This window comes from Actinophytocola algeriensis (assembly GCF_014203735.1).
In the GTDB taxonomy this organism is placed as follows: domain Bacteria; phylum Actinomycetota; class Actinomycetes; order Mycobacteriales; family Pseudonocardiaceae; genus Actinophytocola; species Actinophytocola algeriensis.
Genome location: NZ_JACHJQ010000002.1, coordinates 460283 through 575625, shown reverse-complemented (window position 1 = coordinate 575625; position 115343 = coordinate 460283). Strand labels below are relative to the sequence as shown.

General features: G+C 70.3%; 97 protein-coding genes (2 of these 97 running past the window's edge). 62 read left to right on the top strand and 35 right to left on the bottom strand.

Features of this window, described 5'->3' with window-relative positions; translation table 11 throughout:
• From FHR82_RS08795 to FHR82_RS08780, 4 genes are all read left to right on the top strand, one after another.
• Positions 1-400 carry the 3' portion of an ABC transporter substrate-binding protein gene (locus FHR82_RS08795; protein ID WP_184809778.1) on the top strand. It extends 842 nt beyond the left edge of the window, so 400 of the gene's 1242 nt are visible here — the last part of the coding sequence; its start codon lies off the left edge, out of view; its stop codon occupies positions 398-400.
• A 2-nt stretch (positions 401-402) separates the two neighbouring features.
• Positions 403-1275 (top strand): branched-chain amino acid ABC transporter permease, encoded by an 873-nt coding sequence (locus tag FHR82_RS08790; protein ID WP_184809777.1) that lies wholly within the window; start codon positions 403-405, stop codon positions 1273-1275.
• Positions 1272-2291 (top strand): branched-chain amino acid ABC transporter permease, encoded by a 1020-nt coding sequence (locus tag FHR82_RS08785; protein ID WP_184809776.1) that lies wholly within the window; start codon positions 1272-1274, stop codon positions 2289-2291. Before FHR82_RS08790 ends, FHR82_RS08785 begins: the two co-directional genes overlap by 4 nt.
• 245 nt (positions 2292-2536) lie before the next feature.
• On the top strand, positions 2537-2743 hold the full coding sequence (locus tag FHR82_RS08780; protein ID WP_184809775.1) for a hypothetical protein: 207 nt from the start codon (positions 2537-2539) through the stop codon (positions 2741-2743).
• Between the two features lie 283 nt (positions 2744-3026).
• Here FHR82_RS08780 and FHR82_RS08775 read toward each other — a convergent pair whose 3' ends face one another.
• From FHR82_RS08775 to FHR82_RS08755, 5 genes are all read right to left on the bottom strand, one after another.
• Positions 3027-3263 (bottom strand): hypothetical protein, encoded by a 237-nt coding sequence (locus tag FHR82_RS08775; RefSeq protein ID WP_184809774.1) that lies wholly within the window; start codon positions 3261-3263, stop codon positions 3027-3029.
• A gap of 28 nt (positions 3264-3291) precedes the next feature.
• A complete protein-coding gene (gene yjfF, locus FHR82_RS08770; protein ID WP_184809773.1) occupies positions 3292-4308 on the bottom strand; it encodes a galactofuranose ABC transporter, permease protein YjfF in 1017 nt (338 codons plus the stop codon).
• Positions 4308-5288 (bottom strand): ABC transporter permease, encoded by a 981-nt coding sequence (locus FHR82_RS08765; RefSeq protein ID WP_184809772.1) that lies wholly within the window; start codon positions 5286-5288, stop codon positions 4308-4310. The genes yjfF and FHR82_RS08765 overlap by 1 nt, the downstream gene beginning before the upstream one ends.
• Positions 5285-6790: a sugar ABC transporter ATP-binding protein gene (locus FHR82_RS08760; protein WP_221463688.1), complete on the bottom strand. Its 1506-nt coding sequence runs from the start codon at positions 6788-6790 to the stop codon at positions 5285-5287. The genes FHR82_RS08765 and FHR82_RS08760 overlap by 4 nt, the downstream gene beginning before the upstream one ends.
• Positions 6791-6926: 136 nt before the next feature.
• On the bottom strand, positions 6927-7895 hold the full coding sequence (locus FHR82_RS08755) for an ABC transporter substrate-binding protein (protein ID WP_184809770.1): 969 nt from the start codon (positions 7893-7895) through the stop codon (positions 6927-6929).
• Between the two features lie 210 nt (positions 7896-8105).
• Here FHR82_RS08755 and FHR82_RS08750 point away from each other — a divergent pair, with 210 nt between their 5' ends.
• The 20 genes from FHR82_RS08750 to FHR82_RS08655 all read left to right on the top strand — a co-directional run bounded on the left by FHR82_RS08750 (position 8106) and on the right by FHR82_RS08655 (position 34961).
• A complete protein-coding gene (locus tag FHR82_RS08750; RefSeq protein ID WP_184809769.1) occupies positions 8106-9122 on the top strand; it encodes a glycoside hydrolase family 43 protein in 1017 nt (338 codons plus the stop codon).
• A 26-nt stretch (positions 9123-9148) separates the two neighbouring features.
• On the top strand, positions 9149-11638 hold the full coding sequence (locus FHR82_RS08745; RefSeq protein ID WP_184809768.1) for an alpha-L-arabinofuranosidase family protein: 2490 nt from the start codon (positions 9149-9151) through the stop codon (positions 11636-11638).
• The gene (locus FHR82_RS08740) at positions 11638-13101 is read left to right on the top strand and encodes a family 43 glycosylhydrolase (RefSeq protein ID WP_184809767.1); all 1464 of its coding nucleotides are present in this window, start codon (positions 11638-11640) and stop codon (positions 13099-13101) included. Before FHR82_RS08745 ends, FHR82_RS08740 begins: the two co-directional genes overlap by 1 nt.
• An 86-nt stretch (positions 13102-13187) precedes the next feature.
• On the top strand, positions 13188-14174 hold the full coding sequence (locus FHR82_RS08735; protein WP_184810435.1) for a LacI family DNA-binding transcriptional regulator: 987 nt from the start codon (positions 13188-13190) through the stop codon (positions 14172-14174).
• Positions 14175-14329: 155 nt separating this feature from the next.
• Entirely contained in the window at positions 14330-15298 is a 969-nt protein-coding gene (locus FHR82_RS08730; RefSeq protein ID WP_184809766.1) for a sigma-70 family RNA polymerase sigma factor, read from the top strand.
• Positions 15291-16733: an MFS transporter gene (locus tag FHR82_RS08725; RefSeq protein ID WP_225943802.1), complete on the top strand. Its 1443-nt coding sequence runs from the start codon at positions 15291-15293 to the stop codon at positions 16731-16733. Before FHR82_RS08730 ends, FHR82_RS08725 begins: the two co-directional genes overlap by 8 nt.
• A 145-nt stretch (positions 16734-16878) precedes the next feature.
• Positions 16879-18549, top strand: a complete 1671-nt coding sequence (araB, locus tag FHR82_RS08720) for a ribulokinase (protein ID WP_184809765.1) — start codon at positions 16879-16881, stop codon at positions 18547-18549.
• Between the two features lie 73 nt (positions 18550-18622).
• Entirely contained in the window at positions 18623-19276 is a 654-nt protein-coding gene (locus tag FHR82_RS08715; RefSeq protein ID WP_184809764.1) for an L-ribulose-5-phosphate 4-epimerase, read from the top strand.
• 20 nt (positions 19277-19296) lie between these two features.
• A complete protein-coding gene (gene araA, locus FHR82_RS08710; protein WP_184809763.1) occupies positions 19297-20796 on the top strand; it encodes an L-arabinose isomerase in 1500 nt (499 codons plus the stop codon).
• 17 nt (positions 20797-20813) lie between these two features.
• On the top strand, positions 20814-21929 hold the full coding sequence (chvE, locus tag FHR82_RS08705; RefSeq protein ID WP_184809762.1) for a multiple monosaccharide ABC transporter substrate-binding protein: 1116 nt from the start codon (positions 20814-20816) through the stop codon (positions 21927-21929).
• 2 nt (positions 21930-21931) lie between these two features.
• Positions 21932-23470, top strand: a complete 1539-nt coding sequence (mmsA, locus tag FHR82_RS08700; protein ID WP_184809761.1) for a multiple monosaccharide ABC transporter ATP-binding protein — start codon at positions 21932-21934, stop codon at positions 23468-23470.
• Entirely contained in the window at positions 23467-24699 is a 1233-nt protein-coding gene (mmsB, locus tag FHR82_RS08695; protein WP_184809760.1) for a multiple monosaccharide ABC transporter permease, read from the top strand. The genes mmsA and mmsB overlap by 4 nt, the downstream gene beginning before the upstream one ends.
• A 403-nt stretch (positions 24700-25102) precedes the next feature.
• Positions 25103-26986, top strand: a complete 1884-nt coding sequence (locus FHR82_RS08690) for a cellulase family glycosylhydrolase (RefSeq protein WP_221463574.1) — start codon at positions 25103-25105, stop codon at positions 26984-26986.
• Positions 26987-27001: 15 nt separating this feature from the next.
• A complete protein-coding gene (locus FHR82_RS08685; RefSeq protein ID WP_184809759.1) occupies positions 27002-28726 on the top strand; it encodes an ABC transporter substrate-binding protein in 1725 nt (574 codons plus the stop codon).
• Positions 28727-28733: 7 nt separating this feature from the next.
• Complete coding sequence (locus FHR82_RS08680; RefSeq protein ID WP_184809758.1) at positions 28734-29726, top strand: ABC transporter permease; 993 nt, start codon at positions 28734-28736, stop codon at positions 29724-29726.
• Positions 29723-30661 carry an ABC transporter permease gene (locus tag FHR82_RS08675; RefSeq protein ID WP_184809757.1) on the top strand — a complete coding sequence of 313 codons (939 nt, stop codon included), beginning with the start codon at positions 29723-29725 and terminating at the stop codon, positions 30659-30661. The genes FHR82_RS08680 and FHR82_RS08675 overlap by 4 nt, the downstream gene beginning before the upstream one ends.
• Positions 30661-31611 carry an ABC transporter ATP-binding protein gene (locus tag FHR82_RS08670; RefSeq protein WP_184809756.1) on the top strand — a complete coding sequence of 317 codons (951 nt, stop codon included), beginning with the start codon at positions 30661-30663 and terminating at the stop codon, positions 31609-31611. The genes FHR82_RS08675 and FHR82_RS08670 overlap by 1 nt, the downstream gene beginning before the upstream one ends.
• Positions 31611-32519, top strand: coding sequence for an ATP-binding cassette domain-containing protein (locus FHR82_RS08665; RefSeq protein ID WP_184809755.1), 909 nt, complete (start codon positions 31611-31613; stop codon positions 32517-32519). The genes FHR82_RS08670 and FHR82_RS08665 overlap by 1 nt, the downstream gene beginning before the upstream one ends.
• Positions 32516-33535, top strand: coding sequence for a LacI family DNA-binding transcriptional regulator (locus FHR82_RS08660; protein WP_221463573.1), 1020 nt, complete (start codon positions 32516-32518; stop codon positions 33533-33535). The genes FHR82_RS08665 and FHR82_RS08660 overlap by 4 nt, the downstream gene beginning before the upstream one ends.
• 292 nt (positions 33536-33827) lie before the next feature.
• Entirely contained in the window at positions 33828-34961 is a 1134-nt protein-coding gene (locus tag FHR82_RS08655; RefSeq protein ID WP_221463572.1) for an HNH endonuclease signature motif containing protein, read from the top strand.
• A 21-nt stretch (positions 34962-34982) separates the two neighbouring features.
• On the opposite strand, the gene FHR82_RS08650 is transcribed toward FHR82_RS08655, so the two are convergent.
• The 3 genes from FHR82_RS08650 to FHR82_RS08640 all read right to left on the bottom strand — a co-directional run bounded on the left by FHR82_RS08650 (position 34983) and on the right by FHR82_RS08640 (position 41575).
• Entirely contained in the window at positions 34983-36311 is a 1329-nt protein-coding gene (locus FHR82_RS08650; protein ID WP_184809752.1) for a cellulase family glycosylhydrolase, read from the bottom strand.
• 234 nt (positions 36312-36545) lie between these two features.
• On the bottom strand, positions 36546-39488 hold the full coding sequence (locus tag FHR82_RS08645; RefSeq protein ID WP_311770971.1) for a glycoside hydrolase family 48 protein: 2943 nt from the start codon (positions 39486-39488) through the stop codon (positions 36546-36548).
• A gap of 131 nt (positions 39489-39619) precedes the next feature.
• Complete coding sequence (locus FHR82_RS08640) at positions 39620-41575, bottom strand: glycoside hydrolase family 9 protein (RefSeq protein WP_311770970.1); 1956 nt, start codon at positions 41573-41575, stop codon at positions 39620-39622.
• 134 nt (positions 41576-41709) lie between these two features.
• Between FHR82_RS08640 and FHR82_RS08635 the strand changes: the two genes are divergently transcribed.
• Positions 41710-42249: a hypothetical protein gene (locus FHR82_RS08635; protein ID WP_184809750.1), complete on the top strand. Its 540-nt coding sequence runs from the start codon at positions 41710-41712 to the stop codon at positions 42247-42249.
• Positions 42250-42277: 28 nt separating this feature from the next.
• Here FHR82_RS08635 and FHR82_RS08630 read toward each other — a convergent pair whose 3' ends face one another.
• On the bottom strand, positions 42278-43333 hold the full coding sequence (locus tag FHR82_RS08630; RefSeq protein ID WP_225943803.1) for a lytic polysaccharide monooxygenase auxiliary activity family 9 protein: 1056 nt from the start codon (positions 43331-43333) through the stop codon (positions 42278-42280).
• A gap of 263 nt (positions 43334-43596) precedes the next feature.
• On the opposite strand from FHR82_RS08630, the gene FHR82_RS08625 reads away from it, so the two are divergent.
• Genes FHR82_RS08625 through FHR82_RS08615 form a run of 3 tightly spaced genes read left to right on the top strand, consistent with a single transcriptional unit; the run spans position 43597 to position 48391 of the window.
• Complete coding sequence (locus tag FHR82_RS08625; RefSeq protein ID WP_311770969.1) at positions 43597-46179, top strand: glycoside hydrolase family 9 protein; 2583 nt, start codon at positions 43597-43599, stop codon at positions 46177-46179.
• Between the two features lie 13 nt (positions 46180-46192).
• A complete protein-coding gene (locus tag FHR82_RS45165; protein WP_225943804.1) occupies positions 46193-48010 on the top strand; it encodes a PQQ-dependent sugar dehydrogenase in 1818 nt (605 codons plus the stop codon).
• 51 nt (positions 48011-48061) lie between these two features.
• Positions 48062-48391, top strand: a complete 330-nt coding sequence (locus FHR82_RS08615; protein ID WP_184809749.1) for an antibiotic biosynthesis monooxygenase family protein — start codon at positions 48062-48064, stop codon at positions 48389-48391.
• Here the strand turns inward: FHR82_RS08615 and FHR82_RS08610 are convergent.
• On the bottom strand, positions 48383-49363 hold the full coding sequence (locus FHR82_RS08610) for a LacI family DNA-binding transcriptional regulator (protein ID WP_311770968.1): 981 nt from the start codon (positions 49361-49363) through the stop codon (positions 48383-48385). The two genes, FHR82_RS08615 and FHR82_RS08610, sit on opposite strands and share 9 nt — an antisense overlap.
• 202 nt (positions 49364-49565) lie before the next feature.
• Here FHR82_RS08610 and FHR82_RS08605 point away from each other — a divergent pair, with 202 nt between their 5' ends.
• The 3 genes from FHR82_RS08605 to FHR82_RS08595 all read left to right on the top strand — a co-directional run bounded on the left by FHR82_RS08605 (position 49566) and on the right by FHR82_RS08595 (position 52900).
• Positions 49566-50516 carry a glycoside hydrolase family 6 protein gene (locus FHR82_RS08605; protein ID WP_184809747.1) on the top strand — a complete coding sequence of 317 codons (951 nt, stop codon included), beginning with the start codon at positions 49566-49568 and terminating at the stop codon, positions 50514-50516.
• A gap of 332 nt (positions 50517-50848) precedes the next feature.
• Positions 50849-52222, top strand: a complete 1374-nt coding sequence (locus tag FHR82_RS08600) for a glycoside hydrolase family 6 protein (RefSeq protein WP_184809746.1) — start codon at positions 50849-50851, stop codon at positions 52220-52222.
• 30 nt (positions 52223-52252) lie between these two features.
• Positions 52253-52900 carry a lytic polysaccharide monooxygenase auxiliary activity family 9 protein gene (locus FHR82_RS08595; protein WP_184809745.1) on the top strand — a complete coding sequence of 216 codons (648 nt, stop codon included), beginning with the start codon at positions 52253-52255 and terminating at the stop codon, positions 52898-52900.
• A gap of 59 nt (positions 52901-52959) precedes the next feature.
• On the opposite strand, the gene FHR82_RS08590 is transcribed toward FHR82_RS08595, so the two are convergent.
• From FHR82_RS08590 to FHR82_RS08580, 3 genes are all read right to left on the bottom strand, one after another.
• The gene (locus tag FHR82_RS08590; RefSeq protein ID WP_184809744.1) at positions 52960-53793 is read right to left on the bottom strand and encodes an alpha/beta fold hydrolase; all 834 of its coding nucleotides are present in this window, start codon (positions 53791-53793) and stop codon (positions 52960-52962) included.
• A 156-nt stretch (positions 53794-53949) separates the two neighbouring features.
• The gene (locus tag FHR82_RS08585; protein ID WP_184809743.1) at positions 53950-55290 is read right to left on the bottom strand and encodes a glycoside hydrolase family 10 protein; all 1341 of its coding nucleotides are present in this window, start codon (positions 55288-55290) and stop codon (positions 53950-53952) included.
• Between the two features lie 223 nt (positions 55291-55513).
• On the bottom strand, positions 55514-56131 hold the full coding sequence (locus FHR82_RS08580) for a hypothetical protein (protein WP_184809742.1): 618 nt from the start codon (positions 56129-56131) through the stop codon (positions 55514-55516).
• Positions 56132-56149: 18 nt separating this feature from the next.
• Between FHR82_RS08580 and FHR82_RS08575 the strand changes: the two genes are divergently transcribed.
• The 12 genes from FHR82_RS08575 to ribA all read left to right on the top strand — a co-directional run bounded on the left by FHR82_RS08575 (position 56150) and on the right by ribA (position 71835).
• Positions 56150-56305, top strand: coding sequence for a hypothetical protein (locus tag FHR82_RS08575; protein WP_184809741.1), 156 nt, complete (start codon positions 56150-56152; stop codon positions 56303-56305).
• Between the two features lie 164 nt (positions 56306-56469).
• Positions 56470-57384, top strand: coding sequence for a serine/threonine kinase C-terminal domain-containing protein (locus FHR82_RS08570; protein WP_184809740.1), 915 nt, complete (start codon positions 56470-56472; stop codon positions 57382-57384).
• Between the two features lie 11 nt (positions 57385-57395).
• A complete protein-coding gene (locus tag FHR82_RS08565; RefSeq protein ID WP_184809739.1) occupies positions 57396-60194 on the top strand; it encodes a TIR domain-containing protein in 2799 nt (932 codons plus the stop codon).
• Between the two features lie 37 nt (positions 60195-60231).
• Positions 60232-62070 (top strand): protein kinase domain-containing protein, encoded by a 1839-nt coding sequence (locus tag FHR82_RS08560; RefSeq protein ID WP_311770967.1) that lies wholly within the window; start codon positions 60232-60234, stop codon positions 62068-62070.
• 4 nt (positions 62071-62074) lie between these two features.
• On the top strand, positions 62075-64288 hold the full coding sequence (locus FHR82_RS08555) for an FHA domain-containing protein (protein ID WP_184809737.1): 2214 nt from the start codon (positions 62075-62077) through the stop codon (positions 64286-64288).
• Positions 64289-64528: 240 nt separating this feature from the next.
• Entirely contained in the window at positions 64529-66751 is a 2223-nt protein-coding gene (locus FHR82_RS08550; protein ID WP_184809736.1) for a helix-turn-helix domain-containing protein, read from the top strand.
• A gap of 130 nt (positions 66752-66881) precedes the next feature.
• Complete coding sequence (locus tag FHR82_RS08545; RefSeq protein WP_184809735.1) at positions 66882-67874, top strand: hypothetical protein; 993 nt, start codon at positions 66882-66884, stop codon at positions 67872-67874.
• The gene (locus FHR82_RS08540; protein WP_184809734.1) at positions 67819-68784 is read left to right on the top strand and encodes a zinc-dependent alcohol dehydrogenase; all 966 of its coding nucleotides are present in this window, start codon (positions 67819-67821) and stop codon (positions 68782-68784) included. The genes FHR82_RS08545 and FHR82_RS08540 overlap by 56 nt, the downstream gene beginning before the upstream one ends.
• 21 nt (positions 68785-68805) lie before the next feature.
• Positions 68806-69204, top strand: a complete 399-nt coding sequence (locus tag FHR82_RS08535) for a 6-pyruvoyl trahydropterin synthase family protein (protein WP_184809733.1) — start codon at positions 68806-68808, stop codon at positions 69202-69204.
• Positions 69201-70229, top strand: a complete 1029-nt coding sequence (locus tag FHR82_RS08530) for a glycosyltransferase family 4 protein (RefSeq protein ID WP_311770966.1) — start codon at positions 69201-69203, stop codon at positions 70227-70229. Before FHR82_RS08535 ends, FHR82_RS08530 begins: the two co-directional genes overlap by 4 nt.
• Positions 70226-71230 (top strand): lysylphosphatidylglycerol synthase transmembrane domain-containing protein, encoded by a 1005-nt coding sequence (locus FHR82_RS08525; RefSeq protein ID WP_184809732.1) that lies wholly within the window; start codon positions 70226-70228, stop codon positions 71228-71230. The genes FHR82_RS08530 and FHR82_RS08525 overlap by 4 nt, the downstream gene beginning before the upstream one ends.
• The gene (ribA, locus tag FHR82_RS08520) at positions 71227-71835 is read left to right on the top strand and encodes a GTP cyclohydrolase II (protein ID WP_184809731.1); all 609 of its coding nucleotides are present in this window, start codon (positions 71227-71229) and stop codon (positions 71833-71835) included. Before FHR82_RS08525 ends, ribA begins: the two co-directional genes overlap by 4 nt.
• 188 nt (positions 71836-72023) lie before the next feature.
• Here the strand turns inward: ribA and FHR82_RS08515 are convergent, their stop codons facing one another.
• Both FHR82_RS08515 and FHR82_RS08510 read right to left on the bottom strand, forming a co-directional pair.
• Positions 72024-72728 carry a creatininase family protein gene (locus FHR82_RS08515; RefSeq protein ID WP_184809730.1) on the bottom strand — a complete coding sequence of 235 codons (705 nt, stop codon included), beginning with the start codon at positions 72726-72728 and terminating at the stop codon, positions 72024-72026.
• Entirely contained in the window at positions 72725-75118 is a 2394-nt protein-coding gene (locus tag FHR82_RS08510) for a CDP-alcohol phosphatidyltransferase family protein (protein ID WP_311770965.1), read from the bottom strand. Before FHR82_RS08510 ends, FHR82_RS08515 begins: the two co-directional genes overlap by 4 nt.
• Positions 75119-75225: 107 nt before the next feature.
• Here FHR82_RS08510 and FHR82_RS08505 point away from each other — a divergent pair, with 107 nt between their 5' ends.
• Positions 75226-75990: a class I SAM-dependent methyltransferase gene (locus tag FHR82_RS08505; protein ID WP_184809729.1), complete on the top strand. Its 765-nt coding sequence runs from the start codon at positions 75226-75228 to the stop codon at positions 75988-75990.
• A gap of 35 nt (positions 75991-76025) precedes the next feature.
• Positions 76026-76184 carry a hypothetical protein gene (locus FHR82_RS08500; protein WP_184809728.1) on the top strand — a complete coding sequence of 53 codons (159 nt, stop codon included), beginning with the start codon at positions 76026-76028 and terminating at the stop codon, positions 76182-76184.
• Here FHR82_RS08500 and FHR82_RS08495 read toward each other — a convergent pair.
• Positions 76181-77383: a sialidase family protein gene (locus tag FHR82_RS08495; RefSeq protein WP_184809727.1), complete on the bottom strand. Its 1203-nt coding sequence runs from the start codon at positions 77381-77383 to the stop codon at positions 76181-76183. The genes FHR82_RS08500 and FHR82_RS08495 overlap by 4 nt on opposite strands.
• Positions 77384-77463: 80 nt before the next feature.
• Between FHR82_RS08495 and FHR82_RS08490 the strand changes: the two genes are divergently transcribed.
• On the top strand, positions 77464-78252 hold the full coding sequence (locus tag FHR82_RS08490) for an endonuclease/exonuclease/phosphatase family protein (protein WP_184809726.1): 789 nt from the start codon (positions 77464-77466) through the stop codon (positions 78250-78252).
• Here FHR82_RS08490 and FHR82_RS08485 read toward each other — a convergent pair.
• The gene (locus FHR82_RS08485; protein WP_184809725.1) at positions 78249-79901 is read right to left on the bottom strand and encodes a peroxidase family protein; all 1653 of its coding nucleotides are present in this window, start codon (positions 79899-79901) and stop codon (positions 78249-78251) included. The two genes, FHR82_RS08490 and FHR82_RS08485, sit on opposite strands and share 4 nt — an antisense overlap.
• A 74-nt stretch (positions 79902-79975) precedes the next feature.
• Complete coding sequence (locus FHR82_RS08480) at positions 79976-80290, bottom strand: hypothetical protein (protein WP_184809724.1); 315 nt, start codon at positions 80288-80290, stop codon at positions 79976-79978.
• Positions 80291-80446: 156 nt separating this feature from the next.
• Between FHR82_RS08480 and FHR82_RS45805 the strand changes: the two genes are divergently transcribed.
• A complete protein-coding gene (locus FHR82_RS45805) occupies positions 80447-80713 on the top strand; it encodes an amphi-Trp domain-containing protein (protein WP_311770964.1) in 267 nt (88 codons plus the stop codon).
• Between the two features lie 3 nt (positions 80714-80716).
• Here the strand turns inward: FHR82_RS45805 and FHR82_RS08470 are convergent, their stop codons facing one another.
• Genes FHR82_RS08470 through FHR82_RS08460 form a run of 3 tightly spaced genes read right to left on the bottom strand, consistent with a single transcriptional unit; the run spans position 80717 to position 82265 of the window.
• Positions 80717-81658, bottom strand: coding sequence for an NAD(P)-dependent alcohol dehydrogenase (locus FHR82_RS08470; RefSeq protein ID WP_225943807.1), 942 nt, complete (start codon positions 81656-81658; stop codon positions 80717-80719).
• Between the two features lie 11 nt (positions 81659-81669).
• The gene (locus FHR82_RS08465; protein WP_311770963.1) at positions 81670-81954 is read right to left on the bottom strand and encodes a hypothetical protein; all 285 of its coding nucleotides are present in this window, start codon (positions 81952-81954) and stop codon (positions 81670-81672) included.
• Positions 81951-82265 carry an ArsR/SmtB family transcription factor gene (locus FHR82_RS08460; RefSeq protein WP_184809721.1) on the bottom strand — a complete coding sequence of 105 codons (315 nt, stop codon included), beginning with the start codon at positions 82263-82265 and terminating at the stop codon, positions 81951-81953. The genes FHR82_RS08465 and FHR82_RS08460 overlap by 4 nt, the downstream gene beginning before the upstream one ends.
• 246 nt (positions 82266-82511) lie before the next feature.
• On the opposite strand from FHR82_RS08460, the gene FHR82_RS45155 reads away from it, so the two are divergent.
• Complete coding sequence (locus FHR82_RS45155; protein WP_221463571.1) at positions 82512-83435, top strand: hypothetical protein; 924 nt, start codon at positions 82512-82514, stop codon at positions 83433-83435.
• 210 nt (positions 83436-83645) lie between these two features.
• Positions 83646-83894, top strand: a complete 249-nt coding sequence (locus FHR82_RS08450) for a WhiB family transcriptional regulator (protein WP_376706392.1) — start codon at positions 83646-83648, stop codon at positions 83892-83894.
• Here the strand turns inward: FHR82_RS08450 and FHR82_RS08445 are convergent, their stop codons facing one another.
• On the bottom strand, positions 83895-86954 hold the full coding sequence (locus FHR82_RS08445) for a glycosyl hydrolase 115 family protein (RefSeq protein WP_184809720.1): 3060 nt from the start codon (positions 86952-86954) through the stop codon (positions 83895-83897).
• Between the two features lie 130 nt (positions 86955-87084).
• Positions 87085-87681, bottom strand: a complete 597-nt coding sequence (locus tag FHR82_RS08440; protein WP_184809719.1) for a class I SAM-dependent methyltransferase — start codon at positions 87679-87681, stop codon at positions 87085-87087.
• 78 nt (positions 87682-87759) lie between these two features.
• Here FHR82_RS08440 and FHR82_RS08435 point away from each other — a divergent pair, with 78 nt between their 5' ends.
• From FHR82_RS08435 to FHR82_RS08425, 3 genes are read left to right on the top strand one after another with little or no spacing between them, the layout of a single operon-like run.
• Complete coding sequence (locus tag FHR82_RS08435) at positions 87760-88887, top strand: cytochrome P450 (RefSeq protein ID WP_184809718.1); 1128 nt, start codon at positions 87760-87762, stop codon at positions 88885-88887.
• Positions 88884-89549 (top strand): HAD family hydrolase, encoded by a 666-nt coding sequence (locus FHR82_RS08430; RefSeq protein WP_184809717.1) that lies wholly within the window; start codon positions 88884-88886, stop codon positions 89547-89549. Before FHR82_RS08435 ends, FHR82_RS08430 begins: the two co-directional genes overlap by 4 nt.
• Before the next feature lie 17 nt (positions 89550-89566).
• The gene (locus FHR82_RS08425; protein ID WP_184809716.1) at positions 89567-89998 is read left to right on the top strand and encodes an SRPBCC family protein; all 432 of its coding nucleotides are present in this window, start codon (positions 89567-89569) and stop codon (positions 89996-89998) included.
• Between the two features lie 8 nt (positions 89999-90006).
• On the opposite strand, the gene FHR82_RS08420 is transcribed toward FHR82_RS08425, so the two are convergent.
• The gene (locus FHR82_RS08420) at positions 90007-92820 is read right to left on the bottom strand and encodes a helix-turn-helix transcriptional regulator (protein WP_184809715.1); all 2814 of its coding nucleotides are present in this window, start codon (positions 92818-92820) and stop codon (positions 90007-90009) included.
• 286 nt (positions 92821-93106) lie between these two features.
• On the opposite strand from FHR82_RS08420, the gene FHR82_RS45800 reads away from it, so the two are divergent.
• Entirely contained in the window at positions 93107-93229 is a 123-nt protein-coding gene (locus tag FHR82_RS45800; protein WP_260418015.1) for a hypothetical protein, read from the top strand.
• 20 nt (positions 93230-93249) lie between these two features.
• Here the strand turns inward: FHR82_RS45800 and FHR82_RS08415 are convergent, their stop codons facing one another.
• Positions 93250-93549, bottom strand: coding sequence for a hypothetical protein (locus tag FHR82_RS08415; protein ID WP_184809714.1), 300 nt, complete (start codon positions 93547-93549; stop codon positions 93250-93252).
• A gap of 255 nt (positions 93550-93804) precedes the next feature.
• On the opposite strand from FHR82_RS08415, the gene FHR82_RS47275 reads away from it, so the two are divergent.
• From FHR82_RS47275 to FHR82_RS08395, 4 genes are all read left to right on the top strand, one after another.
• Positions 93805-96318 carry a LuxR C-terminal-related transcriptional regulator gene (locus FHR82_RS47275; protein ID WP_184809713.1) on the top strand — a complete coding sequence of 838 codons (2514 nt, stop codon included), beginning with the start codon at positions 93805-93807 and terminating at the stop codon, positions 96316-96318.
• Positions 96319-96327: 9 nt separating this feature from the next.
• Positions 96328-97242: a LysR family transcriptional regulator gene (locus tag FHR82_RS08405; RefSeq protein WP_184809712.1), complete on the top strand. Its 915-nt coding sequence runs from the start codon at positions 96328-96330 to the stop codon at positions 97240-97242.
• Between the two features lie 167 nt (positions 97243-97409).
• On the top strand, positions 97410-97682 hold the full coding sequence (locus tag FHR82_RS08400; protein WP_184809711.1) for a hypothetical protein: 273 nt from the start codon (positions 97410-97412) through the stop codon (positions 97680-97682).
• Positions 97679-98557: an SPFH domain-containing protein gene (locus tag FHR82_RS08395; protein WP_184809710.1), complete on the top strand. Its 879-nt coding sequence runs from the start codon at positions 97679-97681 to the stop codon at positions 98555-98557. Before FHR82_RS08400 ends, FHR82_RS08395 begins: the two co-directional genes overlap by 4 nt.
• Here FHR82_RS08395 and FHR82_RS08390 read toward each other — a convergent pair.
• From FHR82_RS08390 to FHR82_RS08370, 5 genes are all read right to left on the bottom strand, one after another.
• The gene (locus FHR82_RS08390; protein ID WP_184809709.1) at positions 98535-100076 is read right to left on the bottom strand and encodes a GTPase; all 1542 of its coding nucleotides are present in this window, start codon (positions 100074-100076) and stop codon (positions 98535-98537) included. The two genes, FHR82_RS08395 and FHR82_RS08390, sit on opposite strands and share 23 nt — an antisense overlap.
• Positions 100073-101935, bottom strand: a complete 1863-nt coding sequence (locus FHR82_RS08385) for a dynamin family protein (protein ID WP_184809708.1) — start codon at positions 101933-101935, stop codon at positions 100073-100075. Before FHR82_RS08385 ends, FHR82_RS08390 begins: the two co-directional genes overlap by 4 nt.
• A gap of 77 nt (positions 101936-102012) precedes the next feature.
• Entirely contained in the window at positions 102013-102783 is a 771-nt protein-coding gene (locus FHR82_RS08380; protein ID WP_184809707.1) for an IniB N-terminal domain-containing protein, read from the bottom strand.
• A 19-nt stretch (positions 102784-102802) separates the two neighbouring features.
• Entirely contained in the window at positions 102803-103609 is an 807-nt protein-coding gene (locus FHR82_RS08375; RefSeq protein WP_184809706.1) for a hypothetical protein, read from the bottom strand.
• Positions 103610-103786: 177 nt separating this feature from the next.
• On the bottom strand, positions 103787-104263 hold the full coding sequence (locus FHR82_RS08370; protein WP_184809705.1) for a DUF3558 family protein: 477 nt from the start codon (positions 104261-104263) through the stop codon (positions 103787-103789).
• A 134-nt stretch (positions 104264-104397) separates the two neighbouring features.
• Between FHR82_RS08370 and FHR82_RS08365 the strand changes: the two genes are divergently transcribed.
• The 5 genes from FHR82_RS08365 to FHR82_RS08345 all read left to right on the top strand — a co-directional run bounded on the left by FHR82_RS08365 (position 104398) and on the right by FHR82_RS08345 (position 109423).
• A complete protein-coding gene (locus tag FHR82_RS08365) occupies positions 104398-106152 on the top strand; it encodes an Hsp70 family protein (protein WP_184809704.1) in 1755 nt (584 codons plus the stop codon).
• Positions 106149-106649, top strand: a complete 501-nt coding sequence (locus FHR82_RS08360) for a hypothetical protein (RefSeq protein ID WP_184809703.1) — start codon at positions 106149-106151, stop codon at positions 106647-106649. Before FHR82_RS08365 ends, FHR82_RS08360 begins: the two co-directional genes overlap by 4 nt.
• Before the next feature lie 14 nt (positions 106650-106663).
• The gene (locus tag FHR82_RS08355) at positions 106664-107653 is read left to right on the top strand and encodes an aldo/keto reductase (protein WP_184809702.1); all 990 of its coding nucleotides are present in this window, start codon (positions 106664-106666) and stop codon (positions 107651-107653) included.
• A gap of 247 nt (positions 107654-107900) precedes the next feature.
• A complete protein-coding gene (locus tag FHR82_RS08350; RefSeq protein ID WP_184809701.1) occupies positions 107901-108560 on the top strand; it encodes a hypothetical protein in 660 nt (219 codons plus the stop codon).
• Positions 108557-109423 carry a hypothetical protein gene (locus FHR82_RS08345; RefSeq protein WP_184809700.1) on the top strand — a complete coding sequence of 289 codons (867 nt, stop codon included), beginning with the start codon at positions 108557-108559 and terminating at the stop codon, positions 109421-109423. Before FHR82_RS08350 ends, FHR82_RS08345 begins: the two co-directional genes overlap by 4 nt.
• A 31-nt stretch (positions 109424-109454) precedes the next feature.
• Here FHR82_RS08345 and FHR82_RS08340 read toward each other — a convergent pair whose 3' ends face one another.
• The 5 genes from FHR82_RS08340 to FHR82_RS08320 form a co-directional block, all read right to left on the bottom strand.
• A complete protein-coding gene (locus FHR82_RS08340) occupies positions 109455-109682 on the bottom strand; it encodes a hypothetical protein (RefSeq protein WP_184810508.1) in 228 nt (75 codons plus the stop codon).
• Positions 109683-109809: 127 nt separating this feature from the next.
• Positions 109810-110490: a hypothetical protein gene (locus FHR82_RS08335; RefSeq protein ID WP_184809699.1), complete on the bottom strand. Its 681-nt coding sequence runs from the start codon at positions 110488-110490 to the stop codon at positions 109810-109812.
• A gap of 98 nt (positions 110491-110588) precedes the next feature.
• Positions 110589-114200 carry a WD40 repeat domain-containing serine/threonine protein kinase gene (locus tag FHR82_RS08330; RefSeq protein WP_184809698.1) on the bottom strand — a complete coding sequence of 1204 codons (3612 nt, stop codon included), beginning with the start codon at positions 114198-114200 and terminating at the stop codon, positions 110589-110591.
• The gene (locus tag FHR82_RS08325; RefSeq protein WP_221463570.1) at positions 114193-114999 is read right to left on the bottom strand and encodes an FHA domain-containing protein; all 807 of its coding nucleotides are present in this window, start codon (positions 114997-114999) and stop codon (positions 114193-114195) included. The genes FHR82_RS08330 and FHR82_RS08325 overlap by 8 nt, the downstream gene beginning before the upstream one ends.
• A 165-nt stretch (positions 115000-115164) precedes the next feature.
• Positions 115165-115343: the end of a GAF domain-containing protein gene (locus FHR82_RS08320; protein ID WP_184809697.1), read on the bottom strand. Its footprint extends 556 nt past the window's final position; only the last 179 of its 735 coding nucleotides appear in the window; the start codon falls outside the window, past its right edge; the stop codon is at positions 115165-115167.

Sequence of the window (115343 nt, the reverse complement as noted above, 5' to 3'; positions counted from 1 at the left end):
GTCGCTGGCCGGCACGCTGTACACGACGGCCTGGTTCTGGAACATGGACGACGAGAGCCGCGAATGGGCCGACAAGTTCAAGGAGCGCACCGGCAGCAGGCCGACGTTCGACCACGCGGCCAACTACTCGGCGGCCACGCAGTACCTGGAGGCGGTGCAGCGGGCGGGTACCGACGACGCGGACGCGGTCCGCGAGGAGCTGGACGGCAACGAGTTCAGCGACTTCTTCGCCCGCAACGGCAAGATCCGCGCCGAGGACCACCGCGTCGTGCACGACTCCTACCTGGTGAAGGTGAAGGAACCGGACCAGGTCAAGGAGGACTACGACTTCACCGAGCTGGTCGAGACGATCCCGGCCGACGAGGCGTTCCGGGAGCCGACCGGCTGCGACATGGGCTGATCATGGAGCTCGTCCTGCAGCTCTTCAACGGCCTCGTCAGCGGCAGCTTCTACGCGCTGCTCGCGCTCGGGCTGTCGGTGATCTTCGGCATGCTCGGCGTGGTCAATTTCGCCCACGGCGCGTTCTACATGCTCGGCGCGGTCGGCGCGTTCGTGCTGCTGGACACCGTCGGGCTGTCGTGGTGGCTCGCGCTGGTCGTGGTGCCGGTGGTGCTCGGGCTCGTCGGCATGGTCTTCGAACGGCTGCTGGTCGCGCGCCTCGTCCGGCTCGACCCGCTGTACAACTTCCTGCTCACGTTCGGCATCGCGCTGATCCTGCAGGACGTGGTCCGGCTGCGGTACGGCGTGCAGTCGCAGCCGTACTCGCGGCCGGAGCTGCTGGACGGCCAGGTGAACCTCGGCCTGTTCGTCTACCCCAAGTACCAGGTGTTCGTGCTGGTGTTCTCGGTCGTCGTGTCGGTTCTGGTGTGGCTGGTGCTGACGAAGACCCGCGTCGGCATGATCGTGCGCGCGTCGACCGAGCGCCCGGAGTTGACGAGGGCGCTCGGCATCGACGTGCGGCGCTGGGTGACCCCGGTGTTCGGGTTCGGCATCGCGCTGGCCGGGCTCGCGGGGGTCCTCGCGGCACCGATGCGCGCGGTGAACTCCGGCATGGGTGGCGACCTGATCATCACGATCTTCGCGGTGGTGGTGATCGGCGGCCTCGGCTCGGTGTTCGGGTCGGTGGCCGCCGGGTACCTCGTCGGGATGCTGTCGGCGGTCGGGAACCTGTACGCGTCGGCGTTCTCGCAGAGCCTGGTGTTCGTGCTCATGGCGCTGGTGCTGCTGCTGCGGCCCGCGGGGCTGTTCGGTCGCGAGGAAGGCGTACGCGCATGATCATCTCCAGGCTGGTCGCAGGGCGATCCCCGGTGGTGCGCCTGGCCTTTCTCGTGGTCGGGCTGGTGCTGGCGTTCGGGCTGCCGTGGATGATCTACCCGCCGGTGGCGCTGGACATCGCGGCGTGGGCGCTGTTCGCGGTCGCACTGGACCTGCTGCTGGGCTACACGGGCCTGCTTTCGTTCGGCCACGCGGCGTTCTGGGGTTCCTCGGCCTACGCGACGGGCATTATCGCGGTGGAGACCGGCATGCCGTTCTACGTCGCGGTGCTCGGTGGTGCGGTGGTGGCGGCGCTGATCGCGGTGCCCATCGCGATGCTTTCCGTGCGGCGCACGGGGATCTACTTCGCGATGGTGACGCTGGCGTTCGCCCAGCTGATCTACTTCGTCGCGAACCAGTGGCGCTCGGTCACCGGCGGCGAGAACGGTCTGCAGGGAATCCCACGCGAGGCGTTCGGGTGGGACCTGGCGGACTCCTTCTACTTCTACTACGCCGCGCTGCCGTTGATCCTGGTCGGGTTGCTGATCGCGTGGCGGGTGGTGTACTCGCCGTTCGGCCGGGTGATGGTGGCGATCCGGGAGAACCCGGCCCGCGCCAGGGCTCTCGGCTATCCCGTGAACCGGTACAAGGTGCAGGTGTTCGTGATCTCGGCGTTCCTGGCGGGGATCGCGGGCGGCGTGTACGCGGTCGGGCACGGGTTCGCGTCGCTGCAGGAGGTGTACTGGACCACGTCGGGCAAGGTCGTGGTGATGAACATCCTCGGCGGCATGGGCACCTTGTGGGGGCCCGTGCTCGGGGCGGGGATCATCGTGGTGCTGGAGGACTACCTGGCCACCGCGGGCATCGACGCGATCGGCGTGGTCACGGGCGCGATCTTCGTGGTCACCGTGCTGGTGTTCCGGCGCGGCATCTGGGGCACGGCGAAGCACCTGCTCCGCTCCCGGCGCCCGTCGGTACCGGAAGCCGACCCGCAAGCGGAGAAACCCAAGTCGGCGGCCGAACCCCAACCACATTGACCGTGCGACTGTCCTGAGATGTCGGGGACGGTGGTGGGGCGCACCGTGACGCCCCACCACCAGGTGCCACCCCAGGTTTGCTGGCTCAGATCCAGCCTGATTCGGGGAGGTTGTGAGTGTTGTTGACGCTTCCCTTTGACATCCTCCACCCGGAGCCGGAGTCAGAAATGGGAAGGGTGACGCCGAAACAAACCGACCACGAGTTCGCCGCGACCCCTGACGATGGGCAACGCCAAACACCCAGGATGTCACCGGGGGACCTGAGGTCTGTTGCCGCCGACACGATGTACGTGCTGGACCGGTTGTTGCGCACGATCACCGCCGCCTGCGCGGAGCGTCCGTTCGCCGACTTGATCGCGCACGTCTGGGCGACCACGTTGGTCTCGAACGTCGAGCTGCGGCCGCACTCCCACGTGCTGGGGCTGGAGGTGATCGGGTTCGTGTTGCCGTAGGGCCGCCAATAGCCCGGGTCCGCGGTTGCGGTGCCGGCGGTTGCCAGGCTCAGCCCGAGCAACGCAGCGATGACGGCCAGGCTCGCGACGACTCTTCGGGTGAACCCTCGCCTCTCGCCGACCATCGCTCTGGCCGTCCTGCTCGTGCGGAGTCCCTTCATCTGCGTCCCTTCCCGTGGATGGAGTGTGGTCTGGCGACCACCACCTCCAACGGTGCGGGCGTTGCTTTCGTACCGCTTTCACAGCGGCGAAAGTCCGTGGGACCGTCGGCGAGGGCAGCACCCTACGAGGAGTCTCCTCGACGTCGGGCAGCGAGGGCGCGTTCCAGCATCAACCCGCTGATGACCAGCATGGGCACCGTCGCGCCGAGGCAGAACGTCATGTCCAGCCCGATCATCGACCGCAGGTTCTGCGGCATCGTCGCCGCCAGTAGGTACAGGACCGCCAGCCAGAACACAGGCAACACGGCCAGCGTGGTGTAGACACGGGACTCGGCCGTTGACTCCGGCTCTTCGTGCATGGGAACCCCCCGGTTCTCCGCCTCCACTCTACTTCACCGGCTGGCGCCTGACGATCAGCCGCTGCAGGGCGATGAAGGCCAGCAGCAAGACGCCGATCACGATCTTGGTCCACCACGACGACAGGGTGCCCTCGAACGAGATCAGTGTCTGCACCGTCCCGAGCACGAGTACGCCGACCACCGAGCCCACGACATAGCCGACGCCGCCCGCGAGCAACGTGCCGCCCACGACGACCGCCGCGATCGCGTCCAGTTCCAGGCCCACCGCGTGCAGGCTGTAGCCGGACAGCATGTAGAAGCTGAACAGCAGACCGCCGAGTGCGGAGCAGAAGCCGCTGATCACGTACACGCCCACCTTGACCCGGCCGGTCCGCAGGCCCATCAGCGTGGCCGACGACTCGCTGCCGCCCACCGCGTACACCGTCCTGCCGAACCTCGTCAGGTGCAGCACGTACGCGGCCACCGCCACCACGATCAGCGCGATCACGACGCCGTAGGTGATGGCGACCTCGCCCGGCAGCTCGATGGACGCCAGGGCGATGTCGCGGAACGTGCCGTCCTTGATGGACACCGACTCGACGCTGATCACGAAGCACAGGCCGCGTGCCAGGAACATGCCCGCGAGCGTCGCGATGAACGGTTGTACGCCGAAGCGGTGAACCATCACGCCCATGCCCAGTCCGAGCAGGGCTCCCGTGGCCAGCACCGCGAGGATCACCAGCCACGCGGGCCAGCCCGCGCGCAGTGTCGCCGCGGCGATCATCGTCGACAGGGCTACCACCGAGCCCACCGACAGATCGATGCCACCGGTCAGGATCACGAAGGTCATGCCCACCGCGACGACGATCAGGAACGCGTTGTCGATGAACAGGTTCGCGACGACCTGGCCGGTGGCGAAGCCCTCGTACCGGATGGACCCCGCCCCGAAGGTCAGTACGAACACCACGAACGTGGCGATCACCGGCAGGAAGCGGGACGGCACCCGCGACGTGAGAGGCACCCGGGTCTTCTCCCTCGGCGGCGCCACCAGTGGGGGAGCGGTCATCAGGCACCTGCCTTCTGCGGAACGGGCACGCGGAACGTGCGGGTGAGCCGCGGCGCCTGCAGCAGGCACACCACGATGACCACGGCCGCCTTGAACACGAGCGTCGTCTCCGGGGGTACGCCGATCGTGTACACCGTCGTGGTCAGTGTCTGGATCACCAGCGCGCCGATGAGCGTGCCCGTGAGCGAGTACCGGCCACCGGCGAGGGAGGTGCCGCCGATGACCACCGCCAGGATCGCGTCCATCTCGATCCACAGCCCGGCGTTGTTGGCGTCGGCCGCGTTCACGTTCGACGCGATCATCAGGCCTGCCACGCCCGCGCACAGCGCGGAGAACACGTAGACGGTCCAGATGATCGTGCGGGACCGCACCCCGGCGAGCCTGCTGGCCTCCGGGTTCACCCCGACCGCCTCGATCAGCATGCCCAGCGCGGTGCGCCTGGTCAGCAGCGCCACCCCGGCGAGCACCGCGAGGCTGATGAGGATCGCGATCGGCAGCACCAGGAACCCGGCGCCGACCTTCGCGAACACGTCGTTGTTGACCGTGACGATCTGGCCCTCGGTCACGAGCATCGCCATGCCACGCCCGGCGGTCATCAGGACCAGGGTCGCGATGATGGGCTGGATGCCGATGACGGAGACGAGGAAACCGTTCCACAGCCCCAGCACCGCGCACAGCCCGAGCGCGAGCGCCATGCCGCCGATCGCGTCGCCCGTGGTCGCGATGTGGGTGCAGGTCACCGCGCCCGCGATGGCCGCGACCGCGCCCACGGACAGGTCGATGCCGCGCGTCGCGATCACGAGCGTCATGCCCAGCGCGATCAGCAGCGTCGGCGCGCCGTTGCGGAGGATGTCGACGAGGCTGCCGAACAGGTGCCCGTCCTGGATCCGCAACGCGAAGAACGACGGCGTGAACACCAGGTTCAGCAACAGGAGCGCCACCAGCGCCAGCAGTGGCCACAAGAGACGGCTGCGTGTCATGACGGCACCTTCTCGGCCTCACCGGCGATGAGCGCGACCACGTCGTCCACGGTGACCTCGGTGCCGGACACCTCCGCGATCTTGCGCCGGTCCCGCAGCACGACCACCCGGTCGGACACGCGGACCACCTCCTCCAGTTCCGCGGAGATGAACACCACCGCCATGCCCTCGGCAGCGAGGTCGGCGACCACCTTCTGGATCTGCGCCTTCGCGCCGACGTCGATGCCGCGGGTCGGCTCGTCGAGGATCAGCAGCTTCGGCCGCGTCACCAGCCACCGCGCCAGCAGCACCTTCTGCTGGTTGCCACCGGACAGCGTGCCGACCACCGCGTCCGCGTCGGCGGGCCGGATGTCCAGCGCTTCGACGTACTTCGCGACCAGCTCGTCCGCGGTCCGGCGCGGCACCTGCCGCGCCCACCCTCTGGCCGCCTGCATGGCGAGGATCAGGTTGTCCCGCACGGTCAGGTCCGCGACCAGGCCCTCGGCCTTGCGGTCCTCGGACGTGAACGCGATGCCGTGCGCGATCGCCGACCGGGGTCCGCGCAGTTTCAGGATCTTGCCGTCGAAGTACACGTGACCCGAGTCCGCCCGGTCGGCGCCGAACAGCAGCCGTGCCAGCTCGGTGCGGCCCGAACCCAGGAGCCCGGCCACCCCGACCACCTCGCCGGGGTGCAGCTCCAGGTCGAACGGTGCGATCGAGCCCGCACGGCCCAGGTTCTCGGCCCGCAGCAACGGTTCCTCCGACGGGACGCGGCGCTCGCTGCGCCGCTCCACCTCGTCGAGCACCGTCAGATCGCGGCCGATCATGGCGCGCACCAGCTCGAGCCTGCCGACCTTCGCCGTCGCGTACTCGCCGACGACCTTCCCGTTGCGCAGCACGGTGAGCCGGTCCGCGATCTCGTAGACCTGGTCGAGGAAGTGCGACACGAACAGGATCGCGACACCCTCGTCCCGCAGCACCCGCACGATCCGGAACAGCTCCGCGACCTCGCCGGCGTCCAGGCTGGACGTCGGCTCGTCGAGGATCAGTACCCGCGCGTCCACGGCGACCGCGCGGGCGATCGCCACGAGCTGCTGCACCGCGATCGGGTGCGACCCGAGCGCGGAGCCCGGGTCGATGTGCAAACCGATGCGGGACAACAGCTCCGCCGCCCGCGCGCGCATGGCACGCCCGTCGATCGCACCGAACCTGCGCGGCTCCCGGCCGAGCAGGATGTTCTCCGCGACCGAGAGGTTCGTGCACAGGTTCACCTCCTGGTACACGGTGCTGATCCCGGCGTCCTGCGCCTGCGCGGGCCCGTGGAAGGACACCGGGACGCCGGCGAGACGGATCTCGCCGGCGTCGGTGGCGTGCACCCCCGTGAGCGCCTTGATGAGGGTCGACTTCCCGGCCCCGTTCTCGCCGAGGAGCGCGTGCACCTCGCCGGGCAGGAGCCGGAAGTCGACCTCGTCGAGGGCCTTCACCCCGGGGAAGGTGACGGTGATGCCCTGTAGTTCAACCAGTGGAGCTGTGTCCGATGGTGCGCTCCGCTCATCCGCTAGCACGCCGTCTTCCCTCCTCCGTGCTCGGCGCTGGCGCGCCTGCGCGCGAGCGTCAGTCCAGACGGCGTCCGCTCCTTCGCTCCAGCCCACATAACGGTCAGTACTTGCGGTCCGGAAGCGCGGCCTTGGCCTGCTCCTGCGTGAACGTGGTCTCCTCGGTGACGACCCGCTCCGGCACCTCCTCGCCAGCGACGACCTTCTTCGCGAGGTCCATCAGCTGCGGTCCGAGCAGCGGGTTGCACTCGACGATGAAGTTGATCTCGCCGTTCGCGAGTGCGGTCATGCCGTCCTTCACCGCGTCCACCGTGATGATCTTGATGTCGGTGCCGGGCTTCTTGCCGGCCGCCTTGATCGCCTCGATGGCGCCGAGCCCCATGTCGTCGTTGTGGGCGTAGACGACGTCGATGTCCGGCTGGGACTTCAGGAACGCCTCCATGACCTGCTTGCCGCCGGACCGTGTGAAGTCACCGGTCTGCGAGGCCACGATCTTGATGTCCGGGTTGGACTTGGTCTCCGCCTCGAAGCCCTCCTTGCGGTCGATCGCGGGGGCCGCGCCGGTCGTGCCCTGCAGCTCGACGACGTTCACCGGCCCGTCGCTGTTCTCCACCAGCCACTTGCCGGCCTTCTTGCCCTCGTCGATGAAGTCCGAGCCCAGGAAGGTCTTGTAGAGCGACGTGTCGTCCGAGTCGATGGCGCGGTCGGTCAGGATCACCGGGATCTTGGCGCGCTGCGCCTCGAGCAGCACCGTGTCCCAGCCGGTCTCCACCACCGGGCTGAACGCGATCACGTCCACCTTCTGCTGGATGTAGGACCGGATCGCCTTGAGCTGGTTCTCCTGCTTCTGCTGTGCGTCGGAGAACTTCAACTCGATCCCGGCCGACTTCGCCGACTCCTGGATCGACTTCGTGTTCGCCGTCCGCCAGCCGCTCTCCGCGCCGACCTGGGCGAAACCCATGGTGATCGTGTCATCGGAACTGTTGCCCGCACTGCCGCCGCTGCCGCCGCCACATGCGGTCACCGCCGCCAGCAGGACCGCGGCGAGGGCGGTCGTGATCGTCTTGCGCACTGCACTTCCTCCGTTGGACCGTGCGTGACCGGTGTCACTGGGCCACTAGAGTGAACGCTCACAGTGCGGACGTCAAGAAGCTGACACCAAGAAGTTGTTTTTGTTGACGTCCTGCCTGAACGCGTTCTATGTTAGCGCTCACTTCGGGGAGCTTGCGACCCGAAGAGGCAACACTCTTTGACGCGTCAACGCCGACCTCGAAGGACTCCCATGCGGGCTCTCCTCGTACTCGCCGTCCTCGCCGCGAACCTCTTCGCACCGACCCAGGCAGCGGCCGCGCCGCACTACGCCGGGTACGTGTTCTTCTACTTCACGGGGGAGGGCACCTCGGCGGGCGAGCAGGTGTACCTCGCCGCCAGCCGCGGCAACGACCCGCTGCACTGGGACGAGCTGAACGGCGGCCGTCCCGTGCTCACCTCGGCCCTGGGTGACAAGGGCGTGCGGGACCCGTTCGTCATCCGTTCGCCGAAGGGCGACCGGTTCTACCTGCTCGCCACCGACCTGCGGATCCACGGCAACGGCGACTGGGATGCCGCGCAACGCTTCGGCAGCAAGCACATCGAGGTCTGGGAGTCGACCGACCTCGTGCACTGGTCCGCCCAGCGGCACGTGCGGGTCTCGCCGGACACCGCGGGCAACACCTGGGCGCCCGAGGCCTACTGGGACCGGACCATCAACGCCTACGTCGTGTTCTGGGCGTCCAAGCTGTACGCCGAGGACGACCCCGGCCACACCGGGAACACCCACAACCGGATGCTGTACGCGACCACCAGGGACTTCCGCACGTTCTCCGCGCCCAAGGTGTGGGTCGACCCCGGGCACTCGGTGATCGACTCGACGGTCATCGAGGACCGTGGCCGCTACTACCGCTTCACCAAGGACGAGCGCAGCGCGAGCCCGGACGCGCCGTGCGGCAAGTTCATCGTCGCCGAGCGCGCGAAGAAGCTCCGCGACACGAGCTACGACTTCGTGGCCGACTGCATCGGCGCGGGTGACATCAGCCGCGGCGAAGGCCCGACGGTCTTCAAGTCCAACACCGAGAACCGCTGGTACCTGTTCATCGACGAGTTCGGCGGCCGCGGCTACGTGCCGTTCACCGCCACCGACCTCGCCGCGGGCGACTGGCAGCTCGCCACCGGCTACGAGCTGCCGGCGCGGCCCCGGCACGGCACCGTCCTGCCCGTGACCCAGTCCGAACTGGACGGTGTGCGCGCCGCACATCCCTGATCCCCACCTGCGAGGGAGCAACCGTCATGCGCAGAACCCGGCCGCTCCTGGCGGCCGTACTCGCCACGTCCATGCTCGTCGCCCTGCCCGGGTCGGGCCAGGCGGCCGACACCGACTACCGCGTCACCGTCGACACCGCCGCGACGGGTCCCGCGATCTCCGACGACATGTACGGCGTGTTCTTCGAGGACATCAACCGAGCCGCCGACGGCGGGCTGTACGCCGAGCTGGTGCAGAACCGGTCGTTCGAGTACGACCGCGCCGACAACGCGTCCTACACGCCGCTCACCGGGTGGGCGCCGCGGAGCGGTGACCCGCAGGTCGTCGACGACGCGGGCCGCCTCAACGAACGGAACCGCAGGTACCTGAAGCTGCCGCTGCCCGGTGGGCTCATCAACGCGGGCTACAACTCCGGCATCCACGTGGAGAAGGGGAAGCGGTACGACTTCTCCGTCTGGGCCCGCACCGACCAGGCGACCACACCGCTGACCGTGTCGGTCACCGACCCCGCCGGTGCCGCGCTGGCCGACCCGTTGCGGCTCACCGTCCGCGGCGCGACCTGGACCAGGTACACCGGCACGGTCACCGCGAAGACCACGAGCATCACCGGCAGGCTGCTGGTCGCGGGCGGGGGAGCGGGCACCCTCGCACTCGACATGGTGTCGCTCTTCCCGCGCGACACCTACAAGAACCGCCCCAACGGCATGCGCCGCGACCTCGCCGAGAAGATCGCCGCGCTGAACCCCGGCTTCGTGCGGTTCCCCGGCGGCTGCATCGTCAACACCGGCAGCCACTACGGCTACGACGCGCCGAACTACGAGCGTCGCCGCTCCTACCAGTGGAAGGACACGATCGGGCCGGTCGAGACCCGCGCGACGAACGCGAACTTCTGGGGCTACAACCAGTCCTACGGCATCGGCTACTACGAGTACTTCCAGTTCGCCGAGGACATCGGCGCCATGGCGCTGCCGGTCGTGCCCGCGCTCGTCACCGGCTGTGGCCAGAACCAGGCGACCGACGACCCCGCGTTGCTGGCACGGCACATCCAGGACACGCTCGACCTGATCGAGTTCGCCAACGGCCCCGCCGACTCCACGTGGGGCACGGTGCGGGCGCGGATGGGGCACCCGGCACCGTTCGGGCTCACCCACCTCGCGGTCGGCAACGAGGAGAACCTGCCCGACCAGTTCTTCGCGCGCTTCACGCAGTTCCGGGACGCGATCGAGGCGAAGTACCCGGACATCACCGTGATCAGCAACTCCGGTCCGGACGATACGGGCGCCACGTTCGACCGCCTGTGGCAGCTCAACGAGGACGCGGGCGTCGCGATGGTCGACGAGCACTACTACAACAGCCCGACCTGGTTCCTGCAGAACAACGAACGCTACGACAGCTACGACCGGCAGGGCCCGAAGGTGTTCCTCGGCGAGTACGCCTCGCAGGACAACCGCTTCTACAACGCCTTGTCCGAGGCGGCCTACATGACCGGACTGGAGCGCAACGCCGACGTCGTGCGGCTCGCGTCGTACGCGCCACTGCTCTCCAACGAGGACTACGTGCAGTGGCGGCCGGACATGATCTGGTTCAACAACCGCGCGTCCTGGGGCTCGGCGAGCTACGAGACGCAGCGGCTGTTCATGAACAACGTCGGCGACCACGTCGTGCCCAGCACCGCGACCGGCACCCCGTCGCAGGAGGACCTGCCCATCACCGGCGCGGTCGGACTGTCCACGTGGGGCACCGCGGCGTCCTACGACGACGTCCGCGTGACCTCGGCCGACGGCACGCAGCTGTTCGCCGACGACTTCTCCGCGGGCGACGCGAACTGGACCAACATCGCCGGGCGCGGCACGTGGGCGGTGACCGGCGGCGCGTACACGCAGTCCGACACCGCGGCCGAGAACACGATGGTCATGGCGGGTGACCCGGCGTGGCAGAACTACGACCTGAACGTCAAGGCCACCAAGCAGTCCGGCCGCGAGGGCTTCCTGGTCGGGTTCGGCGTCAAGGACTCGAACGACTTCTACTGGTGGAACCTCGGCGGGTGGAACAACACCCAGTCCGCGGTCGAGAAGGCCGAGGGCGGCGGCAAGTCCACGCTGATCAGCGACGGCACGACGGTCCAGGCCGGGCGCGAGTACGACCTGCGCGTCTCGGTCCGCGGCCGGACCGTGTCGCTGTTCCTGGACGGCGAGAAGTGGGGCGAGTTCACCGACAGCCAGAAGGTCGAGCCGTTCCGGCAGGTCGTCACCCGCGACACCCGCACCGGTGAGCTGATCGTCAAGGTCGTCAACGCGCAGGCGAACGCGGCCCGCACGACCGTCGACCTGAAGGGCGCGAACGTCGAGCGCAGCGCCAGGATGACCACGTTGCGGGGCGACCCCGACGACGTGAACACCCAGTACACGACCCCGATCGCACCGCGAGAGTCGCGGCTGGACGTGGCGAGCACGTTCACCCACACGTTCCCGCCGTACTCGGTGACGTTCCTCCGCATCAAGGTCAGGAGCAGCTGATGGGCATCGACCGGAGAACCCTGTTCAAGGCCGGTGGTGTGGTGGCGGCGGTGAGCGCGCTGCCCGCCGCGGCGCCCGGTGCCGTGGCCGCCGCCCCCGGTGGGTCGCCGGGCCCGCTGACCACCCGCAACCCGCTCGTCGAACAGCGAGCCGACCCGTTCATCACCCGACCCGCCGACGACACCGACGGCATGTACTACCTGACCGGGTCGGTGCCGGAGTACGACCGCGTGGTCGTGCGCGGCGCGTCGACGATCGACGGGCTCGCGACCGCCCGCGAGCGCACCATCTGGCGGCGGCCCGCGTCCGGCCCGATGGCCGGGTACATCTGGGCGCCGGAGCTGCACCGCATCGGCGACCGCTGGTACGTCTACTTCGCCGCGGGCGACGGCGACGACCCGTTCCGCATCCGGACCTACGTGCTCGAGTCGCCGAACGCCGACCCGCGCGCGTCTGGCTGGCTGCCGCCGAAGCGGATGGTGACCGGCTGGGAGTCGTTCACGCTCGACGCCACCACCTTCTCCCACCGCGGCAAGCGGTACTTCCTGTGGGCGCAGAGCGAACCGGGCATCGCGACCAACAGCAACCTGTACATCGCGGAGATGGCGTCGCCGACGTCGCTCGCGACGGCACCGGTGCGGATCGCGGTGCCCACGCTGAGCTGGGAGATCCAGGGCTTCCGGGTGAACGAGGGACCGGCCGTGCTGATCCGCAACGGGCGCGTGTTCGTCACGTTCTCGGCCTCGGCGACCGACGCCCGGTACTGCATGGGGCTGCTGACCGCCGACGAGAACGCGAACCTGCTCGACGCGCGGTCGTGGACCAAGTCGCCGAACCCGGTCTTCGTGACGAACGCGGAAACCAGCCAGTTCGGGCCCGGCCACAACTCGTTCACCCGCCACGGCGACGACGACGTGCTCGTCTTCCACGCCCGCGACTACCGCGACATCACCGGCGACCCGCTGTTCGACCCGAACCGGCACACGCGTGTGCAGAAGCTGTACTGGAACGAGGACGGCACACCGTCGTTCGGAGTCCCGGTCGGGAAGGGCGGGACGGTGGTGCGGCTGTCGCCGTACGACGCGCGGCACCTGGTGGTGCGGCACGCCGAGTTCCGGCTGCGGGTCGAGGGCAACGTGCGCGAGGTCGCCGACTCGTGGTTCCGGTTCACCCCCGGCCACCTCGGCGCGGGCACGGTGTCGGTGCGGTCGGTCAACTTCCCGGACCGGCACGTGACCGCGGGTGACGGCGTGCTGCGGGTCGAGCCGTACGCCGACACGGATGAGTACGGTCGCGCGACGAGCTTCGTGAAGGTGCCCGGTCTGGCCGACCGGTCGGGGGTGTCGCTGCGGCTGCTCGACGACCCGGCCGAGTACGTATCGCACGACAACGGGCGGCTCGTGGTGGCCCGGCCGGGAGGGGGACGCGCCGAACGTGCGTGTGCGACGTTCCTCATCCGGTGACGGTGGGACACTGTGACCAGGACAGGAACGACTTCGAGGTGAGGTAGCGAGTGGACAACCCGGCGAAGGTCTCGCGCGACCCCGCGATGACGGACGTGGCCCGCCTCGCCGGGGTGTCGCACCAGACCGTGTCCCGGGTGCTGAACGGGCACCCGAACGTCCGGGAGCAGACCCGGCTGCGCGTGCGGGCCGCGATCGCGCAGCTGGGGTACCGGCCCAACAAGGCGGCACGGGCGCTGGTCACGGGCCGGTCGCAGCTCATCGGCGTGATCGCGCAGAACTCGTCGCTGTACGGCCCCGCGTCGCTGCTGGCCGCCTTCGAGCTGGCGGCCGCTGAAGCGGGGTTCTCGGTGAGTCTGCGGCGCGTCAAGGTGCTCGACCGGGAGTCGATCGCGTCGGCCGTCGAGCACCACCGCGATTCACGGGTGGCGGGCATCGTGGCCATCGCGCCCACCGCCTCGGCGAACGAGGCACTTGCCGACGTCCCGGCGGGCGTGCCGCTGGTGACCATCGACGGTGATCCCGCCCGTTCCGCACCGCTGGTCACCGTGGACCAGACGGCCGGCGCCTTCCTCGCCACCCGACATCTGCTGGACGCCGGTCACTCGACGGTCTGGCACGTGTCCGGGCCGCCGGACTGGTTCGACAGTGCCGGGCGGGTGCGGGGGTGGACGCAGGCGTTGGAGGCCGCCGGGGTGGAGGTGCCGCCGCTGGTGGCCGCCGACTGGAGCGCCGCGTCGGGGTACCGGGCGGGTCAGATGCTGGCGCGGATGCCCGAGGTGACGGCCGTGTTCGCCGCCAACGACCACCTGGCTCTGGGGTTGTTGCGGGCGATGCACGAGCGTGGGCGCCGGGTGCCGCACGACGTGAGCGTGGTGGGTTTCGACGACGTGCCCGAGGCGGCGTACTTCATTCCGCCGTTGACGACCGTGCGTCCCGACTTCGACGCGGTGGCCCGGGAGACGTTGAGCCTGTTGCTGGCGCAGGTGAGTGAGGGGGAGGTCGGGGCCTCTCAGCGCACGATCGTGCCGGCGCTGGTGTCCCGGGACAGCGTGGGCCCGCCACCCGCCTGAGATCGTCTCGCCGGACGGGGCCTCCCCGACGGGGCTGTCCTGCCGGACGGGCCTCCTCGCCGTGTCCCGAATGCGTTTCGGGACAGTGACCGACGCTTTTCGGCGCGGGTGGTGTCCATATCTCCGAGAAGGCACCAACGGAGAAAGGAGCCGCCATGCGAGCGAGTCCGCCCGCCAGGGAGTTGCCGGCGCAGGTGCGCAACGGGGACGGGGAGACGTTCCGCAGGCTGGTCGAACCGTACCGGCGTGAGCTGCAGGTGCACTGTTACCGCATGCTCGGCTCGGTGCAGGACGCCGAGGACCTGCTGCAGGAGACGTTGCTCGCCGCGTGGCGCGGGATCGACGGCTACGAGGAGCGCGCGTCCGTGCGCACCTGGCTGTACCGGATCGCGACGAACCGCTGCCTGAACGCGTTGCGGGCGAGCGGCCGCCGGCCACAGGCGGCGGAGCCGAGCTGGCTGGAGCCCTACCCGGACGTGCTGCTCGCCGGGATCGTCGACCAGCGGCCGGGGCCGGAGGCGCGGTACGAGGTCAGCGAGTCGGTGTCGCTGGCGTTCCTGACCGCGCTGCAGCAGTTGCCGCCGCGGCAGCGTGCGGTGCTCGTGCTGCGGGACGTGCTGGGGTTCCGGACCGCGGAGGTCGCGAACATCCTCGGCACCACCGGGAACGCGGTGACCAGCGCGCTGACGCGGGCGCGAGGTGCGCTCCAGTCCGCCGACCGCACTCGCGTGCCGCTGCCGGACTCCCCGCAGGAGCGCCGGGTCGTGGCCGACTTCGTCCGTGCGTTCGAGGCCGCGGACGTCGACGCGGTGGTGGCCATGCTGACCGACGACGCGTGGCTGACCATGCCGCCGATGCCGCTCGCGTACCAGGGGCCCGCCGCGGTCGGGGACTTCCTCGTCACCGTCGCGTGGCGCGACGGCCACAGGCACGTGCTGGTACCGACCAGGGCGAACGGCCAGCCCGCCTTCGGCTGCTACCTGCGGGACCCGAGGACGCCGATCCTGCACGCGCACGGGGTGCTCGTGCTGGGCCTGACCGGTGACCGGATCGACGCGATCACCCGGTTCCACGACAACGCGCCGCTCGCGGCGTTCGGGCTGCCGAGGTCACTCCATGTCTGAGCACGGCACGGCCGGGACGGCTGACCGCCGCATGAGCGCGGGGCAGGCGTGGGTGCTGGGCCTCGCGTCGCTGGCCTCGTTCATGATGGCCCTGGACAGCCTGGTCGTGACGACCACGCTGAGCACGATCCGGCACGACCTGGCCGCGTCGCTCGAAGCACTCGAGTGGACGGTCAACGCGTACAACCTGACGTTCGCGGTGCTGCTGCTGACGGGCGCGGCACTGGGTGACCGGTTCGGGCGGCGCCGGGTGTTCGTCGCCGGGCTGGCGGTGTTCACCGTCGCGTCGGTGGCGTGTGCGCTGGCCCCCGACATCGGCACCCTGATCACGGCACGAGCGGTGCAGGGGGCGGGCGCCGCGATGGTGCTGCCGCTGTCGCTCACCCTGATCAGCGCCGCGTTCCCGCCCGCGCAACGCGGCCGGGCGATGGGCCTGTACCTCGGCATCACCGGCCTCGCGACGTTCAGCGGCCCGTTCGTCGGCGGTGTCATCGCCGAGGGGCTGGCCTGGCAGTGGATCTTCTGGCTGAACCTGCCGATCGGGGTGCTCGCGATCGCGTTCACCACGCGGCGCGTCGGCGAGAGCACCGGTCCCGACAACCGGTTCGACCTCGGCGGGGTCGTGCTCGTGACCCTGGGTGCCTTTGGCATCGTGTGGGGGCTCGTCCGCGGGAACACGGCGGGCTGGGGCAGTGCGGAGGTGCTGGCCGCGCTGGTGCTGGGCGTCGCGTTCGTGGTCGTGTTCGTGGTCTGGGAGATCCGCGCCGCGGCGCCGATGCTGCCGATGCGGTTCTTCCGGCTGACGGCGTTCGCCGCGGCCAACCCGGCGAACTTCTGCGTGTTCGCCTCGCTCTACGGCACGCTGTTCTTCCTGGCGCAGTACTTCCAGACCGTGCAGGGGGAGGGGCCGCTCGGCGCGGGTCTGCGGCTGATGCCGTGGACCGCGACGCTCATGGTGTGCGCGCCGATCGCGGGCGCGCTGGCCGACCGGTTCGGCGAACGGAACTTCGTGGTCGGCGGGCTGTTGCTGCAGACCGCCGGCATGGGCTGGATCGCGTTCGTCGCCGGCACCGGCACGGGTTACCTCGAACTGCTGCCCGCGCTCGTCGTGGGTGGTGTCGGGCTGACCATGGCCATGCCCGCGGCGCAGAAGGCGGTCGTCGCGTCGGTGCGGCCCCAGGAGATCGGTCAGGCGTCCGGCGCGTTCATGATGCTGCGCATCCTCGGCGGGGTGTTCGGCGTCGCGGTGTCCGTCGCCGTCTTCGCCGGTGCCGGGGGCTACGGGTCGCCCGAGGAGTTCAGTTCGGGCTTCACCGCGGCGATGGTCGCGGTGGCGGCGCTCGCGTTCGCGGGCATGCTGGTCGCGCTCCGCATGCCGCGCAGACGGCAGCAAGCCGCGGCCCCCGCACTGGAGCGGTCGAGCGCCGTCCGCTGAGGCCGGGGTGCCCCGACCGCGGTGGTCAGGGCACCCCAAACCTGTCCACAGTCGGCGCACCGTGAGGTGTGCACGCTCACCAAGTCACTGCTGAATCCTGCTGAGTTCTCTTGACGGCAGGAATGTTAGCGATAACAATCCTCGCATGGCTGGCGATCGCGATGACGCGCTTGTGGTGGGGGTCGACTTCGGCACGTTGTCCGGGCGGGCGGTCGTTGTGCGGGTCCGGGACGGGGCCGAGCTGGGGACCGCTGTGCACGAGTTCCGCCACGGGGTGCTCGACCGGGCCATGCCGGACGGGGCGCCGCTTCCGCCCGACTGGGCGCTCCAGGTGCCGCGCGACTACGTCGACGTTCTCCGCACCGCCGTGCCCGGCGCGATCCAGGACGCGGGTGTCGACCCCGCGAACGTGATCGGGATCGGGACCGACTTCACCGCCTGCACGATGATCCCGGCGACCTCGGACGGGACGCCGTTGTGCGAGCTGCCCGAGTTCGCGAACAACCCGCACGCCTACGTGAAACTGTGGAAGCACCACGCCGCGCAGCCGCAGGCCGACCGGATCAACCAGGTCGCCGCCGCGCGCGGGGAGAAGTGGCTCCCCCGGTACGGCGGGCTCATCTCGTCGGAGTGGGAGTTCGCCAAAGGGCTGCAGCTGCTCGAAGAGGCGCCCGACGTGTACGCCGCCATGGACCACTGGGTCGAGGCCGCCGACTGGATCGTCTGGCAGCTCACCGGGAACTACGTCCGCAACGCCTGCACCGCGGGTTACAAGGGCATCCACCAGGACGGCGCCTACCCGTCGCAGGACTACCTGCGCGAGCTGAACCCCGGCTTCGCGGGCTTCGTGCGCGACAAGCTCGACCACCCCATCGGCAACCTCGGCGACCGCGCCGGGAACCTCACCAAGCTCGCCGCCTACTGGACCGGGCTGCCCGAGGGCATCGCGGTCGCGGTGGGGAACGTCGACGCGCACGTCACGGCGCCCGCCGCGCAGGCCGTCGAGCCTGGGCGGCTCGTCGCGATCATGGGGACCTCGACGTGCCACGTCATGAACGGTGCCGAACTCCGTGAGGTGCCGGGGATGTGCGGCGTGGTCGACGGCGGCATCGTCCCCGGCCTGTGGGGGTACGAGGCCGGGCAGAGCGGCGTCGGCGATATCTTCGGGTGGTTCGTCGACAACCAGGTGCCGCCCGCCTACCACGAAGCCGCCGCCGCGCGCGGGATCTCGCTGCACGACCACCTGACCGAGTTGGCTGCCAGGCAGAAACCGGGGGAGCACGGGCTGCTCGCGCTCGACTGGCACAGCGGCAACCGGTCGGTGCTCGTCGACCACGAGCTGTCCGGGGTGGTCCTCGGGCAGACCCTCGCCACCCGGCCGGAGGACATCTACCGCGCGCTCATGGAGGCCACCGCGTTCGGCACCCGGGTGATCGTCGAGTCGTTCGCGGAGTCGGGGGTGCCGGTCACCGAGCTGGTCGTCGCGGGCGGGCTCGTGCGGAACGCGCTGCTCATGCAGATCTACGCCGACGTCACCGGACTGCCGCTGTCGACCATCCGCTCCGCGCAGGGGCCCGCGCTCGGTTCGGCCATGCACGCCGCCGTCGCCGCCGAGGCCTACGCCGACATCCGCGCGGCCGCCGTCGCGATGGGGTCGGTGAACAGCGGGGTGTACCGGCCGATCCCGGAGCACACCGCGGTCTACGAGAAGCTGTTCATGGAGTACGCCGACCTGCACGACCACTTCGGCCGCGGCGGCAACGACGTCATGCACCGGCTGCGGGCACTGCGCCGGGAGGCGGTGGCCGGCCGATGAGCGGAGCTTGCGGAACGAATCATCAAGGCTGGGCGACGTGCGAGCAGACGCTCGGAGCCTGCGAGGAGCGGTCGTGAGCACCGTCGACGAGCTGCGGTGCGAGGTCGCCGACCTGCACCGCGAGCTGACCCGCTACTCCCTGGTCATCTGGACCGCGGGCAACGTGTCCGCGCGCGTCCCCGGCGAGGACCTGATGGTGATCAAGCCGTCGGGTGTCTCCTACGACGACCTCGGCCCGGACACCATGGTCCTCACCGACCTGCACGGGAACCTCGTCGAGGGCGAACTCGCGCCATCGTCGGACACCGCCGCGCACGCCTACGTGTACCGGAACATGCCCGAGGTCGGGGGAGTGGTCCACACGCATTCGCCCTACGCCACCGCGTGGGCCGCGCGCGGCGAGCCGATCCCGTGCGTGCTCACGATGATCGCCGATGAGTTCGGCGGCGACATCCCGGTCGGGCCGTTCGCGCTGATCGGCGACGACTCGATCGGGCGGGGCATCGTGGAGACGTTGCGGGACAGCAGATCCCCGGCGGTGCTCATGCGCAGCCACGGCCCGTTCACCATCGGGGCCGACGCCCGCGCCGCGGTGAAGGCCGCGGTGATGCTCGAGGACGTCGCCCGCACCGTCCACTTCGCACACCAGCTCGGCAGGCCGGACGCGATCGACCAGCAGCACGTGGACCGGCTCTACGCCCGGTACCAGGACGTCTACGGGCAATAACCCGGGCAAGGAGTCACCACATGTCGTCTGCCGCCAAACCGCAGGTCTGGTTCCTCACGGGAAGCCAGCACCTCTACGGCGCGGAGACCCTCGACCAGGTCGCGGGCCAGTCGCAGCAGATCCAGCGCATGCTCACCGACTCGGGCGCCATCAGCGCCGAGATCGTGTGGCGGCCCGTGCTCACCGACTCGGCCGCGATCCGGGACGTGCTGCTGGCCGCCGACACCGACCCGGCGTGCGTCGGCGTGATCGCGTGGATGCACACGTTCTCGCCGGCCAAGATGTGGATCACCGGGCTGGACGTGCTGCGGAAACCGTTGCTGCACCTGCACACCCAGCTCAACGAGGCGCTGCCGTGGGCGTCCATCGACATGGACTTCATGAACCTCAACCAGGCCGCGCACGGCGACCGCGAGTTCGGCTACATCCAGACCCGCATCGGGGTGCCGCGCAAGACCGTCGCCGGGCACGCGAGCGATCCGGTGCTGGCGCACCGGATCGACGACTGGGCCCGCGCCGCCACCGGCCTCGCGCACCTCAGATCGCTGCGGCTGGCGAGGTTCGGCGACAACATGCGCGACGTCGCCGTGACCGAGGGCGACAAGGTGGAGGCCGAGCTGCGGTTCGGCGTGTCGGTCAACACCTACGGCGTCAACGACCTCGTGGCGGTCGTCGACGAGGTCGCCGACGACGAGATCGACCTGCTCGTCGCCGACTACGCCGACGCCTACCGCCTCGCGCCCGCACTGGCGCGCGGCGGAGAGCGGCACGAGTCACTGCGGTACGCGGCCCGCATCGAGGCCGGGCTGCGCCGGTTCCTCACCGACGGCGGGTTCGGCGCGTTCACCACGAACTTCCAGGACCTCGGCGGACTACGGCAGCTGCCGGGCCTCGCCGTGCAGCGGCTGATGGCCGACGGCTACGGGTTCGGCGGCGAGGGTGACTGGAAGACCTCCACGCTGCTCGCCGCGGTGAAGGCCATGGGTGCGGGCGGGACCTCGTTCATGGAGGACTACACGTACCACTTCGGCCCCGGCACGCCGAAGATCCTCGGCGCGCACATGCTCGAGGTGTGCCCGTCGATCGCCGCCGACACCCCGTCGTGCGAGATCCACCCGCTCGGCATCGGCGACCGGGAGGACCCGGTGCGGCTGGTGTTCGACGCCGCGCCCGGCCCGGCCGTCGTCGTCGGGCTCGCGGACATCGGCGACCGGTTCCGCCTGGTGGCCAACGAGATCGACGTCGTGCCGCCGGACGAGCCGCTGCCGAACCTGCCCGTCGCGCGGGCCGTGTGGCAGCCGACGCCGTCACTGCAGACCTCCGCCGAGTGCTGGCTCACCGCGGGCGGCCCGCACCACACCGTGCTCACCAGCGCGGTCGGTTCGGCCGTGCTGCGCGACTTCGCCCGGATGGCCGAGACCGAGCTCGTGCTCATCGACAACGACACGACGACCGACGCGTTCGCCGACCGGCTGCGCTGGAACCAGGCCTACCACCGCCTCGCGCACGGCCTGCGTTAGAGAGATTGGGAGAAACAATGAGGTTTCCACGGCTCGTGGCAGGCCTGACCCTGGCGTCCGCCCTGGTCCTGTCCGCGTGCGGCTCGTCGGAGAAGACCGTCGACCAGCAGCCGACGTCGACGGAAGGCGCGCTGATCGGCGTCACCATGCCGACCCGGGCGTCCGAACGCTGGATCCGTGACGGCGACAACGTCAAGAAGGCACTGGAGGATAAGGGGTACAAGGTCGACCTGCAGTACGCGGAGAACGACATCCCCACCCAGGCCAACCAGATCGAGAACCAGATCACCAAGGGCGCGCGGGCACTGATCGTCGCGTCCATCGACGCCAAGTCGCTGTCCTCGCAACTGCAGGCGGCCGCCGACGCGAAGATCCCGGTGATCTCCTACGACCGGCTGCTCCTCGACAGCCCCAACGTCGACTACTACGCCTCGTTCGACAACTTCAAGGTCGGCGTCCAGCAGGCCACCTCGCTGCTCACCGGGTTGAAGGTGCTGAACCCCGACGGCAGCCCCGGCACCGCGAAGGGACCGCTCAACGTCGAGTTGTTCGCCGGTTCACCCGACGACAACAACTCGTCGTACTTCTACGACGGCGCGATGTCGGTGCTCGAGAAGTACATCGGCGACGGCACGCTGGTCGTGAAGAGCGGGCAGAAGGACTTCAAGACGATGGCGATCCTGCGGTGGGACCCCGCGACCGCGCAGCGGCGCATGGAGGACCTGCTGACCTCGACGTACGGCAGCGCCCGGGTCGACGGCGTGCTCTCGCCCTACGACGGCATCTCCATCGGCATCCTCTCCGCGCTCAAGAGCGGCGGCTACGGCACCGCGGGCCAGCCTTACCCGATCGTGACCGGACAGGACGCGGAGGTCGCCTCGGTGAAGTCGATCGTCGCCGACGAGCAGTACTCGACCATCTTCAAGGACATCCGCGAGCTGGCGAAGGCGGCCGCGGACATGGCGGACGCCGTAGTCCAGGGCAAGGATCCCAAGGTGAACAACACCGAGGACTACGACAACGGCGAGAAGGTCGTGCCCGCGATCCTGCTGCAGCCGGTGATCGTCGAGAAGTCGAACTACGTCAAGGAACTCGTCGACACCGGGTACTACACCGCCGACCAGCTGAAGTGACCATGGCCGACGCCACCGACGCGGACATCCTGCTGATGAGCGGGATCACCAAGTCGTTCCCGGGTGTCACGGCGTTGCGGGACGTGACGTTCGCGGTGCGGCGCGGGGAGATCCACGCGATCTGCGGCGAGAACGGGGCGGGCAAGTCGACGTTGATGAAGATCCTCTCCGGGGTGCACCCGCACGGGTCGTACTCCGGGGAGGTGGTCTTCGAGGGCGAGGAGTGCCGGTTCGCGGGTATCCGGGACAGCGAGGCCCGCGGTGTCGTGATCATTCACCAGGAGCTGGCGCTGGTCGGCCAGCTGTCGATCGCGGAGAACCTCTTCCTCGGCAACGAGATGGCGCACCGCGGGTTGATCGACTGGAACCGGACGAACCACGAGGCGGAGAAGCACCTGCGCCGCGTCGGCCTGCGCGAGAACCCGACGGTCGCCGCCGGTGAGCTGGGTGTGGGCAAGCAGCAGCTCGTCGAGATCGCGAAGGCGCTGTCCAAAGAGGTCAAGCTGCTGATCCTGGACGAGCCGACGGCGGCGCTGAACGACGACGACTCCGCGCACCTGCTCGACCTGCTGCGCGGTCTGCGTGACGACGGCATCACGTGCGTGGTGATCTCCCACAAGCTGGGCGAGGTCACCGCGATCGCCGACACGATCACGATCCTGCGCGACGGCCAGTCCATCGAGACGCTGGACGCGTCCGACGTCACGGAGGAGCGGATCATCGCGGGCATGGTCGGCCGCGACCTGGAACACCGGTTCCCGCCGAGGACGCCACACGTCGGCGAGGAGGCGCTGCGGATCGAGGACTGGACCGTCCACAGCCCCACCAACCCGGGCCGCGTGGTGGTCGACCACGCCACCCTGTCGTTGCGGCGCGGCGAGGTCGTCGGGCTGGCCGGGCTGATGGGCGCGGGCCGCACCGAGCTGGCGATGTCGGTGTTCGGCCGGTCCTACGGCGTGGACATCTCGGGGCGGGTCTACAAGGACGGGCGCGAGATCGACGTGCGGACCGTGCGGTCGGCGATCCGCAACGGCATCGCGTACGTGAGCGAGGACCGCAAGCGGTACGGGCTGAACCTGGTGGCGGACGTGAAGCAGAACGTGTCCGCGGCCGGGCTCGGGCTGCTGTCGCGGCGCAACTGGGTCAACGAGCACGAGGAGTTCCGGGTCGCCGAACGGTTCCGGGACGCGCTGCGGATCAAGACGCCGTCCGTCGCCGCGGGGGCGCGGACGCTGTCCGGCGGCAACCAGCAGAAGGTCGTGCTCGCGAAGTGGATGTTCACCGAGCCGGACGTCCTGATCCTCGACGAGCCGACCCGCGGTGTCGACGTCGGCGCCAAGTACGAGATCTACACGATCGTGAACTCGCTGGCGGAGCAGGGGAAGGCGGTGCTGGTGATCTCGTCGGAGCTGCCGGAGCTGCTCGGGCTGTGCGACCGGATCTACACGCTGTCGGCGGGCCGGATCACCGGTGAGGTGCCGCGCGAGGAAGCCACACAGGAGCGGTTGATGGAGTACATGACGCAGGAGGTGCGGCGGTGAGTGCTGACGTCTCGACGCCGCCGGTGACCCAGCCGGTGGCTCCGGGGCCACCGCGGCGGTTCCGGCTGAACCTGCGGCAGAGCGGCATCTACGTCGCGTTCGCGTTGATCGTGGTGCTGTTCACCGTGCTCACCGACGGGGCGCTGCTGCAGCCGGGGAACATCTCGAACATCGTCGTGCAGAACTCGTACGTGCTCATCCTCGCCATCGGCATGATCCTCGTGATCATCAGCGGGCACATCGACCTGTCGGTGGGCTCGGTCGTCGCGGTGACCGGCGCGATCTGCGCGGTGCTGACCGTCCAATGGGGACTTCCGTGGTGGCTGGCCGTGCTCGCCACACTCGGTGCAGGCGCGCTGATCGGCGCGGCGCAGGGGTACTGGATCGCGTACTTCGGCATCCCGGCGTTCATCGTGACCCTCGGCGGGATGCTCGTGTTCCGCGCGCTCACCCTGACGGTGCTGGGGAACCAGGGCATCGGCCCGTTCCCGGACGAGATCCGCACGCTGGCCAACGGCTTCACCGGCGGGTACCTGGGCAACGTGGGGCTCGGGCCGCTGGGTGGCGCGGACCTCCTGTCGCTGCTGATGGGGATCCTGGTCGTGGCAGGTTTCGCGTTCGTGCAGTGGCGGACGAGGCGCGCCCGGCTCGGGTACGGACAGACCGTGGACCCGTTCCCGCTGTTCGCGGTCAAGATCCTCGTGGCCGCGGCGGTCGTGCTGTTCGTGGTGGTCCAGCTCGCACGGTTCCGGAACCTGCCGTGGGTGCTGGTGCTGCTCGCGGTGCTGGTGCTGGCGTACTCGTTGATGGCGAGCCGCTCGGTCTTCGGCAGGCACATCTACGCGGTGGGCGGCAACCTGCAGGCCGCGACGCTGTCCGGCGTGCGGGTGAAGCCGGTGACGTTCTGGGTGTTCGTGAACATGGGAGTGCTGGCCGCGCTCGCGGGCGTGATCTTCGCGGGCCGTCTCAACCAGGCGGGCCCGACCGCGGGCAACGCGTTCGAACTGGACGCGATCGCGGCGGCGTTCATCGGTGGCGCCGCAGTCCAGGGTGGCGTCGGCAAGGTCATCGGCGCCATCACCGGCGGCCTGATCATGGGTGTGATCAACAACGGCATGTCGCTGATCGGTGCGCCCTCGGAACGCGTGATGCTGGTGAAGGGCCTGGTCCTGCTGGCGGCGGTCGCGTACGACGTGTGGACCAAACGGCGCGCGGGAGCCGCCCGGTAGAGCAGGCGGCGCGGGTGCTCGTCGGGTGCGCCCGCGCCGCCATCCGGGGTGGGCGGTGGTGGCTCCGCCCACCCGCGGCGAGGTGGTGACTCGTCCGGTCCCTGGCGTGTCGCCACCTCGCCGGTCTTCCTCGGCGCGGCCGTTCTCGCGCTGCTCTACGTCGCTTCCCGGGGGGGGGGGCGTCGTCCTCGCCGGACGGGCCTCGCCGGAGCGGCAGGTCGCTGGGCAGGCAGGTAGGCGGTGGGTTGTGTCGGCGTGCGCCGCGTGAGGTTTTGGGAGCGCGCGCTGAACCGGTTCACTTTGGGGCTAGCGGTTCGTTCGGAACCTGCCGTACTCTTCGGGCTCGTACCCGACTGGACGCTATTTTCGATACTTACGCGGTTCAGTAGGCGAGGAGGCGACGATGCTTCTGTTCGACGGACGGCCGTGGCTGGGGGCCAACTTCTGGTCGCGGTCCGGTGGGCCGCTGATGTGGCGGAACTACGACCGGGACCTGGTCACCCAGGAACTGCGGGTCCTGCGCGAACACGGCATGAACGTCACCCGCTCGTTCTTCTACTGGCCCGACTTCCACCCCGAGCCCGGCCGGGTCGACGACGAGATGGTCGCGCGGTACGCCGACTTCCTCGACCGGCACACAGAGCAGGGCATGGCCACGATTCCCACGTTCATCATCGGGCACATGTCCGGGGAGAACTGGGACCCGGCCTGGCGGCAGGGGCGCGACCTGTACTCGGACGTGTGGATGGTCGGGCGGCAGGCGTGGTTCGTCGAGCGGCTGACCGCCCGGTTCCACTCGCACCCGGCCGTCGCGGGCTGGCTGATCTCCAACGAGATGCCCATCTACGGGGAGCCCGCCACCAGGGAAGCGGTCACGGCATGGGCCCAGCTCATGGTCCAGGCCGTGCGCGCGGGTGGCGGGACACAGCCCGTCTCGATCGGTGACGGGGCGTGGGGGATCGAGGTCACCGGGCGGGACAACGGGTTCTCCGTCCGCGACCTGGCCGCACTGACCGACTTCGTCGGGCCACACGTGTACCGCATGGAGAACGACGTCGTCCGGCAGCACCTCACGGCCGCGTTCATCTGCCAGCTGGCCGACCTGAACGGCAAACCCGTGGTGCTGGAGGAGTTCGGCGTCACCGACAGCTTCGTCTCCGCCGAGCACGGCGCGCAGTACTACCGCCAGATCCTCCACAACACCCTCCTCGCGGGGGCGACCGGCTGGATCGCCTGGAACAACACCGACTTCGACGACCTGTTCACCCAGGACCCCTACCGGCACCACCCGTTCGAGCTGCGGTTCGGGCTCACCGACGTGACCGGTGCCCCCAAGCCGCAACTGCGGGAGGTACGGGACTTCGCCGACGTCCTCGACAAGATCGACTTCCCGAACTGCGTGCGACCCGAGCCCGAGGTCGCGCTCGTCGTGCCCTCCTACCTCGAGCACCGGTACCCGTTCACGGAAGAAGACGACAGCAGCCACCTGTTCGACGTGCTCCGGCAGTCCTACGTGGCCGCACGCGCGGCCGACCTGTCCGTGACGGCGGCCAGGGAGCTGGACGGGCTGCCGGCAGCGAAGCTGTACCTCGTCCCGTCCGCCAAGCAGCTCACCGCGCCGACCTGGCGGTACCTCGCGGACCGCGCCGAGGGTGGCGCGACCGTCTTCGTGTCCTACAGCGCGGGCAACCACAGTACCCAGCGCGGTATGTGGCACGGCGACCTCGACGGCATGTTCGGGGTCGCGCACCAGCTCCGGTACGGCATGGTCGACCCGGTCACCGACGACGAGGTCGCCGTGACGTTCACCGCCGACCTCGGGCCGATCGGCGCGGGCACCACGCTCACCTTCCGCGCCGGTGGCAACGAGCACGAGCGGGTGTTCCTGCCGGTGCGCGCCACCGACGGTGAGGTCGTCGCCGTCGACCAGCACGGGAACCCGGTCCTGGTGAGAAAAGGGCAGCTCGTGCTGTGCACCTACCCGCTCGAGGCCATGGCCGCGGCGCTGCCGCGCGTCAACCCCGAGCCCACACAACGGATCTACGACGCGCTGGCGGCCATCGCCGGCGTGTCGCGTGCGGTGACCGTCGCCGACCCGCTCGTCCACGTCGGCGAGATGGCGCACCGGGACGGTCGCCGGTTCGTCTGGCTGATCAGCCAGGCGGAGGAGGAGCTGGAGGTCAAGCCTGCCGGGGGCACGCTGGCCGACCTCACGTCGGGGGAGCCCGTCAACGAGGTGACGTTGCGCCCGTACGGCGTGCGGGTGCTGGTACTCGAGGATTCCTGAACGAGGAGATGCGCCATGCGAAACCGGTTGAGGTTGCTGGCCATGTTAGCCGCGGCGGGATTGTTCGCCGCCGCGTGCACGGGTGTGGACGGCGGTGACTCGGGCGACGCGCCCGGCTCGTATCCGCGCAACCAGACCCTGTTCACCAGCGGCACGCAGTGGGGCCCGCCCGCGAACTGGAACCCCGTCATGAACTGGGCGTACGCCACCGGCACCGTCGGCTACGTCTACGAGACCCTGTTCCTCTACGACCCGCTCACCGACGAGTTCGAGCCGTGGCTCGCCGAGCAGGGCGACTGGACCAGCGACACCACCTACGAGGTGACGCTCCGGGACGGTCTCACGTGGACGGACGGCAAGCCCATCACGTCCGACGACGTGGTGTTCACGATCGAGCTCGGCAAGATGGAGACGGTGCCGTACCACTCGATGTACGAGTTCATCTCCTCCGTCGAGGCCGTGGACAAGCGGACCACCAGGATCACGTTCTCCGAGCCCCGCTACCAGCAGTGGGCGAACTGGGTGTACTTCAACCCGATCGTGCCGAAACACCTGTGGAGCAACAAGTCCGAGGAGGACGTCACCTCCGGCGCGAACGAGCAGCCGGTCGGCTCCGGCCCGTACCTCTACGAGACGCACGACCAGGACCGCATGGTCTGGAAGAAGAACGACAAGTGGTGGGGCCGCGACAAGCTGGACCTCGACGTCAAGCCCACCTACGTCGTCGACATCGTCAACACCAGCAACGAGGCCGCGCTCGGCCAGCTGCTGCAGGGCGACATCGACCTGTCCAACAACTTCCTGCCCGGCATCGCGTCGCTGGTCAAGGGCGGCTACCAGCTGCAGACCTACTACCAGGACGCGCCGTACATGCTGCCTGCCAACACGACGTGGATGGTGCCCAACAGCACGAAGGCGCCGCTGAACGACGCCGCGTTCCGCCGTGCGCTCGCGAACGCCGTCGACACCGACAAGATCGTGAACTCGGTGTACGGGCAGATCGTGGAGAAGGCCAGCCCGACCGGGCTGCTGCCGATCTGGGACAAGTACATCGACAAGGCGGTCGTGGCGGAGGTCGGCCCGGCCTTCGACACCTCGGGTGCCGCGGAAATCCTCAGTCAGGCCGGGTACCGCGACACCAACGGTGACGGCCTGGTCGAGAACAAGGACGGCTCGCCGATCGACCTGAAGCTCGCCACCCCATCCGGTTGGACCGACTGGAACGAGGCGGCCAGGGTGATCGTCGACAGCGCCAAGGCCGCGGGCATCAAGATCACCTCGGAGACGCCGGCGGACACCGTCGTGCAGGACATGCGCGAGTCCGGCGAGTTCGACCTCATCCTCGACAACCAGCGGCAGATGGACAACACGCCGTTCCGGTACTACGAGTACGTCTTCGGGCTGCCGATCCTCGAGTCGCAGACCACGGTCAACTACGGCCGGTACGAGAACCAGCAGGCGTGGGACCTCACGCAGCAGCTCGACAAGACCAAGGTCGACGACCTGGCCGGGATGCAGTCGGTCGCGTCGCAGCTGCAGCGGATCCAGCTGACCGAGATGCCGATGATCCCGTTGTGGTACAACGGCCTCTGGTCGCAGTACAGCAACTCGGTGTGGACCAACTGGCCCTCGGCCGAGGGTGACGGGCCCAGGTACCTGCCCACCACCTGGCGCGGGTACATGCAGCGCGGCGCGATCAAGATGCTGGCGGAGCTGAAGCCCGCACCGCAGGACAAGTAGCGTCGCGATGGGACGGTACTTCGGGAGGAAGCTCGCGATCTACGCCCTGACCTTCGTGGTCGCGGTGACGATCAACTGGCTCATCCCGCGCTTCATGCCGGGCGACCCGGTGCGCGCCATGGTGGCGCGCGCCGGGTTGCAGGACCCCGCCGGGGTCGCGGCGATGCGCGAGTACTACACGAGCCTGTTCGGCTTCGACCTGCCATGGTGGCAGCAGTACCTCAACTTCTGGGGTGAGCTGCTGCGCGGCAACTTCGGCGTGAGCCTGTGGGCCTACCCGAAGTCCGTGGGGTCGATCATCCTCGCGGCCGTGCCGTACACGCTCGGCCTGCTGCTGCCCGCCATCCTGCTGAGCTGGTGGGCCGGCAACAAGTTCGGCGCGTACGCGGCGCGGAAGAAGGTGCTCGACAACGCGGTCCTGCCCATCTGGTACGTGCTGACCGCGACGCCGTACATGTGGCTCGCGATCCTGCTCGCGTGGGCGTTCGGGAAGGTGGCCGGCCTCTTCCCGGTCGGCCGCAGCTTCAGCGCGTCACTGGAGCCGTCCTTCTCGTGGCTGTTCATCTCCGACCTGATCAGCCACTGGTTCCTGCCCTTCCTGTCCCTGTTCCTGGTGGCGTTCGGCGGCTGGGCCATCGGCATGCGCAACCTGATCATCTACGAGCTGGAGGCGGACTACGCGCACTACCTCGGCGCGCTCGGCGCACCACAACGGCTGGTGCGCCGGTACGCGTTCCGCAACGCGGTGCTGCCCCAGGTCACCGGCCTCGCGCTGCAGCTCGGGGTGATCATCGGCGGCGCCGTCGTCACCGAGATCGTCTTCGACTACCGCGGTCTCGGCTACCTGGTGCTGGAGGCGATCAAGACGAGCGACCTGTTCCTGTTGCAGGGCATCTTCCTGTTCATCGTGATCGGGGTCCTGGTGGCGAACTTCATCATCGACGTCGTCTACGTGCTCGTGGACCCGCGCACGCGGGTCGGCATGGGGAGCGGCTCATGACGCAACCGAAACCGGAACCGGACGTGCCGGTGGCGGCCGGGGCCGCGGAGGTCGCCACGGTGCCCGGGGTGGCGGTCGTGCACGGCGGGGGTGTGCGGCGCGAGGCGCTGCACTTCGCCGTGCGCAACCGCAAGCTCGTCGGCGGGTTCGTCGTCGTGCTCGTGTTCCTGCTCGCCGCGCTAGTCGGGCCGCTGTTCGCGAGCGGCGACCCGAACGCGTACGTCGGACCGGCGGCCGCGGCGCCGTCCGGCGAGTACTGGTTCGGCACCACGACCTTCGGGCAGGACGTGTTCGCGCAGTTCCTCCACGGGCTGCGGGCGTCGTTCTTCGTCGGCGTGGTCGCGGCGCTCATCGCGGGCGTGCTCGGCATGGTCATCGGGTTCACGTCCGGCTACCGGGGCGGGCTCGTCGACGAGGTCCTCAACATGATCACCAACATCGTGCTGGTGCTGCCGGTGCTCGCGGTGCTGATGATCATCGCGGCGTACCTGGAGGTCCGGGACGTCCAGGTCCAGGCGGTCATCATCGGGCTGTTCTCGTGGCCCTGGGTGGCGCGGGCGGTGCGGTCGCAGACGCTGACGCTGCGGGCGCGGGAGTTCGTCGACCTGGCGAAGCTGTCGGGCATGCCCGTGCGGCGGATCATCTTCCGCGAGATCGCGCCGAACATGGCGTCCTACCTGTTCATGGTGTTCATCCTGCTGTTCGGCGGCTCGGTGCTGTTCGCCGCGACGCTGGACTTCATCGGCCTCGGGCCGACCGAGGGGACCTCGCTCGGCCTGATGCTCAACCAGGCCAAGCAGTGGAGCGCGATGAACCTCGGCCTGTGGTGGTGGTTCATCCCGCCCGGCCTCGGCATCACCACGATCGTCGGTGCGCTGTACCTCATGAACGTGGGCCTCGACGAGGTCTTCAACCCGAAGCTCCGGGAGACGTGATGGCGCTCCGGGTGCAGGACCTCAAGGTGCACTACCGCACGCTGCGCGGCGACGTGCACGCGCTCGACGGCGTCACGTTCTCGGTGGCCGACGGCGAGATCATGGGCCTGGTCGGCGAGTCCGGGTCCGGCAAGACCACGCTGGGCAAGAGCCTCATCCGGATGGACAGCCGGATGAGGCACGTCGGCGGCACCGTCACCCTCGACGGCACCGAGCTGCCGATCGGCGACACCGAGGCGATGAACGCGTTCCGGTTCTCGGACGTGTCGATCGTGCCGCAGTACGCGATGAGCGCGATGAACCCGACGCGCAGGATCGGGAAGATGGTCCGCGAGCTGGTCGAGTCGCGAAAGATCAGGTTCTCCTCGGTGCGGGACGAGCTGAACCGGCGCCTCGACCTCGTCGGGCTCGATCGCGGAGTGCTCGACCGGTATCCGCTCGAGCTGTCCGGCGGCATGAAGCAGCGCATGGTCATGGTGATCTCCACGCTGCTGAACCCGTCACTGCTGATCGCCGACGAGGTGACCTCGGCACTCGACGTGTCCACGCAGCGGGCGGTGGCGCTCGCGCTGGCCGGGTTCCGCGACCACGACCTGGTGCGCAGCATGATCGTGATCACCCACGACGTGTCGCTGGTCTACCAGATCGCCGACACGATAACGGTCATGTACGCGGGCAGGCTGGCCGAGTCCGCGCCGACGGACACGTTGGTGAGCACACCGCGGCACCCGTACACGCAGCTGCTGATCTCGGCGTTGCCGGAGGTCGGGGTGCGGTACGGCGGCAAGCGGCTGACGGGCATCGCGGGCAGCCCGCCCACCCTGCTCGACCCGCCCTCGGGCTGCCGGTTCCGGGCCCGCTGCCCGCTCGCGTTCGACCGGTGCGCCGAGCAGCCGCCCTTCGTCGAGATCGCGGACAACCACCGGGTTGCCTGCTGGAAGGCGGTCTGATGCTGCGGTTGACGGGTGTCTCCAAGACCTACCGGACCGGCGCGTTCGGCCGCGGCACGACGGACGCGGTCCGGGACGTGAGCTTCGAGGTGCGGCCGGGCGAGGTGACGTCGCTGATCGGGGAGAGCGGCAGCGGCAAGTCGACGATCGGGCGGATGGTCCTGCGGCTCACGCGGCCGACCTCGGGCACGGTCACCTTCGAGGGCACCGACGTCGCGCGGCTGTCCGGCGCAGGGCTCAAGGAGTACTACCGGCACGTGCAGGGCGTGTTCCAGGACCCGTTCAGCACCTACAACCCGATCTTCCGCGCCGACCGCGTGTTCGCGATGATCCGCCAGTCGTACTTCCCGCGCGTGCGGGACGACGAGTGGCGCGAGCGGGTCGCGGAGGCGGTCGCGTCGGTCAACCTCAACCCGGACCTGGTGCTCGGCAAGTACCCGCACCAGCTCTCGGGTGGCCAGCTGCAGCGGCTGCTGGTGGCACGCGCGCTGCTGCTGGACCTGCGGCTGCTGGTGGCCGACGAGATCATCAGCATGCTGGACGCGTCGACGCGGATCGACGTGCTCAACCTGCTGGCCGACCTCAAGGAACGCGGGCTGGCCGTGCTGTTCGTGACCCACGACCTGTCGCTCGGCAACTACCTGTCCGACCAGACGGTGATCCTGCGCCACGGCGCGGTCGTCGAACGCGGCGCCACGGAGAAGGTGTTCGGCGATCCGCGGCACCCGTACACGCGGACGCTGCTGGCGTCCGTGCCCCGGCTCGGGACGCGGTGGGAGGATCTGCCGGTGCCGTCGTCCGGTATCCACGAGTGCGCCACGCCGCTCGATGAGGTCGAGGAGGGGCACTTCGTGGCATGCTTCGACACGGACGGTGTCCATCATGGACGGAAGAGCGAATCAGTGTGACTAGACGAGTGACGATCGCCGACGTCGCCAAGAAGGCGGGACTGTCGAAGGGCGCGGTGTCGTACGCCCTGAACGGCCAGCCGGGCGTGTCGGAGTCGACGAGGCAGCGGGTGCTGCGGCTCGCGCTGGAGATGGGCTGGCACCCGAACAGCGCGGCCAAGGCGTTGTCCGGGGCCCGGGCCGGCGCGTTCGGGCTGGTGCTGGCGCGGCCGGCGAGCACGCTCGGGATCGAGCCGTTCTTCATGAAGCTGATCTCCGGCATGGAGTCGGCCATGGCCTCGTCCCAGACCGCGCTGTTGTTGCAGGTCGTCCCCGACCACGCCGCCGAGATCGCGGTGTACCGGCGGTGGTGGGCCGAGCGGCGGGTCGACGGCGTGTTCCTGATCGACCTGTGCAAGGACGACCCGAGGGTGCCGGTGCTGGAGGAGCTGCGGCTGCCCGCGATGGTGGTCGGCGGGCCGGGACACCACGGGGCGTTGCCGGGGGTGTGGATCGACGACGCCAGTGCCATGGTGATGGTGATGGAGTACCTGGCGGCGCTGCGTCATCGGCGGATCGCCCGGGTCGGTGGTGTGCCGGGGATGCTGCACACGGAGCTGCGCACGGAGGCCTTCGATTCGGTGGCCGACCGCCTGGGCCTCGAGTGGTCGACGACCATCTCGACGGACTACAGCCCGGAGCAGGGCGCACAGGTGACCCGTCGGCTGCTGTCTTCCGGCTCCCCACCCACCGCCATCGTCTACGACAACGACGTGATGGCGGTGGCGGGCGTTTCGGTGGCCCACGAGATGGGCGTGCGGGTGCCGTCGGACGTGTCGATCATGGCGTGGGACGACTCGGTGCTGTGCGAGATCACGCATCCGCCGTTGACCGCTGTCAGCCGGGACATCAGCGCTTATGGCGTGCAGGTGGCGGCTCGGTTGCTGGCCCTGCTCAACGGGGAGGTCGTGACCGAGGTGGAGGAGACCCCGCCTCGGTTGGTGGTTCGGGGAAGCACGGCCCGGCCTGTGGATTGAACTGCCGGTTTTGTCGGTGGTGCGCGTTACGCTGGATTCGGGGGCCGGAGGCCGGCGGTTGATCATGCCTGTGGACGGTTGTCCGGGATTGTCGGTGGTCGCCGGTAGGCTGGAATTCGGGGTGCCGAGTCGCTCGCGTCGGCACGGTGTGGTTTGTCCCGCCGGACGGTCCTCCTGCCGGATGGGCCTCGCCGCTCAGCTCCCCACTCGATAGGGTGATTCGTTGCTGCGGAAGGGAAACTGGGAGCCTAGGGGGCGTAGTATCGAATGTATGAGCGAAACTGTTGGAGCGATGTTGCTCTACGAGTTGCGGGCGATCGCGGTGGAGCGGGCTCGGTTGGATGCGCGTGAAGTCCGTGTTCTGGCCCGGCTCTCTGAGCTGCGTAACGATCCGGGCACCAGCACGAACTACGCCTCCGATGAGGTTGCCGCCGAGCTCACGCTGACACCGCTCGCGGCCGCGCGGCGTGTGGGTGTCGCGGTGGAGATGGCCGAACGGCTGCCCGACACCGTTCGTGCGCTGGAGCGTGGTGATCTGGATCTGCAGAAGGCCTCCGCGATCGTCAACCGCCTGCGGGTGCTCGACGACGACAAAGCCGCGCTGGCGGAAGCCGCTGTGCTGGCTTTCGCGCCCGGACGCACCGTCCGGCAGATTCGGGACAAGCTCAGCCGTGAGATCCTCAAGGTCGACCCCGACGGTGCCGAAGAGCGGCGGCTACGCGCTGCCGAGCACACGTGTGTGCGGTTCGAGCCCTGCCCCGACGGGATGGCAGAACTCACCGTCCATGACCGTGCCGAGAACCTCCGGCCCATCTACGACCTGCTCACCACTACCGCTCGCAGGGCCAAAGCAGCCGGAAACCCTGCCGGCACGGGGGAGTTGCGCGCCCAGGCCTTGCGTGACCTGGTCCTGGGGGCGGGGCGGGAGCGGCTGGTGACCGAGTTGCGCGTGACCATCCCGGCCAGTGCGCTCGCCGGAGCGTCCCGGCAGCCGGGGGAGATCCACGGCTACGGGCCCGTCACCATCCAGACCCTCCACGAGCTGGCTGCCGGTGGGAACGTGTTCTGGCGGCGGATCGTCACCGACCCGATCACCGGCACCGTGCTCGACGTCGGACGGCGACGGCGGCACACCCGCCCGCTTGGTGAGCACGTTCGCACCCGCGACCGGCACTGTGTGTTCCCGGGCTGTTCGCGACCGGCTGAGGACTGCCAGCTCGATCACACCACCAGTCACGCGCGCGGCGGTCCTACCGCCGTGCGGAACCTGGGTGTGCTGTGCCAGCGGCACAACCTGATGAAGGAGAACACCGAGTGGCGCCTTGAGCAGCCGGAACCGGGACGGTTCGTCTGGACCTCGCCGACCGGTGTCAGCTACCACGTGGGCCAGGAAGACCCCGTGCTGACCACGTCCGCGGCGGCCTGACGCCGCGAACGTGGTCAGATATCAGGCGGCTGTGCAGGTGGCCGTGTTCAGGGCGAACGTGGTCGGGTTTGTGTTGCTGCCTGACCATGAGGCCGTGAACCCGATCGTCACCGACCCGCCGGCCGCGATTCTCGCGTTGTACGATGCGTTCGCTGCCGTCACCTCGGCGCCTGACTGCGTGGGAACCGCGTGCCACATGTTCGTGACCCGCTGACCGGACGGGAACGCCCAGCGGACCTGCCAGCCGTCGATCGCGGTGGTCTGGCGGTTGGTCACCGTGACCTCGGCCTGGAAGCCGTCCTGCCACTGGCCTGTGACCCGGTACGCCGCCGCGCACGCGCCGGGTTCCGGATCGGGGTCCGGGTCCGGGTCGCCGCCGCCATAGACGGTGGCTTCGCGGGAGGTGGCGCGGATTCCGTTGGTGCCGTTGAAGATTCGCTGGCCCCATGAGGTGAGCTGCGCCGGGTCGAAGTTCGTCACCATGTCCAGGTACTCGACGCCGCCGCCGTTGCCGCTCCAGCTCCAGCCCAGGTAGCCGATGCCCTGGGACCGCGTCGTCGCGAGGATGGTGTCCTCGTCCGGGTTGCCGTCCGAGTGGTTGTGGCCGAACTCGCCGACCACGATGGGCAGTCCCGCTGTGCGGAAGCGGCCCAGGTAGTCGTTGATCTCGGCCGCCGTGTCGAAGACGCCGTACATGTGGATCGAGAACACCGTGTTGCGGTCAGGATCAGCGGCGAACACCGACGACGCGTTGTCGCGCATCGTGAAGGTCCAGTCCTGGCCCCAGTTCGGGGCGTCGACCATGATCGTGTGGGTGAAGCCGCCCGCGCGCAGGCGTTGGATCGCCGTGGACGTGTCCGACGCCCACGTCTGGTAGCCCTGGTTGCCGTACGGCTCGTTGCCGATGTTGACGATGACGTACTTCTCCTGGCCCACCAGGGCCGACTTCACCGACAACCAGTAGTCCACCGCCTGCGCCAGAGTCGCCGCGCCGGACTGTTCGCCGTAGCCCGTCGTGTCGTGGACCTCCAGGACGCAGATCAGCTTGTTCTGCTTGCACAGTGCGACCACGTTGGCGACGTCCGCGGTCTCGTTCTTCGTCCACCGCTGGCCAGACGCCAGCACCACGCGGACCGTGTTCGCGCCCAGCGCCTTGATGTTCGCGAAGGAACTCGTCTGCTGCTGGTACCACGTGTGCGCGTGGTTGACGCCGCGCATCACGAACTCGCTGCCGTTCGACTCGTAGAGCTTGCCACCGGACACATAGAAGCCCGCAGGTGCCGCGGATGCGGTCACCGGCAGGCACAAGGCGGCTATCAACACCGCCACCAATCCCAGTGCTTTTCTCATCTCCATCCTCCCGCTTTTCCAACATGGACAGCCCGGCCCCGCCAGCGGCGGCTGGCGGGACCGGGCCTGCGGTGCGCTCACGTCGGTGTGCGCGCACCGCATGTCCTGGGCTCAGCTGCGATGTTCGCTGCGCAAGCTCCGTCAGCGTTGATGTTCGCTTCGCAAGCTCCGCTCAGCGTTGATGTTCGCTGCGCAAGCTCCGCTCAGCGTTGATGTTCGCTGCGCAAGCTCCGCTCAGCCGAACAGCTGCACGTGCAGCGAGAACGCGGTCGCGATCTCCGCCTGCGCCCAGAACCGGTGGTAGGTGAACGTCGGTGCGGCCCCACCGTTGAGGTAGGTCTCGACCTTCTGCCAGTCCGGGTCGTCCTCGTAGAACGACCGGATCGACAGGAAGTCCGAGCCGGCGCCGATGGGGTCACCGTTGGGCATTTCGCCGGTCCAGCCCTGCGGCACGTACACGCCCTCACCGGTCGACGAGTTGTACTCGTCGTCGAACCGGTTGTAGTCCAGGCGCGTCTCCGGGGTCGCGATACCGATCGCGTCGGTGTGCTCGAGCATCGCGTCGAGGAGGCCCTCGCCGACCGTCCGTGCCTGTGCGTTCCCGGACCTCGCCGCGTAGTTCAGCAGGATCTTCGCGTACGAGGCCGCGACACCGACGTCCTGGCTGTGGTTCAGCACGCGAACCCGGAGGTTCGCGTTGCTGCCCGGCGACGACGCGTTCCACGTGTCGGGCTGGCCGGTCCACTCCATGTCGGACGGGATCTGGAAGTTGCCACCCGTGCCGACCGTCGTGTTCGCGATGGCCCACGGCACCCACTTGTCGAGGATCTTCTTCGCACGCGCGTCCCCGGTCAGCTGGTACAGCGCCGCGACCCGCTCCAGGCCCCAGGCCTGGAAACCGAACCAGCGGTTCGACGGCGGGTCGTGCCACACCGGCTGCCAGTCGTAGTACATGCCGTAGAACGTCGACGAACCCGACGGCGGAGTGCCGTACTGGCCGTCCCAGCTGTTCGTGGCACCGCCGGCGATACCGCCGTCGGCGGACTGCAGCCACTGCAGGAACTCCATCTGCCGGGTCAGGCTCTGCGACCAGTCCTGCGCACCGGTCGCCGACAGCGGCCGCATCGCCGGGTCGTTCGCGAGCGCGTACGCGGCGAGCGGGTTCTGGTAGCCCTGGTGCACGGCACCGTCACCGATCCGCCACGCCCAGCCGGCGGACGTGTCCGTCGCGCCACCCCACGCGTAGTACCACGACATGAGGTAGTGCGCGCTGTTCTTGCCGGAACCCGCGGGGCACGTCGACGGACCGACACAGTTGCCGACCCGCTTGAAGTACTTGTCGAACATGGCGTACCGCAGGTAGTCGCCCATCTTCGACGCCTTCTTCACGACGTCCGCGACCTGCGCGCCCTTGCCCTGCGCGGTGGCCCACTGGTTGGCGAGGTACGCCACCTGGACCGCACGGGCGTCGGCGTCGGGCGCGTTCGTGTACTTCCACTGCTTGGCGTAGCTCGCGTCCTTGGTGAACAGGTCGAGGTACCCGTTCGGACCGCCGTGCGCGAACGTGTCGCACGAGGGCTGCGGGATGGTCTCCCACACCGACTCGCTCGACCCGCGCTGGTAGGTGTTCATGTACACCGGCGCGGTGGAGGCGCCGTCACCGCAGTGGCCGAAGCCGTACGTGTTGTCCACGTCCAGCATCCAGTGCATGCCGTAGATGTCCGGCGTGCCGTAGGCGCTGCGCAGCTCGCCCGCGATCGGGTCGGCCCCGACCGGGACGTTGCCGTCCAGCACCGCGGGGTACTGGTCCATCCTCGGGTGCTCCGGCGCGTACGTCGCGGGGTCGGACGCGTTGTACTTGTCGTTGGTCGGCTGGTCCGCGTGGGACGGGATGATGAACTTCTCCATCGACGCCCACGCCTGGTTGAACGGCGTCCAGTCACCCTCGAGCTGCCCGTACGCGGCCTCCAGCCACAGGTAGTAGCTGAACGCCTCGGACGTGGTCTGGTGACCGTGGTCCGGTGCCTCCACCAGCAGCGTCTCCACCGAGTGGTACGGCACCAGCAGCCCGCTGAAGTCGCGGAAGTAGCCGCTCGCCGGGTCCTTGATCTTGTTGTACTGCTCCAGGAACGCCGCCCGGTAGTCCGAGGCGGCCGCGTCGATCTCCGCCACGTCGAGCTCGGCCGAGGTGAGCCCGGAACCGGTGATCGAGAACGTGGCGGAGGCGAGCGCGCCGCCGTTCGCCGCGGACGCGATCGTCACGTCCTTCACCGTGTTCCAGCTGCTCTGGTCGAACGTCAGCGTCGCAGGCGTGGCGGTCAGGTCGGTGCTGCCCGCCGTGCGCGCCACGCTGAGCGTGACCGAACCCGTCGGCTGGGTCGCGAGCTTCACGCCCACGGTCGCCGAGTCACCCTGCCGGACGCGGACCGTCGACGGCGTCGCGACCACGGCGGGCGCCGACAGCACCCGCACCGCGATCGGGGACGACACCGTTGCCGCGCCGAGGTTGTCGACCGCCCGCGCGGTCACCGAGTACTCGCCCGTGGTCGCGCCGGTCCAGGAGAACTGGTAGGGCGAGGTGGTGTCCGCGCCGAGCCGGGTCGTGCCCGCGTAGAACTCGACCGACGCCACGGAGCCGTCGGCGTCGGCCGCGGTCGCCGCGAGCGGGATCGCCGTGCCGACCGTGTACGCCGTGTTGTTGGCCGGGCTGGTGACCGCCACGGTCGGCGCCCGGTTCGGGCCGACGCACGAGACACCGTTGACCGTGAAGTCGGTCGGCGCCCGGTTCGCGCTGCCCGGCTTGCTGCCGTTGAAACCGAACGAGACGGACCCGCCGGGGTTGATGTTGCGCTGCCACTCCGCGCCCCGCACGCTCACCGCGCCACCGGACTGCGTGTGGGTGCCGTTCCACAGCTGCGTGATCTGCTGCCCGTCCGCGAACGACCAGGTCAGGTTCCAGTCGGGGATGGCGTCGGCGCCCTCGTTGCGAATCGATACAGACGCGCCGAAGCCGGAGTTCCAGTCGCTCGTGACCGAGTAGGCCACGGTGCAGGACACGTCGGCGACAGCGGCCACCGGTTCGACACCGCTGCTGACCGCGGCCGTGAGTGCCACGGCAGCGGCCAGCGCCGTGACAGGGCGCGCCCTCGACGGGCGCACCGATAGTCGGGATCTCACAGGGTCCTCCTCGAGCGGTTGTACGGCGAACAGGTGGAACCGGCTCGGGATCGCGCGGGCACACATCGACCCCGAGCCGGGCAAGAGGGGCGGGTCGCCGGTTGCCACATACCGGCGACCCGCCAGGCCGGTCAGCGCCAGGAGGGACCACCGGGCGCCGACTCACGGAGAGCGCCGTCTGGGGCCCTGCCCCACACGACGGCGCCGGCCGCGCTGGTGAGCACGATCCGGTCGGTGGTCGTCGGCTGGGCGCCACCGGACGGCAGGCCCGAGTAGGACCAGTCATTGGTGGGATCCCAGGTGCCGCTGCTCGTCACGCGCACCTGGATCTCCTTGCGGTGCTGGCTCTGTCCGGCCGGTGCGATCGGGTCCGGGCACTCGACCTCGACGTAGTAGACGTTCCCGGTGTGCTGTCGCGGGGCGGACGCCGCGCCGCACTGGTTGTAGTTCGTGGTGACGGTCAGCTGCGCGGGGGTGGTGGCGCCGTCGAGGGTGAAGTAGTAGCGGACCTTTCCTCCGGTGAGAGCCCGGGCGGGCCACGCGGACGTGTTCACCACGTACAGCTTCACCTCGGTGAACGTCGAGCTCTGTTGCGTGGCGGCGCCCTGGACGTAGATCTCCGGGCCGTCCGGGGTCTCCGATGGCGGGAAGTTCGCCAGCGGTGTGCCGCCGTACTCGTCGTACAGCTTCGCGAGCGCTCCGGTGTAGGCGGCGTTGTAGTCGAGCGCGACCTCGTTGGCCACGTAGTCCTGCCGGTTGTCCACATAGGAGTCGTTCGGCTGACCGGGACCGCCGACGAGCGCGCCGTACAGCACGTGCCTGCTCTGCGCCGGCTGCTGGATGTTGTCCGTCCAGCTGCCGTACGCGGTGCGGTGGTGCGGGTTGCGCGGCGGGTTCTGCCCGAAACCGACCAGGTAGCTGGCGTTCCTCGGGTTCTGCCCGAGCGTGTAGTTGATCTGGCGGACGCCGAAGTCGTGGTAGCGGGCCCTGCGCTCGGCGTCGGTGACGTTCTCGCTGTGCACCAGGGCGGCGAAGGCGGTGTTGGCCGCGTACCGCAGGGAGCCCCACGTGTCGAGGTGCGCCTGGCCGCCGGGGGAGTAGCGGACGCGCTGGCCGTTCCAGCCGGTGGTCCAGTAGTCGAGCCAGCGGTTGGCGTCGGTGAAGTACTTGTCCTTGCCGGTCAGCTCGGCGAGCAGCACGTAGGTGCCGTAGGACTTGTCGTCCCAGGCGATCGTCCACCGGTAGGACTTGGTGCTGGTCTGCTGCTCGTTGGCGAGGTTGTCGTACTCCGCCTCGGCCTTCGCGAGGTAGGCCGGGTCGCCGGTCGCGCGGTAGAGCCAGATCGCGCCCCACACGAGCTCGTCGACGTACCCGCTCCACGAGCGGTAGAAGTTCGCCGCGTCGGTGATGCAGTCGCTGTACTTGCCGCGCCGCTGGTCGGCGAACGTGTAGAGCTGCTTGGCGTGGGTCAGCAGGGTGCTCGCGTACGCCGGGTCGTCGGCGAACACGAGTGACGAGGCGGCCATCGCGGCGGCCGACTCACCGGCGAGGTCCGAACCGGGGCAGTTCGCGTCGATCTTGTAGGACGGGCGGGCCATCGGCATCACCTCGGCCGGGCCCCACCACTGGTGGTCCGCGTTGCCGTTGCCCACCTGCCCGTACAGGACCTGCGGCTGCGGGTGCGCCTTGATGAGCCAGTCCATGCCCCAGCGCAGGTTCGCCTTCAGCGGCGTGAGCTGCCCGGACCGCCGGTAGGCGGCGGGTTCCTCCAGTGCACCCCACGCGAGCATGGTCATGCTGGCGCTGAACGGGAGGCCGAACTTCACGTGGTCACCGGCGTCGTAGAAGCCGCCGGACAGGTCAAGGCCCACGTCCCGGCCGTCGGTGACCGCGGAGTCGCCACGCCAGCTCACGCGGTTTTCCGCGCCGAGGTCACCGGAGCGCTGCGCGTCGTAGAACCAGACCGACTTCTGCAGCGCCTCGCCGTAGTTGAACGCGGGCGCGGCCATGGCGGACGCCGTCGTGGGCGCCGTGACCAGACCGGCCACCACGGCCAGTGCCGTGAGCAGGGAAGCAGGGGTGCGCACTGAGTTGCCTCCTCGTTGAGGGCTGGGAGCGCTCCCAGAAGAGTAACGCCGGATCGTCGTATTTGGAAGGGTTGATTCCGCCAACTGCGGGAAAGTGTTGTGACTCGGGCGATTTCGGAGTAGAGCAGAAAGGCATGAGGCGTCTCGCGACCGCATTGTTGATCTCCACGGGCCTGCTCGCCGCTTGTGCCGCACCCGCGCCGACACCCAGTCGCGGCGCCGGTTCACTCGGCGCGCGCATGACCACAATGGACGAGCTGGTCGAGTGGATCGACGACACCGCAGGGGAATGTGCCGAGGTCAAGGCACGCGGGATCGACGAGCTGCGCGGGTTCGTCGGACCCGACATCGCCGCGCGCTTCGAGCCGTACGTCGCCGAATGGGCCACCTGCCGGGTATCGCCGGAATTCCCGGTGGTCGGACTTATCTTGTTCAGTGGCGATGAGCAGCGAAAATTGCAGGAATCGTGGCACGCCGCGATGGCCGAAGGCGAGATCGCCGACGGCCCGACCTTCGCGTTCGGCAACGGGTTCGCGGTCTCCCAGGGATTTCTCGGTACCAGCAAGCTGGGCCTGTTCTACTTCCGCTGCGACTACCTCGACCCGAAGGTGCACCAGGTCCCCTCCGACGTCGAGGGGTGCGTGTTCGCGAACCCGGAGCACGGGCACCACTGAGACCGCCGTGTCAGTGGTGCCGGTGTGCTTACGGGCTCGTGCAGGTGAGGTCCATCGGATGCGCCGGGCTCGTCCCCGGCGAGTTGGCGGACAACCCGAACGAGCGTTCGCCGTTCGCGGGTACCTGCGCGTTCCAGTCCACGCTCCGCACGGACACCGCCGACCCGCTCTGGGTGAGCGTGCCGTTCCAGACGCTGTTGAGCGTCTGCCCGGACGGGAGCGTCCACTTGACGGTCCAGCCGGACAGCGGCGTCGAGCCGTGGTTCATCACGACCACGTCGGCCTGGTAGCCACCGTTCCACGTGCTCGTGACGTTGTAGTGCGCCATGCAGTTGCCCGCCGGCGGGTCGCCCGGGTCGGGATCCGGGTCGTCGACCTCACCGACCCCGGTGACCTCACCGTTGCCGCCGTCGAACACGACGTCCGAGCAACCGTAGAAGGTCTCCGTGCTGTCGGACCGCTTCCACACCGAGTAGATGACGTGCTTGCCCGACTTCCCGGTCGGGAAGTTGCCCGTCCACTTGTACTGGCCCTCGATGCTGCCGACGCCTCCGGTCACCTGCGGATGGTCGACCGTGAGGAAGGGCTGGTCCTCGAGGTCGTCCCAGCGCAGCGCCCGGCTCGGGTCGTACCCGTCCTTGGTCACGTACAGGTAGAACCAGCCAGGGTGGGCGGCCCACGCGTTGTAGGAGAAGTTGAACGACGCACCCGCCGTCAGGTGGGTCTCCGGCCAGTTCCCCACGCGGTCGTACCCGGAGAAGCTCGGGTTGCCGCCCGAGCACAGCTGCCCGTCCGGGATGAACCCCTCGGTGCGGCCAGCGCCGTCCGAGCGGAGCACGGAGAACCAGTTGTACAGCGAGTTGTCCCCGCTCTGGGCGACAGCTCCCTTGCATGCCGAGTTCTTCGGCACGATGTTGCCCTGCGGCGACAGCCCGTCCTGCCAGCACAGGAACGTCCTGCTGCCCGGTTTCATCATCGCGCCGTGTGCCGAAGCCGGTTGTGCGTTCAGTGTCGCGGTCACGAGGCCTGCCACCATCATGGTGACGACGGCCAGGACCGCGGTCATTGCCTTTCTGCGTCTCATGGTGCCTTCTTTCTGACAGCACTGGGAGCGCTCCCAGTCCCGGCACCATAGCGCGGGTCCGACACCCGGCGAACGAGGCCAAACGAGTGAGAAAGTTCCGGGACCACGTCATTCTCTGTGACGGTCTGAGCAGAGCTTGCAGCGCTGTGGGCGGAACTTGCGGCGCGATCCGTCGAACAGAGCAGCAAACTCTTCCCAGTCGCGAGGTGTGGGGTTAGATTGTGGGAGCGCTCCCAAGAATCGGACTCCGAAAGGATCACGACGTGGTGATCAAGAACTGGCGGCGTGCACTGCTGCCTGCCGCCGTACTCGCGCTCGTCGCGGCCGCTCCGGGAGCACCTGCGGCGGCCTCCGCACCCGCCGCCGAGTACGAGCGGATCGTGAACGGCGACTTCTCGGCGGGCAGCGATCCGTGGTGGACCGGCGCGAACACGAGTGGCTCGGTGACCGGCGGGGAGTACTGCGTCGCCGTCACCGGCGGCACCGCCAACGGGTACGACGCGCTCTCCGGTCAGAACGGCGTGCCCTACGAGGCCGGCCAGTCGTACACGCTGAGCTTCGACGCACGCGCCACCGTCGAGCAGCCGATCTCCGCGGTGGCGGGCGAGGCCGTCGCACCGTACCGGCAGATCGCGCGCACCGACGTGACCGTCACGCCCGTGAAGCAGACCTTCACGTTCACCTTCGAGTCCACATTGGACTTCCCAACGGCCGGCAACGGCCAGTTCGCGTTCTGGTTCGGTGGCCAGTCGTTCGACAACACCGTGTGCGTGGACAACGTGTCGGTGGTCGGCGGTGTGCTGCCGCCGCCGGGACTGGAACCGGCCCCGCCGCTGCGGGTGAACCAGGTCGGCTACGTGCCGGGGGTGCCCAAGCAGGCGAGCTTCGCGACCGACTCGACCACCCCGCTGCCGTGGACCCTGCGCGACAGCGCGGGCACGTCCGTCGCCACCGGCCAGACCGTTCCGAAGGGACACGACGCGGCGTCGGACGAGAACGTCCACACCATCGACTTCTCGTCCTACGACCGGGAGGGCAGCGGCTACACGCTGACCGTCGGCGACGTGGTGAGCCACCCGTTCGACATCTCCGCGACCGCCATGTCGGATCTCCGGTACGACTCGCTCGCGTTCTTCTACCACCAGCGCAGCGGCACGCCGATCGAGGCGCAGTACGTGGGGGAGGAGTACGCGCGGCCCGCCGGGCACGTGAACGTGGCGCCGAACCGCGGTGACGACGACGTGCCGTGCCGGGCGGACCTGAACTGCGGGTACACGCTCGACGTGCGCGGCGGCTGGTACGACGCGGGCGACCACGGCAAGTACGTCGTGAACGGCGGTATCTCCGCGTGGCAGCTGCAGAACAGCTATGAACGCGCCGCGCTGATCGGTGACGAGGCGGCCATGGGTGACGGCACGCTCGCCATCCCCGAGCAGTCCAACGGTGTGCCGGACGTGCTGGACGAGGCTCGGTGGGAGGTCGAGTTCCTGCTGAGCATGCAGGTCCCCGACGGGCAGCCGCTCGCGGGCATGGCGCACCACAAGATCCACGACGAGCAGTGGACCGGTCTGCCGACGCTGCCGCACGAGGACGCACAGCCGCGTCGCCTGTCGGCACCGAGCACGGCGGCGACGCTGAACCTCGCGGCCGTCGCCGCGCAGGCGTCGCGGTTGTGGGCGCCCTACGACGCCGAGTTCTCCGCGCGCACCCTCGCCGTGGCGAAGAAGGCGTACGCGGCGGCGAAGGCCAACCCGAGCCGGCTCGCCGACCCGAACGACGGCACCGGTGGTGGCGCGTACAGCGACTCGACGGTGACCGACGAGTTCTACTGGGCCGCCGCCGAGCTGTTCGCGACCACGGGTGAGTACCGCGCGGACGTGACCGGATCTGCGCTGTACGGCGGGAAGAGCTTCAACGTGCACGGGTTCGACTGGGCCGCGACCGGTGCGCTCGGGGACGTGACGTTGCTGCTCGTGCCGCGTGACCTGCCGGCCGACGCGGTCCGTGCTGCGCTGTTGTCGACGGCGGACGCGCACCTCGCGAACATGGCGGGCATGGGGCATCCGGCGCCGTACCGGACCGCGGACGGCGGGTACGAGTGGGGTTCGAACGGGCTCGTCGCCAACAACGGTGTGGTGCTGGGCCTCGCGCACGACCTGACCGGTGCCGCGAAGTACCGGGACGGCGCCTTCGCCGCGATGGACTACCTGCTCGGGCGGAACCCGGTGGACCACTCGTACGTGGCGGGCTGGGGTGACCAGCCGGTGCGGAACGTGCACCACCGGCACTGGGCCAACCAGCTCGACCCGTCACTGCCGACCGCCCCGGCCGGTGCGTTGTCCGGGGGGCCGAACAGTGCGCTGCAGGACCCGATCGCGGCGCGGTTGCTGCCGGGCTGTGCTCCGCAGCGGTGCTGGGTCGATCACATCGAGGCGTACTCGTTGAACGAGGTCACGGTCAACTGGAACTCGGCGTTGGCGTGGCTGTCGAACTGGGTGGCCGAGCACTCGGTGCCGTCCGCGGTTCCTTCCGGGTGCAAGGTCGCGTACACGGCGTCGACGTGGCAGACCGGCATGACCGCCCAGCTGACGATGACGAACACGGGCACCTCGGCGTGGGACGCGTGGCGGCTGGAGTTCGCGTTCTCCGGCGGGGAACGGATCCAGCACGGGTGGAGCGCCACGTGGACCCAGACGGACCGGGCCGTGCGCGCCGAGAACGTCGCGTGGAACACGCGGGTCGCGCCGGGTGCCTCGGTGACGCTCGGCTTCAACGCGAGCAAGACCGGTACACACACGCCCCCGGCCGCGTTCAAGGTCAACGGACAGGTTTGCACGAATGCGTGAGAGGAGCCCGGCGATGCCTCGGCTGCTTGGCGCCGCGCTCGTCACCGTGCTCGGTCTGTCCACGTTGACGACGTCGTCCACAGCGGCCGCGGCACTGGCGGCGGCACCGGCGGCGGCACCGGCGGCGGTGCCGTTCGAGGACGTCACCGTCGCCACGACCCAGGTCGCGTCCGGGCTGAAGCGGCCGACCACCGTCACCGGCGTGCCGGATGGCCGGTTGCTGATCACCGAGAAGGAAGGCACGGTTCGCGAGTACCACCCGTCCACCGGTCTCGCGCCCGACCCGGTGCTGGACCTGCGTTCCCGGGTGGACGTGTCCGGGAACGAGCGTGGGCTGCTCGGGCTCGCCCCCGCACCGGACTTCGCGCAGACGTCGGTGGTCTACGTCGCTTACACGGCACTGCCTTCCGGCACGCTCACGCTGTCCCGCGTGCCGCTCGGCGACCCGGCGCGTGAGCAGGTGGTGCTGACGCAGTCGCACGCGGAGTACAGCAACCACAACGGTGGGCACGTCGCGTTCGGACCGGACGGGTACCTGTACTGGGTGCTCGGGGACGGCGGTGGCGCCGGTGATCCCTTCGCCTCGGGGCAGAGTTTGTCCACGCTGCTCGGCAAGGTGGTGCGGCTGGACGTCAGCCGGTCGTGCGAAGGGCGGTCGTACTGCGTGCCGCCCGACAACCCGTACGTCGGGGTGCCTGGCGCGCGGCCGGAGATCTGGGTGACCGGCGTGCGCAACGCGTGGCGGTTCTCGTTCGACCGGGCTGACGGTTCACTGTGGCTCGGTGACGTCGGCCAGGGCACCCGCGAGGAGATCGACCACCTCGGGCGGGACGACGGCGGCGCGAACCTCGGCTGGTCCTGTCGCGAGGGCACCTCGGTGTTTCTCCAGGAACGCTGCGTGGCGGGCACCGAGTACACCGACCCCGTGTTCGAGTACCAGTCGTCGGTGGCGGGCTGTGCGGTGATCGGCGGACACGTGTATCGCGGGTCGGAGTACGCCTCGCTCATGGACGGCACGTACGTCGCCACCGACTACTGTTCCAACACCGCGTGGGCGATCCGCCCCAACGCCGACGGCACCTACTCCACCGGCACGATCGGGGAGTTCCCGATCCAGGTCACGTCGTTCGGTGCTGACGCGCGTGGTGAGCTGTACGTGGTGAACGACCTGCCCGGGCGGTTGTTCACGGTGTCGTTCGAGCGGGTGGCGGCTGCCGGGCCGGCGCGGATCATGGCGCTGGGTGACTCGATCACCAGCTCGCCGGGGTGCTGGCGGGCGTTGCTGGGGAACCGGTTGCGCGACAACGGGTACACCGACATCGACTTCGTCGGTACGCAGTCGCCGCAGGGGTGCGGGTTCGACTACGACGGTGAGCACGAGGGTCATCCGGGTGTGCTGGTGACCGATGTCGCGGCGCGGAACCAGTTGCCCGCCTGGCTCGCGGCCTCGGACCCGGACGTGGTGGTGATGCACTTCGGGACCAATGACGTGTGGAGCAACCGGCCGACGTCGTCGATCCTCGCGGCGTACACCACGCTGGTCGGGCAGATGCGGGCGCAGAACCCCGAGGTGTCGGTGCTGGTGGCGCAGATCCTGCCGATGAACCCGGCCGGGTGCGCGGAGTGCGGTGCCCGGGTCTCCGACCTCAACGCCGCGATCCCGGCGTGGGCCGCTTCGGTGAGCACGGCGCGGTCGCCGGTGGTCGTCGTGGATCAGTGGACCGGGTTCTCCACGGCGAGCGACACCTACGACGGCGTGCACCCGAACGCGTCGGGCGACCAGAAGATCTCGTCGGCGTGGTATCCGGCGCTGACCGCGGCTCTCGGCTGACCATCGGCCGGTTCAGCAGTTGTTCTTGGGCTTGTGGTGCTGGAATGGGTTGTGAGCATCTTCGTGCGTGGGCGGTTCTCCGCCATCGAGGGTAGGCAGGCCGAGTTCGAGGAGGTCGCTCTGGCGCTTGCCGCTCGTGCGGTCGGTGAGCCTGGCACCCTCACCTATCGGTGGTTCTCCGCGGGTGAGGGTGCCTACATCGTGATCGAGGAGTACGTCGACGAGGCTGCTGCCGTAGCGCACAACGATGGGGTGGCCGATCTGCTCGCCCGTGTGCCCGACTGTGCCGAGCTGGTGTTCGCCGAGGTGTACGGGGTCGGGTCTCTCGCCTGGGCGGAGGGCAAACCGCAGGTCACCCTCTACCCCGACCTCTCAGGCTGACTCCCGGCAGACCAGTTCGGTCGGCAGGATCACCGGGCTCAGCTTCGCCTCCGGGTCCCTCAACTGGGTGATCAGCAGCTTCGCCAGCTCCCTGCCCATCTGCTGGATCGGCTGGCTCACGCTGGTCAGCATGGGGTCGGTGTTGCGGGCCAGGTCGGAGTCGTCGAAGCCGATCACCGCCACGTCGTCCGGGACTCGGCGGCCTGCTGCTCGTAGTGCCTTCATGGCGCCCGCGGCCATCAGGTCGCTCGCCGCGAACACCGCGTCCAGCTCCGGGTCCTTCGCCAGTAGCTCCCTGGTCGCCGCCTCGCCGCTGGCCTGGCCGAAGTCGCCCGCCGCGACCAGGCGGGTCACCCCGCGTTTGCCGCGTAGTGCGGCTCGGTAGCCCGCGAGGCGGTCGATGCCCGCCGCCATGTCCTGGGGCCCGGTGATCGTCGCTATCCTGCGGCGGCCCTGCCGGTACAGGTACTCCACCGCCGTCCTCGCGCCCGACTCGTTGTCCGCGTCCACGTACGGCACGGCCCCGATGTCGGACATCGGCCTGCCGTTCAGCGCCACCGGGGCGCCCGCGGCCACGATGTTCGTCGGCAAGGGGTCGTCGCCGTGCAGCGAAATCAGGATCACGCCGTCCACGTGGCCGTTGCGGACCTGCTGCTCGACCTTGCCGTGCTGGCGTGCCGTGTTGGCCATCATGAGGTTGAGCTGCAGGGGCGTGCTCGACAGCTCCTGGCTCAGGCCGCGCACGAGGTTCACGAAGAACGGCTCGCCGAACACGCGGTCCTCCGACTCGGACACGACCAGGAGCACCGTGTCGGACCGGCGTGTCACCAGGCTGCGTGCCGCCTGGTTGGGGACGTACCCGAGCTTGCGGATCGCGTCCTGTACCGCCTTGAGCGCCCACGGGCTCACCTCGAGTGAGCCGTTCACCACGCGCGACGCCGTCCCGCGTGACACGTTCGCCTCTATCGCCACCTGTTCGAGGGTTGGGCGCCCGCTCGCCCGTGACCTTCTGACTTCACTCACCCCGCACACTCCCGCATTCCGACATGATACTGGGAGCCTTCCCATGCGGTGGCGACTTGACGGGCCGTGGCGGACCAAGCACACTGAGGAAGCGGTTTTATTTGGGAACGCTCCCATCCTGATCTGCTCGGATTTCTCTCCGGAGGTATGGATGGTGCTCAGGCAGTACTCACTCAAAACGTGGGTGGTGGCGATCGCCGCACTCGCCGTGGTCCCCGCGAGCCCCGGGCCGGCGCAGGCCGCGCCGTCGGGGTTCTACACCGACCCGCAGACGAACGCGGCGCGCTGGGTCGCCGCCAACCCCAACGACAGCAGGACCGCGGTCATCCGCGACCGGATCGCCGCCGTGCCGGCCGCGCGGTGGTTCACCACGACCAACACCAGCACCGTGCGCGGGCAGGTCGACGCGTACGTCGGCGCCGCGGCGGCCGAGGGCAAGATCCCGATCATGGTCGTCTACAACGTCCCCAACCGGGACTGCGGTGGCGCCAGCTCCGGCGGTGCGCCGTCGCACTCCGCCTACCGGGCGTGGGTCGACGAGGTGGCCGCCGGGCTCGCAGGCCGCCCGGCGTACATCGTGCTGGAACCCGACGTCCTGCCGCTCATGACCAACTGCCAGAACGCGAGCCAGCAGGCCGAGACCAGCGCGTCGATGGCGTACGCCGGGAAGCGGCTCAAGTCGGGATCTTCGCAGGCCAAGGTGTACTTCGACATCGGACACTCGGCGTGGCTCGCCCCGGGTGAGGCCGCCGCGCGCCTGCGGGCCGCGGACATCTCGGCCAGCGCCGACGGCATCTCGACGAACGTGTCGAACTACCGCACCACGGCCAGCGAGGTCACCTTCGCCAAGTCGGTCCTCTCGAACCTGGGCGACGGGCGGCTGCGCGCGGTCGTGGACACCAGCCGCAACGGCAACGGGCCGGCGGGCAGCGAGTGGTGCGACCCGCCGGGCAGGCGCATCGGGACGCCGAGCACCACCAGCAGCGGTGACGGGCAGATCGACGCGTTCCTGTGGGTGAAGCTGCCCGGCGAGGCCGACGGCTGCATCGCGGGAGCGGGCCAGTTCGTGCCGCAGCGCGCGTACGAACTCGCCACTTCCTGAAAAACGGTCACGGAAATATCGGCGGACGCCACCGGGTGTCCGCCGATATTTTCATTCGGCAACAAATTCACGAAGTTCGCACAATCGGCCCAATCCGGCCGGGCGAACGGCCGCAACGGCGCGCGATCCGGTCGTACCGTACGCGTTGCGCACTGAACGGCTCCTGAACGGAGCAGTGACCGAAGGTCTTACCAGCCAGGAAAATCACCGTCCGTCGCGACGGGGCGCCACGGACGGTCCAACGGCCTTCACGGTCGCGGAAAGCCTCGTTACAGTCCCATGCTGGGAGCGTTCCCAAATTCTCCCCGAAATCACATGACAAAGGAGTCATCATGCGTTCTGCCTCTGTGCGAGGCACTCCTCGAAAAGGGCTGATGGGCGGTGTTGCCGCCGCTGTGGCGCTCGCGTCGGTGTCGTTGTTCACCGGTGCGCCCGCCTCGTCCGCCGCGCCCGCTCCTCGGGTCGACAACCCCTACTCCGGTGCCCGGGTGTACGTGAACCCCGAGTGGTCCGCGAAGGCCGCCGCCGAGCCGGGCGGCGACCGGATCGCGAACCAGCCGACCGGGGTGTGGCTCGACCGCATCGCGGCCATCGAGGGCGTGAACGGCGGCATGGGCCTGCGCGACCACCTCGACGAGGCCGTGTCCCAGTCCGGTGGCCAGCCGCTCGTGATCCAGCTCGTCGTCTACGACCTGCCCGGCCGCGACTGCGCCGCGCTGGCCTCCAACGGTGAGCTGGGCCCAGACGAACTGCCGAGGTACAAGTCGGAGTTCATCGACCCGATCGCGGCGATCCTCGCCGACCCGGCGTACGCGGACCTGCGGATCCTCACGGTCGTCGAGATCGACTCGCTGCCGAACCTGGTCACCAACACCAGCGGCAGGCCGACCGCCGTGCCCGCGTGCGACGTGATGAAGCAGAACGGCAACTACGTCAAGGGCATCGGATACGCGCTGTCCAAGTTCGGCGCCATCGAGAACGTCTACAACTACCTCGACTCCGCTCACCACGGCTGGATCGGGTGGGACGACAACTTCGGCGCGTCGGCAGAGCTGTTCGCCGAGGCGGCCAGGGCCGAGGGCAGCACTCCGGCCAACGTGCACGGGTTCATCACCAACACGGCGAACTACTCGCCGACCCGCGAGCCGCACTTCACCATCGACGACTCGGTGAACGGCACGTCCGTGCGCCAGTCGAAGTGGGTCGACTGGAACCGCTACGTCGACGAGCTGACCTTCGCGCAGGCGTTCCGGCAGCGGCTCGTGCAGGCCGGGTTCGACTCGGGCGTCGGCATGCTCATCGACACCTCGCGCAACGGCTGGGGCGGCAGTGCCCGCCCGACCGGTCCCGGTCCGCGGACGAACGTGGACGAGTACGTGAACGGCGGCCGGATCGACCGGCGCATCCACCCGGGGAACTGGTGCAACCAGTCCGGTGCCGGACTGGGTGAGCGGCCGGCGGCGGCACCCGCGTCGGGCATCGACGCGTACGTGTGGATGAAGCCGCCCGGCGAGTCCGACGGTGCCAGCGAGGAGATCCCGAACGAGGAGGGCAAGGGCTTCGACCGGATGTGCGACCCCACCTACGAGGGCAATCCCCTCAACGGCAACAACCCGCCCGGTTCGCTGCCGGACGCCCCGCTGTCCGGGCACTGGTTCTCCGCCCAGTTCCAGGAGCTGATGGCCAACGCGTACCCGCCGCTGTGACGCGCACGCCCTGAGTGAGAAGGAGAAGACATGCCGAAACGACTCCGGGCCGCGGCAGTGCTGGCGGCCGCCGCCGTGATGATGGTCGGCGGAGCTGTGCCGTCCGCGACCGCCCACGGCAACGCGACCGACCCACCGTCGCGCAACTACGGTTGCTGGGACCGCTGGGGCGCCGACTTCCAGAACCCGGCCATGGCGACCGAGGACCCGATGTGCTGGCAGGCCTGGCAGGCCGACACGAACGCCATGTGGAACTGGAACGGCCTGTACCGCGAGAACGTCGCGGGCAACCACCAGGCCGCCATCCCCGACGGCCAGCTGTGTTCCGCGGGCCGCACCCAGAACGGCAGATACGCCGCGATGGACGCCGTCGGCGACTGGAAGGCGGTGAACAAACCGAGGAACTTCACGGTCAACGTGTACGACCAGGCCTTGCACGGCGGTGACTACTACCGGGTTTACATCACGAAACAGGGATTCAACCCGATAACCCAGTCGCTGAAGTGGTCGGACCTGGAACTGGTGGCGTCGGTCGGGAGGACGCCACCTCAGAACAACACGGTGATCCCGGTGAACGCGGGCAGCCGCACCGGCCGTCACATCGTGTACACCATCTGGCAGGCAAGCCACTTGGACCAGTCGTACTACTTCTGCAGTGACGTCAACTTCACCAGCTGAGCACGACAGGACGCCCGTCCGGCCGTGACAAGGCCGGACGGGCGTCACTTTCAGGAACCTCAGCCCTTCAGGAAGGACAGCAGAGCCGCGTTCACCTCGTCGGCGTGCGTCCACAGCAGACCGTGCGGAGCGCCCTCGACCTCGACGTAGGTCGCGTTCGGGAGCAGCTTGCGGAACTCGCGGGCCGTCGAGTCGATCGGCAGGATGTTGTCCGCCGTTCCGTGCAGGATCAGCGTCGGCACGTCGACCTTGGGGATGTCGGCGCGGAAGTCGGTGATCCACGTGGGCACGGCGGCCGACGAGGCGAACCAGGAAGCGCCTGCGGCGACGTTCCAGCTGTTGCGCAGCGCCTCTTCGGACAGCCGCGTCCCCAGGTTCTCGTCGGTGTTGTAGAACGCCTTGTAGAACTCGGTGAAGTACGCGTACCGGTCCGCCTTCACCGCGGCGAGGATGCCGTCGAAGACCTCCTGCGGCACACCGGCCGGGTTGTCGTCGGTCTTGAGCAGGAACGGCTCCAGCGAGGCGAGGAACGCGGCCTTCGCGACGCGGGCCGAGCCGTGGGTGCCGAGGTAGCGGCCGACCTCGCCGGTGCCCATCGAGAAGCCGACCAGGACCACGTCGTTCAGGTCCAGCGTGTCGAGGACGACCTTGAGGTCCTGCGCGAACGTGTCGTAGTCGTAGCCGGTGGTGGGCTGGCTGGACTGGCCGAAGCCGCGGCGGTCGTAGGTGACGACGCGGTACCCGGCGTCGAGCAGCGCGGCGCTCTGCTTCTCCCACGAGTGGCCGTCGAGGGGATAGCCGTGGATCAGGACGACGGGCTGCCCGCTGCCGTGGTCCTCGTAGTAGAGGTCGATGTTCGTGTCGTTCTCGGTCCCGACGGTGATGTACGGCATGACGCGCTCCTTGCCAGACCTCGGAGAACCGGCGTTCTCCTTTGGTTCGCACAACCGCGTCGTGACGGGTGGCATTCCGGGGTCGGGCCGTGACACGGGGCACGCCGCGGCGCGCGGGTGGCGGCAGGTCCACCCACGCGCCGCGGTCGCCCCCGGTCAGGACGCCGTACAGGTCGGCGTCACTCCGGTACCGGTGCCGGTGCCCTGGTAGCCGAACTCGGCGTACTGGCCAGGGGCGATGCTGCCGTTGTGGGCGGCGTTGGCGAACTGGATCGCGCCCGAGTTCGCGCTGCGGTTCGCATTCCAGGAGTTCACGACGACCGCGCCGGAGGGCAGCGTGATCGCGACCGTCCACCGGCTGACGGCCGTGGCGCCCGCGGTGACCCGCACGGTGCCGACGAAGCCGCCCTGCCACTGGTTGGTCGAGACGGTCGCGGTGCAGCCGTCGCCGGTCGGTGGCGGGTCGTCCGGCGGCGTGGTCCCGCCGTTGAGCGCGGTCAGCACCGCGGTGTACGCGGGCTTCTTGTCGTAGTTGCCGTCGAACAGCAACGGGGTGCCGTTCGGCCGCCACGAGTACTTGTCGGTGACGCCCCAGACGGTGATGCCGGTGCAGCGGGAGATGGCGAGGCAGGTCTCGGTGACCGTGCGGTAGTTGTTCGCCTGGGCGGTGCCGGAGCCCTCGATGTCCAGCTCGGTGATCTGCACGTCGACGCCGAGGTTCGCGAAGCGCTGCAGGTTCGCCCGGTAGTCGGACGGCACCGGGGACTGTGCGTTGAAGTGCGACTGGAAGCCGACGCAGTCGATCGGCACGCCGCGGGACTTGAAGTCCTGCACCATCGCGAAGACCGCGTTGCTCTTCGCGTTCTGGCCGTCGGTGTTGTAGTCGTTGTAGCAGAGCTTCGCGTTCGCGTCGGCGGCGCGGGCGGCGCGGAAGGCCTCCTCGATGTAGCCGTTGCCGAGCCGCTGCTGGAACGCCGACTGGCGGCGGGTGCCGTTCTCCTCGAAGGCCTCGTTCACCACGTCCCAGGAGTGGATCTGGCCGCGCCAGTGCCCCATGACCTGGTTGATGTGGTTGGTCATCGCCGAGCGGAGGTTGGTCGTGTCGAGGCCGCCGACCCAGCCGGGCAACTGCTGGTGCCACACCAGCGTGTGCCCGCGCACGCTCACGCCGCGGCCGCGGGCCTGGGTGACGATGCGGTCCGCGTTGGCGAAGGTGAACGAACCGCGGCTCGGCTCGAGCGCGTCCCACTTCATCTCGTTCTCCGGCGTGACGGAGTTGAACTCGGCGTTGAGCACGCCGACGTAGTCCGTCTCACTCAGCCGGTTCGCGGCGACGGCCGTACCGAAGTACCGGCCGGACTCGGCGGCCGAGGCCCCGAGCGTGGTCGCGGCGACGGCCGTCCCGGACAGGACGACCACGCCGGCCAGGCCGGTGGCGCCCGCGGCAGCGAGCACCAAGGCCTTTCTTGCGGTGGAACGCAGGGATTTCCTGATCATGACTGCTCGTTTCCTGGAGGTGAGACCACAGGTTTTCGCGCAACACTGAGCGACGAGTCGATCGCGATCGGCGACAGCTTCAACGATTGTGCGTGCGCCGGGGAAGTCATGTCAATGCCGGATTTCCGGAACATTATCGGAAAGTTCCGGTGACCGTGAAAAGGAAAGTTGGGCCGCTCGAGGCTTTGTAGTCCGAGCGGTGCATTCCGAAATTTTCGTGAAACTACCGGACGGCGATCTCGGTGCCGAGGCGGGCACCCTGCTCGAGTTCGAGGTCGTCGCCGCTCCAGAAGCGGCCCGGGTCGTACCAGTTGGCGCGGCGCTTCGCCGGGAGCAGGCCCATCTCCTGGTAGGTGAGTGCCACGACCTCCGCGCAGTACGCGGTCTCGAGCGTCGCGTCGGAGGCCGGGGTGCGCGGGATCGGTGCGCGGCCGACCAGCCACCGGGACAACAGGCGCGCGGTCGACGGGAACGGTGTGCCGTCGAGCCGGGCGACGGCACGCAGCGCCGCGTCCTCCATGGTCCGGTCCGCCGGCGGCTCGAGCTGCCGCAGCCACGCCTGCTGCCGGTACCGGGTGGTCCACTGGACGACGGCCTCGCGCAGGTCGTGCAGCTGCACGCCGCGGTGGTGGGCACCGGTCCACATGTCGCGCAGGGAGCGGCCCAGCTCGGCGTGCCACATCAGCGGCGGCAGGTCCTCGATCACGACGGCCATGCCGACGTGGTTGACCGGGCTGTTGGTGGTCAGCCGGATGGTGCGGTCGGCCGCCGTGCTGCCGCGGAACAGCCACACGTCCCCGGTGCGGGTGAGTTCGACTGCCTCGTCAAGTGATACGGCCACGGGAGGTAGCCTAGGCCCGTGCGCTGGTGGAAGATCGTCGGTTTGGCCGGACTCGCCGGGGTCGCCGCGACCGGAGTCGCGGTCGCGCGCGCGGAGCGCAAGCGTCGCGCCTACACACCGGAGGAGATCCGCACCCGCCTCCACGCTCGCGTCGCCGAGTCCGGGAAGGACTGACCGGCGCACTCGCCGATTTCCGCCGGGCATTGTTTCCCGGTATTTCCCCGGCCGGGAAACTTGCCAGATCGTGGACAAACGCGCCGTCCGCCGGAATTTCCCGTATCAGCCCTGCCGCGCCGTGCGACCTTGCTGCAAACGGTGTCGAGCAGGGGAGTCCCGACATGGTGCGCAGGTTTGCCGTCGCGGCGTGCACGGTGGCGATCGGGGTGCTCGCCCCGGGCTGCTCGTTGTTCGGGCCCACCACGAAGAACGAGGTGTGCGCGGAGTTCGACGAGCTGGGTGAGCGATATCTCGCGGCCGACGGATTCATCGACAACCTCCTTTTCATCCAGGCCGGCGCGCTCGCGGACGTCGCGGACCGCTACGACGGGACGCCCAGCCTCGGGCCGGACGCCGAGGCGCTCGAGGCGATCTCGGACTCGGACTCGACCGACGGCCTCGAACTCATGGCCGCCACCGCGGCGATCGCCGAGCTGTGCGGGCACGTGCTCGGCCGGCAGGCGCTGATCCCTGGCGGCAGCGGCTTCGGCTGGGGCGACGGCTCGGCGGACCAGCCCGACGCGGACCCGCCGGCCACCGGCACCCCGGACCGGACGCCGCCGACAACTGGCGACCCGCCCGCCACCGCGGACGAACCGGGACACGACCTGTACACGGTGTCCGGTCCCGGCGGGCTGGCCCTGTCGATCCCGGCGGGCTGGGTGGTTGGCGGCTCGCCATCGGCCGCCAACCAGCAGGCCGCCGCCCCGGGCGACGACCGGACGTTCGTGCGGTTCGGGGCGAGCACACCGCCGTCCGTGCCGCTGCTGACCGAGATCCAGAACGGGGAGAGCGGCAACCCGAACGTGCGGAACGGGTACCAGCGCATCCGGCTCGCGGAGACGTACTTCCTCGGCCAGGCCGCGGTCGACTGGGAGTTCACGTTCGTCAAGGACGGCGTCACGCGGCACGCGTTCGGGCGGTACTGGCGGCAGAATGGGCTGGGTTACGTCATCTACCTGTCGGCGCCCGACACGGAGTGGTCGTCCGCCCGCTGGGTGTTCGACGCCATGGCCACCACGGCGACCGTCTACTGAGGACAGGGCACGTGACGACACCGGACGAGGAACTCCACGCGGCGCCGACCGAGACCTACGACGTCTTCCTGAGCTTCACCCGCACGTCGCCCGGCGCGGAGCGGCAGTGCGCACGGCTCCAGCGCGCACTGGCGCGGCGCGGCCTGCGGGTGTTCCGCGACGTGCGGATCGACGACTTCCGTGGCATCACCAAGGAACTCGTCGCCGCGCTCGCCGGGTCGAAGGTGCTGCTCGCGTACTACACGAAGGAGTACCCGCGGCGGTACGCGTGCCAGTGGGAGCTGACGGCCGCGTTCGTCGCCGCCCAGCGCGAAGGCGACCCCCGGCGCCGGGTCCTCGTGGTCAACCCGGAGCCGGGGGAGCCCGGCCACGTGCGACCCGTCGAGCTGGCGGACGCCAGGTACGCCGCCGTGCCGCGCGACGACGACGCCGTGGACCGGATCGCGGCGCGGGTCGCGGAACAGGTCGCGGCCGTGCGCGGCCCGTTCGGCGCGCCGCCGCACCCGGTCGACCTTGCGCGGCTGCCGGAACAGGCGCTGTCGCAGCGGACCGTGGCCGGGCGGTACCCGCAGATGTGGGAGATCCACTCCGCGCTCCACGCGACGGACCACCCCGGTGTGCACGAGCCGTCACCGGCGCGGACGGTCGTGGTCACGAGCCTGCCCGGTGGCGGCAAGACCTCCGTCGCCGCCCGCTACGCCTACCTGTACCGCGACGCCTACCCCGGCGGTGTCTTCTGGATCGCGCTGGCGCCTGGCGAACCGGCAGACGTCGTCGGGCAGTTCACCGACCAGCTGCGGACCATCGCCAGGGACACGCTGCTGCTGCCGACCGACGGGGTCGAGCCGGACCGGTTGCGCGCGATGGTCGCCGCCGAGCTGGCCGGGCGGCGGGTGCTGTGGATCGTCGACGACGTGCCTGCCGCCTTGCCGGAGGACGTACTGGGACAGCTGGTGATCCCCGCGCGTGACGTGCGTGCGATCCTCACCGGCCGCGCGGTGAGCCCGCACGGCGACCTCACCGAGGTCGCCCTCCCGGGGCTCGACGCGGACGAGGCGGCGGGGCTCTTCGGGGCGACGGGCGAGGAGGAGCGGGCCGCGGTCGCCGGTTTCGTGGCGCGCTGCGGCGGTCACCCGCTGACGGTCCGGATGGCCGCCAACGCCGTGCGGTTCCGCGCGGGTCCGCTCACCTCGGACCTCCTCGACGCCGTGCCCGCCGAGGCGGACGACGCGGTCCGCCGCGAGCTCGCGTCCCTGGTACCCGGCGCGCGGAACGTGCTGCGGGCCGCCGCGGTGCTGGCGCCGCTGCCATTTCCTCCCGCGGTCGCCTCGGCCGCTCCCCACGACGTCGCCCAGCTCGTGGAGCGGGGCCTGCTGCACGTGGTCGGCACGTCGTGGTCGGTGCACGCGCTCGTCAGCAGTGGCGTGCTCCCCGTCGACGACACGGTGCCCGCCGAGGTCGCCGCGGCGCTCGTGCCGCGGCTGTCCGGCGTGGACCCGCACCTTGGCGCGCACGCGCGGAAGCTCGGGGAGAACCCGGCCGTGCCGACCGGTGCCCGGCAACGCCTGCTGCGGCACGTCGTCGCGGTCGCCGAGGCGAACGGCGACCCCGTCGCGGCGCTCCCGGTCCTGTCCGCGCTCCTCGCCGTGTCCGGCGGTGCCTCCGTGACGGACCTCGTGACCGCGGCCAGGATCGAGCTGGCGTGCGGTCGCCCCGAGGATGCCGAACGGCACGCGCGGCAGGCGTTGGCCCGCGCCGAGACGACCGGCGACGAGCGCGCCCGCCACCGCGCCAGGCTCCTCCTCGCACAGGCACTCGACCAGAGCGGTGAACACGTCGCGGCCGACGCCGCCTACTGGACGGACCTGATCGCGAAGCCGCCCGCCTGGCTCGGCACCGAAACCGGGGCGGAGGACCGGGTGCGCACGCAGCTGGCGCTCGCGTCGGCGATCGCACTGCGTGGCGGGATCAAGGACGCGCTCGCGATCGTCGCACCGGCCGTCACGGAGTTGCGCGCCGCGCCACCCGGCCCCATGCGGGACGAGCTGGCACCCTCGGCGACGCTCGAACTGGCCCGGCTGCGGCAGCTGACCGGGGACGCACGCGGCGCGAGACAGCTCGCTGACGAAGTCAGGCAGCGCTTCCGGGACGAGGGCAGACACGCGCACGCCACGTGCCTGGAGGCGGAAAGCGTGTGGGCGGAGGCGTTCCTCACGCTCGACCTGACCGAACTGGACGGGAGACCCGCCGACTGGCAGCGGTCCGAGGAGGCGCTGCGGGACCTCGCGGCCGAGTACCGCGGCCGGTGGGGACCGGACAGCGTGATCGCGCTCGCCGCCCGCGTGCGTGCCGACCGGGCACTGATCGCGCTGGGCAAACCGCACGAGGCGCTGCGCGCCCTCGCGGAGACCGAGGCGCTCGTCCGCGACCGGCTCGGCGCGCACCGCCTGCTCTTCCGGCTCCGCTTCGGGATCGCGCAGGCACACGGGCAGCTGAAGGAGTTCACGCGCCAGCGGGACGTGCTGGCCGCACTGCTGCCGGAACAGGCGGTGGCGCTCGGCCGGTTCCACCCCGAGACGCTGGAGACGCAGCTGGACCTCGGCATCGCGTACGCGATGACCGGTGACGGCAGGCGAGCCACCACGCTCGTCAACGAGGCGGCGCGGGCCCTGCGCAGCGGGCTCGGCCTGAACGTCGACCTGTCCGTCAAGGCAACCACGGCACAGGGAATCGTGCGCCTCCCGTACCCGGTGCTGCAGGTGATGTCTGTTGTGGACCAGTTCTTCGGCGGCCGGAAGAAGACAGAATAAGGACAACTTCCCGGCTATTCCCGTCGGCTTGGAAACAATGCCGGGCCGTTTGCTGACGGTAAGCGCGACAGACAGCTTCGAGCCACGAAGAGGGAAACACATGGAACGCGCGCTCGGAAGTCGTTACAGGCTGGGGGAATCGCTGGGCAGCGGGGCGATGGGGCAGGTGTACGCCGGTGCCGACCCGGAGGGGCAGGAGTTCGCGTTCAAGGTGCTGCGCAGCGACCTGACGGGAAATCCGGACGTCGTCGCCCGGTTTTTGCAGGAAAGGTCGATCCTCGTCGGATTGCGGCACCCGAACCTGGTCGGCGTGCACGATCTCGTCGTCGAGGGCGAGACCGTCGCGATCGTGATGGACCTCGTCCGCGGCGGCGACCTCCGGGGTCACCTCACCCGGTCCGGGCCGCTGCTGCCGTCCGAGGTCGCGCGGATCGGCGCGAGCGTCGCGTCCGCGCTCGCGGCCGTGCACGCCGCCGGAGTCGTGCACCGGGACGTCAAGCCGGAGAACATCCTGATGGCCGGGACGACGCCGCGGCTCACCGACTTCGGGATCTCGCGGCTGGTCAGCGGGTCCGACATCGGGCGCAGCTCGCTGCTCGCGGGCACCCCGCAGTACGTGGCGCCCGAACTGGCCGAGGGGCTCGAAGCGACCCCGGCCGCCGACCTGTACTCGCTCGGCATCGTCCTGTACGAGCTGTGCTGTGGTGTCACCCCGTTCGCGGGCGGCTCGATGCTCGCCGTGATCCGCCAGCACGCCGAGCAGGAACCGGGCAGGCCGCAGGGCATCCCGGACGACCTGTGGGACGTGATCAGCTGGCTGCTCAGGAAGAGCCCGCGCGGCAGGCCGCAGTCCGCCCAGCAGGTGGCGACGCTGCTCGACGCGCTCGCGCCGCAGCTGCTCGACCACCCCGTCGCGCAACGGCTGACCTCGCCGCCCGCGCCGGCACCGGCGCAGGGACAGCTGTCCACCCAGATGGGCATCGTCCCGGCGCGACCGCCAGGTCGGCCGCTGGGTCCGGTGGCGGCGCCACCCGCGAAACGCAAGCGCGGCAAGGTGTGGGCACTCGTCGCGGTGCTGGTGCTCGCGCTGGTCGGTGGTGGCGTGGCCTACGCCGCGCTGCGGCCCGTGGGCGAGGTGGGTGCGGACCGGGGTGGACAGCAGGGCACGGCGGAGCCCGTGGCCGATGACGCCGAGGGGACGGTGGCGCCGACCACGGCCACCACGGAGGCGGCGCTGACCACCGCGCCGGACCTGGTCGGCATGACCATCGCCGAGGCGCAGGACCAGCTTCCGTCCACTGTGGACGTCGAGATCGTGGACTCCATCCAGCAGGGCGCCGAAGCGGGCACGGTGGTGGAGCAGGTACCCGCGGCCGGGGAGGACCTGGACGGGCGGATCACGCTGACGGTCGCCCGCGACGCCATGCAGGTGTACCTGGACGAACTCCTGCCGGTCAGCGGGAACTGGTACGGCGACGGCACCGGCGCGTCGTCCTTGGCGGGCAAGACCTACCTGCACAGCCTCAACGCCGAGGTTGACGGCTGCGGCAGCTCCGGTGAGGTCGAGTACAACCTCGCGAAGGGGTTCCGGCAGCTCACCGCGACCACGGCGCTCGACGACACCTCCGAGCACGCGGAGGCCGCGGTCCAGCTGGAGATCTTCGCGGACAACCGGCCCGTGTTCAGCGAAACCGTCGTCCTGGGCACGCCGATCCCGATCGATCTCGACCTCAGCGGCGTGCTCCGGCTGAAGATCCAGTGGAGCACCGTGCAGGACGTCGGGTGCTGGGACACCGGGATCATCGTGCTCGGTGAGCCGACCCTGTTCGGGCTTCCCGGGGAGATGCCCACCGAGACCACCACCCCGACGGGCTGACCCGATGCGGGACAGGGCACCGGAACTGGTGGTGCGGCTGGGGGCGCGCTCGTGGCGGTTCGGTCCGGACTCGACAGTCCTCATCGGACGCGACGACGAGTGCGACGTCCAGCTCGACGACCCGAGGGTGTCGCGCAGGCACCTGCGGATCGGGTACCACGACGGGTGGATCGTGCGCGACACCGGCAGCGCGCACGGTTCGTGGATCGACCGCGAGCGGCTGCACCGCAGCCCGGTGCACGACCGGCTGACGATCCGGCTGGCCGACGCCGCCGACGGGCAGACCGTCGAACTGGCACTGGATCCACCGCCTGCCCGGCACGTCGGCAGGCCGGACGTGCTGACCGTGGGCCGGGCCGCGGACAACGACGTCGTCGTCAACGACGTCCGCGTCTCCCGGCACCACGCCCGGCTCGACCGGCGCGCGGACGGGTGGCTGCTCCGCGACCTCGGCAGCCGCAACGGGGTGGTCGTCAACGGGGTGCTCGTGGCGGGCGAGGCCGTGGTGACCGACGGCGACCGCCTCACCTTCGGCGGCACCGACCTCGTCGTCGCGGGCGACGGGCTCATGCCTGCCGGCACGTCGGACGCCACCCTGGTCGCCGACGACGTCCGGTACACGCTGCCGAACGGCCGTGTGCTGCTCGCGGGCGTCGACCTGACGGTGCGGCCGAGTGAGCTGGTCGCGATCGTCGGCCCGTCCGGCGCGGGCAAGTCGACCCTGTTGAAGGTGCTGACCGGCGCGCTGCGGCCCGACACGGGCGCCGTGCACTACGACGGATACGACCTGCACGACGAGTACGCGGCCGTGCGCGGGCGGATCGGCCTGGTGCCGCAGGACGACCTCGTGCACCGGCTGCTCACCGCGCGGCAGGCGCTGCGCTACTCGGCCATGCTGCGGCTGCCGGGTGACACGGGGCCCGCGGCGCGCCGCGACATCGTCGACGCGACGCTTGCCGAGCTCGGGCTGACCGAGCACGCCGGCACCCGGGTCGCGCGGTTGTCCGGCGGCCAGCGGAAACGGGTGTCGGTGGCGCTCGAGCTCCTGACCTCGCCGTCGTTGCTGATGCTCGACGAACCGACGTCGGGACTGGACCCGGCGCTGGACCGGCAGCTGATGACGACCCTGCGGAACATCGCGGACGCGGGCCGGGCCGTCGTGGTGGTGACGCACAACGTCGCGAGCCTCGACCAGTGCGACACCGTCGTCGTGCTCGCACCGGGCGGCATCCCGGTCTACCACGGCCCGCCTGGCAGGCTGACCGACCGCTTCGGCACGAACGACTGGGCCGACGTGTTCGCGATGGTCGCGTCGGGGGTCACCGCCGGCCCGGACCCGATCCGCCCGGAGAGCGCGGCCACGCCGCGTCCCACCCGGCGTGCGATGCCCGCGCCACCCGGTGGTCATGCGGTGGCGCGGCAGACCGGGGTGCTGTGCGGGCGCCACGCCAGGCTCATCGTCGCCGATCGCGGGTACGCGGCGTTCCTCACCGCGCTCCCGGTGCTGCTCGGGTTGCTCGCACTGGCCGTGCCCGGCACCGCGGGACTGCGCAACGCGAACGCCTTCGAAGCGGTGGAGGCGGGGCAGATCCTCGTGCTGGTGTTCGTCGGCGCGGCGTTCATGGGCGGTGCGGCGGGTGCGCGTGAGGTGATCGGCGAGCGCGACATCCTCCTGCGGGAACGGGCAGCCGGGGTGCTGCCCGCTGCCTACGCCTGCGCGAAGGTGCTGGTGTTCGCGGTGGTCTGCGCCGTGCAGGCGGCGTTGCTGGTGGCCGTGCTGGTGGCGGTCAAACCCGGGCCGTCCGACGGTGTCCTGCTGCCGGGTCCGACGGCCGAGCTGCTGGTGGCGGTGTGGGCGACCGCGCTCGCGTCGTGCCTGCTTGGGCTGCTCGGGTCGGCGCTGGTCCGGTCGGCGGAGCAGGCCATGCCGGTGCTCGTGGTGACCGTGATGGCCCAGCTGGTGCTGTGCGGCGGCATGGTCCCGGTCACCGGGCGGGTGGTGCTGGCGGAGCTGTCGTGGCTGTTCCCCGCCCGCTGGGGGTACGCGGCCGGGGCGGGCACGGTCGACCTGACGGGCACCGGCGGCGGCCTGCCGGACGACTGGCTGTGGTCCCACGGCCTGGGGCCGTGGGCGCTGGCGATCGGTGTGCTGACCGCGACGACGGCCGTCCTCGGGGTGCTCCTCGGCGTCCGGATCCGGCGGACTCGTGCCGGGTAGTTTCCCCGTGCCGACGGCGAAGGTGGAAACGGGCAACGCGTTGTATCACCGTCCCCTCGGCCGCACTCTTCTGGTGTGACACAGGAGAACGGAGTTGCGGATGACTGTCTTCATCTCGTTGCGGACATTGCTCAGGGTGGCGTTCTGGCTCGCGGTGGTCGGGGTGGTCCTCGGGGTCGCACTCGCCGGTTGAACATGGGGTTCGCCGTCATAATCGTGGCGACGCGCGGGAGGTTCGGCATGGCTGGGAGTGCCACGTTCGGGGGTGAGCTCCGCAGGCTGCGGCAGGATGCCGGGATCTCGCTGGGGGCGCTCGCGGAGCGCGTGCACTACTCGAAGGGCTATCTCAGCAAGGTCGAGAACGGCACCTCGCTGCCGAACCCGTCGCTCGCCGCGCTGTGCGACGAGGTGCTGCGGACCGGCGGTGCGCTGACCGCGCTGCTGTCCGACGCGGGCGGCCGCAGGCGCGCCACCCGGTCGGACGGCAGCACCAGGACCTCCTTCGGGCTGCCGGCGGTGACCTCGCACTTCACCGGGCGGGCCGAGGAGGTGGCGACCGTGCTCGCGGCACTGCGTGGCGACGCGGGCACCTGTGTGGTCACCGGCATGGCGGGCGTGGGGAAGACCGCGCTCGCCGTGTGGTGCGGCAGGCGGGTCGAGGCCGCGTACCCCGACGGCGTCCTGTTCATGGACCTGCACGGGCACACCCCCGACGTGCCGCCGGTGCCGCCCGAAGCGGCACTCGACCGGCTGCTGCGGCTGCTCGGCGTGCCGGGCGAGGCCGTGCCGCCGGACGTCGACGACCGGGCGGGCATGTACCGGGACCGGCTGCGGGGGCGCGCGGTGCTGGTGGTCCTCGACAACGCCGAGAGCGCTCGCCAGGTGCTGCCGCTGCTGCCCGCGGAGGAGAAGTGCCGGGTGCTCGTCACCAGCAGGCACCGCCTCGCCGCGCTCGACGACGCGCACCACGTGCCCCTCGGGCTGCTGGCCGCCGAGGACGGTGCGGAACTGCTGCGCTCCCTGCTGCGGGAACGCGCCGACGACGAGGACGCGCTCGCGGACGTGGTCGACCTGTGCGGCCGCCTGCCGCTGGCGATCCGGGTCGCGGCGGCGCGGCTGCTCGCCAACCCGTCGTGGCGGCTCGCCGATCTCGGTGCGCGCCTCGGTGCCGAGGCGGATCGGCTGCAGGAGCTGGACGACGGCGAACGCAGCGTCGCCGCCGCGTTCCGCGTGTCCTCCTCGACCATGCCGGCCGACCAGCGGACGCTCCTCGGGCTGCTCACCGCCCACCCCGGCGCCGACCTCGACCTGCCCGCGGCCGCCGTGCTCGCCGGCCTGCCGGTCCTCGCGGCCGAGCGGCTGCTGGCGAAGCTGCGGGACGGGCACCTGATCTTCCAGTCCGCGTCCGGGCGCTACCACTGGCACGACCTGCTGCGCAGCTTCGCCGCCACCGAGGTCGCCGCCGAGATCGACCCCGACGTGCGGACCGCGGCCGTCACGCGGCTCGTCGAGGCGGAACTGCGTGCCGCGGACGCGGCGGACCGGCTGCTCGCGCCCACGCGGTACCGCAGGGACGTGACGTTCACCGGCCAGCAGGGGCCGGTGCGGACGCATCCGGACACCGACGCCGCCATCGCCTGGTTCCGCGCGGAGTGGCGCAACCTCGTCGCGTTGTGCCGGGTCGCGTTCGAGCTGGGGTCGCACGTGTACTGCTGGCAGCTGGCGTTCTCGCTGCGCAGCTTCTTCTTCCTGGCCAAGCTGTGGGACCCGTGGATCGACAGCCAGCGGATCGCGCTCGCCGCCGCCGACGCGTCGGGGGACGTGTGGGCGCAGGCGGTCACGCTGAACAACCTCGGGGTGGCGACCATCGACCGCGGTGACCTCGCGGGTGCCGAGGAGTACTACCAGCAGGCGCTCGCCCGGTTCCGGGAGCTGGCAGACCGGCACGGCGTCAACACGACGCTGGCGAACTACGCGTGGGTCGAGCACTACCGCGGCGACCACCGGTCGGCCCTGGCGAACCTCGCCACCGCGCTCGACTTCTACCGGGCCGAGGGGGCGGAGCGGAACGCGGCGATCACGCTGCGCGGCATGGCACTCGTCGAGACCGCCATGGGCGAGCAGGACACCGCGGTCACCCGCGCGGGGGAGGCGCTCACCACGTTCGTCGCCATGGGCCTGGACCTCGACATCACCATGACCCACAACTGCCTCGGGTGGGCCCATTTCTGCGCGGGCAGGCTCGCGGCGGCGCACGCGTCCTATCTGGCCGCGCTGGAGAGCTGCGAGCGCAGCGGGAGCACGTTCGAGGCGGTGCGGGCCGGGACCGGCCTCGGCAACGTGGCGTTCGTCGCAGGCCGCCCGGCGGACGCGCAGGCCAGATGGGCGCAGGCGGCGGAACAGGGCATCGTGCTCGACCCGGTGATGGTCGCCGAGGAACGGGCCCGGCGGGAAATCACCTGAATTCCCCGAGTTCGTGACAATCCGACGGTCCGTCGTCTGCAGGTTCTATGCAGTTCTCATCCATGTCTCGCGGGAAACATTGTGCCGTCGCGGTGCGACTGGCGAGGTGAGGTGTGGGAGGAGAGGTCGAATGACAGCCGTCCTGACGGACCTGATCAGCGATCTGAAGGTGTTGCGCAAAGGCCGCGGCCTGTTCGTCAGCCGCATCGACGAGAGAGTCGGCACCACGTTGCGGACGGTGTGCGAGGTGACCGATTCGGACGGCCCGGCCGAGATTCGGCACAAGGTGGGGGAGCGACTGGGGAACTGGGCGAAGAAGCTGCCGCCGGATCTCCGCGTCGCCGTGATGGCGGCGTTCGCGATCGCCCCGGACGCACGGCTCCCGCTTTACCAAGATCGCGTCAACCTGGCCGCGGAGAAGCTCAACCGCGACCCGCGCACGGCCCGCAGAAGAATCGACGACGGAATTCAGCACCTCGCGCAGCTGGCGGCCGCGTTCGCGCCGAACCAGAATTCCCGCTCGCACGGCGCCACCCGGTGGCACACCGCCGAACTGCGCACGACCCTCGCCCTCGACCGCGAGCGCCCTGAGGTCCTTGAACAACGCCGCATCGTCGCCGACGTCGACGATCTGTCCGAAGTGGACATCATGGTCACCGCGGCGGCGGCCCTCGGTGTCGACATGTTCCACGGCGGCACCCTCACCCCCAGGGGCGGCCGCCGCGGCGCGTACTCCCTGCGGTTGCCGGACCCGTTGCAGCTCGGCCAGTCCCACGACGTGGCGCTGCGCGCCCGCCTCGGCCGCGAACAACACGCCCGGCCGTGGTTCGCGGTCGTGCTCGAGCACCCGTGCGCCACCCTCGACCTCCGTGTCCGCTTCGACCGCCGCCGCGTGCCGGGGCGGATCACCGCGTTCGAACACGTCCACCCCCGCGACTTCGCGTCCGCCACCGACGGGGTCCCCGTCCACGCCGACGCGGCTGGCGAGGTCCAGGCGTCGTTCACCGATCTCACGCCGGGGATGGCCTACGGTGTCCGCTGGGACACGAGGACCGGGAGGGCCGAGGATGGAACGGGCGTTCTGGCTGCGCGAACCCGGACACGGGGAGATCAGGACGGTTGAGCTGCCCGCGCCCGGCGACGGCGACGTCCTCGTGCGCACCGTCTACTCCGCGGTCAGCCGCGGCACCGAGTCGCTCGTCTTCCGCGGCGGGGTGCCCGCGAGCCAGCACGACATCATGCGCGCGCCGTTCCAGGAGGGCGAGTTCCCCGCGCCGGTGAAGTACGGCTACCTCAACGTCGGCGAGGTCGAGCAGGGGCCTGGTGAACTGCTGGGGCGCACCGTCTTCTGCCTCTATCCACACCAGACCCGGTACGTCGTGCCCGCCACCGCCGTCACCGTCGTGCCCGACCGGGTGCCCGCCGCGCGGGCGGTGCTCGCCGGGACGGTGGAGACGGCGCTGAACGCCGTCTGGGACGCCGCGCCCCAGGTCGGGGACCGGCTGGCCGTCGTCGGCGCCGGGATGGTGGGGGCGTCGGTCGCGGCGATACTGGGGCGGTTGCCCGCGGTGCGGGTGCAGCTCGTGGACATCGACCCAGCGCGGGCGAAGATCGCCGAGGCCATCGGGGTGGACTTCGCGGTGCCAGGGGACGCGCTCGGCGACTGCGATCTCGTCGTGCACGCCAGTGCCTCGGCGGCCGGGCTCGGCCGGGCGCTCGAACTGCTGCGGCCGGAAGGGGTGTGCGTCGAGCTCAGCTGGTACGGGGACCGTCCGGTGGCCGTGCCGCTGGGGGAGTGGTTCCACTCGCGGCGCCTGACGATCCGCGGCAGCCAGGTCGGGACGATCTCGCCCAACCGGCCGCGTTCGTACGGCGAGCGGCTGGCCGTGGCGCTCGAGCTGCTGGCCGATCCCGGCTTCGACGCGCTGGTGACCGCCGAGTGCCGGTTCGATGAACTACCTGCGGCGTTGCCCGCGATGATCAGTGATGAACCGTCCGCCCTCTGCCTGCGTGTTACCTACGACAGCGACTGAGTCGAGCGTAGGAGGCGCAGGTTGTTCAGCCTCACCGTCCGTGACCACATCATGGTGGCGCACAGCTTCACCGGGGAGGTGTTCGGGCCTGCCCAGAAACTGCACGGCGCGACCTTCGTGGTGGACGCCACCTTCTCCCGCGCCGAGCTGGACGCGGACAACATCGTGGTCGACATCGGACTCGCCACCGCGGAACTGGGCGCGGTGCTGGGAGATCTGAACTACCGCAACCTCGACGAGGTCGAGGAGTTCGCCGGGACCAACACCTCGACCGAGTTCCTCGCGAAGGTGATCGCGGATCGGCTCGCCGACCGCGTCCAGAAGGGATCGCTCGGCGATGGCGCACGCGGGCTGGCCGAGATCTCGGTGACGCTGCGCGAGTCCCATGTGGCCTGGGCGAGCTACCGGCGGGCGTTGTGACGCCCTTCGTGGTGCCCGCCGACATCGACGACGTGACGGTCGCGAGTGGTGGCAACACCTACGACCGGCGCATGTGCGACCTCCTCGGCCTCGACAAGGTGCCGGTGGCAGGCCGCTGGCCCACCCCGTCCACGAAGGCGCGGGTCGCGCTCGCGGACACGCTCGCCGAGATCCCCGACGGGTCCGTTGCTCTGATAGACGGACTGGTCGCGTGCGGGGTGCCGGAGGTCGTGGTGCCGCACACCCGCAGGCTGAAGCTCGTCGTGCTCCTCCACCTGCAGCTCGCCGACGAGACCGGGGTGCAGCCGGAACGGGCCGCTGGCCTCGACCGGCGCGAGCGCGAGGTGCTGCGGGCCGCGAGCGCGGTCGTCGCCACCAGCGAGTGGGCGGCCCGCCGCGCCATCGCGCACCACGGCCTGGACCCGAAGCGGGTGCGCACGGCGCCGCCCGGCACCGACCCCGCGCCGAGGGCGGCGGGCACCGACGCGGGCGACCAGCTGCTGTGCCTCGCCTCGGTCACCCAGCGCAAGGGCCACGACGTGCTCGCGCAGGCGCTCGCGAACCTCGCGGACCTGCCGTGGACGTGTGTCTGCGTCGGCTCGGTGCGCCGCGACCCCGGCCACGCCCGGCGCGTGCAGGGGCTCGTCGACAAGCTCGGGATCAGCAACAAGATGATCATCGCGGGTCCGCTGCCGGACGCGGACCTCGACGCCACGTTCGCCAAGACCGATCTGCTCGTCCTGCCGTCGCGGCGGGAGACGTTCGGCATGGTGATCACCGAGGCGCTCGTGCGCGGCATCCCCGTGCTCACGACGAACGTCGACGCGCTGCCGCACACGCTCGGCCCCGGCACGTCGTCGGGCGGCATGCTCGTCCCGGCCGACGACGTGCCCGCGCTGACCGCGGCGCTGCGCCGCTGGCTCACCGACGCGGAACTGCGCGAGCGGCTGCGCGAGGCGGCCCGTGCCCGCGTGGTCGAGGACTGGCCCACCGCGGCGAAGCGGCTCGCGGGGGTGCTGCGATGACCGCGGTGCTGGGGGAGCGCGAGACCGCTCCGGAAGCCTGGGCGGAGCCCGGCGCCGACGTGTCGCCGGTGCACCCCGTGGCCCCGGCCGTCGAACGGGTGGCGCCACGCAGGCGCTCCGGGAAACTGTGGGCCTGGCTCAAGCTCGGCATCGGCGTCGCGATCGTCGTCGCCCTGATGTGGAAGCTCGGCACCGGCGGTTTCGTCGCCGGGCTGAAGGTCATCGACGCGGCGGACCTCCTCGCCGCGCTCGGCATCGGGCTCGCGACGACGGTCCTGTGCGCGTGGCGGTGGTGCCTGGTCGCACGCAGGCTCGGGCTGCGGCTGCCGCTCGGCAGGGCGGTCGCGGACTACTACCGCGCGCTGTTCCTGAACGCGGTGCTGCCCGCCGGGGTGCTGGGTGACGTCCAGCGCGCGGTCGAGCACGGCAAGCAGGAAGGCGACGTCGGCGCGGGTGTCCGTGCCGTCGTCCTGGAGCGGATGGCCGGGCAGGTCGTGGTGGTCGTGGCGGGGGTCGTCGTGCTCATGGCGGGGCCCGCACGCGACATCGGCATGGTGCTCGGTGCCGGGCTGGCGGTGCTCGTGGTCGCCTACCTGGCCGCGCGGCGGTGGATCGGTACCGGGTCGCGGTGGCGGCGCACGATCGACGACGTCCGCAACGGTCTGCTGGCGCGGAACGCGTGGCCGGGGGTCGCGCTGCTGTCCTCGGCGGCACTGGCCGGGCACATCACGTTGTTCCTGATCGCCATGAAGGCGGCGGGGGCGACGCAGTCGGCCGAACAGCTGCTGCCGATCGTGGTGGTGGCACTGCTGGCGATGGGACTGCCGGTGAACGTCGGCGGGTGGGGCCCGAGGGAGGGCGTGACGGCGCTGATGTTCGCCGCCGCCGGGCTCGGGGCCGCGCAGGGACTGACGGCGGCGGTGGCATACGGATTGCTGGGGCTCGTTGCGAGCCTGCCGGGCGCGCTGATGCTCGTCCGCAGACGTGAGAGGGTGGCATGACGAACCTGGCCAGCATGGTGGAACGGGTCACGGAGACCCGGCTGCCGACCGCGTACGGTCCGTTCCGCGCGGTCGGGTACCTGGACGCGCACGGCCACGAGCAGGTGGCGCTGGTGTACGGCGAGGTGGCGGGCACCACGGCGCTGACCCGACTGCACTCGGAGTGCCTGACGGGCGACGTGTTCGCGTCGACCCGCTGCGACTGCGGCGACCAGTTCGCCGCCGCGATGCGCGCGGTGGTCGCCGAGGGCGCGGGGGTCGTCCTGTACCTGCGCGGGCACGAGGGCCGGGGCATCGGCCTGCTCGCCAAGCTCGAGGCGATGCGGTTGCAGGAGGGTGGTCTCGACACCGTCGAGGCCAACCTCGCGCTCGGGCTTCCGGTCGACGCTCGGGACTATGACGTCGCCGCTGAGATCCTGCGTGATCTCGGGGTGGCCGAGGTGCGACTGCTGTCGAACAACCCGGAGAAGCTGGACTCGTTGCGCCGCAACGGGATTGTGGTCAAGGAACGGGTTCCGATCCTGATCGCCCCCAACGACGACAACCTGCCTTACCTGCGGACCAAGCGGGAACGTCTCGACCACCTGCTGCCGCACCTGGCGTAGGGGGCATCCGCCACATTGACTTTGTCCTCGCCGGACGGGCTTCTTGCCCTCCGGAGGCCTCGCCGGACGCGCAGGTCTCTGGGATGGGCAGGGAGCCCCTTGTGGGCGGCTTTCGCCGTGGGCTGTTGGGTCCGCGCTCAATGCCCTGAACGACACATTCAGGGCATCCGCCGCTCGCTCGCAGTAGTTCAGTGGTTGAGTGCTGCCAGTACGTCCGCGAACACCGCTGTCAGGTGGGCCAGGGCGCCTTTGCCCTTCCCGGCCGTTGCCAGTGATGGGTGGCCGACCACGCCGGACTCCGTGTACGGGCCCAGTCCGAAGGTGAGCATGCGGTTGCGGTCGTCGGCGCGTTCGTCGTGTGTCGCGTAGTCGGGCGGGACCAGTGACGGGTGTGCGTGCAGCAGCAGGGAAGTCTCCAGCTCGCCGGCGTGCATGTCCGTGTCCGGGCCGGTTTCGACGCCACCCGCGGCGCGGGCCGCGAGCCAGTCGACCTCCGTCGGGTACAGGGCCATGCGTTCGCCGCGGGCGGTGGCTTCCTGGACCACGTTGCCCAGCACGTAGTTGCCGCCGTGGCCGTTGATGAGCACGAGTTTGCGGATTCCGCTGTGCCGCAACGACTCCGCGACGTCCCGGACGATCGCGTACAGCGTCGGTGCCGAGATGCTCACCGTGCCCGGCCAGGCCGCGTGTTCGTGCGAACAGGAGATGGTGACCGGGGGGAGCAGCAGCACGGGGTACGCGTCGGCGACCGACCGGGCGATCGTCATCGCGATCACCGTGTCGGTCGCCAGTGGCAGGAACGCGCCGTGCTGCTCGAAGCTGCCCACCGGGAGGACGGCGACCGTGTGGCCCCGTGCGTCGGCCGAGGTGTGCAGGGGGAGCAGGTGGGTCATGGGCGGGATCCGAACGTCGTCAGGAAGCGGTCGCGGAACTGGTCCATCCGCCACAGCGGGGCGTCGGGGGTCGGGTTGAGGCCCGGCTCCCAGCCCCAGCCTGCCACGGCGTCGAGCACCTCCGGATCCTTCGCGACGATCGTGATCGGTACGTCGTGCGACGCGTTGTCGCCCGAGACCACCGGGCTCGGTTGGTGGTCGCCCAGGAAGACCATGACCGTGTTGTCGGTGCCGTAGGTGGTGAGGAAGCCGATCAGCGTGTTCAGCGAGTACTGGATGGACTGGCCGAACGCCTCGCGCACCTTCCCCGTGTCCGACCACACCTCGGCCTGCGACTTGCCCTGCGCGGGCATCGGCTTGTACACCGAGCCGTCGCCGATGTCGTTCCAGTCGATCATGCGTGGCAGGTGCGTCCACGGGATGTGGCTCGACACCAGGTCGATCTCCGCCATCACCGGGGCGCGGTCGGCCGGGGCGAGCTCGGTGCGCTGCAGTGCGGCCATCGAGTACTGGTCGGGCACCTTCGCGTAGGAGAAGTTCGGTCCCTTGTAGCCGACGTTGTCCTTCACGTACGCCTTGTCGTAGCCGAAGAACTTCGCCTCCGGCCAGTCCTGCGTGATCGACGGGGAGACGCCGACGGTCCGCCAGCCGCCCCGCTTGAACGCGCCGGTCAGCGTGAGCCGGTCGCCGGAGGTGAGGGTGTCGTACCGCGGCTGGCTGTCCACCCACAGCCCGGCCTGCAGGCTCGCGTGCGCGAGCCAGCTGCCGCCGCCGAACGTCGATGAGGTCATGAACGCGCTCCGCGCCTCGAAGCCGGCCGCGCGCAGCTGGTCGGTGCCGCGGTCGAGCACCGCGTCGACGCCGGGCGCGACCGCCGGGTCCTCCACCGCGACCCGTCCGTAGCTCTCGACGAACGTGACCAGCACGTCCTTGCCGCGCAGCTCCGGCAGCAGGTTCGCGCCCGCCGTGTACCGGAACGGGTCGTTGGCCACCTGCTGCTCGAACACGCCGGGGTCGAGCAGGTCGGCCCGCACCTGGCGCAGGTCGTCGAACACCTCGTTGGCCGCCGAGTTCGCCGCGACCGGCTGCCCCAGCACCGCGAGGCTCACCCAGACCACGCCGAGCACGGCCACCCCGCGCGTCGCCGTCGAACGCCTGCCGACCGCGAGCCGGGTCAGGCGCAGCGCCGCCAGCGTCATGCCCACGATCAGCCCAGCTGCCAGCAACGCGGCGACGATGACCGCCCCGACCGCGCCGAACCAGCCGACGGAGTCGTTCAGGAAGTCGACGGCCGGGCCGAGGAACGTCCAGTCGTACACCGGGTGGAACGGGCGGGCGAGCGTCTCGTGGAAGCCCATGTCGAACAGCTTCAGGATCGTGAGCACGCCGAGCCCGACCCCCGTCAGCGCCGCGGCGACCCAGCGGGACCGGGGCGGCAGCACCAGGACGAGCGCGGCGACCGCCAGGCCCTCGACGGGGATGCGGGCGAACGTGGCGGGGGTGAGCGCGCTCAGCTCGTTCGGCGCCAGCAGCGCGAACAGGACGAGCAGGGAGCCGAGGGTGGTCAGCACCCGCCTGCGCCGCGGTGACTCGTCGCCGGCCTCGGTCTTCTTCACGGCCGGCGCGGTGTCCCGGTGCCGGTGCAGCCAGCGGATGTCGTGGGCGAACGACCAGGTCAGCGCGGCCAGCGCGACCGCGGTGAGCACGACGGCGACGGTGTGGGGGAGCACCAGGGCGACCGTCAGCACGATGCCCTGCGCCGCCGCGACCGCCTTGCTGCTCATCCGCACCGGCAGCGGCGCCCGCAGCCACGGCCACAGCCGGGCCGCCGCGACGAACAGGTACCGCATGGCGCCGATCGCGAGCACCCACCAGCCCAGCTGGGTCGCGGCGAACGCGCTCAGCACCAGGATGAGGAACGCGTCGACCTCCATGTCGAACCGAGCGCCGAACTCCGACGCGGTCCCCGTGCGCCGCGCGACCTTGCCGTCGACCGCGTCCATGGCGAGCGCGACCGAGGCGATGACGACCAGCGGCCACACCGACCCACGCGGGTGGCTGGTGTCGGCGATCAACGCGACCACGCCCCCGACCAGGACGGACCGGGTCAGCGTCACGATGTCGGCCGGCCCGAACCGGCGCACCCCGAACCGCGGCAGCGCCTCGGCGAGCACCGCCCACCCGGCCACCGCGAACGCGACCGCCGCGAGCCAGCCCGGCGGTTTCAGCCCGGCGACCCAGGTCAGCGCCGCGAGCAGTGCCACCAGGGCGACCATCGCGATCGTCAGCGGCACGAAAGGAGGCAGCGGCCGCCGTGAGGACCGCGGCGCGGGCCCGGGTGCGACGGGCGTGCGCGGGCTCTCGAGCGTCGGTGCGGTCGGTGCTGCCACTGGTTCCTCCCAAGATCTGGTCGTACCTGAATACGCATGCCACCGCAGGACGGTTCTGAACCGGAACTTTCTGAACCGCCGGGCCCGTCACCGCGTGTAAAAGGGCGATGAGTGACTTCTCCCGCGAGTGGCTGGCGCTGCGTGAGCCCGCCGACGCCGACGCCCGTGCCGACGACCTGCTGATCCCGCTCCGCGCCCACCTCGGTGCCCGTGACCTGGTCATCCGTGACCTGGGCAGCGGCACCGGGTCGATGGCGCGGTGGCTGTCCCCACGGCTGCTCACCCCGCACCGCTGGGTGCTGACCGACCGCGACCCCGACCTGCTCGCCCACGCCGCCGTGCCCGGCGCGGTGACCGAGCTGCGCGACCTGACGTCGCTGACGCCGGAGGACCTCGCGGGCACCTCCCTGGTGACCGGGTCGGCGCTGCTGGACCTGCTCACCGAGGTGGAGGTCACGCGCCTCGCGGAGATCTGCGTGAAGGCGCGCTGTCCCGTGCTGTTCGTGTTGTCGGTGTCCGGGAAGGTGGACCTGGACCCGCCCGACCCGCTGGACGAGCGAGTGACCAGCGCGTTCAACGCCCACCAGCGCCGCACGGTGGCGGGCCGCGCCCTGCTGGGCCCGGACGCGGTGACCGTGATGGCACGGGTGTTCGAGGACCTGGGCGCCACGGTGCACCGCTGCTCCAGCCCGTGGCACCTGGGCCCGAACCGCCCCGAGCTGACCACGGCCTGGCTGCAGGGGTGGCTGGGCGCGGCGTGCGAGCAGGACGAGGGGCTGGTCGAGGTGGCGGGTGCCTACCTGCGGCGCAGACTGGCCCGGCCCCTGCACGCGACCGTCCACCACGAGGACCTGCTCGCGATCCCCGGCTGACACCCGCGCGCCATCTCGCCCGGCTACAGCGGTCGATGTCGGCGTGGGAGCGGCACGAAGTCCGGCACCCGGACGGGCGACGACTGACCGCCGACCTGCGAGTGGTCGACACGCTCAGCCGCCGCGACGCGGCCGAGTCCACGTTGGCGAGGTTCGTGGTGGAGGACGGCCGCCCTGGCGTGCGGGTGATCTAACCCGTGCAGTTGGTGTCGTCCACTCCTGCCTGGATCCACGGCAGGTTGACCTTGCGGAAGGCGATCGAGCGGTTCGACGTCGAGTTGCTGCCCGTGTTCTCGTTCACCTCGACCAGCGCGCCGACGTGGTAGTCCGCCGTCTTCGCGATGCTCGAGTAGCCACCCTCCTTGTACGTCCCGCTCTCACCCGGCAGCGGCGCGTCCGAGAACGGGCGGCTGTACGACCACGTGCGGCCCTCGTCCTCGCTCATGCGGATGCGCATCTTCGTGCGGGTCTCCGTCGACGCGGAGTTCACGAACGCCAGGCGCGCCGGGGCGTCGGCGTTGTACCGCATCACCGATGCCTCGTTCTTCGGGTCCAGCAGGCAGCTCGCCGCCCGGAAGGCCGCGAAGCCCGACTCGATCGAGCCGCGGGCGACCTGGCGGCGCTTCGCCGCCTCCCACACCGGGGTCGTGGCGCGGTCGTTGCGGTACAGCGACCCGTCCGCCAGCTCAAGGACCGTCGCCTCGCCCGTCTGCTCCATGGCCGCGCCGGCGGTGGTCCGCAGGACCCGCACCTGCCACGTCGCGCCGTGGTCGTCGCTGTAGATGTTGCGGTGCTGTGCCGGGATCACCAGGCGGCCCGGATGCCGGTACGTCGTCTGGATGCCCACACCCGGGCCCACCGCGTCCCAGTTCCAGCTCCCACCACCGGCCAGCGTCCTCGGCTTCAGCGCGGCGGACATGTTCACCGGGGCGGCCCAGGACAGCCCGTCGTCCGTGCTGGACGACAGCCACACCTGGCGGTCGTCCCACGAGTTGACCGTGCCGCTCGTCGGTGGCTGGTGGTTCATGAACAGCCAGATCTTGTTGTTGGACCGGTCGACCACGGCCGTCGGGTTGCCCCACACGCCCTGGCCGGACCCGATGACCTCGCGCAGCGACGACCACGTCGCGCCGTTGTCGGTCGACCGCTTGTAGACGAGGTTGATGTTGCCGAAGTCGCCGTTGCCCGCGGCCCGGCCCTCGGCGAACGCGATCAACGTGTCCTTGTTCGTCCTGATCAGGGACGGGATGCGGAACGAGTGGTAGGTGATGCCGTTCAGCGACTCGTTGCCGCCGTTGAACAGGATCCGCTCCGAGTGCGACTCGGCGGCGGCGGAAGCGGGTGTCGCGGGCAGAAGCAGGGCCAGGGGCAGCAGCAGGGCGAGGAGCTTCACTAGAGAATCATTACCGCACATCACCCAACTTCTGGTGATTTGTTACCCAAAATGTCATCTCGGTGCGGTTCGCTACCGGCATGCGCCGACTGCTCATCCTGCTGGCCGTACTCGCCAGCGCCACGTTCGCCATCGCCACCCCGGCGGCCGCCACCCCGGCCCGCACCCTGACCGTCCTGTCGTTCAACATCCACCACGCGGCGGGCGAGGACGGTGTGTTCGACCTCGACCGCCTCGCAGCCGAGATCCGCCGCACCCACGCGGACGTGATCGGCATGCAGGAGGTCGACCGCCACTACGGCGAGCGCAGCGGGTGGACCGACGAGCCCGAGGAACTGGCGGCACGCCTCGGCATGCACGTGGTCTACGGCGCGAACCTCGACCTCGAGCCGCCATCGGCCGGGCAGCCGCGCCGCCAGTACGGCACCGCGATCCTGTCCCGCTACCCGATCCTGGAGTGGCGGAACACGTTGCTGCCCAAGGGAAAGCCGGCCGAGGAGCAGCGCGGGCTGCTCGAAGCCGTCGTCAACGTGCGTGGTGTGCACGTCCGCGTGCTGAACACGCACCTGCAGCACGACAGCGCCGACTCCCGCCTGCTGCAGGCGAAGGTCGTGGCCGACGCGGTGGTCGCCTCCGACGAGCCGGTCGTGCTCACCGGTGACCTGAACGCGATCCCGACCGCCCCCGAGATCACCACGCTCACCGCGCACCTGCGGGACGGTGGGAACGCCTTCACCTACCCGGCTCCGGTACCCACCGCCCGCATCGACTACGTGCTCACGAACGGTCTTCCGCTGTACTCGAAGGTCCTCCCGACCGAGGCATCGGACCACCGCCCCGTGCTCACCGCCCTGGCGGTCTGGCGTTAGTCACCCAGCGGGTTCAGCAGGTCCGCCTTGCCCTCGAAGGCGAACAGCAGCAGGTCGGTCATCCGGAACGTCCGGTTGTCGGGGCCGAGCGTCGGCCGCCACGACGGGTCGCGGACGATCGACGTGCGGCTGCCCTCCATGGCGCGGTGGAACACCTCGGCGGTGATCCGGCCGCCGACCGCGCCGAGGACGCCGTCGTTGAACTCCGCCTCCCGCAGCACGTAGAACCACAGCGGCGTGTTCGCGGCGACCGCCTGCCGCTGGTCGGCGGACAGGCCGGTGAGCGCCGCGCCGGTGTTGCCGTCGATGATCTCCTTGGCGGTCAGCGGTCGCACGCCGAGCAGCTTCGCCATCTGCTGACCGGTGGCGAGCCGCACCATGCCCGCCCGCGTCAGGTTGCGGAACGCGAGGTTGCGCTGGACGGGCGGGATCTGCGTGCCGCGGCCACCGAAGGTGCCGGCGGGCAGTTGCGCGAGCGGGTCGACGAGCAGCGTGTCGATCCGCTTCGTGACGTTGCCGCCGCCATCGGGTGCCGCGAGGTCCGGGCGACCGGCCTCGGTGAAGTCGTACAGGCGGCGGAAGTCCGCGATCCAGTTGGTGGGCAACGTGTCCACGGTGCCGGAGTTCGGGTCGTCCAGCTCCGGCAGGCCGGCACCCGGCTCGAAGTTGCCCGCGACACCGGTGAACGTGAACAGCTGCAGCAGCGTCGACAGCCCGCCCGGCCCGGCCGAGTTGAACACCCGGTTCCACTGGTAGCCGCCGCGGACCATGCTGTGGCCCAGGCGGTACGTGGCGACCGCGAACTCGAGCGGCATGGTCGGCGGCTGCCCGAACCGGCCCTTGCCGCGGGCAGGGGCCTCGAAGAACCGGCGCCCGGACGTGAACACGTCCCGCACGATCTCCGGGTCGATGACGCGGGGCAGGAAGTCGGTGCGCAGCAGCCACTGGTAGTGCCGGACGACCTCGTTGCGCGCGGCGGTGAACAACCGCTGCCCGGTCAGCCCCTTGAGCGCCAGCTCCTCGACCACGCGGTTGTGGAAGCGGATGAACGCGAGGTGGGTCTGCGCCACCGCGAGGTTCTCGTCGTTGCGCAGGTCCGGGATCAGCGGCTTGCGGCGGTCCGCGCGGGTGCCCGCGGTGCCACCGGCACGCGGCAGGTCGAAGCCCTCCAGCTCCACGTTCACCCGGTCGTCGGGGAACGTGGTCGCCGACGTCGTCCCGACTTTCAGCGACACCCCGTCGGCCGCGTAGTACACGCGGTCGTCGCGGTCCTGCGGGCCGCGCCCGTACAGGGAGTCGAGGTCCAGCGCGGGGGAGCGGCCCTGCAGCAGCTCGTCGAGCGTGACCTCCTCGCCGAGCCGTGCCTCCGTGCGGTCCATCGTCAGGTCGTGGTCCACGAACTGGCCGAGGTAGGTGAACCCGGCGGGCACCGCCGCGTCCGGCTGGTCGCCCGCCGCGGTGATGGCCTCGGCCAGTGCTGTTCTGGTCTCCTCGTCGAGTCCCTCGCCTTGGGGACCGAGCCGCGAGAACCGGAACCGGCGGAGCTCCTCGCCGGTCAGTGGCTCTCGCGTACCCGGTCTGCCGGCGGCGTCGAACTCGAGCACTCCTTCGCCGACGACGAAGAAACTGTCACGCGCGTGCTTTCTCATGTATCCCCCAGTGGTGACCGATCGATCACACCAAGGGAGTTACCGGCGACGCGCGAGATACATCGGGTGTTGGTTTATTGCTGCCCGCGGGGGTCGATGTAGTCGCCGACCGGTGTGTCCGCCACGGTGCCGTACGCCGTGTCGGCGGCGGTGTCCGTGACGTTCTGGACCGAGTCGGCGGCGGTGCCGGCGAGGTCCTGGCCGGCACCGCTCGCCGTGTCGGCGTAGCCCTGTGCGGTGTCCCCCAGGTTCTGCGCGGACTCAGAGGCAGCGTCGGTGGCGTTCTGCTGGGCGTCGGCGATGTCCGTCCCGGTCAGCTCGCTCACCTTGTCTGTCGCCCCGGACAGCAACTCGGCGGCCTTCTCCCGGACGGCGTCGAACAAGCCCATGATGAGCCCTCTCTATCGCAGAATGTGATGATTCGGACACTACCGGCAAATGGTGTTGCGTGCCACCCGGTCTCCTGTCCACGGCGTCCTGAACGGGTGGTTGAATGCGCGCATCCGCGCCCGCTTTCCGAAGGGCGCCAACACAACGGAGGTCACGTGGCCGAGCAGGGGAATCGGACGAGGGATGTCGAACGCATCTACTCGACGCCCGACGTGGTGGCGAAGCTGCGCCGCCTCGCGGACGCACTGGAGACCGGGACCTCGTTCCGCATCCAGATCGCCGGGGAGCGGTTCCGGGTTCCGGCGCGCGCCGAGTTCTCCATCGAGCACGAGCGGGGGGACGGCGAGGAGGAGGTCGAGTTCCAGCTGAAGTGGAAGCTCGACACCGAGGACGACGACGAGGACGAGGAGACGGTCGTCTGAGTCCTAGGGGACCACGACGATCTTGCCGCGCACCCGGCGGTCCCGCAGGTCCGTGATGGCGGCGGGGAGGTCGCCGAGCGCGTACGTCCGGTCGACGGCCGGCGTGATCTTGCCGTCCGCCAGCAGTGCGGACAGTTCCGCGAGATCCGCCGGCCGCACGATCGAGATCGGCGCCCGCAGCTTCTGGCGGGTGAACGGATTGCGGACCTGCATGGCGAGGTTCCGCTCCAGGCCCGCGAGCCAGCGGCCGCCGCTCTCGCCGCCGACGGCCACGAGCGTGCCGTGCGGGGTGACCAGTGCGCGCAGCACCGAGATCGGCCGGTTGCCCGCGATGTCGAGCAGCATGTTGTACTGGCCGGTCAGCGGCTCCTTCGTGTAGTCGATCGCCGCCACGGCACCCAGCGACCGCACGAAGTCCACTTTGGACGTACTGCACACGCCGGTCACGTCCGCCCCGGACGCCGTCGCGAGCTGCACCGCGTACGACCCGACGCCACCACCCGCGCCGATCACCAGCACCCGCTGCCCCGCGACGACACCCCGCAGGGCGGTGAGCGCCGTGCACGCCGACACGGGGACGGCCGCCGCCTGCTCGAACGTCAGGTTCTCCGGCTTCGCCAGGAGCGTCTTCGCCTTCCCGCACGCGTACTCGGCGAACGCGCCCCGGCAGATCCCGAACACCTCGTCACCCGGCCGGAGCGCGGTCACGCCCGCGCCGACCGCCTCGACGACGCCCGCGACGTCCATGCCGACCACCTTCGCCCTCGGCCTGCGCAGCCCGAACGCGAGGCGGCCGGCGTAGGGGAGACCGGTCAGCACGTGCCACGCGCCCTGGTCCACCCCGGCGGCACGCACCCGGACGAGCACCTCGCCCTGACGTGGGGCCGGGGTGTCCATGTCGCGTAACTCGAGTCCCTCCGGGCCGCTGTAGTCGTCCCGTGCCATCGCTTTCATCGTCATTCCACCGTTCTGAGGATCTGTTCGATCGCGTTCGTGCGCGACCGGAGTTCCGCGAGGTCCGCGGCGGCGCGCTGCTGCGCGTCGAGGGTGCTCTCGGCGAGCTGTTCGTAGCGGCGCACGAGCTGGCGCAGGCTGTCCTCCTGCTCGGCGACGAGCTTCGCCTTGCGCAGGTCCAGGAACGTCGAGAAGGCGCCGCCGATGAGGATGATCACGACGACCATGACGCCGAGAAGGATGGCCGCCTGCGGCCAGCTGGTGTCGTCCGCGGCCAGGAAAGTCACGTCTGCTCCTTGCGTGCCGGTGAGAGGGTCGCGGTCGCGGCGGCGAGTGTCGCCGCGGTGAGTCGCACGTCGAATCCGGTGACCTCGAAGTACTTCATCGCCTTGCCGTCGCCGGACAGCTCGAGGGTCCCGGTGACGACCCCGGCGGCCTCGAGCTTCTGCAGGTGCATGTGGAGGAGGGGACGGCTGATGCCGATCTCGCGGGCCAGCTGGCTCACGTACTGGCGCCCGTCGGCGAGCCGCGCGACGATCCGCAGCCTGATCGGGTTGGCCAGCGCGGCCAACAGCTCGACCAGCTCGTCGCCCGTCATGACTCTCCTACACCTGTCAGAAATTGCTTACAGGTGAAAGGTTGGGCATTCACCCGAACCCTGTCAAGTACGTTGACGGTCCGTGGTCGGCCGCGTACCCAGAGGTCACGGTCGCCCGCGATCGGCACGCGGCCGTGGTCGCCGAGCGGCACCAGTGAAACCCGCCCGTCCGCGTGCCGGTAGTTCTGGCGGAAGTCTTTTCCGGTATCCGGTAACAGCTCCGGTCGGGCGGCCGAATGACTCGGCATGGTCGATAACCCGACGCCGGGTCTTTCGATGGTGCCGGGCGACGTGCCGGTCACCGTCACTCGTGAAGAACACCACCAGGACGCGCTGTCGCGGTACTCCGTCGTCCCCGGCAGGGAACGGCGCATCGCCGCCGAGCTGGCGTGGTGTGTGATCAAATCCGGTAAGTACAAAGGGGAACGCGGCATCGAGATCCGCGTCGACGGGTACCGCGTCGGTGAGCTGACGCGCATGATGTCGCAGCGGTACGCGCCGCTCCTGGCCGCGGGCGACCGCGTCGGCTGCGAGGCGACCGTGACCCGTGACGAACGAGGTCTTCAGGTCACGCTTCTCCTGCCCCGCAACGCGGACACGGCTTTCCTGCCACCCCACGAACCCCCGACGGAACGCTTCGCCCCGGTCCGGCGGACACCCGCCACGGCCGCGACCACCGCGGCGGCGGCCGCGCGGAAGCCGACCGGTTTCGGCTGGCGGAAGCCGGTGGGCATCGGCGCCGTCGTGGTCGCCTTCCTCTTCCTCCTCGGCGCGATCTTCGGTGGTGGCGACGACGATGACGCGTCGAACCTCGCGGCCGACGAGACCACCACCACGACCACGAGCTTCGAGCCGCCGCCGACCACGACGACGACCACCACCACTACGACCACCACGACGGCCCCGCCACCGCCGCCGCCGCCGACCACCGAGGTCGTCGTGCCACCGGTCGAGGAACCGGTCGTCGTGGAACCGCCGCCCCCGCCGCCGGCACCCGAGCCGCGGCCCACCTGCGATCCGAACTACTCGGGTTGCGTGCCGATCGCGAGCGATGTCGACTGCGAGGGCGGCAGCGGCAACGGCCCCGCCTACGCCTCCGGGCCGATCCGCGTGATCGGGAGCGACATCTACGACCTCGACAGCGACAGCGACGGCACCGCCTGCGAGTAATACAAACCACAGTCCCACCCCCGCGCGCCGCTCCAGAATAGAGCGGCGTGCGGGGGTGTTTGGGCGTACGCTGTTATGTGGAAGCCGCGAGAAATCGCGGCCACAGGGGACTGGCTCGGTGCCGGACCGGCACAAACACCACGAACACATCAGTTCACAGGCGCGCTCGCGCGCGTGCGGACGGAGTTGCCGTGATTGGAGGCGGCTGACATGAAGATGATCGACGACTGGCGGGACCGCGCCGCCTGCCGCGACGCGGATCCCGAACTGTTCTTCCCGATTTCCGACCTGGGCCCCGGTGCCCGGCAGATCGCCGAGGCCAAGGCCGTGTGCGGGCGGTGTCCCGTGCGGACCCAATGCCTCGACTACGCCATCGACGTCGGCCTCGACCACGGCGTGTTCGGCGGCACCACCGAGCGGGAGCGCCGGTCGCTCGTCCGCCGCGAGCGGGTGGCCTGACTACCGGCCGACCCGCGTGCTGGGCGGCGGCCCGAGATAGCTCGGTGCCAGCCCGCCCGTGTCGATGACCACCTTCTGCACCACCACGGTCGGGTCGACCGCCCACACCTTCAACACGTGCTCTCCCGGGCGGTCGACCACGTGAGTGGTGGCCGTCCGGTTCACGTTGTCGGACGTGTTGCGTTCCCACTGCTTGTTCATGGCGGTGTCGTCGGCGCCGGTCGCCGTCGTGACGTTCACCCGTTGCGGCGGCGCACCGTCCAGTGACACCGCGTAGGTGAGCCCGTCCGTGTAGTGCACGTTGTTGCGCGGCGACAGGTACACCCACACGGTGACCGGCCCGGTCGTGGTCAGGTTCACCGTGTACTCCAGCCGCGCACCCCTCGGTTCGCTGCGTGGCGCGGTCACCGGCGTGGGCTGCAGGCCGTCGCCGTCCCGGCCGATGTCGGGGATCCGCAGCCAGTCGCCGACCACCCGGCTGGTGCCGTCCGCGGGTACCGACACGTACCCGTTCGCCTCGACCCAGCCCTTCGCCGGCCGCGCGGACGAGTTGTCCACCACGGCCTCGACCACCACGCTGCGTCCGGCGCCCGTCACCGTCAGCGGCACCCGCGTGGTGCCCTTCGGTGCCCGCTTCCAGTCCACAGTGACCTCGAGCCGCACCTGTTTGTCCACAGTGCCCCGAGGCCGCGACACCGACACCCACGGCTTGGCCGACGTGACGCGGTAGCCGAACGCCGTCGCACCCCGGTTGAACACCTCCAGGTACTGCCCTGGCTGGCTCTGGTAGCGGCTGAACGTCGGCAGTACCGCGGGGGTCGCCGCCGACGGCCACCACTGGTCGGAGCCGTCGATCGCGACACCCAGGTCCGCGGCCTCCGGCACCGAGATCCGTCGCACGGCCGGGAAGATTTCGTCCGGCAGCGCCTCGTTGTTCAGCTCCGGCTGCTGCCACGGCGCGTTCGGCCCGTACCGCGCGATGTCGCCGTAGCCGATCTTCGGCTGGGTCTGGAAGTTCTTCCACTTCCCGCCGGCCAGCCCGGTGTTGTAGTAGTCCGACATGGACTGGTCCACCTCGAACAGCCTGTCGGTCTCGTCGGCGAGGTCGTTGGTCGCCGCGCGACCCTGCGCGGCGTACCGGATGTTGGTGAACTCCGCGCGCCGCAACGCGTACAGGTTCGCCGTCGCCTTCGTCGCGTAGCCGACGAGCTGGTAGTAGGCGTCCTGGTGGGACGACGGCAGCTTCCGCCCGATCCGGTCGACCTCGCGGGCGAGCCGTTGCCAGTCGGCGGTCACGCGGTCCATCTCGCGGTAGTTCTCCAGGAAGTACGGGTTCTCCTCGTCGTCGTAGGTGACGGTCGTGCCCGGCCCGCTGGTGATCCGCCGGTTCAGCAGCTCCGGCTTGCGACGCGCCTGCAGCACGCCGTACGTGTGCAGGACCTCGGCGATCTCCTCGGCGTGCCGGGACCCGAAGTTCTCCGCCGCGTACCGCTCGTACCACTTCGGCACGTCCTTGAGCGGGATGGGTTTCCACGCGTAGTCCAGGAAGAACTGCAGCGGCAGCTCCTCGTTCTTCAGGTCACCGACGTTGACCACCCACAGCTTGTCCACGCCGTACCGGTACGTCGTGTTGAGCTGCTCCCACGTGTTCGCGATGTTGATCGTGTCGACCCACTTGTAGTTGCGGCCGCCACCCACGTAGTCGAAGTGGTAGTACATGCCGTAGCCGCCGGCACGCGCCGGGAGAGTCGGGTCCGGCAGCTTGCGCATGTTGCCCCAGTTGTCGTCGGTGAACACCACCGTCACGTCGTCCGGCGCGCGCAGCCCCTTGTCCCAGTACCGCTGGACCTCCTTGTACAGCGTCCACACCTGCGGCACGTCGGACATGCCGTGGTCGGCGAGGATCCGCCGCTCGGTCGCGAGGATCTCCTGCATCAGCTCGATGCCGTCGCCGTCGGGCAGGCCCACGTCCCCGTTGCCGCGCATGCCGAGCGTCACGACGCCCTCGAAACCCTGCTCCTTCATGCGCTCGACGCCGTCGTTCCAGTACGCCTCGATCGCGGCGCGGTTGCGGCGGAAGCTCCACTCACCGGTGCCGCCGTACGGGTCGTGGCCCGGGGTCACGATGTTGCCCTCCGGGTCGCGCACCGCCGGCACGGCGTGCCGGTTCCACTCCTCGATGCCCCGCATCATCGGGGCCTCGTGCGAGGTCCCCATGACCACGCCGTACGCGGTCGCCGTGGCGTGGTTGGCGGGGTCGTCCTCCGCGAACGCGCGGCCCCACACCGCGGGCCACAGGTAGTTCGCCTTGAGCCGCAACATGGTCTCGAAGACCCGCGAGAAGAACCTGCTGTTGAACCCGCCGGGATGTCCCGGTGCGAGACCCGCGCCGAACTGCGTGGGCGCCCACCTGCCGAGCGCGGGGTTCTCGTCGTTGATGAAGAACCCGCGGTACTTCACCGCGGGTGTGCCCTGGGTGTGCCTGCCGGGCAGCACGTACAGCGCGTCCGACTGCCGCGCGGGCACGTCGTCCCACCAGTACCACGGGGAGACACCGATCTCGCGGGACACGTCGTAGGCGCCGTAGATCGTGCCGCGCTGGTCGCTGCCCGCGATCACCAGCGCGCGGCGCACCCCCGGCAGCGGGTGCTCGACCACCTGCTGCAGCGACGTCTCCCACTTGCCCGCGATCCCGCGCACGTCGAGCTTGCCGCGCGCGACGAGGTCGTCGATGAGCGGGCTCTCGCCGATCGTGCCGACCAGCACGGGCGCGGTGTTCCTCGGCACCTGGTCGAGCGACACCGCGGGCCGTGCCCCGGTCACCCGTTCCACGTCGTCCCGCAGGTCACCGACCACCCGCACCACCCCCGGCCGGTCCGCGCCGCTCACCACGATCGGCGCGGCGACCCCGCCCGCCACGAGCGGGAACGCCCCCGGCCGGGGTGTGGTGACCACATAGGACTCCTCGGCCGCGGGGGGCGGCGTGGCCAGCGCGGGGACCGGCGACACGGCAGCCGCCGCGAGGAGGGGAATGGTGAGCAGGGCTGCGGACCGTCGCATGTCGATCTCCGTACTGGCGCAGGGCGGAGCCGAAAGTTTCGGAACACTTCCGTAACCTGAACACACTAACCACAGAAGTGTCGGAAACGCCAGAGTCCTTGCATGCCAAGGAGAATCGAAAGTTTCGGAACTAGTGGCGCCTCGCCTTCAGCACGATGTCGTTCACGTGCATCGCCTCCGGGGGCATGTTCACTCTCGCTCTCGTCTCGTGCGTGACGATCGTCCAGTCGTCGTCGAGCATCGCCGCGATGTCGCCGGGGGAGTAGTAGTCGGCGGGGTCGAAGTCGGGGTCGGGGTTGTGCTTGTGTTCGTGGCCGGTCATGTCGTGGTGGGCGAAGAGCAGCGTGCCGCCCGGCGCGACCGCCGCGAGCATGTTGCGCACCGCGCGGTGCTCCGGCTCGCGCTTCACCGAGAAGTACAGCGCGGCCACGAGGTCGAACGCGCGTGCGGGCAGCGCGGAGGTGGACAGGTCGGCGTGCGTCCAGCTCACCTTCGCGTCACCCGCCGCGGCCTTCGCCCGCGCCAGCGCGACGGGGGAGATGTCGACGGCGGTCACGAGCCAGCCGCGGGCGGCGAGCCACAGCGCGTCCGCGCCCTCGCCGCAGCCCAGGTCGAGCGCCTGCCCGGGCGGCAGGCCCTCGACCTCGGTGACCAGCGCGCCGTTCGGTGCTCCGCTCCACACCTGGTCCTTCTCGCGGTACATGTCGTCCCAGAACTGTTGCTCCATGCCGACACGATCACCCCGGCGGCGCCGCGGTGCCAACTTTCGTTGCCATAACCGCAAAACGCACGCCAGGATGGACGGGTGGCCACTACGCGCAAGATCGACCGCGCCGCGAAGGAAACCGTCTGCCCCGCCTTCCGCGACGCCGAGGGGGTGTGGCACGTCCGCGACCTCGCGGGCGGCCGGGCGCTGCTGCGCGACACCGAGACCGTGCAGGCCGGGCTGGGCGTGGAGACGGTCGAGAAACTGCCGTCGGGCTTTCGCCGCCCGGTCCTGTACTGGGACGGGCCGGAGCACCGCGAGTACCGCAGGCAGACCGCCCGGTTCTTCACCCCGCGCCGCGTGGACGAGGAGTACCGCGACCTCATGCACCGCGTCGCGGACCGGGAGATCGGCGTGCTGCGCGCCGCCGGTCGCGCGGACCTGTCGGAGCTGAGCTTCCGGCTCGCGGTCGACGTGGCGAAGGCGGTGGTCGGCCTGACCGAGAGCAGACCGGGCACGGCGCGGCGGCTGGCCAGGTTCTTCCCGGAGGAGCTCGGCACGCCGGGGTTCACCAGCCCGCGCGGCGTGTACTGGGCGGCGCGGATCCTGTACCTGTGGCTCGCGATCTATGTGAGCGACGTGCGGCCGGCCGTGCGGGTGCGGCGGCGGCAGCGGGAGGACGACCTCATCTCGCACCTCCTCGACGAGGGGGCCGGTGCGGGCGAGATCCTCAGCGAGTGCATCACGGTCGCCGCGGCGGGCATGGTCACGACCAGGGAGTTCATCTGCGCGGCGGCGTGGCACCTGTTCACCGACGACGCGCTGCTGACCGCGTACCGGGCCGGTGACGAGCAGGCCAGGTTCGCGGTCCTGCACGAGGTGGCCCGGCTCGAACCGCCGCTCGCCGAGATCAAACGGCGGACCACCGCACCCGTCACGCTGCCCGACGGCACGGTCATCGCCGAGGACGAACGGGTGGACGTGTCGATCGCGGCGGCCAACCTGGACCAGGCCGTGGCACCGGGCCTGACGTTCGGTGACGGACCGCACAGGTGCCCCGGCCAGTACCTAGCGATCCAGGAGGCGGACATCTTCCTGACCAAGCTGTTCGCGCAGGACGGGGTGCGGCTGACCGCGCCGCCGAGGGTGGCGTTCAACGACGCTTTCGGCAGCTACTCCCTGCACGACATGGTCGTGTCGGTCGGCGACCGTACTGTGGAGACATGATCCACGGCGTCCTGTTCGACTTCTCCGGCACCCTGTTCCGCTTCGAGCCCGGCCCCGGCTGGCCGGCCACCACGTTCGACGAGGCCATGCGCGAGCGGCTCACGCACGTGCTGACCTCGCCCACCCTGTCGGCCGACCACCTGCCGCCCGACCTGGCCGACGCGTGGTCCCGCCGCGACCTCGACCCGGACGTGCACCGGACCGTGTACCTGGCGTCGCTCGCGTCGTCGGGGTTCGCGCTCACGCCGGCGCAGACCGAGGTCGTGTACCGGAGCCTGTCCGCACCGGAGGCGTGGCACCCGTACCCGGACACGTCGGAGGTGCTGCACAGCCTCTCGGCGGCCGGGGTCCCGGTGGCGGTGGTCAGCAACATCGCGTGGGACATCCGGCCCATGTTCCGGAAGCTGGGCGTCGAGGACCTCGTCACCGAGTTCGTGCTGTCCTATGAGGAGGGTGTGGTCAAGCCCGACCCGAAGATCTTCACCCTGGCCTGCCAGCGCATCGGCGTGGCACCGGAGAACGCGGTCATGGTGGGTGACAGCGCAGAAGCCGACGGCGGCGCGTCGGCCATCGGCTGCCGCACCGTGATCGTCGACCCGGCGCCGACGACCGCTCGCCCGTCCGCGCTGCTCGACGCTGTGGCCGGCGTAGGGGCGCCCTAGCCGGGTACCCGCCGGGCATGACGACGTACACGCACACAGCAGAGGCCGACATAGCGGCGGATGTCCTGTTCTCGTACCTGGCGGACCCCACGAACCTGCCCAGGTACTTCCCGGAGATGACCGAGGCGGAGCCGGAGGGCGGCGAGAAGGTCCACGTGGAGGCCGAGGTCCACGGCGACCGCGTCTCCGGCGAGGCGTGGATACGCCCGAACGAGTCCGAGCGCAAGCTCGAGTGGGGTGCCGAGGGCCCGGACGACTACCACGGCGAACTGCAGGTCGAGGAGGTCGCCCCGGGCCGCAGCCGCATCACGGTGAGCCTGCACAGCGTCCGCGCGGCCGAGGGCTCGGAGGTCCAGGACGGGCTGGAACACACGGTGGCGGCCCTGACCCAGGCGGTGGCGGCCGACGACCAGGCCGACACGCGCCGTCGGCAAGGTGAACAACCCTGAGTTGTACGTCACCCGGCCTTGACGTGCTCAGCGGCCTCCCGGGCGATGTCGATCCGCGACCGCACACCGAGCTTCGCGAGGATGTGCGAGACATGCGTGCCCACGGTCCGCGGCGACAGCACCAACTGCTCGGCGATCTGCCGGTTGGACATCCCCTCGGCCACCATCGCGGCGATCTTCGTCTCGGTGGGCGTGAGGCTGTTCCAGCCGACCTGGGCCTGCCGGTGCTTCACCCTCGGCCCCCGCCGGATCCCGAATCGCCGCAGGTGAGCACGCAGGTGGGCGAGGTCCCAGTTGGCCCCGAGCCGGTCGTACAACTCGTCCGCCCGCGTGAACGCCGCCCGGGCCGCGTCCTTCTCGTCCCGCCCGGCAAACCCGATCGCGGCGGCCTCGAGGGCCTTCGCCCGCAGCAGCGGCCGCCCGGCATCCCGGTACCGGTCGGCCGCGTGCTGCAGGAGGAACGGATCGCGGTCGAGCAGCCCCCGGCAGTAGGCGGCGGTCCCGAGCCGGTGCGGCACCGACGATCTCCGCGCGAGGGTGGCGGCCTGGGCGGCCACATCGGCGGCGGCGTCGGCGGCCCCGGTGTAGGCGGCAAGCCGGGCCGCCTCGGGGAGAAGGTCCTCGACCTCGTCAAGCTCCTCTGCATCACCCCCGACCCGCGCCGTGAGGACGGCGAGCGCCTCCTCAGGCTGGTCGTCGACCTCCCGGTCAAGACTGTGGGCGAGCGTGAGCGAGGAAACCACCCGGTTCCCGATCTGCTCGGCGCTGGGCGCGGCAAGGGCGAGGTGCTGCCGAGCCGTCACCGCGTCCCCTCGATGAAACGCGATCATGGCAGCGATGCCCCGGTCACAGCATGTCGCGCCGGGATCCTTGAAGTCGTCGGGCAGGGTCTCGATCTCCGCCTGTGCGTCGTCCCACCTGCCGACCTCGAACAGCAGCTCGCCGAGCGCGGTCTGCGCCTGCGCGAGGCGAACGAGGCTGCCGGTGTGATCAGCGAGTTGCCGCACCCGCGTCGCGGCGCCCAAGGCCTCGTCGTAGCGGTCGAGATCGCCCAGCGCGACAGCCTTGTTGATCTGCAGGAGCAACCGGAGGTCGTTCAGGTCGGTATCATCACCGACCACCGAGAGGGCACGGTCGAACAACGGCAGTGCCTCGGCGACTTCGCCTCGCATCATCGACACCACTATAAGAACGTGTAGTGACCACCCCAGGGACCAGTTGTCGCCGGCCTCCTCCGCAGTGGCCAGAGCCTTCGTGGCCACGTTGCCCGCCACCGTGACCTCACCGAGGTCGCGGTGTGCCCGCGCGGTGAGAACCAGGAGACGGGCGCGCTGCTGCGCGGAGATCTCAGCCAGGCTGTGTGCTTGTTCCAGCGCCTCGAGCGACTCGTCGGAGCGACCGAGCATCGCCCGGCACTGCGAGACCGTCCAATGTAGATCCACGAGTAGCTCGGGGTCCGTGACCACTCGCATGGCCCGGGTCGCGACCTCCACGGCTTCGTCGCATTCGCCCTCGCGGTACAGGGCATCCGCGAGGCGGCTGGCGAGCACCGCACCCCGTGTGGTGTCCGGTGATGTTCGGCTCGCCGCCTGCCGGAGGAGTTCGATCGCGGTCTTGGGCGCCTGCGCCACGAGTGTCGGTGCGGCGTCGACCACCCAGTTCAGCAACGACTCGTCGAGTGGGTCAGGGCTTGGCACACTGATCGCCTGGAGGAGTTGCCGGGCGACGCGTGGTATCGGTACCCCCGCCTTCGCCAGTGCCCGTGCCGCGTCGCGGTGCCAGGCGGGGCGCAGTGGAGCGGCTATGTCGTCGTAGAGGGCCTGTCGGATCAGGGGGTGCCGAAACGACAACTTGTCGGCGAGGTCCTTGAGCACACCTGCCGTGCGTGCCTCGTCGATCGCGGGGACCAGCTCGGCGACCCGGCGGTCGAGCACGATCGCCAGGTCCCCGACCAGGAACTCGACCCCGAGCAGGGCCGCGGCCTGCAGGGTCTTCCTCGTGCCCTGCGGAAGGAAGTCGAGCCGGTCGGTGATTGCCGCGACGAGCGAGCCGGGTACGGGGCCGTCGGTCACTTCGACGTCACCGGACGAGGAGACAGTCAGCCGGTCGGCGCGCACGAGGGCATCCATCAACTCGGTCAGGTACAACGGGTTGCCGGATGCCTCGTCCGCGAGCTGGAGCAGGTTCTCTCCGGGTGTGCCCGCCGAGATCGTGGCGACGAGGGCGGTCACCGCGGCCTCGGGCAACCCCTCGAGACGAAGCGTGTTCTCCTGGCCGACCACGCGCCGGACAGCCATCAGCTCGTCGCGCTGGGGGACTGGCCGGACGATGCCGATGAGTACCAGTGCCGTGCGGTCGACGGCGCGCGCGAGCCACTCCCACACGCCAATGGTCGATCGATCCGCCCACTGCAGGTCGTCGACGACCAGCACCGTCGGTGACGCACTGCAGAGCTCGTTCATGAGAGCCAGCATCTGTTCGGCGGCGGCCATCGCCGGATCCGCCGCGCCGGTGAGCTCGCCGCGCAGCAAGCGCTGGATGGTGTCGAGCCGGGGCTCGACGGAGTCCTTGGCCAGCAACGCTCCCACCAGCGGCTGGAGCGGCAGTGCCTGGCCGAGCTCGTCGCACTCGGCCCAGTAGGTGGAGAACCCACGTTGTTCGGCCGCCGAGGTGGCCGCCCGCGCGAGCGAAGACTTGCCGATACCGGGCTCGCCCTCGATGAGCACCGCGTGGCCGCTTCCTGTTGCGAGATCGTCGATCCACCCAATGAGGCGAGTCAGTTCGGTCTCGCGACCGACGAGTGCGTGGGCGTCACTCGGCATGCCTCGACAGTATTGGTTGTCGAGGCGGGGGACAACGGTCGGCGTGCATGTTAGGCCAACCGAGGCTGTGTTCTTCTCGTGTCTCGTTTGTGACCCTCGGTTATTGGGCTGATTATGGATTCTCCAGCAATGCTATGCCACCATTAAATCGTTCGTATAGTTTCGGCCCGAACCCTACTCCCATCACCGTGATAGAGCACGGTCGGTTTCACGCCTGTCCGCGCGATCCCACCCTGCTCATTTTGCCAATGTTCGGATCAGAAAATCGGAGGGCATCATGAGAATCGTGCGGATCGTCGTGGCCGCGGCAGCGGCCTTGCTGATGTTGGTCGCGGTGGGCGGCACCGCGGCCGGTGATCCTCCAGATATGACCCACAACTCCATCGTGCTGGAGATGACCCACAATTGACAAGCCCTGCAGGGCAATTGTCAGCACTTCTTCGCACTCTGAGCCGATGTGAGCCCCCTCTCGCAGGGCGCCACCGCGATGCTTCCACCATCGCGGTGGCGCCCTGCCGCTCTGTGTACGGCACGGTCCTGCAATGCGTAGCCCAGATTGACGAGACGGCCGCCGAGGCGGCATTCGTCGGCTACGGCTATCTGTTCTCTTCGGTGGGCGTCGGTGTCCAGCATGCGTAGTACGAACCTCGCGATCTGGTTGTTTACACTGGACAATTCTGCGACCAGCACCAGTTCGTCGTGCCATTCGTCCGCGGCCACCGTGTTCACCCCATCGAATTTGCCACCTGGTTTTCCGTATATTGACAGTCTGCTGCCCGGCAGTGACGGAGACATCGGTCAAGTGACGGATGTCCGAAGGGCAGTTGCCGGGGTCGCGCTTCGGCCGAACGGGTGACAAACCGTGCAGCGGCAACCGGATCTGGTCACTGCTCGTGCATTTGCAACCTCGGGCACTCTGTAATGCTCTACGCTCCGTGACCGACGTATGGGCGTGGCTTACCGAATGGCGCAGAGGCCGGTGCCGTGAGCCAGTCACCGGCCGGCGCAGAAGAGGTCTTTCCCACCGCGGCCTGGATCTTCCGGCAGATCGCGGCGTCCCCGGGCGGCCCGATGACCGCCGCGGTCGTCGGGCCGGGCGGCACCGGCAAGTCCGTACTGCTCAAGGCAGTCGCCGCCGCGTACGAAAAGGCTGGTGCGGGCGTCACGCGCGTGGCCGGGGACGCCGCGCTGCCCGACGACACCGTGCTGCTCGTCGACGACGCCCACCGGTTGGGTGCCGCGACCCTCGAGGCGCTGCGGAAGCGGGCGAAGGAAGACAGCGCACGCATGTTGGTCACTTACCGTCCGTGGCCGCGGCCCGACGGGCTCTCGGCATTGGGGGCACAGCTCTCCCGCCACCACTCGCCCGTCGTGCTCGGACACCTTGACAAGGAGGAGGTGGCAACTCTCGTGGCGCGGCGTGGCAATTGCCAAGCGCCGGACACGCTTGTCGCGCTCGTGCTCGAACAGTCGGGTGGATCACCGATGTTTGCCGGTCTGGTGACACAGGGACTGCTCGACACCGGCCGTTTCGACCCCCGCTACCCCGACCGGTTCCGCCGCCCCAACCGCGTCTCCGTGTCACCCGGCCTCGCCGAACGCCTCCGCTACCTCCTCGAGGCACTCGACCCGCCCATCCACGACCTCCTGGAGGCACTTGCCCTCGGGGCGCCACTTGACGCCGACGTCCTCGGCGCGCTCCTCGGGACGGACCCCGCCGGTCTGACCGACACCGTCGAGGCCGCCCGCGCCACCGGCCTGCTCACCGAGACCGGCGACCTCATCGTGTTCGTCCGCAACCTCGTCCTGCGCGCGATGCCCGTGCTGCGTGCCCGGCACATGCAACGGCGCCTCGCCGAGATCCAGCTCGGCAACGGCGGGCCGGTGCTGGCCGCGGGCCGCAGGCTCGCCGACGCCCACGCCACCGGCGCCCGCGCGTCCGAGGTCCTCGCCGCGGCCGCCGACGAGGCCATGCGCACCTCCCCGCTCCTGGCGACCGAACTCTTCGACGCCGCCGTCCGCGCAGGTGGCACCGCCAGGACCGTCACGGCCCGCCGCGCGCAGGCCGCCGCACTCGCCGGCGACCCCGCACAGGCGCTGCGCTTCGCCGACGAGACCCTGACCGCCGAGAACCCGACGCCGGAGGACCGCAGGCGCGCGGTCTCGGTCACCGCAGCCGTGCTCGCCCACCGCGGCTTCGCCGAACGCACCGCCGAGCTGTACCAGGGACTTGGCGATACAGATGTACTGCACGCCGTCCCCGCGCTGCTCGCCACCGGCGAGGTGGACCGGGCCCGCGCCGTGGTCGCCGCCGCCCCACCCAGCGAGGACGACGCGCCCACCCTCACCGCGCCGGCCGTCCGCCTTCTCGCCACCGGTCTCCTCGCCACCGTCGACGGCGACGTGCCGACGGCGCTGTCCTGCCTCACCCGCGCGGCCGGGCTCCTCGAACCCGCGGGCGAGTCAGTACTACTGCCGTACAGCCCAGCGGAGTTGCTGGCGCTCGTCGCCGCCCAGTGCGGGGAGGTCGCGCTCGCCGACGCCACCCTCGGCCAGGCCGTCGCCGCCAAGGTCGGCGGCGGCCTCGCCCACGCCGGGCTCCTGTTGCTGCACGGCTGGATCGCCATGACCCGAGGCACCTTCGACACCGCCCGCGAGGTCCTCGACCGGGTCCGCGAACCACTCGAACCCGCTGACGAGGTCCTCGCCGCCGCGCTCACCGCCGCCGTGGCCCGCCGCACCGACGACGCCACCACGCTCGCCGCCGCGTTCACCCGAGGCCGCACCGCCCTGATCCGCCACCCCGTACACCTGTATTTGTTGCGTCCCCTGGGAGAACTGACCATCGCGGCCGCCGTGCTCGGCGAACCCGACGCGCTCGCACCGCACCTGGCGCGGGCACACGACATCCTCACGCGCCTCGGCGACCCGCCCCTGTGGTCGGCGCCCCTGCACTGGAGCGAGCTGCACGCGGCACTCGCGGCGGGCGACGACGCAAGAGCGGACGAGCACGCGACAGTACTGAAGGCGCTCGCCGAACGCGTCCCGCACGTCCGCTCCCTCGCCGGTGCCGCCGACTGCCTGCGCACCGGCGAGACCGACCCGGCCGTCATCCGCGCCGCGGCAACGGGGCTGCGGTTCGCGGGCCTGGACTGGGACGGCTCCCGGCTGGCCGCCGAAGCCGCCGCCCGCACCGACGACCGCAAGGCCGCCGGTGATCTCATGGCGCTCGCCCGCACCCTGAGCGGCACCGCGGAACCGTCGCCGGTCACCGACACCACGCAGGACGAGCCGGTGGTGCCCATGCTCAGCGAGCGGGAGCTGGAGGTCGGCAGGCTCATCCTCGCGGGCCTCACCCACAAGCAGATCGGCGCCCGCCTGTTCATCTCCGCGAAGACCGTCGAGCACCACGTGGCCCGCATGAAGACCCGGCTGGGCGCGGACGGCAGGAACGAACTGTTCGGCCGTCTGCGCAGGTTGCTGGAGCCACAACTGTAGGTTGTACCCGTGGACCTCGACGCGCTTCGGACGGTGATCGCCGTCGCGGACAGTGGGCAGTTCCAGGAGGCGGCCGTCGAGCTGGACGTGACGCAGCAGGCCGTGTCCAAGCGGATCGCCGCACTGGAGACCGAACTCGGCGTGCGGTTGTTCACCCGCACCGCCCGCGGCGCGGTGCTCACGATCGACGGGCAGGCGTTCCTGCCGCACGCGCGGGGGGTGCTGGCCGCGGCCGAGCGGGCCGCCGAGTCGGTGCGGCCGGGGCGGCGGGCATTGCGTGTGGACGTGGTCGGCCGCCGCGTCGCGCCAGGTGAACTGTTGCACGGCTTCCACCGCGCCCACCCGGATCTGGAGCTGGACGTCCTGGCGCTGCCCGCTGAGCCGCCCGCCGTCGACGCGGTCCGGAACGGGGTCATCGATGCCACGTTCCGGGCGCCGAGGTCCCGCCTGCCTGCCGGGCTCGCGAGCACGCGGGTGCTGAACGACCCGCTCGACCTGCTGACCGGTCCGGCGCACGACCTCGCCGCCGCGAAGGCGGTGCGCCTGGGAGACCTCGCGGGACAGCGGATCTGGCTGCCCGGCATGGACGACGGCACGGAGTGGGTGGCCTACTACGCCGAGCTGGCCGAGGAGTTCGGGCTGCACATCGACAGGACCGGCCCGAACTTCGGGTTCGAGCACATCCTCGACATGGTCGCCGAGTCGGCCACGCTGTGCACGTTCGTCGGGCACCGCACGCGGGTCGCGTGGACGATGAGGCAGGACCTGCGCCGCGTGCCGGTCACGGATCCGACCCCCGTCTACCCGCATGCGCTCGTGTGGCGCGCGGACAACCCGCACCCCGCGCTCGCCACGCTGCGCGCCCACCTCGGCGAGGCACCGGCCGCAGGCCCGGACGTGTGGTTGCCGACCTGGGCACGTTAGTGCTGTGTCTGCCTGCGTTGGCCGGGCCGGACGGGCCTCCTCGCCGGACGGGCAGGTCTCCGATGGCTACCCGGCTTGGCATCGTCGTGTCCTGAAGGACCTGGCAAACGTTGGTGGACGGCGCCAGCCGGGAACCCTCCCGGGCACCCGCCCTTAGCGTGACTGCCATGAACCCGAAGGCACTCGCGCTGATCCTCGTCGTGGTGGTCGTCGTGGTCGGGATCGTCGTCTGGGTGGTCGTGTGGTGGCTGGGGCGTCAGGCCGGGATCCGGCGCGCCGACTTCGACCGGCTCCGCACCGAGCGGAACCTGCTCGCGCGCGCGGTCGCCGAGATCGAGGAGAAGACCGACACCTACCGGGACATCGACTCCGTGCTCGCCACCGACATCCGCACGACCATCCGGAACCTCAACGCCGACCGATTGGACCTGAACCGATGAGGACGAGATCCGTACCCCTGCTCGCCGCGGCACTGGTCCTCACCGGGTGCTCGATCGCCAACCCCACGTCCAGTGAGGTGTCGCTGCAGTACGGCGCCGGCATGTTCGACTCGCGCAAGTTCGTGGAGTGCGAGACCGAACGCGATGTCAGCGACGTCAACGACGACCACTACTACTACCCGAGCGGGCAGCGGGACTTCACGTTCGGCGACGGCGACGGCATCGACTCCGCGCCGCTCACGTCGACCACGCAGGACTCGCAGGAGATCAAGGTGACGGGCACGGTGAAGTTCACCCTGAACACCGACTGCGCGCCCTTCACCGACCCGACCGGCAAGGAGTGGCCGGGCGGCAAGCTGCAGATGTTCCACGAGCTGATCGCCTACAAGTACGACGCGGCACCCACCGACGGCGGTGAGCAGATGAACGCGGGCTGGACGGCGTTGCTGCGCAACTACGTCGGCGCGGCGCTCGACCGGGCCACCGACAACGAGGCGCTGAAGTACCCGTGGCAGAAGCTCTACACCGACGCGCCGGCGAAGGCGCAGTGGGAACGCGACGTCCTGGCCCAGCTGCCGAGGGTGCTCAACACGCTCACCCAGGGCGTCGACCTGATCACCATCAACTCGGTGCTGCTGCAGAAGCCCGGCATCCAGCCACAACTGGTGCAGGGTCTCACCGACAAACAGGCGGCCGAGCTGCGCAGCCAGGCCGCGGAGGTCGACAAGCAGGCGGCGGCGAACTTCCCCGGCGGCATCCCCGGTTACCAGGCCTACCAACAGCAGCAGGCGGTGAACGAGGCCATCAAGTCCGGCAAGGTCCAGGTGCTGCCGGTGCCGCAGGGCTCACCGGTCATCGTGTCGCCGACGAAGTAGCGTCCAGCGCGGCCACCACGCCCTCGCAGGTCCTGGCGACCGCCCGGTACACGCGTACCTGTCCTCGTCCGGCGAACGGGTCCTCCGCGCGCCTGCGCCAGCGGACCAGCTGCGTCAGCGCCTCGGCCCGCACCGCATCGGCCGGTGCGTCCGAGGGCAGCGCCAGCCGCTGCACGGCGGTGACCCCGTCACCGCCCAGCAACCGTCGCGCCGGCGCGGCATCCGCCTCGGGCAGCTCGACCTCGCCGCACCGCAGCTGGGACACCAGCCGCAGCTCGACGAACTCGTGCGCGCCCGAGGCGATCCGCTCGACCTCGGCGGCCAGCGCGGCCACCGCGTCCGGGTCGGTGCCGCGGACGCGGGTGTGCAGTGCCCGTTCCACCGCGAGGAGCCCGGTCCGCGCCTTCAGCAGGTCGCGCCGCTGCGTGAACTGCGCCCGCAGCACGTCGCGCAGCTCGTTCAGACCGCTGCTCCGCACCAGCTCCGCCGCCAGCGCGGTCGAGTCGGTGCAGCCCTGGCGGATGTGCATCATCGCCAGGCGCAGCCCGTACAGGCCGAACCGGTCGAGCAGCGCGTGCCGGAGGTCGGTGGGCACCTCGCTCAGCGCGGCCACCCGTTCCGACCGCAGGAACCGGTGGGTGGACAGCAGCACACCGTCCATGTCGGACCGCGGGGCGGACGCCAGCGCGGCGAGTGTGTCGAACTCGCGTTGCCGAAGCGTCCGCCCGGTGGCCGCCAGCAACCCCGCGACCGGTAGCACCGTCTGGCACAACCCGCGCAACGCGGGGGAGGAGCGGTAGCGGCGGGCGATCCGCCGCGCGGACAGCATCGCGTCGATCCGGCCGCCGCCGACCTCGTCGGCACGCGAGAGCACCGCGATCGTGTTGACCGCACTGGCCTTCGCGACGCCCTGGTCGCGGAAGGACTCGAGGAACTCCGCGTCGGCCACGTGCAGGTGGCGCATCAGGTAGACGACCGCGTCCGCCTCGGCGGGCGTGTCCTCGTCCGGGGTCAGCAGGTTCACCGTGCGGCGCGACGCCCCTTCCGAGGCCGACGCGATGCCCGGGGTGTCGATCAGCGTCACGTGCCGCAGGTACTGCGACGGCCAGTCCACGACCAGCTTCCGCAGCCGCTCGGCAGGCACGTCCCGCAGCCGCACGATGAGCCCGCCTGCGTCGCGGTGGACGGGCAGCGGCTCCGGCGGCCCACTGTCCGGATAGGACACCACGCCGGGTGTGGCGGCGTCGCGGTACCAGGTCACCACCTTCGTGCACTCGCCGGCGTCGGTGGGGGCGACCAGCTCGCCGACGAGCCCGTTGAGGAGGGTCGACTTGCCCGCCTTCACCTTGCCCGCGATCGCGACGCGCAGCGGCTCGTCGAGCCGGTCCAGCTGGTCGCGCAACGCTTCGGCGACCTCGGGTACCGCCGCGTACACGTCGACGGCACGCCGCAGCACGAGACGCACGGACTCGGTGAGGGCGTCCTGCGCTGAATGGTTCGCTCCGCCAGCTCCGCTCACGATGCCGCCTCCAGCTGCCGGTGCCCGCCACCGGCCGGTGCGAGCGACAGCGCCCGGTCCCGCAGGTCCGCCAGCCGTTTCAGCTCCGCCGGGATCTCCGCCAGCCTGCGGTCCTGCTCCTCCTTGGACGCCCGCACCGACCGCTCCGCCGACGCGAGCGACTCCTTCAGCGACCGGTTCGTCTCCTCGGCTCGGTCGGTGTAGTAGTCGCGCAGGTCGCGCTGCACGCGGCGCAGCAGCTCGCGGGACTCCTTGCCCGCCTGGAAGATCACGTCGTCCGCGTAGCGGCGGATCGCGGCCTTCCCGTCGTTCTGCCGCTTCGCGAAGATGCGGCGCCGGTCGTCGGCGAGACCCTTGCCGCCGAGCAACAGCCCCGCTCCCACGGAGAACGGGTTGATCAGCGGCATCCCGATGATCGTGCCGAGCATGCCGAACATCAGCACCCCGACGTAACCGCCGCGCAGCCCGGACAGCGCCTTCTGCCCGACGCCGAACGGCTCGCCGAGCCGCAGCTCCATGCCCGCGACGCGCGAGAGGGGGTCCTCGGCCTCGGTGCGGATCCTCGGCAGCAGTTCCTGGTCGCCGGAGAAGTGCTCGGCCACCTGCCCGGCGAGCCAGCGTGCGCGCTGCGTGGTCCACAGGAAGTTCGCGGCCACCGCGGCGCTCACCTCCTGCTCGATCCACCCGGCGAGCTGGTCCCACGTCTTCTTCGGGTCACCGCCCTTCGCGATCTCCTCCTCGGCCTCGCGGACGATGTCGCGCATCCGGTCCCGCAGGTCGTAGTCGATGTCGGCGTTCAGGTCGGCGATGCCGTCGCTCAGGGTGTGCTGCCAGCGCGCCGACCGCTCCTTGAGCGCGACCGCCTGCTTCTTGGCCTCGGTGAGCTCACGGATGACTTCCGCGGCGTGGGCGGGGTCGGTGTAGCCGGCCTGTTCGGCGAGCAGCGTGGTGGCCAGCTGCTCGGTCACGGCCGCGAGGTCGTGGGCGGTCGACCGGCGGGCCAGCACCTCCGCCTGCCCGGCGACCTGGTCGAGGAGGTAGTCGGTCAGCTCGGGGAACCCGGACTCGTGGTCGGCCTCGTCGTCGTTCTCGCGGATCGCGTGCACGCGCAGCGCGGAGGACACGGTGAGCAGGTCGGCGTCGATCCCGCACCGCTCGAGGTGCGCGCGGTCCAGGTCCGCGATCCGCGGCCACTCGGGGTAGAGGTCCGTCTTGGACAGTACACACAGGACGTTCGGGCAGAGCGCGGTCGCCTGCTTCAAGAACTCCAGCTCTGGTGCCGTGTACTCCTGCGAGGCGTCGGACACGAACAGCACGGCGTCGGCCGACGGCAGCTCGGCCATCGTCGCGGCGCCGTGCACCGAGTTCAGCCCGCCGACCCCGGGGGTGTCGACGATCTCGAGGCCCCTCGCCAGCAGCGCGCGGGGGATGCCGATGTCGGCGTTGCGCCACCGCTCCTTGTTCTCGGCGTTGCCGGTCTCGGCGATGTGCGCGCCCAGCTCCTCGATCGGCAGCTCGACGCGTTCGAGCTTCGCACCTGCCGGGTCGCCGGCTCCGTTGCCGTGGCCCGCCTGCTCCACCACGCGCACGAGCGCCGCGGTCGGTTCCGCCGCGTACCGGACCACCGTGGGCACCGACGTCGCGATGTCGTCGAACACCGGGCACACCGGTGCGCGGACGAGCCCGTTGACGAGCAGGCTCTTGCCCTGCTTGAACTCGCCGACCACCAGCACGCGGGTGCGGTCGGTCCGCAGCCGGTTCGCCGACGCGCGCAGCCGGGCCTCCAGGTCCGGTCTGCGGTAGGGCGCGATCACCCGCAGCGCGGCCTCCAGCGCCTCGACGGACTCCGCTCCACGCATCGCTTCTCCTTCGTGACACACGAATCCATCGCCCGCCCGGGGTGTGTGCGGTGTGGCACCCCGGGCGGGCGACGGTCTCACCCTGACACCGATGCGTCCGCGTCCAGGCCTGCCGCGTCGGTGTCCTCTGTCGGCCACAGGTCGTCGGACTCGTGCACCGCCGTCGGCGCCTCGGACGCGGGGTCCGGGCCGGCCACACCGACATCGGCGTCGATGTAGTCGTTGTCCGAGGCATTGCCGTTGAACGAGCCGTCGACCGCCGTGTCCGAGGACTGGTCGGTCTGCGTGACCGTGGTGTTGTGCGACCCGGTCAGGGTGCCGTCGTCGTCGGAGTTCACGGACTCCGCCATGTCGTCGCCCGTGACGACGCTGTCGTCGATCGAGCCACCCTTGTTGTCCACCCCGTCGTTGTCCTGGTTGAACGAGTCCTGGATCACGGTGATGTCGTTGTCCTCGTTGAAGGAGTCCGTGATCGTCAGATCGCCCTCGGAGTGGATGGTGATCGTGTCGCGGTCGTCGACCGTGATGACGATGTCCTGGTCGTCGACGTAGTAGTAGTTGTACTCGTTGGTGACGGGGCCGGTGGTCACGTCGTAGTGCCTGGTGATCACCGAGATCTCCGTCACCGGGTCGTCGCCGCCCGCGAAGTGCGGGCGCCCGCCGACGGCGTGCACACCGACCTGGTCGGCGACCATCGGCTGGGCGTCCCGGATGTCCTCGCCGCACGTGCTGTCCAGGCCGTACCGCTCGAGCACGCCGTCCGGGTCGGCGCGGAACTCGTCCGCCAGCTCCTCGTCGCCCAGCAGGGCCATGAGGAACTCGATGAGCGAGGAGATCGTCGTCGTCATGTGACTCGGCCGGTCCGCGTCAGTCGATCTCGACCTCGACGTCCTCGATGTCGAGGTCGAGGTCCAGGTCGAAGCCGTCGTTGTCGAACACGTTGCCGTTGAACGAGTCCGTGACCGTCGAGGTCGACGAGCTGTCGGTCTGCGTCAGCGTGTCGTTGTAGGAGTCGCTGATCGACACGTCGTCGTCGGAGTTCAGCGAGTCCTTGATGTCGTCGCCCGCGACCACGCTGTCGTCGATGTGGCCGTGGCTGTTGTCGACGCCGTCGTTGTCCTGGTTGAACGAGTTCTTGAACACGGTGACGTCGTTGTCCTCGTTGCCCACGTTGGAGAACGAGTTCGACACGCTGATGTTCTGGGTCGCCGACACGGCCGCGTCGCCGCCCGCGCCACCGTCGCCGCCGCTCGTGTCGGCGTCGCCGGAGCCGGTGCTGTTGGAGGCGTTCGAGTTGCCGCTCGCGTCCGCCGCGCCACCCGCGGCGGCGCCACCCGCCGCGCCCGCGCCGGAGCCGGAGCCCGCGCCGCCGTCGCCACCGTCGTCGGACTCGGCGCCGTCGCCGCCACCGCCGAAGAACCAGCCGAGGCCGTCGCCGCCGTCACCGGTGGCCGACGTGTCGCCGCCCGCGCCGCCGGTCCCGGTGCCCGAGCCGCTGCCGCCCGCGCCGCCGGCCGCCGCCCCGCCGGTCGCGGTGCCGCCGTCGGCGTCGGAGTCGGCGTAACCGAAGGCGAGGCTGCGCCCGTCGCCGCCGTCACCACCCGCGCCGCCCGCCGTGCTGGTGTCGACGTCCTGCACCGGTGCGACGTACTGCTGGAAGTTGAAGTCAGCCATTTTCTGTCCTGTCCCTCGATCCGTTTTCCGACGTGAGTCCGTCGTGTTGCGGAGAAACTATGGGGTCCGGGTGTGTGCGGTAATCGGGGTTTGTCCCGCTGTCGCGGCAGGGGCGCCGGCCGGGGTGCCGGGGTTCGTTAGGGGATTCACCCCCAAATCGCCCGGGTGGTGAAACGCCTAATCCGTCGCGGGAAGTCGCGTTATCACGACAGTCAGTAGTTCCTGCAAAGCAGTGCACGAGTCGGGCCGGCCCGACCGCATGGTCGCCACGATCGCCTGGTCCTGCGCGACGCCGACGTCGTAGCGGCAGAACTCGCCGCGCGCCGTGAACGTCTCGAGCGCCGGGTAGCCGAGCAGTCGCACCCTGCTCGTCGTCGAGTCGCGGTCCTCCGCCAGCTCCTGCAGTCCGTCGCCGCTGGTGAACGCCGTGAGCTGGGCGGACTCCGCGTGCACCCCGGTCCACCTGCAGTTCGCGCCGAACTCGTCGGTGCCCGGCACGCCGGAGTCGAAGCCGAGGCCGGTGCGCGCGGTCTCGTCGAGCAGCGTGCACGGGTCGATGCCCACGAGCCCCCTGGGGGACTCGACACGCGGCACCGTCGGTGCGGGCGGCGGCGGCTCGCCGGCGCAACCCACCGTCACCAACAATGTCGCCACCGTCGCCACCGTCCCCATGAGGCGAATAATCACGGGATTTCCTTCCGCTGTGTCATTTCTCGTCCGAACACGTTTTGTGTAACGTTCCCGGGTCGCAACGCGTCTTCCTTAGCAGCATTCGCTTGGAGGCGAGGATGAGTTACCGGGTCGGAATCGATTTCGGCACCACCTTCACCGCGACAGCGGTTCATCGCGACGGTGAGCAGGCGGCCGAGGTCGTTCCGTTGGGGGACGGCAGACCGGCGGTGCCGTCGGTGGTCTTCGTGGCCGAGGACGGGTCGTTCGTGATGGGGGACGCCGCCGTGCGACGCGCGGTGACCGATCCGGACCGGGTGGTGCGCGAGGTCAAACGCCGCATCGGTGACCGCACGCCGGTGCTCGTCGCAGGCGAGCCGATCGAGGCGCACGTCATCGCGGCGTGCTTCGTCCGGTGGGTGGTGGACCGGGTGACCGAGCGCGAGGGCGGACCACCCGCCACGGTCGTACTGAGCCACCCGGCGTCGTGGGGCAGGCACAAGTGCGAGCTGATGATCGAAGCCCTTGCCGGACAAGGCGTGTCGCCGGTCCGGCTGGTGACCGAGCCGGCGGCCGCCGCGGTCGCGTACACGGCGTCCAGGCACGTCGCGCCCGGCACCGCGATCGGCGTCTACGACCTGGGCGGCGGCACCTTCGACGCGACGGTCGTCCGCCAGCTGGACGAGGGCGGCTTCGAGCTGACCGGCACGCCCCAGGGCATCGAGTCGCTGGGCGGCGTCGACTTCGACGAGGCCGTGTTCGAGCAGGTCAAGGCCATCGTCGGGACACAGTGGACCGATCTCGACTTCACCGACCCCCTCGTGCGGACCGCCGCGGCCACGCTGCGCCGCGAGTGCACGGAGGCGAAGGAGGCCCTGTCCTCGGACACCGAGGTGACCATCCCCGTGATGCTGCCGGGGGTGAGCACCCGGGTACGGATGGTGCGCACGGAGTTCGAGCAGCTGGTGGCACCCGCGATCGCGGCCACGGTGGCCGCGTTGCGGACGGCGTGCGAGTCGGCCGGGTCGCCCGATCTGTCCGCGGTGCTGCTGGTGGGTGGCTCCTCGCGGATTCCGCTGGTGTCCCAGCTGGTCTCGGCCGCGTTCGACCGTCCGGTCACTGTGGACTCGGATCCCAAGGCGGTGGTGGCGTGCGGGGCGGCGTTGTCGGTGCGGCCCGCGTCGCCCTCGGCACGGACCGAGGTGCTGGCCCCGGTGGTGGCGGTGCCCGCGTTCCGCTCCCGGCGAGCGGTGACGCTCGGCGTGGGCATCGCGATGTGCCTCGGCGCACTGGTGGTGACCGCGGGGACGGTCGGCACCGACCTGCTGCCCGGCGGCCCGTCCCCGGTCGGTGTGGCGGACCCGATCCCCACGGACGGTCCCCGGGACGTCGTCGACAGGAGCCCGGTGGGCACACCACAGGAGGGCGAAGAGGACCCGTGGACGGGCGAACCGTACCGCGAGACCACCCCACCGGGCCCGAAACGCCCCGGCGCCCAACCCACCAAGGCCAGCCCCGCCACACTGACCCCAACCCCCACGACGGGCGGCGACCGCGACGCGGAGATCAACGGCGCACCGCCGACGGGGCAGCCGGTGAACCCCGGTTCGTCGGTGCCGCCGACCGGCCCGGGTTCTTCGGTGCCCGATCCCGGTCCGGTGAGCAGCGACCCGCCATCCCAGGACTCCTCGTCGGCGGTACCCGAACCCGAGCCTGAGCCGTCGAGCAGCCAGCCGGACCCAGAACCCGACCCGGACCCCGACCCGCCGTCGAGTGAACCGCCTCCGGAGCCGTCGTCGGATCCGCCACCCGCGGACCCCGCGACGCCGACGGACTCGACGGATCCGTCTACCGGTACGACGGAGACGACATGACCTCCGGGCCTCCGCCGCCTCGGCCGAGCACGGCACGGATCTCCGCACCACCGGTCTCCGCCATGCGGAGTCTGCCCCGGCCCAAGCAGGTCACCGTCGCGTTCTGGTTGTGGCAGCTCGCCGCTGCCCTGGCGATCGCCGCCGCCGTCGTCGCGGTCGGACGGCTCGACGCGTTGCGGGCGGGGTTCCACCGGGAGGCGCGGGAGAACGACGCCACCGCGAGCGCCGGCACGCTCGACCGCGTCGCCGACCTCTCCGTCCTGGTCGTCGTCGGGGGAGGCCTCCTCGTCGGGGTGCTGGCCGTGCTGTTCGCGGCCGCCATGCGGGTCGGCAAGGGCTGGGCTCGCCCGGCGCTCGTCCTCGTGGTGCTGCTGGCCGTCGCCTACGCCGGGCTGGTCGTGGCGCCGATGGGGTGGGTCGTGCTCGCGGCCGCCGGGGTCGCGCTCGTCGCGGGGGTGTGCATGTACCTGCCGGGGAGCAGGGTCTGGTTCCGGTGACTACTGTGGCGCTCGTGGAAGACCGAGTGCTCGGCCGCACCGGCCGTCAGGTGTCCGTCGTCGGGCTGGGGTGCTGGCAGCTGGGTGCCGACTGGGGGCGCGTGGACGACGCCGACGCGCTCGCGGTGCTGCACGCGGCCGTCGACGCCGGGGTCACCTTCCTCGACACCGCCGACGTGTACGGCGACGGCCGCAGCGAGGGGCTCATCGCCCGCTTCCTCGCCGAGCGGGACACCACCGGGATCACGGTCGCGACGAAGTGCGGGCGCCGCGCCGACCCGCACGTGCCGGACCAGTTCACGCAGGAGAACCTCCGCGCCTGGACCGACCGCAGCCGTGCCAACCTGCGGGTGGACCGGCTGGACCTGGTGCAACTGCACTGCCCGCCGACCCCGGTGTTCAGCAGCGACGAGGTGTTCGACGCGCTCGACGAGCTGGTCGCGGAGGGCAACCTCGCCGCGTACGGCGTGTCGGTCGAGACCTGCGAGGAGGCGCTGACCGCCATCGCGCGGCCGAACGTCGCGAGCGTGCAGATCATCCTCAACGCGTTCCGCCGCAAGCCGCTCGAGCGGGTGCTGCCCGCGGCACGCGCGGCGGGCGTCGGCATCATCGCGCGCGTGCCGCTCGCGAGCGGGCTGCTGTCCGGCAAGTACGACGAGGACACCACGTTCGCCGACGACGACCACCGCACGTACAACCGCCACGGCGAGGCGTTCGACGTGGGGGAGACGTTCTCGGGCGTCCCGTTCGACACCGGCGTGCGCGCGGCGCGGTCGCTCGCGGAGATCGCCGCGGACGTCGGGTTCAGCACCGCCGCGCTCGCACTGCGCTGGGTGATCGACCAGCCGGGGGTGAGCGTCGTGATCCCGGGCGCCCGCAACGCGGAACAGGCGACGGCCAACACCGCCGCCGAGCAGGTCCCGCCGCTGTCGGCCGACACGTTGCGCGCGATCGAGCGGATCTACGACGACCAGATCCGCGAGCACGTCCACGACCGCTGGTAAGCCTCTACGCGTCGCTGGACACCCATCGCGGGCACGAGGCCGCGCGCTGAAGGCGACGTGACGCTTACCGGCGGTGACGAGCGCTGCCCTCGTTGCTGCCCAAGGGGGCGAGCAGAAGCGCCCCCAAATCGGGCAATGTCGTTGATGTGACGAGAATTCTGATCGGCCACGGGTGGCACGACGACGGCGAGCAGGTCCGCGCCCCCACGGAGGGTTCGGCTGCTCCACCGCACGCGGGGGTGCTCGCGTGAACCCCGCGGACGAGGTGTGGACCCAGGTGGTGACGCCATTGGAGAACCTGCGCGCCGACGCGGAGCAGAACCCCGGGACACCGTGGCAGACCCGCAGGGACATCCTGTACCCGGAGCTGACATCCCTCGCGGACGGTGCCGTCGCGGACAGGCTGGTGAGCTGGCTCGACGGGCTGCCCGACGACGAGCGGATCGCCTTGCTCGTCAGTGACGACCTGCGGACACAGGCGCACCAGGTGGTGTCGAGCGTCCTGCCGGAACAGACCGCGGACACGGGCGCGGCGGTGGAGTACGACAACGACGCCTGGTTCGCCTTCCTGGCCGAGAACGGCGTGCGCTGGGACGGCACCGAGGAGTCCTGGAGCGGGTTCCGGGACTGGTTCCTCTACTGCGCGACCGAAGGCGGGTTCGCCATCCCGGCCGGCCTGCTGTTCGACTACCTGGAGCCGAGGTCGGCGGCGGAACGCGTCACGTTGTTCTCCGAGTACGGGGTCACGATCGCGGTGCCCGAGCACCTGACCGCGGCCGCGCTGGACCCGGCGTCGCAACGGCTGATGGCGAACCTGCTCGCCGAGAACCCGGAGTTCGCCGAGATCCCGGAGGCGCGCCGCGTCGAACTGTTGCTGACACTGGACCAAGGGGAGCAGCTCACGTGAAGCGGACGAGACCGACATCGCTCGAAGCCGAGTTCCTCCGGGCGGTCAAGAGACAGCGGGCCGAGGACGACGAGAACTACTCCTCCCCGAGCCAGTCCGTGGACAGCGACGACTCCGGCGACAGCCAGTCGCAGTCGTACGACAGCGAGAGCGAGGACGCCCCGGACCCGACGCTGATCGTGGCCGGGCCACGGATCCAGATCGCGGCGGTAGGCGGGATCGCCAACATCCGCTACCTCGTCGATCCCGCCTACACGCCCGCGGCCAGGCCGGGCGCGGGCGGTGCCCAGTCCACGGTGGTGCTCGGCCCGGGCGGCTATGTCTCCATGAACTCCGACGCGGACCGCACCGCGATACCGGCGATCCTCGCCGCCGAGACGGACCACCCCGGGCACACGTTCAAGGCGGGACACCTGCTCAACGCCGAGTTGGGCGGCTCCGGCAGCGACCCGGACAACCTGATCATCCTCACCACTGCGGCGAACAACGCGCAACGCGCGTTCGACGATCCCATCAAGGCGTCCATCCAGACCACGCTCACGCACGCCTACACGGCCATGAACAACATGGGCCTCGACGTCACGACCATCGGGTACGGGATCTCCCTGACCATCACCGCGAACGCCTCGTACTGGAGCAACAACCCCGCACACGGCGGGTACGCGGTCCCCGACGGCTTCACGTGCACGGCGGCGGTCGTGGGCGAACCGGTACCGGCGCATCTCGAAGCCGCGTTGACGGGTTTGTACGGGCCGACCCGCGTCGCCAACCACGCCAACCTCAAGGCGACGCTGAACAGGCACATCGCGAACCTGCAGAACGAGGTCGCGGCCGCCAACCTGGGCGGCACGATCGTCCAGTAGTACCGCGCGGCAGGCTCAGCTGTCGGTGTCCTCAGTGGTCGCCTCGGGGTGTGCGTGCTGGTCCGATGAGGCGCTGGAGCAGGTCGGGGTTGCCGGGCCAGGCTTCGAGCAGTACGTCGCGGGGCACACCGCGGGCGGCGTAGCGCAGGACGAGTGCGACCACGACGACGTCGTCGAGCGGCCCGATGACCGGGAGGAATTCGCCTGGTCGTGCCCGGCCTGGCATCCGGTCTCTCGCGCTGCCCGGCACCCTCGCCATGGTCGTCGTCGCCGAGACGGTTGTCGAGGTGGTCGGCGTGACACGCAGGTCGCGGTGGTCTCGCGTTCGGCAGCGTTTCCGCACGGTGCCCGGCCCGCTTCTGCCCGGCCGCGCCGCCACCCCGTCGTCAGCGCCGCAGTTGCTCTACGAGTTGGAGGAACTCGTCCGGAGGGTCGATCCGGTCCAGTTCCCCGTTGTTCCCGTCGGCGTGGAGGGGGTGCAGACGGCCTTTGTGGAACCAGAACACGTCGAGGCTGAGCCGGTCGGAAGCCTGCGAGCCGACGTTGTACACCAGCCGCAGCAGGGGCTCCATGGTGTTGATGTCCCGGTGCTTCCGGATCGGCACCGCGACGATCTGGTGTTCGCGGGGGATTCCGATGAGCGCACCGTACGGAAGGTCGAAGCCCAGCAGCTCCTCCAGCCGCACCAGTTGCGCGACGCCTGACACCCCCTGGTCGACGACGATGTACAGGGGTGAGGACTCGCCCTGGTCGTGGGAGTCGACCAGCACGTTGTCGCCCCGCATGTTCTCGATCGCACGGGAGAGCAGCGCGGGGTAGGTGGTGTTCCAGCGGGTCGCCAGATGACCGAGGACGGGGAAGGCCCGCTGGAACCTGCCGGACTCGCCCGGCCCCATCGCGACCAGGAGCGCGACGAACTCGTCGTTGAGGTAGACGTAGATCCCGTCCGGGCCGAGGTCTGAGGTCCTGGTGATGATGAGGCGGAGCGAGGAGTCACGCTCCGCGGCGGGTATCGCCAGTAGCTCGCGGCACGGGCTGTGTTGGGTGCAGTCCTCGGTCGGGGTCATCGCCTCGGTATCTCCCTGTGGTTGGGGCAGTGGAAACAGCTACTTCGCTTCGTCGGATGAACGTCATGCGTGGAGCGTTCGGCGCAGACGTGGCAGCACTACGGATCCGCCCAGTAGGCGGCCATGCGGTCGAGTTGAGCTCGTACGCCGTCGGCGCGCAGCCAGCCGTAACCGACGTCCTGGAGCCCGCGCGACAGGGCGTCGAAGTCCTTGTTCGTCCACTGTGGACCGTGTCGGCGGAGGAACGCCGCGAGGAACGGCGTCGCGCCGTCGTCCCAGTCGGTCGCGGCGCGCGCGTCAAGCTCCCAGTCGAGCTCCCACAGTCGCAGGCCTTCGCCGTTGGCGGTCAGCACGAAACGGCCGTCGGGCGTCAGCGCGAAACCGCGCACGCCCCGCTCGTGACCGTCGAGGACCCGGATGGCTCGTCCACTGCGGACGTCCCGTACCACCAGGTACGACCAGACGCCGCCGGTGACCGCGAAGCGTCCGTCCGCGGTCATCCCGACCGTGTTGAGCCTGGTCTCCGGCCCGTCGACGGCCCAGATGACGTCTCCGGTCGCGGTGTCCCACAACCGGAGGCCGTCCTGGCCACCGGTCAGCGCGAGACGGCCGTCGGCGCTGAGCGACACCGTCCCCGCGTTCAACCCGAACCTGCTCGGCAGGTCGCCGACGATACGGCCGCTGACAAGATCCCACAACCGCAGCCCGGCGTACGTGGTGGTCGCGGCGAGACGGCCGTCGCCTCCGACGCACAGGTCGTCGTAACCGACGCGCAGGTCGTCGTAGCGGGTGCCGTCCCGCACCACCAGCTCCCGGGTCAGGTCGCCGGTCTCCAGGTCCCACAGCGGGACCTGGCCGACACCCACCACGGCCTGCTTCCCGTTGGCGCTGAACCGCACCGGCAGCGACTCGCCCATCGACCACGGGGTGGCGGTCAGGACGCGCGGGCAGTCGCCGGTGCCGACCTCCCACAGCCGGATCGTGCCGTCCCGGCTCGAGGACAGCACCCACTGTCCGTCGGCGCTCAGGCAGACCGACCCGACCTCACCCCGGTGGCCGCGGAGTTCCCGAAGGCAGGTGCCGCCCTGGACATCCCACAGCCGGATCGTCCCGTCGCCGCCGCCGGAGACCGCGAGCCGGCCGTCACCGGTCAGGTCCACCCCGTGCACCTTCTCGTCCGCGGAGAGGAGTACGGGTGACCACGCACCCCGCAACCCCGTCCGCACAGCGCGACGGCCCAGTGCCCACCATGCGGACAGGACCCGCGGCGCCCGCTCGTAGCCATCGATCGCGCGCGCCCGCCGGAGGAGGTCGAGCGCTGCCGGAAAGCGGTCGGCCGCCATCGCTGCTTCCGCTTCGGCCATCAGCGCGTCAACCCGGCCGCCTCGTTCGTTCAGCTCGACATGCGGACGCGGCCGGCTCAGCAGCGTCGTGCCGCGGTGGCCGCCGGGCAGTCGCCACCGCCGAACCGTCCCGTCCTGGCCGGCCGTGATGGCGATTCGGCCGCCGGCGTCGAGGTGAACCGCGGTGGTGCCGTTCTGGTGTGCTCGGAACGTCCGGAGGCATCGGCCGCGGTCCACCTCCCACAACCGGACGGCGTCCTCGTACTTGCCGCCGGACAGCAGAAAACGCGCGCCGGCGCTCAGCGACAGGGTGTCGGGTGTGGTCTCGGTCGCCAGGACGGCCGCGCAGCGGCCGTCGGCCAGGTCCCAGACGTGGATCGGCTTCTCGAAGGAAGCCGTGGCCGCGAACCGGCCATCCGCGCTGAAACACAGGCCGGACACCATGATCCCGGGTACCGTCAGCTCCTGCTCGCATCGGCCACTGGCCAGCTCCCACAGCCGCACAGTGGAGGTCCGGGAACCCTCTGAATACCGGCCGACCGACAGTGCCCGGCCGCCGTCGGCGCTCACCGCTACCGGCCCGTCGGCGGCGGAGTCGTCGAGTGTCATGTGCTGTTCGCCGTCGGTGCTGGAGACGCGGAGCCCGCCGTTCGGTCCCATGTGGAGGGCGAGGCGCCCGTCGGGCGTGAGCCGGACCGTGCTGCGGCCGGCGGGATGGTTGTCGCCGCGGTTGGACGACAGCAGGTGGGGACGTCCGTGGAGGCGGCGGCCTTCGGGTGCCACCCGGAGCCGGTGCTCGGTCAGGTCCCAGAACAGCACGGTCTCGTCCTCGTAGGCGGCGGCAGCGAAGCGACCGTCCGGGGTGAGGTCGACCGCGTGCACCTGGCCGTGGTGCGCCTCGAATGTGTGGACGCACTGCCCACCGGTCACGTCGTAGAGCCGGACCATGCCGTCCCTCTCCCCGGTCAGCATGAACCTGCCGTCGGGGCTGAGGGCGAGCGGGACCACGAACCCCTCCCGGCGCCAGGGCATCTGCCATTCGCGCACGCGGCCGGCGTCGATGATCTGGCCGGAGTGCATCCGGCGTAGCGCGGCGAGTACCTCAGGCTCGTCCGGCCGCCGCCTGGCCAGTTCGCCGAGGAGCGCGCGGGCGGTGCCGAGGTCGCCGCGTTCCATGTGGATCTGGGCGAGCGCGAACCGCGCCTCCCAGTGATCGCCGGTGTTCGCGCGGATCGTCTCGATCTCGGTGACGAGCGCGTCGTCGGTGACGTCGCCCCGCCGCCATTTCGCGAGCCCGGCGTTGTAGCTGACCCGCACGTTCTGCGGATCGGCCGCCAGCGCCTGCACGAAAGCCGCGTCGGCCTCGTCCTCCCGGTCGAGGTCGAGCAGCGACACCGCGCGGTTGTTGAGCTCGTCGGTGAGCAGGTCGGCCATCACCGGCGCCGGCCGAGAGTAGGCGTGGCCGGTGACGCCCTGGTAGATGTCGATCAGCTCGGCGGCGACACCGGCCATGGAGCCGGGCCTGCCGGCGGGCTGCGGCCGCAGGCACCGCTCGAGCAGGTCACCGAGGGCCGGCGGGATGGTCACGGCGCCGTCCGCGTCGCCTGCGCGGTAGGCAGCCAGCGCGGCGCGGGCCGCGCGCCCGTCCATCCAGGTCGCCTCGCCGGTGCACATCTCCAGCACCGACACCGCGAAGCTGTAGATGTCGGTGCCCAGCCCCACCGGTTCTCCCGGTGTCTGCTGCTCTGGAGAGGCGTACAGCGGGGTCATCGCGCTGTGGCCGGACAACAGGAAGGCTGCGCCGGGCGGCACGTCGGGGCCGGCCATGGCCGCCAGGTCCCGGGCTCTGGCCAGGCCGAAGTCGGTGATCTTCGCGGTGATCGTGTCGCCGTCCGGATCGAGCAGGACGTTGGCGGGCTTGATGTCCCGGTGCATCAGGTCGTGGCCGTGTGCGTGGTCGATGCCCCACGCGGTCTGGATCGCGATGTCCAGGATCCGGCCCAGCACCTCGGGCGCCTCGCCCTCGTACAGCCGCCAGTTCTCGATCCACTCGTGCAGACTGCCGCCGCGGACGTACTCGGCGAACACCCGAGGCACACCGCCGAGCACCCGGACGTAGTAGCACTGGCACACGTGCGGGTGCAGCCCGAGTGACACCCACGTCTCCGCCTCGCGAACGAACCGCTGCCGACCCTCGGGGCTGCCGAACACTTCCCGCCGAGGGCACTTCACCGCGAGATCGATGTTCCACCGCAGGTGCCGGACCCGGTAGACCACCCCCATCCCGCCCTGCTCGTGCACCCCGGTCACCTCATACCGGTCGTCCACCACCTCGCCGATCCGCCACCTCGGCGTCGGCTCACCCATCGGCGGGGTTCTCGCCGAGCAGGTGCAGGTCCGGGGGTGCGAGCGTGCTGGTCCGCAGCAGCGCTTGGATCAGGTTGTGGTTCAACGTGTTGCCCACCGGCTCGCCGACGCCGTCCTCGCGCCGGATGCCGGGAATCGGATCGGGGGCCGCCGCGAGCCGCTTGCGCACCGCGTTGACGGTGTGCGCCGCCTTGTTCTGCGTCCAGTGCCGGCCGTCGTCCAGCCCGTTGAGGTCGTCGGCCACCTGTTTCCACGACACCGGCTGGGGGTAGCGGTCCTGCCGCAGGTACCGCTGGGCCAGCGCGGTGAGCACGAGACGCTCGTCCTGGCTCAGGTCGTAGACCTCCGGTGCCTTCGTGCGGCCACGGTGTTCGCCTTGCGAGCCTGCCGTCCGGGAACCGACGACGTGCAGTTCCAGCAGGTGCGACCGGCGCTTCGAGGAACTGATGAACAGCGGGGTGTAGCCGGGAGCCAGGGGCATCTCCTGACCGGCCAGCAACAGGACGTCACCAGGGAGCTGTATCGGCAGGCTGCCCTTGTTGTTGCGGATGCGCCATTCCCGTCCGTCGCCCACCACCTCCCCGTGCGACCGGCTGACGTAAGGATCCGTGACACCGATCGGCACGTGCACGTCGTCCTTGGCCCGCCCGAAACGGAGCGTGAACTCGCGCGGCGGCACAGCGAACCCGCCGTCCGCGGCCAGCGCGAAGATGGCGCCCGGCGGCGCGGGCGGCACCCCGCTCACCAGGCTGGGCGTGCCTGCCGGTAGCAGATGAGGCCGGAAATCCCTGTTCGTCACGACACGCTCCCTCCAGACGTCCGCAGGCTATCGGGTGCGTCTTGAGACCGGTCGCGAGCGACGCCGCGACAACGCGGTGGACGGCAACGCCCGCGCACCGCCACCACACCGGATCTGGTGGAAGACGGCGAAGCGGGCGAATGACGCAACCGCCGGACATCGGCCCTACGCGGGGTCGGCAACGTCTCCTCGCCGCGGGAGAACGGCGCGGCGACGAGTCGTTTCGTGCGCGCCCGCGGCCGAGAACGGCGACGACAGTTGGGTCAAGGCCAGCGCGGCACCGCGTGCGACCAGGACGCAGTCGTCGCGTGGTGGGTGCGGGCGCCGGTGGTGCAACGACAACA

Bases quoted from the DNA above. Each gene is read 5' to 3' on its own strand.
- FHR82_RS08630 (WP_225943803.1), bottom strand. From the start codon at position 43,333: ATGAGACGCAGAAAGGCAATGACCGCGGTCCTGGCCGTCGTCACCATG.
- FHR82_RS08635 (WP_184809750.1), top strand. From the start codon at position 41,710: ATGAGGCGTCTCGCGACCGCATTGTTGATCTCCACGGGCCTGCTCGCC.
- FHR82_RS08515 (WP_184809730.1), bottom strand. From the start codon at position 72,728: ATGACCCACCTGCTCCCCCTGCACACCTCGGCCGACGCACGGGGCCAC.
- FHR82_RS08375 (WP_184809706.1), bottom strand. From the start codon at position 103,609: ATGGCTGACTTCAACTTCCAGCAGTACGTCGCACCGGTGCAGGACGTC.
- FHR82_RS08595 (WP_184809745.1), top strand. From the start codon at position 52,253: ATGCCGAAACGACTCCGGGCCGCGGCAGTGCTGGCGGCCGCCGCCGTG.
- FHR82_RS08360 (WP_184809703.1), top strand. From the start codon at position 106,149: ATGACCTCCGGGCCTCCGCCGCCTCGGCCGAGCACGGCACGGATCTCC.
- FHR82_RS08650 (WP_184809752.1), bottom strand. From the start codon at position 36,311: ATGAGAAAAGCACTGGGATTGGTGGCGGTGTTGATAGCCGCCTTGTGC.
- FHR82_RS45165 (WP_225943804.1), top strand. From the start codon at position 46,193: ATGCCTCGGCTGCTTGGCGCCGCGCTCGTCACCGTGCTCGGTCTGTCC.
- FHR82_RS08750 (WP_184809769.1), top strand. From the start codon at position 8,106: ATGCGGGCTCTCCTCGTACTCGCCGTCCTCGCCGCGAACCTCTTCGCA.
- FHR82_RS08725 (WP_225943802.1), top strand. From the start codon at position 15,291: ATGTCTGAGCACGGCACGGCCGGGACGGCTGACCGCCGCATGAGCGCG.
- FHR82_RS08745 (WP_184809768.1), top strand. From the start codon at position 9,149: ATGCGCAGAACCCGGCCGCTCCTGGCGGCCGTACTCGCCACGTCCATG.
- FHR82_RS08670 (WP_184809756.1), top strand. From the start codon at position 30,661: ATGGCGCTCCGGGTGCAGGACCTCAAGGTGCACTACCGCACGCTGCGC.
- FHR82_RS08570 (WP_184809740.1), top strand. From the start codon at position 56,470: ATGGTGCGCAGGTTTGCCGTCGCGGCGTGCACGGTGGCGATCGGGGTG.
- FHR82_RS08765 (WP_184809772.1), bottom strand. From the start codon at position 5,288: ATGACACGCAGCCGTCTCTTGTGGCCACTGCTGGCGCTGGTGGCGCTC.
- araA (WP_184809763.1), top strand. From the start codon at position 19,297: ATGTCGTCTGCCGCCAAACCGCAGGTCTGGTTCCTCACGGGAAGCCAG.
- FHR82_RS08340 (WP_184810508.1), bottom strand. From the start codon at position 109,682: ATGGCGAGGGTGCCGGGCAGCGCGAGAGACCGGATGCCAGGCCGGGCA.
- araB (WP_184809765.1), top strand. From the start codon at position 16,879: ATGGCTGGCGATCGCGATGACGCGCTTGTGGTGGGGGTCGACTTCGGC.
- FHR82_RS08780 (WP_184809775.1), top strand. From the start codon at position 2,537: ATGTCACCGGGGGACCTGAGGTCTGTTGCCGCCGACACGATGTACGTG.
- ribA (WP_184809731.1), top strand. From the start codon at position 71,227: ATGACGAACCTGGCCAGCATGGTGGAACGGGTCACGGAGACCCGGCTG.
- FHR82_RS08470 (WP_225943807.1), bottom strand. From the start codon at position 81,658: ATGGCACGGGACGACTACAGCGGCCCGGAGGGACTCGAGTTACGCGAC.
- FHR82_RS08690 (WP_221463574.1), top strand. From the start codon at position 25,103: ATGCTTCTGTTCGACGGACGGCCGTGGCTGGGGGCCAACTTCTGGTCG.
- FHR82_RS08490 (WP_184809726.1), top strand. From the start codon at position 77,464: ATGCGCCGACTGCTCATCCTGCTGGCCGTACTCGCCAGCGCCACGTTC.
- FHR82_RS08655 (WP_221463572.1), top strand. From the start codon at position 33,828: ATGTTGCTCTACGAGTTGCGGGCGATCGCGGTGGAGCGGGCTCGGTTG.
- FHR82_RS08430 (WP_184809717.1), top strand. From the start codon at position 88,884: ATGATCCACGGCGTCCTGTTCGACTTCTCCGGCACCCTGTTCCGCTTC.
- FHR82_RS08440 (WP_184809719.1), bottom strand. From the start codon at position 87,681: ATGGAGCAACAGTTCTGGGACGACATGTACCGCGAGAAGGACCAGGTG.
- FHR82_RS08540 (WP_184809734.1), top strand. From the start codon at position 67,819: ATGGAACGGGCGTTCTGGCTGCGCGAACCCGGACACGGGGAGATCAGG.
- FHR82_RS08480 (WP_184809724.1), bottom strand. From the start codon at position 80,290: ATGGGCTTGTTCGACGCCGTCCGGGAGAAGGCCGCCGAGTTGCTGTCC.
- FHR82_RS08330 (WP_184809698.1), bottom strand. From the start codon at position 114,200: ATGGGTGAGCCGACGCCGAGGTGGCGGATCGGCGAGGTGGTGGACGAC.
- FHR82_RS08500 (WP_184809728.1), top strand. From the start codon at position 76,026: ATGTCGGCGTGGGAGCGGCACGAAGTCCGGCACCCGGACGGGCGACGA.
- mmsA (WP_184809761.1), top strand. From the start codon at position 21,932: ATGGCCGACGCCACCGACGCGGACATCCTGCTGATGAGCGGGATCACC.
- FHR82_RS08460 (WP_184809721.1), bottom strand. From the start codon at position 82,265: ATGACGGGCGACGAGCTGGTCGAGCTGTTGGCCGCGCTGGCCAACCCG.
- FHR82_RS08525 (WP_184809732.1), top strand. From the start codon at position 70,226: ATGACCGCGGTGCTGGGGGAGCGCGAGACCGCTCCGGAAGCCTGGGCG.
- FHR82_RS08505 (WP_184809729.1), top strand. From the start codon at position 75,226: ATGAGTGACTTCTCCCGCGAGTGGCTGGCGCTGCGTGAGCCCGCCGAC.
- FHR82_RS08555 (WP_184809737.1), top strand. From the start codon at position 62,075: ATGCGGGACAGGGCACCGGAACTGGTGGTGCGGCTGGGGGCGCGCTCG.
- FHR82_RS08560 (WP_311770967.1), top strand. From the start codon at position 60,232: ATGCCGGGCCGTTTGCTGACGGTAAGCGCGACAGACAGCTTCGAGCCA.
- FHR82_RS08685 (WP_184809759.1), top strand. From the start codon at position 27,002: ATGCGAAACCGGTTGAGGTTGCTGGCCATGTTAGCCGCGGCGGGATTG.
- FHR82_RS08400 (WP_184809711.1), top strand. From the start codon at position 97,410: ATGAACCCGAAGGCACTCGCGCTGATCCTCGTCGTGGTGGTCGTCGTG.
- FHR82_RS45155 (WP_221463571.1), top strand. From the start codon at position 82,512: ATGGTCGATAACCCGACGCCGGGTCTTTCGATGGTGCCGGGCGACGTG.
- FHR82_RS08365 (WP_184809704.1), top strand. From the start codon at position 104,398: ATGAGTTACCGGGTCGGAATCGATTTCGGCACCACCTTCACCGCGACA.
- FHR82_RS08775 (WP_184809774.1), bottom strand. From the start codon at position 3,263: ATGCACGAAGAGCCGGAGTCAACGGCCGAGTCCCGTGTCTACACCACG.
- FHR82_RS08680 (WP_184809758.1), top strand. From the start codon at position 28,734: ATGGGACGGTACTTCGGGAGGAAGCTCGCGATCTACGCCCTGACCTTC.
- FHR82_RS08545 (WP_184809735.1), top strand. From the start codon at position 66,882: ATGACAGCCGTCCTGACGGACCTGATCAGCGATCTGAAGGTGTTGCGC.
- FHR82_RS08450 (WP_376706392.1), top strand. From the start codon at position 83,646: ATGAAGATGATCGACGACTGGCGGGACCGCGCCGCCTGCCGCGACGCG.
- FHR82_RS08590 (WP_184809744.1), bottom strand. From the start codon at position 53,793: ATGCCGTACATCACCGTCGGGACCGAGAACGACACGAACATCGACCTC.
- FHR82_RS08585 (WP_184809743.1), bottom strand. From the start codon at position 55,290: ATGATCAGGAAATCCCTGCGTTCCACCGCAAGAAAGGCCTTGGTGCTC.
- FHR82_RS08730 (WP_184809766.1), top strand. From the start codon at position 14,330: ATGCGAGCGAGTCCGCCCGCCAGGGAGTTGCCGGCGCAGGTGCGCAAC.
- FHR82_RS08425 (WP_184809716.1), top strand. From the start codon at position 89,567: ATGACGACGTACACGCACACAGCAGAGGCCGACATAGCGGCGGATGTC.
- FHR82_RS08675 (WP_184809757.1), top strand. From the start codon at position 29,723: ATGACGCAACCGAAACCGGAACCGGACGTGCCGGTGGCGGCCGGGGCC.
- FHR82_RS08380 (WP_184809707.1), bottom strand. From the start codon at position 102,783: ATGACGACGACGATCTCCTCGCTCATCGAGTTCCTCATGGCCCTGCTG.
- FHR82_RS08735 (WP_184810435.1), top strand. From the start codon at position 13,188: ATGACGGACGTGGCCCGCCTCGCCGGGGTGTCGCACCAGACCGTGTCC.
- FHR82_RS08445 (WP_184809720.1), bottom strand. From the start codon at position 86,954: ATGCGACGGTCCGCAGCCCTGCTCACCATTCCCCTCCTCGCGGCGGCT.
- chvE (WP_184809762.1), top strand. From the start codon at position 20,814: ATGAGGTTTCCACGGCTCGTGGCAGGCCTGACCCTGGCGTCCGCCCTG.
- FHR82_RS08605 (WP_184809747.1), top strand. From the start codon at position 49,566: ATGGTGCTCAGGCAGTACTCACTCAAAACGTGGGTGGTGGCGATCGCC.
- FHR82_RS08790 (WP_184809777.1), top strand. From the start codon at position 403: ATGGAGCTCGTCCTGCAGCTCTTCAACGGCCTCGTCAGCGGCAGCTTC.
- FHR82_RS08600 (WP_184809746.1), top strand. From the start codon at position 50,849: ATGCGTTCTGCCTCTGTGCGAGGCACTCCTCGAAAAGGGCTGATGGGC.
- FHR82_RS08665 (WP_184809755.1), top strand. From the start codon at position 31,611: ATGCTGCGGTTGACGGGTGTCTCCAAGACCTACCGGACCGGCGCGTTC.
- FHR82_RS08550 (WP_184809736.1), top strand. From the start codon at position 64,529: ATGGCTGGGAGTGCCACGTTCGGGGGTGAGCTCCGCAGGCTGCGGCAG.
- FHR82_RS08420 (WP_184809715.1), bottom strand. From the start codon at position 92,820: ATGCCGAGTGACGCCCACGCACTCGTCGGTCGCGAGACCGAACTGACT.
- yjfF (WP_184809773.1), bottom strand. From the start codon at position 4,308: ATGACCGCTCCCCCACTGGTGGCGCCGCCGAGGGAGAAGACCCGGGTG.
- FHR82_RS08335 (WP_184809699.1), bottom strand. From the start codon at position 110,490: ATGACCCCGACCGAGGACTGCACCCAACACAGCCCGTGCCGCGAGCTA.
- FHR82_RS08395 (WP_184809710.1), top strand. From the start codon at position 97,679: ATGAGGACGAGATCCGTACCCCTGCTCGCCGCGGCACTGGTCCTCACC.
- FHR82_RS08385 (WP_184809708.1), bottom strand. From the start codon at position 101,935: ATGCGTGGAGCGGAGTCCGTCGAGGCGCTGGAGGCCGCGCTGCGGGTG.
- FHR82_RS08485 (WP_184809725.1), bottom strand. From the start codon at position 79,901: ATGAGAAAGCACGCGCGTGACAGTTTCTTCGTCGTCGGCGAAGGAGTG.
- FHR82_RS08785 (WP_184809776.1), top strand. From the start codon at position 1,272: ATGATCATCTCCAGGCTGGTCGCAGGGCGATCCCCGGTGGTGCGCCTG.
- FHR82_RS08740 (WP_184809767.1), top strand. From the start codon at position 11,638: ATGGGCATCGACCGGAGAACCCTGTTCAAGGCCGGTGGTGTGGTGGCG.